We start from the raw sequence: 90,202 nt of genomic DNA, 5'->3' as shown, positions 1-90,202 counted from the left end.
TGAAACGATGCATCGCCGATGGTAGTGTGGGGTTTCCCCATGTGAGAGTAGGTCATCGTCAAGATTAAATTCCGAAACCCCTATCTGCGTATGCAGGTAGGGGTTTTGTTTTGTCCGCAGGAAAGTTCGTACAGCAATACCGGACGGCTCCCGGCTGTCACAGTCTCCCGACAATGCTAAGGTTCGGCCCTAGCTTTTGTATTTTTCCAAGGAAGCCTTTATGCCGGACGCGACGTCCCTCAGTGCTGGTTTTATGGTGGTTCACGGCAACCGCCTGGACGAGTTGCGTAGCCTGGTGGTCAGCTGGATGCGGCGTTACCCGCTGGCTCCTTTGGAAAATGAAATTGCCCTGGTACAGAGCAACGGCATCGCCCAATGGCTGAAGCTGGCACTGGCGGAAGACCCTGAAGACGAGGACATGGGTGGCTGCGGAATCGCAGCAGCCATCGACGTGCAGTTACCGGGTAGCTTCATGTGGCAGCTCTATCGCATGGTGCTTGGCCGTGACGAAATCCCGGTCAAATCCCTGCTCGATAAAGCTCCTTTGACCTGGCGCCTGATGCGTCTGCTTCCGCAGTTGATCAATCAACCGCACTTCGAACCGCTGCAACGTTTCCTTACCCATGACACCGATTTACGCAAACGCTATCAGTTGGCTGAGCGGCTGGCGGATTTGTTTGACCAATACCAGGTGTATCGTGCCGACTGGCTTGAAGACTGGGCCGAAGGTCGCCATCAATTACGAAATGGTAGAGGCGAAACCAAACCTCTGACCCCGGCTAACTGTTGGCAGGCAGAGTTGTGGCGTGCGCTGTTGCTGGATGTGGGTGAACAAGGCATGGCGCAAAGCCGAGCCGGCGTCCATCAACGGTTTATCGAGCGCATCAACAGCCTCGACGTAGCCCCCAGCGGATTGCCTTCACGGGTGATCGTTTTCGGGATTTCTTCACTGCCCGCTCAAGCCCTGGAAGCACTGGCGGGGCTGGCCCGGTTCAGCCAGGTTCTGCTCTGCGTACACAACCCGTGTCGCCACCATTGGGCAGACATCGTCGCCGATAAAGACCTGTTGCGGCATCAATACAAGCGTCAGGCTCGCAAGAGCGGAATGCCGGTTGCGCTCGACCCGCAAACCCTTCACCAGCATGCCCATCCACTATTGGCGGCGTGGGGCAAGCAGGGGCGGGACTATATCAATCTGCTCGACAGCTACGACGATCCCAACAGCTATCGCTCGGCATTCCGCGATGGCCGTATCGACCTGTTCAGCGATAGCCAGCCACAGAACATGCTCAATCAATTGCAGGACGACATTCTTGAGTTGCGTCCCTTGAACGAGACTCGCGAGCGCTGGCCAGCTGTTGATCCGGCGAAGGACGAGTCGATCCGTTTTCACATTGCCCATAGCGCCCAGCGCGAAGTGGAGATCCTCCACGACCAGTTGCTTGCACGCTTCAGTGCTGATCCGGAATTAAGGCCTCGCGATGTGATCGTGATGGTCCCGGACATCGACAGTTACGCACCGCATATTCGTGCGGTATTTGCTCAGCTTGAACGCCACGACCCGCGTTTCATCCCCTTCACGCTCGCAGATCAAGGCCAACGCGGCCGTGATCCGCTACTGATTGCTATCGAGCATCTGCTCAAACTGCCCGACAGCCGTTTCCCCGTGAGCGAGATCCTCGATCTGCTGGATGTTCCTGCGCTGCGCGCTCGCTTCGGTGTAGAGGAACGCGATCTGCCGACCCTGCACCGTTGGATCGAAGGCGCAGGCATCCGCTGGGGCATGAATGCCGAGCAGCGCGCGGGTCTCGGTCTGCCGCAGGAGCTGGAACAAAACAGTTGGCGTTTCGGTCTGCGACGGATGCTGCTCGGTTATGCCGTGGGCAGTGCCAGTGCCTGCGAGGGTATTGAACCCTACGACGAGATCGGTGGTCTGGATGCCGCGCTCATTGGGCCTTTGGTCGCGTTGCTGGACGCATTGGAGATTGCCCACCAGGAGCTCTCTCTACCGGCAGCTCCCAAGCAATGGGGCTTTCGATTGCATGCACTGGTCCAGTTGTTTTTCCTGGCCAGTAACGAGCATGACGACTACGTGTTGGCCCAACTCGAAGAGCTGCGTGAAACCTGGCTTGAGACCTGCGAGTCAGTTGGTTTGCATGATGAACTGCCGTTGACCGTGGTCCGTGAAGCCTGGCTCGCCGGCCTCGACCAAGGGCGCCTGTCCCAGCGTTTTCTGGCTGGTGCGGTTAACTTCTGCACTTTGATGCCCATGCGAGCGATCCCGTTCAAACTGGTCTGTCTGCTGGGCATGAATGACGGGGACTACCCGCGAACACAACCGCCACTGGACTTCGACCTCATGGGCAGTGATTACCGCCCTGGCGACCGCTCCCGACGCGAAGATGACCGCTACCTGTTGTTGGAAGCGCTGTTGTCTGCACGTGACCAACTCTATATCAGCTGGGTCGGTCGCAGCATTCGCGATAACAGTGAACGCCCCGCGTCAGTACTGATTGGCCAATTGCGCGATCATCTGGCCAGCGGTTGGCGATTGCATGATGTAGACGAAGATCTGCTTGAGGCCATCACTCAGGAACATCCACTGCAACCGTTCAGCGCCCGCTACTTCCATGAAGGCGATGACTTGTTCAGCTACGCGAATGAATGGCAGGTGCTGCATCAAACCAGTGAGCCGTCGACTGATATCGAAGTCCTTGATCCCTACATTCAGGAAGAGCCGCTGAGTCTCGGTCAACTGCAGGATTTCCTGCGTAATCCTGTACGACATTTCTTCAGTCAACGACTGAAGGTGTACTTCGAAGCGGCTGAAGTGCCCTTGGCTGATGAAGAGCCATTTGTACTCGATGCGTTGCAACGTTACAGCCTCAGCGACAGCTTGCTCGAAGCAGCTCTGAGGCATCTGGATAGCACCGACCAGGTACTGGAAGCACAGGCAAAACGTCTGCAAAACAGTGGGCTTCTGCCCATGGCTGGATTTGGCGAATGCCTTCAGCGAGAGTTGATCGAACCGTTGCCTGATCTGTTGCAGCGTTACCAACAGCTTTTGGCGTTGTGGCCAACTCCGCTCACCAACGCTCTGCCAGTGAGTCTGGAGTTGCTGGGTCTGCGCCTGGAAGGTTGGCTCAGCGGCCTGCATCAACGTGCGGATGGTGGTTTGCTATCAGTCACGACAATCCCCAACAGCATCGGCTCAATCAAGTCTCGCAAATGGCATCGGCTGACACGGCCATGGGTCAATCATCTGGTTGCCTGCGCCAGTGGTATGGCGATGACCACCGCGTTGGTGGCCAGCGACGACAGTCTGCTGCTCGGTCCGATGCCGGAGGATGCCGCCTTGCGGATTCTGGGCGACCTGTTAATGGCTTGGCAAACGGGCATGCGTCAACCACTGCCGATTGCGGTGAAGACCGGCTTCGCATGGCTGGGTCAAACTGATCCGGTCAAAGCCCAGGCCGCAGCCCGCAAGGCCTATGAAGGCGATGGCCTGACCACCGACGGCGAGCGTCGCGAAAGTCCGGCACTCGCCCGGCAGTTTGCCGACTTCGACTCGCTTGCCGCAGACGAAACCTTCCCGGATTGGTGCAACGCGTTGTACCGGCCGTTGCTTGAAGCGCCTTGGCGTTCATTGAACAGCGAGGAGGCGCGCACATGACCACAAAACCTCTGGCTTTGGCATTTCCCCTGCGCGGCAGCCAATTGATCGAAGCGAGCGCCGGGACCGGCAAGACCTTCACCATTTCCGCGCTTTATCTGCGTCTGGTCCTTGGCCACGGCGCAGAGTCGAGCGGCTTCGGACGTGAACTGTTGCCGCCGCAAATCCTGGTTGTGACGTTCACCGATGCGGCGACCAAAGAATTGCGCGAACGTATCCGCACGCGTCTCGCTGAAGCTGCACGGTTTTTCCGTGATGAAACACCGGCGCCCGATAGCCTTATCGCGGAGCTTCGTGAGGAGTACCTTCCCGAGCAGTGGTCCGGCTGCGCGAACCGTCTGGACATCGCCGCGCAGTGGATGGACGAGGCGGCAGTTTCGACCATCCACAGTTGGTGCCAGCGCATGTTGCGCGAGCACGCGTTCGACAGTGGCAGTCTGTTTACCCAGACCCTGGAAACCGATCACAGCGATTTGCTGGGCGAAGTCTTGCGCGATTACTGGCGCCTGTTTTGTTACCCGATGCAAGGTGATGCGCTGAACTGGGTGCGTGGGAATTGGGGCGGTCCGGCAGCCTTGCTGCCGCGAGTACGTGGTTTGTTCGCCAGTGAGCGAGACAGTGTTGAAGGTAAAGAACCTGCCGAGCTGATCACGGCGTGTCTGCAAGAGCGACGGGCAGCCTTGCTTGAACTCAAGATGCCTTGGCGCCAGTGGGCGGACGAACTGCTTGCCATTTGTCACCAGGGTGTCGCGAGCAAGAGCGTCGACGGTCGCAAGATGCAGGCGCGCTATTTCGAACCCTGGTTCGAAAAGATCAGGGCCTGGGCTGAAGACGAATCCCTTGAGCAACTGGATATCGGCACCGGATTCACGCGCCTGACTCCCGAGGGTATGGCCGAAGCCTGGAAGGGTGAAGTACCCAGTCATCCCGGGCTGGACGCCATGCCCGGCCTCAAGGCCAGTCTCGATGGATTGCCGACGCCTGATGCCGCCGTGCTGCAGCACGCCGCCCAGTGGGTCGGTACACGGTTCGAGGAAGAAAAGCGTCGCCGTGCGGAGATGGGCTTCGATGACATGCTGCTACGCCTCGATGCAGCGTTGCAATCCGATGGCGGTGAGCGGCTGGCGACCCTGATTCGCGAGCAGTTCCCGGTCGCGCTGATCGATGAGTTCCAGGACACCGACCCGGTGCAGTACCGGATCTTCGAGAGCATCTATCGCATCGAAGACAACAATCCCGAATGCGGTCTGTTCCTGATCGGCGACCCCAAGCAAGCGATCTACGCATTCCGCGGTGCCGACATCTACACCTACCTGCGCGCCCGCCAGGCCACCACTGGACGACTGCATACCCTGGGTACGAATTTCCGTTCCAGCCATGGCATGGTCAGAGCGGTAAACCATGTGTTCGAGCGCGCCGAGTCTCGCGAAACCGGCCGGGGCGCGTTCCTGTTTCGTGAAAAGAGCGGCGAGAACCCGGTACCGTTCCTGCCCGTCGAATCCCAAGGGCGCAAAGAAGTTCTGCACATCGACGGCCAGGTCGTGCCCGCCCTGAACATCTGGCACCTGTCCGCCGAGCAGCCGCTGTCCGGCGCGGTGTACCGACAACAACTCGCCGCCGCCTGCGCCAGTGAAATCACCACTTTGCTTAACGGTGGGCAACAAGGTCGCGCGGGTTTCATACAGGACGGCAAGGACTTCAGAGGTCTGTTGCCAGCGGATATCGCGATCCTGGTCCGCGACGGTAAAGAGGCCCAGGCTGTGCGCGGCGAACTCTCCGCCCGTGGCGTGCGCAGCGTCTATCTGTCGGATAAGGATTCAGTGTTCGCCGCCCAAGAGGCCCACGACGTACTGACCTGGCTCAAGGCCTGTGCCGAGCCGGATGTCGAGCGTCCACTGCGGGCCGCGTTGGCCTGCATCACGCTGAACCTGTCGCTGGCTGAACTGGAGCGGCTGAATCAGGACGAACTGGCCTGGGAAGCTCGGGTCATGCAGTTCCGCCATTATCGCGAGCTCTGGCGCAAGCAGGGCGTGTTGCCCATGCTGCGGCGATTGCTGCATGACTTCCAGCTGCCTCAGACATTGATCACGCGCAGTGACGGCGAGCGGGTGCTGACCAATTTGCTGCACTTGTCCGAATTGCTGCAACAAGCGGCCGCCGAACTCGATGGTGAGCAAGCGCTGATCCGTCATTTATCCGAGCATCTGGCGTTGTCCGGTCAGGCCGGCGAAGAGCAGATCCTGCGTCTTGAGAGCGACGAACAACTGGTCAAGGTCGTGACCATTCACAAGTCCAAGGGGCTTGAGTATCCCTTGGTGTTCCTGCCGTTCATTTGCTCGGCGAAACCGGTGGATGGCAGCCGTCTGCCGCTGCATTACCACGACGCCACGGGCAAGGCCCAAGTGACCTTGAGGCCGACTGCCGAGTTGATTGTTCAGGCGGATGATGAGCGTCTTGCGGAGGATCTGCGTTTGCTTTACGTGGCCCTGACCCGGGCGCAACACGCCTGCTGGCTCGGAGTGACGGATCTCAAGCGCGGCAATAACAACAGCTCGGTGCTGCACCTGTCAGCATTGGGCTATCTGCTGGGCGGCGGAGCGCCATTGGCTGAGTCGGCAGGCTTGAAGCGTTGGCTGGAAGACCTGCAGCAGGACTGTCCTGCGCTGAGCTACGGTGAAATGCCTGAAGCGACAGTCGAGCACTACCATCCACCACGCAACGATGCGACGTTACTGGCTCCGCTGATACCCAAGCGCAAGGCCAGCGAAAACTGGTGGATTGCCTCCTACAGTGCCCTGCGCATTGGCGATAGCATGAGCGTGGGCACTGATGAAGCGCCGGAGAGCCCGCAAGCGCAAAAGCTCTTCGACGATGAACGCCTCGATCCTCAGGCACCACGCGAAGTGGTGGCCGGCGGCGCTGACATCCATCGATTCCCTCGTGGCCCGAACCCCGGCACCTTTCTCCATGGTTTGCTCGAGTGGGCCGGTGACGAAGGTTTCACTGCCACCCCGCAAGCGGTGGAAGACGCCATTGCCCGTCGTTGCAATCGACGTGGCTGGGAAGGCTGGATAACCGCCCTGAGCGACTGGCTGCAGCACCTGCTTGCGTCCCCGCTGCATATCGGCGGCGGGCAGGCTCCCGTGGTATTCGAGCAATTGACCCAGTACCGGGTCGAGATGGAATTCTGGTTCGCCAGTCATAAAGTCGATGTGCTCAAACTCGATGAACTGGTGCGCCAATACACCCACAACGGTGTGGCCCGGGTGGCTGCCGAGCCGGTGTTGCTCAATGGCATGTTCAAGGGCTTCATCGACCTGACGTTCGAGCACGACGGCCGCTACTACGTCGCCGACTACAAATCCAACTGGCTGGGCGTCGATGACGCGGCCTATACCGAGCAGGCCATGGAGCAGTCGATTCTCGACAACCGTTACGACCTGCAATACGTGCTGTACCTGTTGGCCCTGCATCGCCAGCTCAAGGCGCGACTGGTCGATTACGATTACGACCGGCATGTTGGCGGTGCGTTGTACCTGTTCCTGCGTGGCACGCGTGCGCCCAGCCAAGGCGTGTATTTTGCCCGTCCACCAAGAGAGCTGATCGAGCGTCTGGACCGGCTGTTCCAGGGCAAGCCAGAACCCAAGGCCGAACCCGCCTGGGAACAGGGAGTTTTGCTATGAGTCGCACCTTCGCTGATTTGCTGCCCACTTCGTTGACAGCCGAAAGCCTGGCGGATCTGGCGCCGTTGAGTCGCGCCGATGACTTGCTGCTATTGCTGACGCGCTGGGTTGAGCGTGGCTGGCTGCGAGCGTTGGATAAAGCCTTCGTTGCCTTTCTTCACGAGCTCGCTCCCGACGATGATCCACTGGTGCTGCTGGCCGCTGCGTTGGCCAGTCATCAACTGGGCCACGGTCATGTGTGCCTGGATCTGTTCGAGACGCTTAAGGAACCGGACTTCGCCCTGTCGCTGCCACCGGAAGGTGACGTGCAAAGTGGCGCAATGTTGTTGCCGTCGCAATTGCTTGAGGCGCTGGACGGTGCCCATTGGTGCAAGGTCCTGGCCTCCAGCAGTCTGGTCGCTTTGGCGGTCGACGGTCGCGAGGCGGCACAACATCGGCCATTGGTGTTATCGGGCAAACGCCTGTACTTGCGTCGCTACTGGGCTTACGAACGGCGTATCGACACCTCGCTGCGCCAACGCCTGGTCGAACACGAAACCACACCGGATGATTTGTCCCAACGCCTCACCCGTTTGTTCGGCCCAGCCCAGCCTGGCGAAGTGATTGACTGGCAGAAACTCGCCTGCGCCCTCGCCACCCGCAGCGCATTCAGCATCGTTACCGGTGGCCCGGGGACCGGCAAGACGACGACGGTCGTGCGTTTGCTGGCGTTGCTCCAGGCGCCGGCGGTGGAGGCGGGCAAGCCGCTGCGCATCCGTCTCGCGGCACCCACCGGCAAGGCTGCAGCCCGACTGACGGAGTCCATCAGTCAGCAGGTCAGAACCCTGGAAGTCGATGAAGCCGTACGAGTGAAGATCCCTTCAGACGTCACCACCGTGCACCGTCTGCTCGGCAGTCGTCCCGGTACTCGGCACTTCCGTCACCATGCTGGTAATCGCTTGCCGCTGGATGTCTTGGTGGTGGACGAAGCCTCGATGATCGATCTGGAAATGATGGCCAATTTGCTCGATGCGTTACCGGCCCATGCCCGTCTGGTGCTGCTCGGTGACAAGGATCAGCTGGCATCGGTGGAGGCCGGCGCGGTGCTGGGTGACCTGTGCCGCGACGCCGAGGCTGGTTGGTACAGCCCACAGACTCGCCTGTGGCTGCAAGAGGTCAGTGGTGAAAGCCTGGATGCCAGCGGTTTGCAGGAAGACACCCAAGGCACTCATCCACTGGCCCAGCAAGTTGTGATGCTGCGTCATTCACGTCGGTTCGGCGAGGGCAGCGGCATCGGCCAACTGGCTCGTTGGGTCAACCAGCAGCAACCCGAGGAAGCCCGCAAGTTGTTGGCAGCGCGAAGCCATGACGACGTGTTTTCCCTGCCACTTAAAGGGGAGCAGGACCGGGCGCTGGAGCGCTTGCTGCTTGAGGGGCATGGCGATGGACCGCAGGGTTATCGGCATTACCTGAGTCTGTTGCGCAGCCTGCGGCCACCGCTCGACAGCACGCTTGATGATCCCTGCTGGACCGATTGGGCTCGCCAGGTCCTGCAAGCCTTCGACACCTTCCAGTTGTTGTGCGCCGTACGAAAAGGGCCGTGGGGCGTTGAAGGTTTGAATCAACGCGTGACCGCCGCGCTGCTCAAGGCCCGGCTGATCGACAGCGACCAGCAGTGGTACGAAGGTCGGCCGGTGCTGATGACCCGCAATGACTATGGCCTGGGTTTGATGAACGGCGACATCGGCATTGCCCTCAAGCTGCCGGAACGCGAGGGGCCAGAGGTTGGGAAGCAGGTGTTGCGTGTGGCGTTCCCGCGAAATGATGGTCAGGGCGGCGTACGTTTTGTACTGCCGAGCCGGCTCAATGATGTCGAAACGGTGTACGCCATGACGGTGCACAAATCCCAGGGCTCGGAATTTGCCCACACGGCGTTGATTTTGCCGGATGCCCTGAACCCTGTGCTCACCAAAGAGTTGATCTATACCGGGATTACCCGCGCCAAAAACTGGTTCACCCTGATCGAGCCGCGTACCGGCGTGTTCGAAGAGGCGGTGAGGCGCAAGGTCAAACGCTTGAGCGGGTTGATGCTGGAACTGGATGAGGGGGTTGAATCAAGGGATTGATAAGGACGGTGCCAAGCGTCGGAAACTGACCGAAGTGCCGTAGGACGTGACCTCGCTGGCGTCTGAACGCTGTGCTATCGTTGCGGCATCATTTCGCTACGATCGAAGAGAATCCCTGCATGAAGGTCGCTGTCTGGACGACACAGCGCGTTACCGGGTGCAAACACGTGCTGTTCGCCGGCCTTCTCTATTTGTTCACCGGCGTCGTTTTCGCTCAGTCGCAAACGCCTGTGAGCATGGCCGATCAGCGCGCAAAATCCGTCACGCAGGTGGTACTCGGGATTCTCAGTTATGCCCGTTGGCCTGTTGAGCCAGCACAACTGCGCTTGTGCATCGTGGGCCCCACCGAATACACCGACGATCTGGTCAAAGGCACGACCCAGGCCACCGGTCGTCCCGTCACGGTGCGACGTCTTTTGGCCGACAACCCGTCGATTGCTGGTGAGTGCGATGCGGTGTATATCGGCAAACTGAGCAGTGATGAACGCAGCCGGCTATTCGCTTCGTTGGCAGGGCGCCCGGTGCTGAGCATCAGCGAACGCGACGACCCCTGCACCGTCGGCAGTCTGTTTTGCCTGCGGGTCAGCGATGAGCAAGTGTCCTTTGAAGTCAACCTGGATTCCGTCGCCCGAAGCGGCGTGCGTATTCACCCCAATGTGTTGCAACTGTCCCGCCGCAAGCCGGCGGCGCCATGAGTCTTTTCAAGCCGGATAGCCGCCCAACCTTGCGCTCGGTCATCGGGCGCGGACATTTGATCGTCGCACTCGTGGGTGTGGCCATGGCCAGCATCTCGCTGACGTTGCTCGGCGTACTGGCCTTGCGGGTCTATGCCGACCACAACTTGCACCTGATTGCGCGCTCGATCAATTACACAGTGGAAGCCGCGGTGGTGTTCAACGACAAGTCTGCCGCTAGCGAAGCGTTGGCATTGATTGCGTCCATCGAAGAAGTGGCCGATGCCCAAGTGCTGGACGAACAAGGCACGTTGCTGGCTCGCTGGGAGCGGCCGGAAACGGGCTTGTTCTCTGATCTCGAAATGCAGATTGCCAAGGCCTTTCTGGAAAAACCGATCAGCATGCCAATCGTCCATCAAGGTCAGGAAGTCGGCAGCATCCAGCTCACCGGTCACGGGGGCAGCCTGTTGCGATTTTTGCTCAGCGGTCTGGCCGGCATTGTCCTGTGTACGGCCGTCAGTGCCTGGGTGGCGCTCTATCTGGCGCGCCGACAACTTCGCGCAATCACCGGCCCATTGCGCAGCCTGGCGTTCGTGGCTCACGCCGCCCGCAGCGAGCGAGCCTTCGATCAGCGTGTGCCACCCGCCGCCATCGCCGAACTCGACAACCTGGGCAATGACTTCAATGCCTTGCTCGATGAGCTCGAATCCTGGCAAACCCACCTGCAAAGCGAAAACGAAACCCTGGCCCACCAGGCCAGCCATGACAGCCTCACCGGGTTGCCGAATCGGGCGTTTTTCGAAGGCCGGCTGATTCGAGCGCTGCGTAACGCCAATAAGCTCAATGAGCAAGTGGCGGTGCTGTTTCTCGACAGTGACCGGTTCAAGGAGATCAATGATGGTTTCGGTCATGCCGCTGGCGATGCGGTGTTGGTGGCCGTGGCCAATCGGGTTCGTGCGCAACTGCGTGAAGAGGATCTGGTGGCACGCTTGGGCGGTGACGAATTTGCCGTCCTGCTGACGCCGCTGCACAGGATCGAGGACGCCGAGTGGATTGCCGACAAAATCATCGCCAGCATGGAAGTACCGATTCCGTTGCCGGGCAATATCCAGGTGTTGACTTCACTCAGCATCGGCATCGCCGTGTACCCCGACCATGGGACCACACCGGGTGCATTGCTTAACGCCGCCGACGCGGCCATGTACCAAGCCAAGCGCCTTTCCCGAGGCGCACAGCACACGGCAGGGGCGGAGCACCCTGTCGCCGATGTTCAAACCAGGAGCTGATTTTTGTGTTCTCACTGACCCGGCGTTCCCTGCGATTTTTCACGTTCACCTTATTGATGGCCTTGCTGGCATTGAGCGGTTGCCAGACGGCGCCGCAAAAAGGCCTGACCCCGGCGCAGATCGCTGTGCTCAAGCAGCAAGGCTTCGAATTGACCGATGAGGGCTGGGCCTTTGGCTTGTCCGGCAAAGTGCTGTTTGGCAGTGACGACGACAGCCTCAACCCAGCCAGCACCGACATCGTCGAGCGTATCGGCAAGGCATTGCTGGGGGTTGAAATAGAACGAGTGCGGGTCGACGGTCACACCGACGCCTCGGGCAAAGAGTCTTACAACGAACAGCTCTCACTGCGCCGCGCAAAAAGCGTCGGCAAGGTGCTGACCGTTGTCGGGATGAAAGAACAAAACATCCAGCTGCGCGGCCTCGGCAGCAGTGAACCGGTTACTTCCAATAACACGCCGGCCGGCCGTACCGAGAACCGCCGGGTGTCGATCGTGGTGAGCGCCGACTAATCGGCGAACAGGGTCTCGCGACTTTCCCCCATTAATAGACCCTGATTCCGCTCAGTCACCTCCCGGATGTAATCCCACAACAGGGTGATCCGCTTGAGCTTGCGCAGGTCTTCGCGGCAGTACATCCAGAACTGTCGAGTGATGTTGATCTCCTTCGGCAACACCGGCAGTAATCGCGGATCCTGGGCCGCCAGGAAGCACGGCAGAATCGCCAGCGACCGCCCTTGCTGTGCGGCCACGAATTGCGCAATCACACTGGTGCTGCGCAGGTTGGCACTGGCGCCGGGCAACACATTCGCCAGGTACAACAGCTCCGAACTGAACGCCAGATCGTCGACGTAACTAATGAATGAATGTTTACCCAAGTCAGCCGGGCGGCGGATCGGTGGGTGCTTGTCGAGATAATCCTGAGTCGCGTAGAGCTGTAATTTGTAGTCGCAGAGTTTGCAGCAGACGTATGGACCATGCTCCGGGCGCTCCAGGGCGATGACGATGTCCGCCTCGCGCTTGGACAGGCTGATGAAGTGCGGCAGCGGCAGGATGTCCACGGAGATTGCCGGGTAGGCGTCGACGAAATGGCTCAGCTGCGGGGTGATGAAAAAGCTGCCAAAGCCTTCGGTGCAGCCCATGCGCACATGCCCGGACAACGCAACGCCAGAACCTGAAACCTGCTCACAGGCCATGTGCAGCGTGCTTTCGATCGACTCGGCATAACCGAGCAACCGCTGGCCTTCGGCAGTCAGGACAAAACCGCTGGTCCGGGATTTCTCGAACAGCAACGTGCCCAATGCCGCTTCCAGCGAGCTGATGCGCCGCGACACCGTGGTGTAGTCGACTGCCAGGCGCTTGGCTGCGGTGCTGGCCTTGCGGGTGCGGGCGACTTCAAGGAAAAACTTGAGGTCATCCCAGTTCAACGAGCCTAGAGACGTGATGTTTTTTTGCATGATGGACCGGCTTTTATGTGCGTTCTTATTAGAAGTTTGCACATCTATACTCCAAAAACAGTCCGAGAACCAACTCGCGACACACGTCTCGTCTCAAGGCGAAAGTCTCGCCTTGGCTATACAGATAGCTCTCTAAATAAGAACAACTTCCCGGAGACCCAACATGAACGTATCGCTCACGCCAAACGAAACCACTGTCCAAACGGTAAAGCTGTTGATCGACGGCGAGTGGGTCGAGTCCCAAACCACCGAGTGGCACGACATCGTCAACCCGGCGACCCAACAAGTGCTGGCCAAGGTTCCGTTCGCCACCGCACAGGAAGTCGACGCAGCGATCAGTGCCGCCCATCGCGCCTTCCAGACCTGGAAGCTGACGCCGATCGGCGCGCGGATGCGCATCATGCTCAAGCTCCAGGCGTTGATTCGCGAACACTCCAAGCGCATCGCCGTGGTGCTCAGCAACGAGCAAGGCAAAACCATCGCCGACGCTGAAGGCGATATCTTCCGCGGCCTGGAAGTGGTCGAACACGCCTGCTCCATCGGCAGCCTGCAAATGGGCGAGTTCGCCGAGAACGTTGCGGGCGGCGTCGATACCTACACGCTGCGTCAGCCAATCGGCGTTTGCGCCGGCATCACGCCGTTCAACTTCCCGGCGATGATTCCGCTGTGGATGTTCCCGATGGCCATCGCCTGCGGCAACACCTTTGTGCTCAAGCCGTCTGAACAGGACCCGATGTCGACCATGCTGCTGGTGGAACTGGCGATCGAGGCCGGTGTTCCGGCGGGCGTGCTCAACGTCGTTCATGGCGGTAAAGACGTGGTGGATGCGCTCTGCACCCACAAGGACATCAAGGCTGTTTCCTTCGTCGGTTCGACCGCCGTCGGCACTCACGTCTACGACCTGGCCGGTAAACACGGCAAGCGCGTGCAATCGATGATGGGCGCGAAGAACCACGCCGTTGTGCTGCCGGATGCCAACCGCGAACAAGCGCTCAATGCGCTGGTCGGTGCTGGTTTCGGTGCGGCCGGGCAACGCTGTATGGCCACCTCCGTGGTGGTGCTGGTGGGCGCGGCCAAGCAATGGCTGCCTGACCTGAAGGCGCTGGCGCAGAAACTCAAAGTGAATGCCGGCAGCGAGCCGGGCACTGATGTCGGCCCGGTGATTTCCAAAAAGGCCAAGGCGCGAATTCTGGATCTGATCGAGAGCGGCATCAAGGAAGGCGCGAAGCTGGAACTGGACGGACGCGATATCACGGTTCCAGGCTTCGAGAAGGGCAATTTTGTCGGCCCGACCCTGTTCTCCGGCGTAACCCCAGAGATGCAGATCTACACCCAGGAAATCTTCGGTCCAGTGCTGGTGGTGCTGGAAGTCGATACCCTCGATGAGGCCATTGCACTGGTCAACGCCAACCCGTTCGGCAACGGCACTGGCCTGTTCACCCAAAGCGGTGCAGCGGCGCGTAAGTTCCAGACTGAAATCGACGTCGGCCAGGTCGGCATCAACATCCCGATTCCGGTGCCGGTCCCGTTCTTCAGCTTCACCGGTTCGCGCGGGTCCAAACTCGGCGACCTCGGTCCGTATGGCAAGCAAGTGGTGCAGTTCTACACTCAGACCAAGACTGTCACCAGTCGCTGGTTCGATGACAACAGCGTCAACGACGGTGTGAACACCACCATTAACTTGCGTTAAGGAGCCGGTCATGAAAATCGCTTTTATCGGTCTGGGCAACATGGGTGCGCCGATGGCGCGCAACCTGATCAAGGCCGGCCATTCGTTGAACCTGGTCGACCTGAACAAAACCGTCCTGGCGGAGCTTGAGCAACTGGGCGGCAGCATCAGCGCTTCGGCGCGTGAAGCGGCTCAAGGCGCAGAACTGGTGATCACCATGCTGCCCGCCGCTGTGCATGTGCGCAGCGTGTGGCTGGGTGAAGACGGCGTGCTGGCGGGTATCGCCAAGGGCGTGCCGGCAGTCGATTGCAGCACCATCGATCCGCAGACGGCGCGTGATGTTGCGGCGGCGGCGGCCAAGCAAGGCGTGGCCATGGCGGATGCTCCGGTGTCGGGCGGTACCGGTGGTGCAGCAGCCGGGACCCTGACGTTTATGGTCGGCGCTACCCCTGAGCTGTTCGCCACCCTGCAACCCGTGCTGGCGCAAATGGGCCGCAACATCGTCCATTGCGGCGAAGTCGGCACCGGGCAAATCGCCAAGATCTGCAACAACCTGCTGCTGGCGATCTCGATGGTCGGTGTCAGCGAAGCGATGGCGCTCGGTGATGCACTCGGCATCGACACCACGGTGCTGGCCGGGATCATCAACAGTTCCACCGGTCGTTGCTGGAGTTCGGAGATGTACAACCCGTGGCCGGGTATCGTCGAAACGGCGCCGGCCTCGCGCGGTTATACCGGCGGTTTCGGTGCGGAACTGATGCTCAAGGATCTGGGGCTGGCCACGGAAGCGGCACGTCAGGCGCACCAACCGGTGATGCTCGGCGCAGTGGCCCAGCAGTTGTATCAGGCGATGAGCCAGCGTGGGGAAGGTGGCAAGGACTTCTCGGCGATCATCAACAGTTATCGCAAACCGCAATAATCGAGTTGGAAAACTGTGGGAGTGAGCCTGCTCGCGATAGCGGTAGATCAGTTATCGTCGATGTTGAATGTGCTGGCCTCATCGCCAGCAGGCTGGCTCCCACAGGGGCAGCATTGTCCCCATGAATATTTACCGGGAAATCACGTCGGGTGATCTCCCGGTTTTTTTGCATCAGGCAAACACGAAATACTTACGCACGGTTTCAACCACTTCCCACGTGCCTTTCATGCCCGGCTCGATGACGAAAATATCACCGGCGCGCAGATGGATCGGCTCTTTTCCTTCTGGGGTGATGATGCAGTACCCCTCGCGGAAATCGCAGTATTCCCACTTCACGTATTCCACATACCATTTGCCCGGCGTGCAGATCCAGGTGCCCATGATCTTGCTGCCGTCTTCGCTGGTATAGGCGTTGAGGTTGACGGTGTGCGGGTCGCCTTCGAGTTTTTCCCATTTGCAGGCGTCGAGCACCGGCAGTGGATGGGTATCGCGAAGAACGGTAATAGGTGCGGTCATGTGGACTCCGGGGCAGTGGACTAGAGAACTGAAGTCGCACCCTATAGCGCCCGCCCATCGCTCAGTTGTCTGTGCTCGACATTGAGCTGTCCAGAAACGCGCATTGCCCTCAAAGATGAAAGCCCAAGGGTAAAGTCTGCCCCTCAGGGGAGAGTCAAGGCGTGCAGCAAGGCCTTCGCATAACCTGGCAGCGTCTCAAAGTCCCGCGCACAGAGCAGGAGTTTGCGCATGGCCCACGATTCTTGCAGGGCGAGGCGCTTGAAGGATTGTTCACCGCGCCAGCGCTCGACTGCCGCGAGGGGCACGATCGCCAGCCCGGCCCCCCGAGCGACCATGCGCATCACGCCATCGAAACCGTCGGCGCGGATGCGGATTTGCATGCGTGACCCGGTGTGCAGCGCCTGTTCTTCCAGATACACCGCCAACGCGCCGTTGGCGTTCAGGCCGACATAGTCGTGGTGCAAGGTGTCGCTGAAGCTCACGACATCTGCGGGTGCCAAGGGATGATCGCGGGGCATTATCAGCACCAGCGGATCGTCACGAAACGGGCGGGTTTGCAAGTCATCGGTGTCTACGGCGTCGGAGACGATGCCCAGGTCTGCCGCCCCTTGGCGCAAGGCGTGGGTAATGCGTGCACTGGGCAGTTCTTGCAGATCGATGTCGAGGTTGGGGTGGTCGCGAAGAAAGTCCGCGAGCAACTCCGGCAGGTACTCGGTGATTGCCGTGGTGTTGCACAACAACCGCACCTGACCTTTGACGCCATTAGCGTATTCCGCCAGATCCTGCTGCATGCGTTCGGCTTGTTGCAGGAGAACGCGGGCGTGTTGCGCCAGGGCTTTGCCGGCCGGGGTCGGGCTGACACCGCGGCGACCTCGCTGCAAAAACTCGATTCCCAACGAAGCCTCCATGGCGCGGATGCGCGCACTCGCTGCTGCCAGGGACAGATGACTGCGAGCCGCGCCGGCGGTGATGTTGCCGCTGTCGAGGATGTTCAAGTAAAGACGCAGGTCGGTCAGGTCGAAGTGCATTGTTACTGCCTCTGGATTGTTGTTTTCCGGGCGGACGCCTTCGCGGGCAAGCCCGCTCCCACAGGGATCTGCGTCGGACACAGAACTTGCGTCCCAATGTGATCAAATGTGGGAGCGGGCTTGCTCGCGAAGGCGTCAGTTGTGACACCGATGTCTTAAGCCTCTTGCTGAGCAAGAGGCTGCCTCAGTATATGGCAGATTTTCAAGCAGCCAATCCGGGCTCACGATAGCGCCATGAATACTCTCGCCGCGTTCTATCAAAACCTCGGTCTGGCCCTTTCATTGATGGTCATCGCGACCTTTCTGCTGGCCGGCATGATTAAGGGTGTGATCGGCCTCGGTCTGCCGACCATCGCGATGGGGTTGCTCGGTCTGGCTATGGCGCCGTCACAGGCTGCCGCGCTGCTGATCATCCCCGCGACGCTCACCAATGTCTGGCAACTGGCATTCGGCGGGCATCTGCGGGGGTTGATCAAACGGTTGTGGCCGATGCTGCTGGCGATCTTCATCGGCACCGGAGCCGGCACGTTGTGGATCGGCATGGCCGGCGGTCATTGGGTCGTGCGGGGATTGGGCGCGGCGCTGTTGCTCTATGCGTTGAGCGGATTGTTCCTGCCGACCTTGCGTGTCGGCCGTCACACCGAGCGCTGGCTCGGTCCGCTTGGCGGCCTGTTGACGGGCGTCATCACTTCGGCCACCGGCGTCTTCGTGATTCCGGCGGTGCCTTATCTGCAAGCCTTGAGCTTGAGCAAGGATGAACTGGTGCAGGCGCTGGGTTTGTCGTTCACTGTCTCGACCCTGGCCCTGGCCGCCGGCCTGTTATGGCGCGGCGCACTGGGTGGTGGCGAGTTAAGTGCGTCGTTACTGGCGCTGATCCCGGCGGTGCTCGGCATGTTGCTGGGGCAATGGCTGCGCCAGCGGATCAGCGCCGTGCTGTTCAAGCGTGTGTTCTTCATCGGCCTGAGCGTACTCGGCGGCCACTTGCTGATCAGCGGGTAGCGGACGACGGGCTGAGCATGTCGATGGCGCGGATATCGAAATCCCGTTCCAGGTACTCATCGCGCTGCTCGAGGAATTGCTTCATGTGCGGCAGGTTCGAATGCACGTCCAAGTGAGCCTGGGACTGCCAGATCTCGTAGAAGATAAACAGCGTCGGGTCCTGTTTGTCGCGCAACATGTGGTATTCGATGCAACCAGGTTCGGCGCGGCTCGCTTCTACATAACCACTGAAAAACGCTTCGAAGGCATCGGATTTTTCAGGGCGGGTCTTGGCGTGCAGAATGAAGCCTTGCATTTCACTCATCAGAAATCTCCTCAAGTTCAGAATCGGCGCAAGTCTATGGCAACAATCGCCTGTCGATTCGTGCGTATTGGTCAAATGAATTTTGTGAATTCAGCGCTTATTCCGCGCGAGGCAGATCGCTACTCTGCCGCCATCGAATTCCAACCTTCCGAGACTTCCCATGAAAAAAGTCCTGTTGCTCAATGGCGGCAAAAAATTTGCCCACTCCGATGGCCGCTACAACGCCACCCTGCATGAAGCCGCGCTGAGCCTGCTGGATCGCGGCGGTGTCGACGTGAAAGCCACTTTCATCGACGAGGGTTACGACGTCGCCGAAGAAGTCGCCAAGTTCCTCTGGGCCGACGTGATCATTTATCAGATGCCCGGCTGGTGGATGGGCGCGCCCTGGACCGTCAAGAAGTACATCGATGAAGTCTTCACCGAAGGCCACGGCAGCCTGTACGCCAGTGATGGCCGCACCCGTTCCGACTCGTCGCAAAAGTACGGCAGCGGTGGTCTGTTGCAGGGCAAGCAATACATGTTGTCCCTGACCTGGAACGCGCCGCAGCAAGCCTTCGACGATCCGACCGATTTCTTCGAAGCCAAGGGCGTGGACGCGGTGTACTTCCCGTTCCACAAGGCCAACACCTTCCTCGGCATGACCGGCTTGCCGACGTTCCTGGCCGTCGATGTGATGAAACGCCCGAATATCGAGGCTGATGTGGCGCGCTATGAGCAGCATTTGACCGAGGTGTTCGGCCTTAAGGCATGAGGCTCGGCTACTATCGATACTTGGAGCCCGAACCTGTAGGAGCACGGCTTGCCGGCGATGGCGCTCTTGAGGACGCCATCGCCGGCAAGCCGTGCTCCTACAAAAAGCGATTTATGCGCTGTGCGAAATTATCGATAAGGAACATCCGTGAAAGCCAGATCCGATGAGTTGCAGATTTTCGTCTGCGTGATTGAATGCGGGTCGATTTCCGCTGCGGCCGAACAGGTCGGGCAAACGCCTTCAGCGGTCAGCCGTACGCTGTCGCGGCTGGAGGCGAAACTCGATACCACGCTGATCAACCGCACCACGCGGCGCATGGACCTGACCGAAGAGGGCAAGTATTTCTTCGAGCACGCCAAGCTGATTCTCGATCAGATGGACGAGCTGGAAGAGCGCCTGACCTCACGTCAGCAAACCCCGTCCGGGCGTCTGCGGATCAATGCCGCATCGCCGTTCATGCTGCACGCCATCGTGCCGTACATCGACGAGTTCCGCCGGCTCTATCCGGACATCCAGCTGGAACTCAACAGCAACGATTTGATCATCGATTTGCTCGAGCAAAGCACCGACATCGCCATCCGCATCGGCACGCTCGCCGACTCGACGCTGCATGCCCGCTCCCTGGGATGCAGTCCGCTGCACATCGTCGCCAGCCCGGCGTATCTTGAAAAACATGGAGTACCGGCTGAAGTGGCGGATTTGTCCGGGCACACGCTGCTGGGCTTTACCCACAACGAAGGCCTCAACCAATGGCCGCTGCGTTACGTTCACGGTGATCGTTGGCCGATTCAGGCGTCGATCAGCGCCTCCAGCGGCGAGACGATCAGGCACTTGGCGCTGGAAGGCCAAGGCATTGCCTGCCTGTCGCACTTCATGACGATTGATGACATCCGCGCCGGACGTTTGCAGGTGCTGCTGGCGGATTTCAACAGCGGCTATCGTCAGCCGATCAATGCCGTGTACTACCGCAACTCGCAACTTGCCCTACGGATTCAATGCTTCCTGGACTTCATCCAAGGCAAATTGGCGGCTTATGCGAACGCGGATTTCAAGGGCTGATTCGTGACCCCTGCGCAAGAGTGAATTGGGCAACGCTGTCTGTTTCCACAGGCATCGGTCCTCAATACTGGCTGCATCACTTATTAACGCAGGGAGTCTCTCCATGAACGTATTCGTAACCGGCGCTGCAGGTTTTATCGGCGGCTCCATCGCCACGGGGCTGGTCCGCGCCGGCCACAAGGTCACCGGCCTGGTGCGCAACGCCGAACAAGCCAATGAACTGAGCGCTCTGGGTATCACCCCGGTGCTCGGCACGCTTGACGACAGCGCCCTGCTGGCCGAACAGGCCCGCGCTGCCGATGCCGTGATCAACGCCGCCAGCAGCGACCATCGCGGCGCGGTAGAAGCGTTGCTCGATGCACTTCGCGGTTCCAACAAAGTGTTCCTGCACACCAGCGGCTCGAGCATTGTCGGCGATGCGTCGGGCGGCAAATCCAGCGACGTTATCTATTTCGAAGACAACCTGCCGGCACCGACCGTCGACAAGGCTGCGCGCGTGGCCATCGACAACCGGATCCTCGCCGCAGCAAAGGATGGGGTGAACTCGGCCGTCATCTGCAACACCCTGATCTACGGCCACAGCCTGGGCGTGAATCGCGACAGCGTGCAGTTGCCGCGTTTGGTGAAGCAGGCGCGTAAAAGTGGCGTGGTCCGGCATGTCGGTACCGGCCAGAACATCTGGTCCAACGTGCACATTGAAGACGTGGTTTCCCTGTACCTGCTGGCGCTGACCAAAAACGTACCGGGCACCTTCTACTTCGTCGAAAGCGGTGAAGCATCGTTCATCGACATGACCACTGCGATTGCCCAAGCGCTGAGTCTGGGTGAGCCACAAGACTGGCCGCTGAAAGAGGCCGAAGCCGAGTGGGGTTATGAAATGGCCAACTATGGCCTGGGCTCTAACAGCCGGGTTCGCGGTAAAAAGGCGCGGGAGTTGCTGGGCTGGGCGCCGAAGCGGGCATCGGTGATTGAATGGATTCGTGACGAGATGGTTTGAGTTCGCTCTAGACCGTGTCGCAGCTTTCGCGAGCAAGCCCGCTCCCACATTCGACCGTATTTCTTCAGGAAAACTCGGTTAAATGTGGGAGCGGGCTTGCCCGCGAAAGCGTTTTCAGCAGCCCAACAACTGGCCGGGCCGTCCTCAATTCCGTAACATCCGCCCCCTCTTTTCCCGCCTGTATTTAGATCAGACATGAAACCCAAACATCTGCGCGCCGATGTCCTGGCCGGGCTCACCACGTCTTTCGCTCTTCTGCCCGAATGCATCGCCTTCGCGCTGGTTGCACACCTCAATCCATTGATGGGGCTTTACGGCGCTTTCATCATTTGCACCTTGACCGCGCTCTTCGGCGGGCGACCGGGCATGGTGTCCGGTGCTGCCGGATCAATGGCCGTGGTGATCGTCGCGCTGGTGGTGCAGCACGGTGTGCAGTATTTGCTGGCTACCGTGTTGCTGGGTGGGTTGATCATGCTGGCGTTCGGGCTGCTGAGGCTTGGCAAGTTGGTGCGCATGGTGCCGCACCCGGTGATGCTCGGCTTCGTCAACGGCCTGGCGATCATCATTGCCCTGGCGCAGCTGGAACACTTCAAGAGCGGTGACGTCTGGCTCAGCGGCACGCCGCTGTACCTGATGGCGGGGCTGGTTGCCGTGACGATGGCCATCGTCTACGTGCTGCCGCGCCTGACGCGCGCCGTACCGCCGGCGCTGGTGGCGATTCTGGGTGTCGGGCTGGCGGTTTATCTGCTCGGTCTGCCAACCCGCACCTTGGGTGACATGGCGCACATTGCCGGCGGCTTGCCGACCTTTGCGCTGCCAGACATCCCTTGGAGCCTGGACACCCTGCGCATCATCGCTCCCTACGCGATATTGATGGCGTTGGTCGGTCTGCTGGAAACCTTGCTGACCCTGAACCTCACCGACGAGATCACCGAGAGCCGTGGCTACCCGGATCGCGAGTGTGTGGCGCTGGGCGCGGCCAACATGGTTTCCGGTGTGTTTGGCGGCATGGGCGGTTGCGCCATGATCGGGCAGACAGTGATCAACCTCAGTTCCGGCGGTCGCGGTCGGCTATCCGGTGTGGTGGCCGGGGTGATGATTTTGCTGTTCATCCTCTTCCTTTCGCCGCTGATCGAGCGCATCCCGCTGGCCGCATTGGTCGGGGTGATGTTCGTGGTGTCGCAGCAGACCTTCGCCTGGGCCTCGCTTCGGGTGTTGAACAAAGTGCCGGTGAATGACGTGTTGGTGATCATCGCGGTAACGGTCATTACGGTGTTCACCGATCTGGCCACTGCGGTCCTCTGCGGGATCATCATTGCGGCGCTGAACTTTGCCTGGCAGCAGGCTCGCGAGCTCTATGCCGACAGTCATCTTGAAGTGGACGGCAGCAAGCTCTACCACCTGCATGGCACGCTGTTTTTCGCCTCGACCACGCCTTTTCTCAACCAGTTCGACCCCGCCAACGACCCACCCGTAGTGACGATCGATTGTCGCCACCTGAGCTTCGTCGACTACTCGGCGATAGCTGCGCTAAAAACGCTGCGTGAACGCTACGCCAAGGCCGGCAAGCACCTGCGCGTGCTGCACTTGTCCGAACGCTGCAAGAAACTGCTCAAGCGCGCTCGCGTGAATCACGACTAACACCAATCCCGGCAGGTGTGATGAAAATCCACCTGCCTGATTTTCATAACCTACGACCGCCCATACCTCTGCGCGACAACCCTTATCCCTCTACGAAAATTACTTTCACCTCGTTTGAAAATCACCCCTCGAAATGTTTTATGAGTTTCACAACCCATTCGACGTGACCCTTTCGAGGAGTACCGCATGACACCGTCCTTCGGCTATTGGCTGCTGGTTTACGCCGCCATCGCCATCATCGCGCTGATCGTTCTGATCGCCCGTTACCGACTCAATCCGTTCATTGTCATCACCCTGGTGTCCATCGGCCTGGCGCTGCTGGCGGGGATGCCGCCGTCGGGCGTGGTGGGGGCGTATGAGGCGGGTGTCGGCAAGACGCTGGGCCATATCGCACTGGTGGTCGCGCTGGGCACGATGCTTGGCAAAATGATGGCCGAGTCCGGCGGTGCCGAGCAGATGGCGCGAACGTTGATCGACCGCTTCGGTGAGAAAAATGCGCACTGGGCGATGGTCTGCATCGCTTTCCTTGTCGGACTGCCGCTGTTCTTCGAAGTCGGTTTTGTATTGCTGGTGCCGATCGCATTTACGGTGGCGCGGCGCGTGGGCGTGTCGATTCTGATGGTCGGTTTGCCGATGGTCGCCGGGCTCTCAGTGGTCCACGCTCTGGTGCCGCCGCACCCGGCGGCGATGCTGGCAGTGCAGGCCTATCAGGCCTCGGTGGGGCAGACCTTGCTCTACGCGATCCTGATCGGGATACCGACCGCGATCATCGCCGGTCCTCTCTACGCCAAGTTCATCGTGCCGCGCATTCAACTGCCGGAAGATAACCCGCTGGAGCGTCAGTTCCTTGAGCGCGAACCGCGCGACAGCCTGCCGGGATTCGGCATCACCATGGCGACCATTCTGCTGCCGGTGGTGCTGATGCTGATCGGCGGCTGGGCCAATCTGATTTCCACGCCGGGCAGCGGTTTCAATCAGTTTCTGTTGTTCATCGGCAATTCGGTGATCGCCTTGCTGCTGGCGACCTTGCTGAGCTTCTGGACCCTCGGTCTGGCCCAAGGCTTCAACCGCGAATCTATTCTGAAATTCACCAACGAATGCCTGGCACCGACCGCCAGCATCACTTTGTTGGTGGGCGCGGGCGGTGGCTTGAACCGGATTCTGGTGGACGCTGGAGTCACCGACCAGATTGTTAGCCTGGCCCACGAATTTCACCTGTCGCCGCTGTTGATGGGCTGGCTGTTCGCTGCATTGATGCGCATCGCCACCGGTTCTGCCACGGTGGCCATGACCACCGCGTCGGGCATCGTCGCGCCGGTGGCCATTGGTCTGGGTTATCCCCATCCAGAGCTGTTGGTGCTGGCGACAGGCGCGGGGTCGGTTATCTTTTCCCACGTCAACGACGGCGGTTTCTGGTTGATCAAGGAATACTTCAACATGACCGTCGCCCAGACCTTCAAGACCTGGACGGTGCTCGAGACCATTATCTCGGTTGTCGCCTTCGGTCTGACCGTTGGCCTTTCTTACCTGCTTTAGCCGGAGCCGCCCGCCATGGACATCCTCTACCAGATCCGCGCCCGTCAGGATTCCTTCAGCGCGGGCGAAGGACGCATCGCTCGGCTGATGCTCGACGACGTAGGATTTGCCTCCGCCGCCAGTCTCGATGAACTGGCGCTGAGAGCGGAAGTCAGCACCGCCACGCTCTCGCGTTTTGCTCGCACCGTCGGCTGCCGCGACTTGCGCGATCTGCGGCTGCAACTAGCCCAGGCCAGCGGCGTCGGCAGTCGCTTTTTGGACCCGGCGGGTACGCCCGAGCAGTCGGCGTTCTATGGGCAAATTGTTGGCGATATCGAATCGACCCTGCGTCAGCATCTGTCGGCCTTCGACGAATCACGTTTCGCCGACGCGGTGAAATTGCTGGGCAAGGCGCGGATGATTCACGCCTTCGGCATGGGCGGTTGCTCGACCTTGTGCAGTGATGAATTGCAAGTGCGGCTGGTGCGATTCGGCTACCCGATTGCGGTGTGCCACGACCCGGTGATGATGCGCGTCACCGCCGCCAGCCTCGATGCCGAACGCGTCGTCATTGCCTGCTCGCTGACCGGCATCACCCCCGAATTGCTCGAGGCCGTCGAGCTGGCGCGCAGCTACGGCGCACGAATACTCGCCATCACCCGGGCCGACTCGGCGCTGGCGCAATTGGCTGATGTGCTGCTGCCGCTACAAGGTGTCGAAACCTCGTTCATCTATAAACCCACGGCAGCGCGCTGCGGCATGTTGCTGGCCATCGACGTGCTCGCCACCGAGCTGGCGCTGGCCAATCCTGAAGACAATCAAGAGCGTCTGCGGCGGATCAAACTCGCCCTCGACGATTACCGCGGCGGCGACGATCATTTGCCGCTGGGAGACTGACATGATGTACGACACGCTGATCCGCAACGCCCTGATTATCGACGGCAGCAACGCGCCCGGTTATCCCGCCGACGTGGCGATTCTGAACGGCCGCATCGAGCGTATCGGCGACTTGCACGATGCCCGCGCCACCGAAGAAATCGACGCCGCCGGCCGCGTGTTGGCGCCAGGTTTCATCGACGTGCACACCCACGACGACACCGTGGTGATCCGCCAGCCGCAGATGCTGCCCAAGCTCAGCCAGGGCGTGACCACGGTGATTGTCGGCAACTGCGGGATCAGCGCTTCGCCGGTGAGTTTGCGCGGCGATCCGCCCGACCCGATGAACCTGCTCGGCACCGCCGCGGCGTTTGTTTATCCCAGGTTCAGCGACTACCGCGCAGCCGTCGAAGCGGCGCACACCACGCTGAACGTGGCCGCACTTGTCGGTCACACGGCGCTGCGCAGCAACCACCTCGACGATCTGTTTCGCACCGCCACGCCGGACGAAATCAGCGCGATGCGCGAGCAACTGCGCGACAGTCTTGAGGCCGGTGCGTTGGGCCTGTCCACGGGGCTTGCCTATGCCAACGCGTTTTCGGCTTCCACCGACGAAGTCATGCAACTGACTGAAGAGCTGACGGCCTTCGGCGCGGTCTACACCACCCATTTGCGCAGCGAATTCGAGCCGGTGCTGGAGGCCATGGATGAGGCGTTCCAGATCGGCCGTCATGCCAAAACACCGGTGATCATTTCCCACCTCAAATGTGCCGGCGCCGGTAACTGGGGGCGCAGTCCCCAACTGTTGGCGGCCCTTGAACAGGCGGCGAAAACCCACCCGGTAGGCTGTGACTGTTATCCCTACGCGGCGAGTTCATCGACGCTGGACCTCAAGCAAGTCACCGACGCTCATCGCATCACCATCACTTGGTCAACGCCGCACCCTGAAGTGGGTGGCCGTGACCTGATCGACATCGCTGCCGAGTGGGGGGTGCCGCTGCTGGATGCCGCTCGACGCCTGCAACCGGCCGGCGCGGTGTATTACGGAATGGACGAAGCGGACGTACGAAGAATCCTCGCGCATCCGCTGTCGATGGTCGGCTCTGACGGATTGCCGGAAGACCCGTTTCCGCATCCCCGCTTGTGGGGCGCATTCCCACGTGTACTCGGACATTTCAGTCGCGACGTGGGGCTGTTTGCGCTGCACACCGCCGTGCACAAAATGACCGGGTTGTCGGCAGCGCGATTTGGCTTGAAGGAACGTGGCGAAATCCGTGAAGGACATTGGGCTGATCTGGTGTTGTTCAATCCTGTGACGATTCGCGATGTGGCGGATTTCAATGATCCGCAACGGGCGGCGGAAGGTATCGATGGGGTTTGGGTCAACGGTGTCTTGAGCTACAGCGAAGGCCAGGCAAACGGCAGAAGGGAAGGGCGGTTTCTGGCACGGCAAGGGGACTTGCGTGAGGGATTCCGGTAACCATTCCGAGCGCTACGTCACAGTGATGGCATATTGAGACTAAAGAAAGCCATTACCAAGCCGAAGCGCTGACATCTCGCCCAGCTACACTCTGGGCCTTATCAGTCTGGGAGCAACTCCATGAGCTTCGGTAAAACCACCCCGATCCTGCGGATTTTCGATGAAATCAAGGCCGTGGAGTTCTACGTCGACTTCCTGGGATTCAAGATCGACTGGCAGCATCGTTTCGAGCCCGACTTTCCGTTGTACCTGCAAGTCTCCCGTGGTGAGTGTGTGCTGCATCTGTCCGAACACCATGGCGACAGCACACCGGGCTCGGCGTTGCGGATCGAGACCGATGAGCTGGAGGCCTTTCAGCAACAATTGCTGGCCAAGGAATACAAATTCGCATACCCACAAATCCAGGCGATGCCGTGGGGCAGCCAGGACATGACGATCAGCGATCCGTTCGGCAATCGGTTGGTGTTTACCAATGCGATTTGTGTGTAAGGCCGTTCGGCAGCTCTGCGAGTTTTGATGGAATAAGGTGTGTTAGCCTCAATCAATGATTTCATTGATTGCAGGAGGCATCATGGCCAGCATTACGATTCGAAACCTGGACGATCAAATTAAGGAACAGCTGCGCATCGCAGCGGCCCACAATGGGCACTCAATGGAAGAGGAGGCTCGCCTTATTCTCGGCAGAGCCCTGGCTACCGTTGATCGTGCAGGAGGACTTGGAAGCCGTATCCGCAACAGGTTCAGCGCCAGTGGTGGGGTTGAGCTTGATCTTCCTTCGCGTCACGAGAAAGCGACAGCGGTGGATTTCTCCGAATGATAGTGCTCGATACCAATGTTCTTTCAGAGTTCATGCGGGTCGAGCCTGACACTCAAGTACTTGCCTGGGTTGATGCGCAACCGGCGATGGAATTGGCAATTAGCGCTATTACCGTGGCAGAAATTCTCCATGGCATTGCCCGACTCCCGTTTGGTAAGCGCAAACAGAAACTTGAAGCTCATGCGATGGCGATGTTCGAAGAGGACTTTGCCGGAAGGATTTTGCCTTTTGATGCTCACGCCGCCGTGGAGTACGCGACGCTGGTGGCGGGCTGCGAAGCAAACGGTCGAGCGGCGTCGATGGCCGATGCCCAGATTGCAGCGATTTGCCTGTCCCACGGTGCTCCGATTGCTACTCGCAATGTTCGGGACTTTGAGTTTCCCGGGGTTGAGGTGATCAATCCGTGGGAGGCCTGAGCGGCGGATTGATCGCCTTCGCCCCTCTACAGGTCCTGGTCATGTCCTGGGGGCGCCAGGGCATGACCGTTCGGTAATCGGTTGGTGCTGACCCATGCAGTCAGTGTGCGAGATTCATATCCTTCTGAACGGGTTTGGCTGTTGGAATTGAACTGCATAGATGCTGGGACGCAACGCCGTGGCATCAAGCCTGGACCGATGATTCACGGGAACATGTGCGAAGTTGAGTAACGTGGAATTTGAAAAGGCCCAAATGTCACTGGACTGCTGTTGCGATGACATTTGATCCCAGACCCAACTGCTTACTCCGGCCGGGCTGTTGAGGTCATTTTGAATGTTCTGATGCAAAGGAGGCTGCATTGATGGCCGTACTCCAGTGTACAGAGGGGTGTGAGTGGCGACGTTGGCGAGTGAAATCGCATAGGCTGGGTCCTGGGGCATGGCAGGTGTGGTATTGAATGCCTGCAACTGTGGGTGGTTGTAGCGGCTTAGGGAAAGTCGATCCGGGATCGGGTAGGACACCCAGGGGTCGACGACGAGCGGATCCCGCGTGGGATCACCCAGCAGGGTGAAGGTATGTCCTGGTATTTGCGCTATATGGATAGGTGTCCCGTATCCGCGTAATGAAGAGGCCGCCAAACGCGAACTGACCGCTGCAAATTCATCGCACATACCTGCCCCGGCTGCCACGGCATGTTCTGCCCTGACTTGGGTTGATGGATATGCACCGATATTTGTTCGTAGTTGGTGGGTGAGTCCCCAAGAGTGTTCACGGCTATTAAGTATGTCCCCTATCTGGTTGCCAGCCCCCATGTAGAGCAGTCCTCGTGTGGTCCAGGTAAGGTCATAGGCCAACACGTAATTGTTTATATCTTGTGTATTCGTTATGAATCTCGAGTTGAACGTGTTGTGTGCGGTGACTATCTGGGTGCTCAGAGGTGCATCTGCCGTGGCGGCGGTACTGAATGGTGCGATTTCGTACTTCATCAGACCTAAATAATCCTGATGAGTGACAGGGTTGTTGCCGACGAATCGATACAGATTCAACCCATCCGTGGTTCCCGCCGGATCAGGGCTGATCCAGCGCTGCAACCACGGCGCGTAATAGCGATGCCCGTAGTAGTAGAGGCCACTGGCATCGCGTTCTTTGCCTGAGTAGCGAACGGTTCTGTATTTCGCCTCCAGCGTGTTGCGCGCGGCCCTCCACGCAGTACCGCCAAAGGGGTAGTAACCCTCCTCGCTTATCAGTCTGCCCTCGGCGTCCAGTTCCAGGGTCGTTGAGCCCAGGTGGTCGGTGAAGTTATAACGCAAAGCGTCATTCGTGATCTGTGCTGGAGTGCCTTTGCTCCAATGAAGGCAGCGTACCGTCGAGCCTCCAGCCTGCAAGGTGATGACCTCAAGTTTTTCAGTGGCACTTTCACGAAGCTCTAGTCCCGGTAAATAGCTCACGTCCTGGACATGGGTGATGGTGTGCACTTTTTTAGTCTGCCGTTTTCGGACACGCTGACCGTTGCCGTCGTAGAGATAGGTTTCTGCATCCGCGCCCTCACTGTCGCGTTCGACCAGTTCCACACGTTGTAATTGGTTGCGCGCGTTCCATTGCAGGGGTTGGCCTGTCTGCAACCATTGCAGGTTGCCGTTGGCATCGAAGCCCTTTGCAAAGTCGGCTGGAGCATCGCCTGTTTTCCATGGCAATGCGCGATTGCTGCCAGAGGCGATATGCATATTGCGGATGTAGTTGTTGCCTTCGCGGCGATGCTGCAGCTTGATCAGGTTTGCACGTTCATCGTAGGTGTAATGCTCAGTGAAGTTGAGCAGTCGGCTCCGGTCACCCTGCCTTGTCGACCAATCGGGAAGAGGGGCGCGAATGCTTGCTCCCTGCTCTTCACGGCCTGAAGCCTGGACCAGTTGATAAAGGCTGTCGTAGACATAAGTGTTGACCGGCTTTATGCGTTGGTTGGCGTTGTGTTGTACCTGTTTCGTGTGGTCCTCGACGCTCAACACATTGCCGACCGCGTCATAGGCATAGTGCAGTTTCTGGAGAATGCGTCCCCCCGTCCGTGAAATCGTCCGCCGGTTCGTGCGGCCGTTCGCAGGCGTGTAAGTCGCTTCACTTAAGATCTTGCTTCCCAGGGTTTGCGATTCGATCTGACCCTGCGCATTGTATTTGACTTGATCGAGAATCACCGTTTGTTGGGTGGCACTCGCGATTTGCAGGGTGACTTTCTTGAGCTGGCCGGCGACATCGAACCAGAAGCGCTGCGTATGCCCTTTGGCATCTGTCTGTTCGAGGGTTTCACCGGTGGGTGCGTACTGCCAGGAGGTGGTGTAGGTCTGGCCTTCGAGCAACTTATCGCGATCATCGACTGCTTGCGGCCAGTTCGCAGGCTGTTGCTCCGTCAGGAAATGTCGCGTTTCGCTGAGCAGTTGTCCTGCTTGGTCATACTTGGACAACAGCCGTTTTCCGGCCGGATCATCATGGCGAATCAAGCGTCCGCACTGGTTGTTTTCCGAATGGGCACTTGAGTTATCGGCATAGGTAAAGCGCTCGACGGCCTGGAGGATTCCTCCTTTGGACTGTTCGCTGATGACCAGCGGGCGTAGCTGATCGTCATAGTCCGTTTGCCAATGACTGCCGCGAGAATCCCAGCTTTTCAGGGTTTGACCGGCCTCGCCACAGAAGGCCAGGCGCCAGCCTGCGTCAATGCTGGAGTTCAATAGCAGGGCGCCCGACAGGCTGCGGACCTGCTTAAAATCAGCGTTCTGTGCATTATTGGTGTGCAAGCGCTGCTCAAGCACCTGGCCGTTGATGTCATGCAGGTGGCGGGTAATGCGGGCTTGAGGCTGTGTTATGGATTGATTACGCAAGTAGGTGACTTCGCGGACTTGAAGTCCACGACTGTCGACGACGTTCAAGGTTGGAGTGTGACTATGAATATGGGAGCTCATTGAGCACCTCCCTGAGTCGTAGTGTCGGGTTGGGTGTCGTTTTCATCCTCGATCGTTGAGTACCAGGGGTGATAGGTGTGCCGACGCTCATCGCCGTTGGCATTGACGACACGAAGGAGTCGACCCTGTGGGTCGTGGAATTGCTGATCACAAAGTCCTGACTTGCGCAGGGATTCATCATTGACGTAGCGATGCCTGGTACTGAAATAGGGGCGGTAGGTACGAATGACCAAGCCTTTGTTGTCGTACTCGACACGCTCGCTGACACGCCATCGAAAGCTGACGTCACGCTCCAGCAGTGTGTCGTTTTCAAGTTTCAAGGTGCCGTCTTCATTGATGTCCAGGGCTTTTCCTGGGGCGACGCGTTGTTTTTTTTGCAGTTGTCGACCAACGCCATCCCAGCAAGCGATGGTGATGCGTACCTGTTTTTCGCTGTCGGAGCAGAACCGGTCCGCTTGCATCGTGACGCAGTGAACCGGTTCGCGTTGTACGCCGTCCATTCGCGTCTGAAGGGTTTGCTCGTAAGGCGTCTTGACGCTGAGGCTGCTCAGGCGCGCACGGGTACTTGCGCGAATGTGCCCAGTCGGTAGCAGATCATTGTTATCCACTGCTTTTTTGCGCCAGGCCAACTCTTCGCCTGTAACGGCGGGAATACGCCCCATCCAGCTGAGCGAGTCATAGAAAAAGGCACTCGCGATATTCTGGAGTGCCTTGCCCGGATCATCGATGGCGGTGTCGGGGCGATCATCGGTAGGGCGGCTATAGGTGGCCATCGGTTTGAATCCGACATTTTCACTCACGCCATTTTTGTACCAGGTGAGGGCGTGTACCTGTCCCAACTCACTGTATTGCGCTTCCTGGAAATTCCCGTTGGGGTCGCTGATCTGTTTTGGCTGAAGTGTTCGATAGCCAATCTTTGTCGCGCGGGTGGTGCATTGGTCGGGCAGTTCGACAGTGGCGATCAGGCAGGAATAGGGGTCATGGGTGATGGTCGTCGGGCCATGCTGTTGGCTTTGCCTGAAGGTCTGTGCCCTGTAAAAGCCGGCCAGTTTGTAATACGTGGAAAAGCTGCGACGTACAGACCAGAGTGGATTGTTTTTGTCCCAGTCTTCGTCAGGCGGTAAAGCAATGGGCATTTTTCGGTAGCCATTGTCCTGGAGAAGTTTGGTGACATCAAAAGACGTATCCTCCGATTTGTGTTCGTCGTAGACGCTCAACGCCAGCTTATTGAATTCGGCGGTTTCCTGGTGATCAATCAACCCTTCGACGCTCGCCTGACCGTCATCGAAGGTGCCGCTTGCATCGGGTTTGCGGTAACGCTGTACAGACAAACCGGTCAGGGTCCGCCTGTCTTCCCAGGTCTTTGAAGTGCTCCGTTCAAGCAGGTTTTCATAATGGATATTCTGGGGGGATAGCCCTGCGGCCAAGGGCGATTTAGGCAACCTCAAAGCATTGGTGCGCTGTAGGTAACGCAGGCCAAGGCGTAGGGCCTGTGCTGTAGATATGTGAATGAACTGAGCCTTGGTTTCGCTCAGGTAGTAATACTGCTGATCCTCGTCATGGGCATCGCGCCACCATTTTTGCAGCCAGGTATCCATGAAAGGAGGGGCGTCGGCAGGTGTTTTTCGCCGCGCGTAGCTGATCTCCAGACTGTGGGTGAGGTGGCCGTAGGCGTCCCATTCAAGATTGATCGTGTGAGTACAGCGAGGATCATCAGAGATGCGCTCATACTGGTAGCTTATGGATTCCACAACCAACGGTTGCATGATCGAGTAAGGGCTGTATTTACCCAGGCCCTGGCGTTCAACGACCCGATATCGATGTTGTTGCACTGAATAGGGGTGCTTCTCCTTTTCTGTGCCCTTGTCCAGGCCGAAAATCTCAATCCTCAGAGTCCGGCCGCTAAGCGCTCGAGCGAGCTCGCGCTGCCGGGCATGGGCGTTGGCGAGGACTGCTTCGGGCGTTGGCGCGGGTGGTCCCCAATGCTCGCCCCAAACCTGGATAGTTGCCCGAAGGCCAATGGCGTCCTTGTCGTTGCGGTCGTAATCACGATTGAGTGGGTCGATAGCTTGGCCCGTATGGAACCAGGTTTTGGTCAGCATCGGTGCGCTATGGGGGCTGGTTTGTGCCCCCTTGCCATGGGTTGGACTATCGGTTTGCAAGAGCAGACCGAACCCGCGAAATTCTCGTTCGATGCTGTCGTAGAAGCCACGACGATATTTGAATTTCTGGGTCAGACGATTGCCGGTAATTTCGTCGTGCTGGCTCTGCTGTTTGACCAAAAACAGAGGAAATGGAAGGTGGGAGATTGCTGGTTTGTTGTTTTTGAGCAGCTGTTTTTTTTCATCCAGCCATTCCTGGGCAGAGCTTCGATAGCTGACGCTGCAGGCAGCCCCCATATTGTTATTGCTGGTTTCGAGCAAGTAGGGCTTGGTCTCCACGAAGTCATAGCGCCAATGCCGGGTTGCGTCCCCCGGCACACTGAATATCAGACTCGAACAGCCAAGACCCAGCAGATCTACGGCGCTGACCTTGCAGAACCGGTCATGGCGCAGTCCTTGGGGCCAGGGCAATTCGACCGCGGGGGCCAGGCCATTGCCGCCGCGGTTCATGAAAATTTTTGCGCAATCGGGTTGCAGATAAATAAGGTCAGCAGCCCCTGAGCCGTCCAGGTCGGCCATCAGGATGCGTGACGCATCGAACTGTTCGTATGCAAAGTCCAGGGTGGCGATTACTCGGCCCTTTGCGAAGCGTCCACGGCCCAGGTTAGGCCAGCATTTCACTTCGTTGTGGCGAACACGGATCAGGTGCTGCTGACCACTGCCCAGAAGATCGCTGAAGGCCACCAGTTCACTGGGTGAGTTACCGGGCTGAGGCAGGTCATCTTCATCGGCGTGACGTGACACCTGCGTTGCCGGGGCGAAGCCGGTTATTTTCTGGTTGGCGTACAGGCGCACACTGCGCGGTCCGATCATGATCAGATCGTTGCGCCCATTCCCCATCAGACTGGCTAACTGCCCTTCAGGATGGAAGAACTCGGTGGGAACAGCGGCAAGCGGGGGTGTAGTTCGACCATTCATCGTTCGAATTCAGCGTAAAGAAACCGCTGAACTCGGGGTGCGCCACGATCCAGTCCGGACGACTGTCATCGTTGAGATCACTGAAATACTGTCGAGGAGACTTTCGCCTGTCCGCCAGCGGTATTCGGGGCAGTTCGCTCCATGCCGCGTACATGATGTGATCCCCGCCTCTGTCGTCCCGCAACGGCTGGCTATAGCGCCAGCTTTGGTCGGTTCGATGAAGAATGCCTGGCAACCCTTCTCCCTTCAGATCGACGAACTGAAACTGGTCCTGGTGGTTGAGTCTGGCCAGTGCCTCGAAAGGTTTGTAGTGGCGAGCCTCGGGCTTGAGCGTGAAACCGGAGTAGCCAAACTCAAGAGGCGGTTGGTATCGATCGGTGTGTGTTTCGCCAAAGGTTTGGGGCAACGCCGCACTCAGACAGCTGTAGGAAAGCGCGCAAGTCTGATACTGGAGCAAGAGGCGGCGAATCAGTACTGGCTTGTCGCCCATCGATGGTTCATTCGGGAAGTAATGAAACATCAGAACCTGTTGGCACAAGCGTTGAGTACGCAACTCAAAACCGTAGGCGAAGTCCGAGAATGGATCACTGCGTACAGCGTACGGTTGCGTCCCTTTGTACCCGGGTGTGTCTTCCAGACGAACGCTGCGTTCGCCGTAGTCGAAACACAGCTCGAAATGCCATTTTTTATCCTTGAGGCCATCGACTTTGCACAAGTACAACTGCGAGTCAGCCGTGAAGTTGCCATAGCAAACGCGACTCAGGTAACGCTGGGCACGGTTATCGGCCGGGCCCCGAGCAGTCACCTCATCAGGGGTGTACTCATAAACAATATGTTCGCCATGAGCATTCATGCTTTCTTCGAGCAACCACTCACCTACCCGCGAGGGGGCGTTGGAGTCTGCGCGGCGCGCTGCCGGTGTTTTTCCGAACAGATGTTGACTGCCGTCAGCGCGGTATATCAGCCAGAAGCCCGGTTGGTCGGTCGCACTGAACCAATGTTCGATCCGGTCGAAAGCCGCTTCGACTCGAGGGGAGTAGCGAACGACAGTGTATTGCTCCAGTGTCTTGCCATTGCTGCTCAGCGCGTATTTGGAAATGAACGCACCGGTCGTCTTGTCCCGCTCCGGCATCCATACCTCGCCGTCGGGCCCGACGAACAGATCGTCATCGGTGTAGGCCGGGACGCCCTGTCGGGTACGTCGTGCAATTGTGCCCAGGGAAAGAGCCCAACCGAGGCCGAACATACCGTTGCCTTGCGCGTTGCTGTAACGCAGGGTCAAGGCCGGGGCAAATCCGCGACCCGGGGTAACAGGCAAGGGGATTTCAAAGGACGCCGTGCCTCTTGTACCAACCGAGCCGAGGTTGTTGCCGATGCTTTGGATGGCGCCGCCACCCTTGGGCAGCGCCGGAGGCGCGATAGGGACGGAGCTCTGTTCGTTCATTGCTCACCCCCATCCACCCTGGCGGTGTATTGCACATGCACGATGATATCGGTGAGTGATTCGAGCATGGCTTTCTGTGAAACATGATTGGGGAAGGACAACTTCCATTTTGAAATCGCGCCGGTGTATTCGAAGGGCAGGTAGCGTTCGTCCTGAAAGTTCAGCGTGAGAAGACCGCTGTCGTCGATGCCTGTCGAGAGGGCGACCTGCTGGTTCGCGCGTTGGCCTTTTATGGACTTTTTCTCGACACCGGGCATGACGACTTCACTGGAGGTCTGGGTCAGGAGGGCGCGAATGTCCTCATAAGGGCCCAGAGTCGTCGGCAGGGAGATACTGATGCTCTTGATCCGACGCAGGCAGTGCCCTGGGTAGTCATCGTCAAACAGGGACTGGGTCAGTTCGAAATGACAGGAGCCGTTTTTGACAAGGTCATCTTTGAACCCGTCCTTTGTGACACCATCCTCCCAGACCTTATGGATTGCCCCCGTCTTCGCATCCTTCTCTTTTAGTTGGCGTAACGACACGGTCTTGCGAATTTCCAGCTCGCGCTCGTTGCCCAAAAGGTAGGCAGTCTTCATCTTCACCAAGCCCAGCTTCATCGGCTCCCCGGGACCAAGTCCGCGATAAGTGCTGTTCCAGGTCTTGGGTTGAAAGAACGATTGTGTTGTGGTGTCGGCCATCTCATAGCACCAACATTGCTCGGTGAATTGGCACAGCGACAAAGCGGAGTCATATGCCTGGTAGTAGAAGATGGACATCTGGCCAGTGAACCACTGGTATAGCTGTGCATTGGTAAAGCGCTTGGTGAGGAAGGTATAGGTGGACCTGGCTTGCATGAGTGTCGTTTGTGTTTGTCGCAACTGCAGAGCAGAGGCGATTTCTCGTTCGGCTTCAAGCGCCAGCTGCGCATCGAGTTGTGCGATTTCAAGCCTTGCCTGATCGCGTGCGAGTGTCCACTCCTGATGGCGACGACGATATTGCGCTGCACGCTCGAGCGCCTCACCTGTGCCATGCGCTGCTGCCGCCAGGCCTTGAGCTCCAGCCATGACCGCAAGAGGAATCCCCTCCACGCGATGTCCACCGTCCGCCATGCCAAAAATGTTGGGGACCACCTTCAAGCCCTGGCCAATCACCTGGGCCGCGTAGGCGGAGGCCTCTGCGATACGTCCCGCCAGGTGCGATGCGGCGGCGGCGGCTTCTTCCGGGTTGATCACCTCATCCACCCGTTCACTGTAATAACGTTCTCGCTCCTGCACGATCGTTTTACTGGCGAGCAAGGCTTCCTTGTTTTTTTGATCGACCTTCAACGCCTGGGTTTGCAGGTCTACGGCAATGTTCGCCATATCCCAGATGTGTTGCTGCTGTGTTTCCTGATAGAAGGCCTGCTCGGCACGTTCGATGAATGACAACAGCGTGTTACCGAACTGGATCACAGTCTCCACTGCGCTCATGGCCTGGGCATGCATGACGCTGAACCGGTAAGGCGGGATAGTCGAACCCAGGCGTTGATAGATTTCCGGCTCTGCGGCCCTTTGCGGGTTGGCGCCGAGCTGTCCGGCGGGTATCGCTGGAGCGGTGAACAGTGGAAGCCTCAATGGCTTGCCGACGATGTCGAGGTTGTGCCTGAGGTTATGCAGGCGACTCTCGAGTTTTCCCCAGCGCGCGATCAACACAGGGTTGAACGGTAAACGCAAATGGGGGGTGTCTATCGCATGCACCGAAGGAGGGGGGGCATAAGGTCGAACACAAATTTCGGGCACCGGATTGTCGGAGTCGCTTGAGTTGATGTGTTTTTTTTCAGTGCCCTGTTTGTATTCAAACGTTCGCAATTCCTCGTTTTTAGCGGCAATGAAGGCGCCGAGGGTAGTGGGGGCCCACTCGTCAGTTTGTTTGAGGTCTGGGCGCGGGCCCAGCAGATCCTGGGCGCGGATGTACCAAAGCTTGGCTTGCGCCAGCTCATCGGGGGCCAATGAGCGATAAGCCATGTCGCCGCGATTGATCAAAATATCGATATAGAGCATGTACAAGGCTTTGCGAAAATGCACCGGATGGCTCAGGGCTATTTGATGCGGGTCTTGTGGGCCTTGAATGGCATAGGTGGATTGGCCAGGCTCTGGAGTGACGCTGATCAACGGCACGGCATTCCAATAGCTTGGATGACCGCCCTTGACATCCTTGCGACTGGGGTTGAACAGGTAATGCAACCAGCGCTCGGCTTCGCTGTATTGGGATGATTGGTTGAAACGGTGGGCGACCAGCCATGGTAAGTACAGGAACAACTCGACAAAGTAGCGCCCATAGGCGCCGTAGAAATCCATCTTTTCCTCGCCCTTGCTTTGTTCCATCGCAGGTTCCTGCAAGTGCTGGGAGTCCCAGCTCAGCAACTCGTCCATACTCGTTTCGGCACGATGAATCAAATACTTGGCGAAGGTGATGTTCAATCGAACAGGGGCGCGTGGCCTGGTTTCCTGATAGTTGCTGTGCTTGATATCCGAGTCAGAAAAATCAATGAATTCTGCTGTTCCTAACGTAGTGTGTTTGCTGGATTTGATACGGGGTGGCTTCAGATCGAAGTTGGAAGTCGAGTGCCTGAACTGGAGATTTACATTGCGCTCGGTCTCGGCTTTGACAGGCAGAAATACCTTCCCCCATTTTCCGAATTCTGTTTTGAGGCGATCGAGTAGATTTTTACCATCCTCTTGTTTGGGTGGGTTTTCTGGCACGTTCTTGGGGGAGAATGTTGCATTGGATTCAGAATCTTTATCAATATGCGCGGCCATCCAGAACGGGGCTTTCAGGTTGTGCTCTGTGTTCTCTGTTTTGCCCGTTTCGTTATTGCCAACGTAGAGGACAACGAGTAGTGACTCTGTAGAGTGTGTCCCATCATGGACGGCAACTGTATGTGTAATGCCCTTGAGCTCGGTCAGTGTCTTGGCGTGAAACATTTCGTTCCCGCCGTAGCCCTGTAGACAGGTTTGAGGCGTACTCCAGCTTTCATCGTAATTTTTGTAGCACATGTTCAAACGAAACAGCGGATTGGCGGGCGCCCGACTGTTGGTTTGAACGCCGCTCACAGAGTTTTTGTCCTGAAAAATACACTCAGCCCAGATTACATACAGACGATTGTTGAACATGACCGGACGAATAGTGTGCTCGATGGCGCTTTCGGAGATCGGCAGGTTGACGCGTTTCCAGTCTGACCAGGCCTGTGGCTCTGGCGTATCGTATTTGCTGTCGGAATTAGCTTTAGGATCAGTTGTAGAAGCGGAAGTCGTGGGGGGACTCTCGGGGCGCATGGACATATCCAGCGAGCGCCAATAGTAAGTATTGGCGGCGCGGGATTTGGCAATGAAGTAATAGGTGCTGTTGGCGAAGTCGCTTCCGTCGATATAACCATTGAGCGTCTTCAAATTGGAAATTTCTTCGAATTTCGTCAGATAACTCACTACTGCTGTTTGAACGGACCGGGATGTCAGTTGGTTCTGGTTGAGGTCATTTTCCAGTTGCTGAAAACTCTCGGTCTTGGCTGTGCGAAGGGTCGGGTCAAGGTAGATCGCCGGAAAATAGTGCAGCTGCTGACTGGACGCCCATGTCGAATAGTGGTGCATCACCGTACGCCAGGTTTCGAGCTGATCCGGCGGAATGATCGCCGTGTTATACCCAGGCTCCATATTGGCCAGAATGCTGTTGATGTATTGCTGCAGGCTTGCAATGGCGCAGTCCACCTGGCTGGTGGGCACGTCCTGGCTAACCAGCACATCAAGTAACCAGTAGTGATAGAGGTCATTGGCAGTGTTGAGGTGCGTTGCGATATTCAACGTCTTCAAATCTTCATTGTTGGGCACTATTTCATGTAGGTAGAGCGCGAGTTGGGCATCACGCAAGCTTTCGTTGAGTTGCTTTTCAATCGTGGCAGACATGTTCACTCCTTGAGCATGTAGTGGGATCAACGACTAGTAGCCATGACGGCTTCACCGATTTTTTTCCAGTCGTCTGTTGTGCTGTTGTTGTTCAGGGCAGTGGCGTCAAGCAATGAACTCGTTGTCAGGCCTGTGGCTTTACAGGTTGTGTAGCAACGCATGACCCAATCCAGGTCCTTCACGGTTCGGGCTTGCTGATGTGTCAGTGTTGCTGTCAACACGGTAACTTGCTCGGTTGTCCAGTTCAGCAAGCCGGCCAGCAAGCTGTTTTTTTCGGCTGTGGTGGCTTCCGAGTTGGCGAATTTCAAATAGCTCAGAACATTCTCTTCAGGGTATTGATGGGTGGTCATCCCATGATTGAAACGATCCAGAAGATACAAACTGCTCAATGTAAGCGTCAGTTTCTGCGTCGTGTCCGACGGCTCCAACCAGTCGGGGTGTTCCAGGAACAAGTGCAGGGCGCTTCTGCTCAGGTGCAACTGAACGGCAGCCTCGGCATGGCGCAGTACCTTGGGCAGCGTTTTGGAAAGTTTTGTTAAGTATGATTCGTTATTCGCATCGTCTTGCGTCGCGGTCAGGATCTCGTAGGCCGATGTATTGGCCCATACCAGCACACCCTTTGCACTGTTCATGGGAAGTTGACAGGTTTCCTGTAAAAGCTGTTCGACCAGGTGCAATTGTCGGTCATGGGCAAGTAGCAGCAGGTCTTTAAGCTTCTTCTGGCAGTCGTCTTTGAGCCTGGCGTTTTCGGCAGCGTCGATGTTCAGTACCAGTGGCGCTATGACGCTCTGCAGCACATCAACCAGCTTTTTCGGTACATCGTCTGTGATGGTGGGTGCGAAGTTCTTCATCAGGCCGTTGGCGTCAAGCAACGTGCTGGCCATTAGAGACCACCACGTTGAATCTTCTGGTGGCTTTGGTAGCGACAGCGCATTTACCTCCGCAATCGTTACCTTGCGCTGGTCGGTATCTTTCTTCAGTTTGGTGAGGTGCTGCTGCATGTTCTGCAATGCATGATCATCGCTGTTCGTGGTGCTCAGGAGGAGGTGTTTCAGCTTGGGGATGGTGTAGACGGATTCACTGAGCCAGTTTGTGATCCAGTCCAATTGCATCAGTACATCAAGCATATTGAAGGGATCAGGCCTCAGGGGCTCAGTCTGTTGCAGCTGGGTGTTGAAGAGCGGAAGTACTATATCGCTGCCACTGAGCTGAGTCCTTGTAAGGGTCACCCAAGAAGCATCTCGCTTGATAAGTTCATCGAAATTACCGTGGATCACCTTGATTCCACACCCCGCCAGAGAGACCACGCTATTCGGGGCGGCAGTAACAATGCCGTAGATACTGATCGTGGCAACTTTATCCGAGCCGGAAAGGGCGGGAAACAACACTGAAAACGCATTGACGGTATCTGTGTTGGCGAACCATGAAGTACTTGTTTTCAGTGTTGAGCCTGGCAGGAGCGTGGGGAGGTAGTCATGATAGAACTGCCCAGGCAAGTGAAAGCGTGCGACCACTTCAACACTCATATGGTCTTCGCGGGCAGTCACTTTTAGTGTGCGAATGTTATCGATTGGATTCGTCAGGCAACTCGTCACGCTTTCACCTCCCAACAAGGTAGCCAGCGTTGTGCAGTCGGCGATCGAGATACCGAACATTCGAGCGATCTGCGCTTGTCTGTAGATTGAGGACAAGGTGTCCAAGGCAACCTTGAGAGAGCCAAGGTGTTTCTGCGTGTTCTTTACGACCTTCAATAGTGAGTCCTCGGCCAAGGGCAGACCAAGGCTGGCACTCAAGTGTTGGAGGACAGTGTGCGATACCTTATCAGTATCATCGGTCGAGAATGACCGACCATCGAGTGCAAGATGTTTTTCAAAAAGACGGGTTTGATTGAATACTCTGTCGAACAAGGAAACTTGATCGCCGATAGCATAGGGGGATAGCTGATAAAGTACAGCCGCGAACTCGTCGGCGTTAATAGAGTATCGACGCTTTAAATGGCGATAGACCCCTAGGGTGCGCAGGGTATGAGTGTCGAGATGCATATCGTGATTAATGGGCGTCGACGAGTTGAACGCGCTGATGATCAGGGTATCCAGTTCGACGAAAGAAATATCCAGCCAGCGTTGCAGGCGGATCATTCGTTGCATGCGTTGGAGTCGCTCATATGACGTAGCGGTAATCTCCTTGGCGACGACTTTCATGTTGTCAATGATGTTGCTGAAGGAAGGACCGTGGACGTAACGAGCTCCATACAGTCCGTCAAGTGCAATGGGCGTTGGATAATTGCTGGAGAGGCGGGGGGCGTTTTTGCCTTGCGCGAGCAGTGCTTCAAGTTGCTCTGCGTTCAACCCGGAGTGCTTCAGAAAGGTGTCGAGATCCTTCAGTTTGTTTTTTTTTTCAGTGCCATAGATTTTTTTCCAATAGTTATCCGAGGGGGTGGCTATCAGGTCTTCGATCAACAAATCCTGCTGTTTTGGACTTAGTCCAGACATCAGCTGTTGTGCGACACTCGGGGTGGAGTTCCTTATCTGGCCATACTTAAAGTTGACTGTCTGTGTGAGCGGAAGGTGTGTTGTGATGCGGTAGTTCAGTTCGCCCAGCGACGGTTTTTCCCCACTGAGTCCTAACAGGCATTGATGATGGGAAATTTCATAGGGCAGAGCGAAGGGGTAACTTCGTAACGCCAGTAGCTCATACGTGGATTTTTCTTTATCGGGGCCGTCCTTCATCGCCTCCTTAATGTTTTTTTCCAAGAGGTCGTTGACTATTTTGAGCATCGGCTGTGGGGTGAAAGTGTTGTGCTGGTCGATTACTAACTCCGCGAGTTCCGGCCGTCGCGTTTTCAAACGTATCCGGTTGTCGGTTGGAGTTTTAGCTTTTGTTTTTTTATCTGTTTTAGTTTCTGTTTCTGTTTCTGTTTCTGTTTCTGTTTTTTCTTCTTTTTCTGTTTTAATCGCAATTTCAGTTTTTGATTGCGAGGCACTCATTTCCAGTTGTTCGGCAAATAAATAGAGTGCTCTAAGATAAGCGACAGGCGAGTCGATGGATGCGATCGAATCGATTTTGCAAGAGTCGTCCCAGTTTTCCTTGAACAGGTTGGTGTAAGTGGGACCTTCTTTCTCGACCGCGCGAATGCCTGCCGGGTGCCAGCGGTGTTGGGGTTCCCCTGAGGATAATTGTTTCTCCCGATACAGATGGCTGATCTGGGCGGCAAGGCATTTGGCATCGTTGTAGAACTTGACGAGGCTGGCGCTGGAGATGACCAGCGGTTTTGCATATTTGCTCTTGAACTCATTCTCGACTTTTTCCTTAAAGCCGTTTTCGGTAAGTCGGGTAATGTCGAATACAGAGGTTAACTTCAGTTTGTCTTTAAATAATTCTTCCAGTTCCGTTTGTTCTTCGGAGGTGAGGGGCTTGATAAGGGATTTGATAAGGGACTGCAGTAGCGGGTATTTTTCCATGCCGATGAACACTCCTATAAGTGGAGTATCGACATTACTGCGTGTTGCAATTGAGCTCTGTCAGCTCTTTAAGGTGCGACGCAGGGAAAAGACGTCGCTGGCTCGGGAAGGGGGCCTATCGACCTGTAGGATTTCGACACACAGCGCTCCCCCCAACCAGCACGATTGCTGAAAGGGGAGCGAGCAGGTTTTTTAGACCCGGAAGTGGCTGACCATCTGCTGCAACTGACTGCCCAACCGCGCCAGTTCAACACTGGACGCCGCCGTTTCGTCGCTGGCGGCGGCGGTCTGTTCGGACACGTCGCGCACGTTGATGATGCTGCGGCTGATCTCTTCGGCGACGGCGCTTTGCTGCTCGGCGGCGGCAGCGATCTGCTGGTTCATCGACTGGATGTTGGACACCGTGCGGGTGATGTTTTCCAGTGACACACCAGCCTTGCGGGTCAGCGCGACGCTGCTGTCGGTCAGGGCGCGGCTGTTGTTCATCACGGCGGACACTTGTTGCGTGCCGTTCTGCAGACCGGCCACCAGGCCTTCGATTTCTTCAGTGGACTTCTGCGTGCGCTGAGCCAGGCCACGGACTTCGTCGGCCACCACCGCAAAGCCACGACCGGCTTCACCGGCACGGGCCGCTTCGATGGCGGCGTTGAGCGCCAGCAGGTTGGTCTGTTCGGCCACGGCCTTGATCACGTCCATGACGCTGCCGATCTTGTCGCTTTCCTGTTGCAGCACACTCATGGCTTCGGTGGAGCGCGCCACTTCGGTGGCCAAGCGTTCAATCTGGGCGATGGCTTCGTTGACCACCTTGTCGCCTTCGCGGGCTTCGCCGTCAGCTGCGGCGGCCGCCTGGGAGGCTTCTTCGGCGTTGCGCGCGACTTCCTGCACGGTGGCCGTCATCTCGTGCATGGCGGTGGCCACTTGATCGGTCTCGATCTTCTGGCTGTTGACCCCGGCGCTGGTTTGCTCGGTCACGGCGGACAGCTCTTCGGCAGCGCTGGCGATCTGGGTGACGCCGTCGCGGATGCCGCTGATCAAGTCGCGCAGGGTTACACCCATGCGAGCGATGCCTTGTTGCAACACGCCGAGTTCGTCGCGGCGAGTCACTTTGACGTCCTGGGACAAGTCGCCGCTGGCGATGCGTTCAACCACGGCCAACGTGTCGCGCAGCGGGCCGGTAATCTGACGGGTGATGATCACGGCAGCAATGATGCCCACCAGCAACGCCAGCAAGGTGCTGATCAGTTGCAGGGTGCGAGCCTGGGCGCTTTCGATGTCACGGCGGTCGAGCTGGATCTGATACAGCTGATCACTCAGGGTCACGATAGCGGCGCCCTGGTCGGTCATTTCTTTGCGCGCCTGCACCGCATCGCTGTTCGCCGCTTTATAAGCCTGCAAGGCGCTGCGGTAGTTGGTCAGTGCGGTTTCCAGCTGATGCAGGGCGTCTTGCTGAGTGTCGGCGAAATGCACGTTGAGGGGTTTCAGGCTGGCGATGGCCACGTCCAGTTGGCCGACGGCTTTTTGCTCGGTCTCGGCGTTGGTGGTCGCGGTGTAGCCGCGCACTTCGTAGCGGGCCAGCAAGAAGGCTTCCTTGGCCGCCGTGATGGCCTGGAATTGTTCGAAGCGTTGGTCGCTCAGCGGCATTTGCTGCACGTTGGTGTTGATGGCGTTGATCAGCGTGTTCGCGGTCTCGGCATTGGCGCCCATGGTGTCGCGCGCGCTGTTACCGGTGCGGTACGCGCTGCGCATTTTGTTCAGGGACGTCTTGTAGGCGTCGATGACGGCGCCTTGCTCTTTGAGCAGCTTGAGGTTTTCCGGGCTCTTGAATTTCACCAGCAGCGCTTGTTGCTGAGCGGAGAACGCCTCGAGTGTGGTCTGGACATTCTGTGCGGCAGTTTCATCGCCGTTGGTCAGCATGTATTGCAGGCGTACCACACGCAGCTTGGTCAGGCCGGCATTGAGCTGGGTGATGTCGCTCATCCAGTTGCTGCGGTCAATCAGTCCGCCCAGGCTTGTCCAGCCGGTCAGGGCGAGGACGCAGGTCAGGGCCAGGACCAGGCCGAACCCCAGGCCCAGCTTCATGTTCACGCTGATATTGCCGAACCAGCTATTCATCAAAAGTCCTCCAGGAACGTTGTGCTTCTAGATCGTCGGTTGGCTGGAAGATTGTTGTTTTTGGTAGCCAGCAAGGTGTGTAGCAGGACTGTATCGGCAGCAATTACGAGAGCTGAATGGTTTTTGCGGGACCGATGTGTAACAAGGCTTTTGCAGGTCTTAAGCTTTTTTTCACATGCGTTTCACCGACTGCCGACGCCAGCCTCTTTACTCTCGCCGCACCGAAGAAAGTGATGCGTGCCTGAGAGGCGGTTTGATGTGGTATTGAGACTGAATCTGTTCGGGATAAAACGCTCGATTGATCTGAGCCGTTTTGCCCGCTATCGCAATGCGGCTGTCGTGCTCGCCTCGGCGCTGCTGGTGATTCCGCTGACGGTGTGGCTGTTGCAGCCGGCCGCTGTACCGGACCTGGCCCATGGCAATGTGACCGGCGCCCGGGCGTTGGCGGCCGATTGGGCCAAGGGCAACGTAATCGTGCTGGTGCGTCACGTTGAACGCTGCGATCATTCCAGCGCCGCCTGCCTGAGCGGTAACGATGGCATTACCGCTCGCTCTCGCAGCGTCGCGGTGGGTGTGGGTGAGCAGTTCGAACAACTGGGGCTGAACAAGGCCGACATTTACAACAGCCCCATGTTGCGTACAGCGCAGACCGCTGGTTACATGTTCAACAAGGTCGGGGTTGGTGAAGAATGGTTGATCAATTGCAAGGGCACCATGCTGCGGGACGCTCTGGCGCACAAGGTGGCCGGGCGAAACCTGATTCTGGTGACCCACAGCGAATGCATGTCGCAACTTGAGAAAGACCTCAAGTTGCCGGCGTCTACGCTGGGCTATGGCGCTTCTTTGTTTATCTCGGCCGAAACGCCTCTGGCACCCCGCATGCTCGGTTTCATCGAAGCCTCGGACTGGCGCTCGATGACTGCCGAATGAATTCACTTTCTGGATCAGGACACACGATGTTGACTTCTTCCCGTTACCGCTTTTATTGGGTGAACTTTGGCATTCCGCTGGCCTGTGCGGTCGTGGTTTTCCTGATGTTCGACCTGACCAAAATCGACATCGCTTTCAATGATCTTTTTTATGACCCGGTCACGCAGACGTTTCCGCTGGATCATATCCAACTGTTCGAAAAGATCACCCATAAATGGGCGCGGATCATCCCGAACTGGACCGGTGAAATAGCGATCATCGGCGCTTTGCTGTCGTTTCTCTGGCCGCGTCTGAAGGCCGAAAAGCATTCGAAAATCATCGCATTCCTGGAAAAAATCAAAGTCGCGCCGGTGCTTCGGTTCGCCACCAAGCACCGCCGGGACTTCCTCTATGTGGTGCTCGCGTTCTCCATCAGCACTGGGGTGATCCACTACCTCAAGGGCCACACCAGCGTGTACTGCCCGGTCGAAACGACCCAATACGCGGGAAAAATCGAGCATAAGGAGTGGTATCAGAATTTCGATCTGCTGAAAGTCGCCGGCAAGGGGCGTTGCTGGCCGGGCGGGCACGCCTCGGGCGGTTTCACCATGCTCGCGCTGTACTTTGTGGCGCGCCGCTACCGCTGGCGCTATTCCAAAGCGGTGATGTACGGCTCGCTGCTGCTCGGTTTCGTCTACGGCACGACGCGGGTTGTGCAGGGCTGGCACTACATGTCCCACACCTTTTGGGCCGGGATCTTTGTATGGCTGGCGTGTTTGCTGACAGCGCTGGCGTTCTACGGGCGGGCGCGGCTGGAGCAGCCGGTGCTGCAAGCGCATGAGCGGTCTGAAAGCGTTGCACAGACGCAAACGGTTAGCTGATTCAAAAGACTTGAACAACAAAACCCGCCAGTCCTGAAGAGGGTGGCGGGTTTTTGTTATCCGTCTTGTGGGGCGGTGTTCGGGAGATTGCCTTTGCAGCAGGCTCGCTCTTACAGAAAAACAACGGGCTAAAAAGGGTATACGGGGTGAATTCTTAACAAAGTGTGAACAACTGGTGTGATCTATTAATAGCAACCCTTGCTATCCCTTAACGCCTGGCTGGCCATGCCAAGTGAGCCCTTGATTGAAACGCCCTCCAATTCCATCGCCGGCTGCAAAACGTTTTGTGCCCGGAAAAGCTGTTCGCAAGTTAAGCATCGTCGCAGTCATCCTACTGATTGGCGCCGCGATGGTCGGGTACTGGATGTTTATACCGCCGGCGCCATTTGTTCCGTTGAGTGGCCTGGATCCTTCCGCCGTGTCGATGATTGCCTTGGGCGACCAGGGCAGTGGTGATCTGCAACAGTGGCGGGTGGGGCAGGCCATGGAGAGAGTCGCGGACAGAGACGGGCGGCTGGACATGGTCGTGTTGTTGGGCGACAACTTCTATGGCAAACCGCTGACCAGTACCCACGACCTTGGCTGGCAAATGAAATTCGAGCGCGTCTATTGGGGCCAGTGGCTGAGTCATGTGCCGTTTTACGCCGTACTGGGCAATCACGATTACCCCAAGTCGCAAAAGGTCGAGCTCGAATATGGCCGGCAGCGCAAGGGCTCGGGTCGCTGGCAGATGTCGAGCAACTTCTATGTCAAGGATTTCGGCAGCGTCGATGGGCGCCCGTTGGTGCGAATGGTGTTCCTCGACACCTCGGCGCCACGGGAATCCTTTCAGCGTCAGATCGACATGCTTGACCAAGCCTTCCAGCAACCGGGACCGGCACCTGTATGGCGCATTGCGGCGGCCCATCACCCGGTCCGCAATCATGGCCAGCATGGTGAGGACGGTGAACTGGTCAACCTGTTGTTGCCCGCGCTGGAACGCAACAAGGTCGACGTGTTCCTCGCCGGGCACGACCACAATCAGCAACTGCTGCTTCGCGCCGCCGAGCCAGCCTGGGTGGTTTCCGGGGCCGGGGGCCAGAAACTCTACGCCCTTGGCGCCGGAGGGCAGGACAGCTCGTTTGCCACTGCACACGCCGGTTTTGCCAAACTTGATTTGAATCCCGGTCAATTGCGGCTGGCCTACTATGACGATCGAGGCAACCTGGAAACCGGTTATCGTTGGGACCGGGATTGTCAGTGGATGGCCAAAGGCTGTCTGTTGCCCGACGTTGCGCAAAAGGTGGTCGTGCAATAACACGATGAGCGCTTAGCGGAACCCGGTACTCGGCGCCGGGTTGATCAACGCCGTCAACACATGATCCTGCCAGCGCCCGGCGATACTTAAGTAGGCCTTGGCATAGCCCTCACGTTCAAATCCCAGGCGCTCCAGCAGCCGCGCACTGCGTTCATTGCCAGCGGGGAAACACAACAAAACAGCAGGCAAAAAAAAGCCCGCGGGAGGGCGGGCAAACCGTAGTTTCTTGAATGAGCGAGCGCAATGTACCCGTTGGTGGAAGGTCGTGGGGTGAAGAAAAATTCATGTCGATGAGTGCCCGCCGTTTCACTCCCTGAGACACGCCTACGGCAAATGATCCGCCGCAAAGTCCGCTTCCGAGCGCGCCCGCAAACGGCCCTTGCGGCAGGCCTGCTGGAATCGTTCGAAGTCGCGCTCATTCTGTGCGGTGTAGCTTTGCGCATACTTGAACAGCGCGTCGGCCAGCGCATCGCTTTTGCCGATGTAGCCGCTGATGTGTGCGGCGTTTCCCGACGATTTGGCGTGGGCGCGGGCCAACGCGCGGCCACAAACGCGTCCGTAGGCGGCGAAGGTTTCAGCGTCGAACGTCTCGAGTTCCGCCGAGACTTTCATGTCGCGCAATTGGCGCACATAGAAGTGGCGACCGCTGGGGCCGGTGGTCCAGCCGAGGAACAGGTCACTGGCCGATTGCATCAACCGTTGACCATCGACCACGCGCTGACCGTTATGCCGCACCCGAGATTTTGTCTTCACATAATCGGCAAGCACCGAACGACGCGCCTCCTTGAACTGCAGGAACAGCGGGAACTCCTGATCATCGGTCAGCAGGGCAACCAGGCATCGAGTCCCGACGCTGCCCACACCGACCACTTTGAACGCCATGTCCTGAACGTGAAAACGCGACAACAGCTCGCGCCGGTCGGCTTGCAGCGTGCCGGGATAATCGCGCATGAACGTGTCGTAAAGCGCACGCCAGTCCGACAGGCGCAGCCAGTCGTCGTCGGCATCCAGCAGCGTGGTGTTTTCGTGTAAATGGAAAATTTCCGGCAGGTCATCGCGAATGATCAGACGGCCCTGTGCGTCACGGTCACTGATTTTTGGCAGCAGTTCAGCATGGGTACGCCGTTCAGCTTTCTCGATGGCGCGCTCTACATGCTCCAGTGTTGCTTTGCTCGCCTGCTGCCGCAAATCGCGGTAACTGATGGACTCGTACCAGGTTTCCATAGCGCTTTGTTCGGCGCATTCGAGCATGGTCTGCTGGTAGGCGCCGACCACCTGGCGGCAGACCGTTTCTTCGACCGTGTCGCCATGGCGCAGGTCGCGCGCTGCCACCACAAAACTGGCCACCAGCCGTTTCAAGTCCCACTCCCAAGGGCCGGGATGGGCTTCGTCGAAATCGTTGACGCTGAACAGCAGATTGCGTTCTGGCGTTGCAAAACCGCCGAAGTTCATCAGGTGACTGTCGCCGCAGATAGGCGATACCAGCCCCATGTTGGATGTTGCGGCCAAGTCGTGGGCTTGCAACAGCGCGTTGCCGCGATAGAAGGTGAACGGCGAGACCAACATGCGGCCGTAGCGCAACTCGACCAGCGACTTGATGCGGCCTTCACTGGACGTTTTGATCAGCGGCAGCGGGTCGCGATCTATTTTCCCCATGGCCGCCTGCGAACTGCGGGAGCAGTTCTTGCGAGCATCCTTGCCTTGCTTCAAGCGGTCGTTGAGGTTGGTCATGTGGGCTCGTTTGATGAGTGTTTTCGTACGTGTGAGAGATGAGTGTAGAAGGGCTTCGGGTCTTCATACGAAGTGTAAGCAATGAGCTCGCCCGGCATCCCACGCCCCGGTGACCTGATGAACACGTAAATCTCTGGGGAGCCATTGCGATCAAGGTCGGCGACCTCGGCTCGGACGATGGTGCCGGTGAGGGGGCGTACGATCTTTGAGTGATCGATTTTCAGACCTTGGGGTGCAATGCGTAGAGTACGATTTCCATCGACCGACTCGCTCGTCACGTGAAAGCCAATGCCCTGCAATTCAAGTGTCTGGTCGAACGGCTGGTTGCTGTCCGTCGCATCACCCGAGTTCAGGCTTAATGAAAGGCTGTAGTTGGCCACCTCATTGCGCCGAGCGGCGTTGCGCATCAGGTATACCTGAACCGTGTATTCGCCATCGGCGGGCAATAGTCCCAGAAAGTGATTGCCCATGATCGATCCGTTAAACAACGCGTAGTCCGCACCTTTTGCGGTGATGTTGAAGTAGGTGGAGGTGTTGGAAGACTTGAAGTCCACGGTCATCATTTGACCGGCCTTGGCGTTTAGACGGTACTGCGCGGTGAGCGGGCCTTTGATGGAACGGGCGAACTTGACGGTGTCGGAGCCCTTGTTGAAGGTGACCTGCTCGACATGAGGAGCGATCTCGGTGGCGGCGTGTACAGGCACAGAAACCATGGCGACCAGGACGGCTGCGATCCATACGTTCATGTTGATCTTCCTGAGTGAGTGGTTGCAGGTAAACCCGCAGCATAGGTTCCGTTGTGTTGTATCGCCGACTAATATGTTGATTACAGCTCACTCGATTTTAGCGTGTGCTTGAAATGATGCTTCCAAAGCCTGACACCCAACTCTCCAGTCCGATCCAGCGATGACCCCATCGTCAGATCCGTGATCAGCGTCGGCTGCAACCCCGCATCAAACAACGAAAACCCCGCCGCCAGGCAGCAAGTCTCGGTCTGAAGACCGCAGACGAGTACGCGATCCACCTTCAGGCTTTTCAAATACTCGATGGTTTCCTGCGAAGGCGCGTAGCCGTGCTTGATAAAGATACGGTCGGCCTGAATCAGGCTGTCATCGTCCGGAGCGGGGTGCCAGCCGAGTTGTTTTTGGAACGGGGTTTTGGATTCGTCGTGGCGCTCGACCGTGGCGACGCTGGGCAGGGTACCGATGAGTGTTTGGATACCTTCGATGAGCCATTGAGGTGGGGCGAAGCTGGGCTGGACGTCGATGATAAGGAGGGCTTGGCGCATGGGCGTCTCCGTGGGAGGTCGCGACGACGATGGTGGCATTGGTCGCGAGGTTGTTTTGGGGGGGCTTGCGAGCCTTATCGCGAGCAGGCCTGCTTTTGCCGGGGATGGTGAGGCTGCCTGCAAAAATGACCAAACCCCAGATGCAACAAAACCCGCACTTGGCGGGTTTTGTTTTGCTTCGTATTTGGTGGAGCCGGGGGGATTTGAACCCCCGTCCGCCAGTACTCCGCTGTCGGTACTACATGCGTAGCCGTGTCTATTAAGTTAACCCTCAGCGACCCGACGGGCAGGGTGCTTTGGGCGAGTTGTGTAAGTTTTAGCCGCTTCGTCCACAACGTACTGCACGGCGATTCTGTTCTATATGACAATCACTTTGGGTTTACAGACATCCCCTGATGATTGCTGGACCCGAAGGTACCAGAAGGGAAGGGCTAAGGCTGCTTACGCAGCGAGAGCGTATTCCCCGTAGGTTTCGTCATTGGCAACTATAGAAAGTTGCAACAGTGGATTTACGAGTTCTGTTACCAACTCGGCATGCACCTAAAGTTTCGCAACCGGCGTCGAATCCTAAACGGCCCCGAGCCTGTTGCTCTGTGAATCAAAGTGAGCAACAAGCCTGCGCAGTGTACGCCAACACACGTCAGAAGGCCAACCCGAAGGTGGCCGCGAGTGATCATGGGTTGGGTTCGTTGCTCAGTTTGTCAGCGCCAATGCCTGGATGGCCTCGGTGGCGCATTTCTTGTCGTCCCCGGCGGCTTTTGAAGTTTTGGCGCTGGCCAGCAGTCTTTTGATCTCCGGTGCGTTGGTGGAGGTCGCTGGTAGCGCATTCACTTTGGCTTCGAGCTCCTGCAGCTTGCTGGTACAAAGGTCGTTGTCCGCTGCAAATACGGGAGAGGCCAACATTGCAGCAGACATGACCAAACCAGCGAGTGCGGTACATTTCATGGATATCTCCTTGTACTGATGGTCTCGGTGCTGCCGTATGAGCGGGCGGCTCGGCCGAGTCGAAAAACAAGCCACGATGGATGAGGCCTACTTAAAAGACCACGGCGCTGCGCAGGAATTCGGTTTCTTGAGAAAGGCTATGAAAAAACTGTTTGTCAGAAGCAATGAGCAATTTCGCCAGCTGCTTCAGATCGCGTTATGGCTTAACTGTGCAGCCGCCAGCCTGTTGCTCTTTGAATCCTGATGAGCAACAAGCTTGCGCGGTATACGCCAACAAGGCCCAGATGGCCAACCCGAAGGTTGGCCTTGTGCTGGGTTACTTCCCGCCTTTGTTCGCGTTCTTGAGTTGCTGGATAGTTTGTTCGGTCTCGGCGATGCAATCATCTGTCCCTTCCTTGGTGCCTTTTGCCTGATCGGCTTTGGCTTTCGTGACGCTTTCCATTACCTGATCAGCCATCTCCGGAGGAGTCTGTGCCTTGGCATTTTCGATGGTTTTCAGGTTGACCGTACAGAGGTCGTCAGCGGCAAACGAGGTGGACGCCATCAGCGAGACAGTAACGAACAGACCTAACAGTACAGAACGTTTCATGTGTATCTCCTTGAACTGAGGGTCCAGACATCGCTGGCCGTCAGGACGGGCTGCCGAGTTTGGGTAAAGCCCGGTAACGTCCGGGCTTATTCTGTGGACTATGGCAGCGCATCAGGGTTCTGTTTTTCTTGCAAGACCCTCGCCTGCGTTACCCGATCCACCAAATAGACTAGCCCGTGGTAATCAATTCCGCCGTGCTGCGTCAGACCGATCTCACACGTGCGGCTGGTCGAAATCCCCTCGCTGCACTGCTGCACCGCATCCTTGAGCGTGCGCAACGAATGTGCGTTCAGTTCCGGCGTAGTAAAGCCTTTATCCCCTGCAAAACCGCAGCAGTGAATGCCTTCGGGAATGACCACGTTTTTGCTGCATTTACGCGCCAGATCAATCAGCGCCTGACTTTCGCCAAGGTGCTGCGTGCTGCAAGTGACGTGCACCGCAATCGGCGCTTCCTGCGGTGTGAAATCGAGGCGATCCATCAAGTGCGTACGGATGAAGCGCACCGGGTCGTACAGGTCCAGGCGCACATCGCCCAAGTCCTGAACCAGCCGTAACGTACACGGACTGGTGTCGCAGTAGATCGGGTCGAGCCCGCCGCGACTGGCGTGCAGCAAGGCGCCGATCAGCTCCTGGCGTTTGTGTTCGGCCTGTTCGGCGTAGCCTTTGGAGGCGAACGGTTGACCGCAGCAGAGGTTGTCCAGGTTGTCCGGAAAGACCACTTGGTAACCGGCCTTTTCCAGCAGCCCACGGGTTTTGTCGTACAGCGACATTTGCTCTTTATCACCCGCCGCCGGGCCCATTGCCCGCGACACACACGCCGCCAGATACACCACTCGAGGGCGATCGTCCGACACGATCGGGCTGAAACGAATGGCTTTTTCCGGTTGCGGCATGGCATTGGTCCATTGCGGAACCTGACCTTTGGATAGGCGCGTCAACGTCGCCGACAGTTTTGCCAAGCGTGGAGCCCCCAACAGCATCCGCGCGCCATTGGCCACGTGCAGGGTGAAACGCGCGCCTTGCAGCGCAGTGGCGAAATTACCTTCCAGCCAATTGGCCGTTTTCGTATGAGTTGCCTGCCGACTACGGAGCTTTTTCACCAGCTCGCCGGTGTTGATTCCTACAGGGCAACGTTGCGCGCAGAGGCCGGTGGCGGCGCAGGTGTCGATGCCTTGGTATTCGTAAGCGGCTTCGAGTTCGGTGGTGTCCACGCCAGCGCGTTTCTTCGCTTGAATATCACGCCAGATCACGATGCGCTGGCGCGGGCTCAGGGTCAGGCCTTTCGACGGGCAGACCGGTTCACAGAAACCGCACTCGATGCACTTATCCACAATCTCATCGGCGGCCGGCAACGGCTTCAGGTGCTTGAGGTGGATCTGCGGATCCTCGCTGAGCACCACGTCCGGGTTGAGAATACCGTTGGGGTCGAGCAGGCGTTTAAGCTGCCACATCAACTGGTAGGCATCGCTGCCCCATTCCAGTTCGACAAAGGGTGCCATGTTGCGCCCGGTGCCGTGTTCAGCTTTCAGCGAGCCGCCGAACTCCACGGCTACCAGTTGCGCCACGTCGTCCATGAACGCCTGATAGCGTGCGACTTCTGCCGGGTTGTTGAAGCCTTGAGTGAAGACGAAGTGCAGATTGCCTTCCAGCGCGTGTCCGAAAAGGATCGCTTCGTCGTAGTGATGTTTGTCGAACAGCTCGATCAGGCGGTTTACGCCGGTGGCCAGTTGTTCAACCGGGAACGTCACGTCTTCGATGATCACCGTGGTGCCGGTTTTGCGCACGGCGCCGACGGCGGGGAAGGTGTCTTTGCGGATCGCCCAGAGCCGGGCGTTTTCCACCGGGTCTTCGGTGAAGTCGACTTGTTTTTCCACCGGGAAAGAAGTCAACGACGCCATGATGTGCGCCAGTTGTTCCTGTAGCAACGTGGACGATGCGGCGCGGGATTCGATCAGCAGCGCGCAGGCATTGTTCGACAGTTGTTGTACGAAAACGGGCATGCCGGGTTTGTCCTGCACCGAACGCAGACTGCGTCGATCCAGCAGCTCCACAGCCGACACCGGTTGGCTTTTCAGCACAGTCACGGCGTTGCAGCAGGTTTCCACATCTGGAAACACGATCAGCGCTGAGGCCTTGTTCGGGTGGTCGATCACCGTGTCGTAAGTCACCGCGCTGATGAAACCGAGGGTGCCTTCGGAGCCCACCAGCAAGTGGCTCAAGATATCCACAGGCTCGTCGAAATCCACCAACGCATTGAGTGACAGCCCGGTGGTGTTTTTCAGACGGTATTTGTGGCGAATTCTCGCCGCCAGTTCGGCATTGGCGCGGGTTTCGCGGCCCAACGTTGCCAAGCGTTCAAGCAGTGACGCGTGGCTCTCACGAAACGCCGCAACACTCGCCGCATCTTCGGTATCGAGACGGCTGCCGTCGGCCAGCACCAGACGAATGCCAGCCAACGTGTGATAGGTGTTTTGCGCTGTACCGCAGCACATGCCGCTGGCATTGTTGGCGACGATGCCGCCGATTTTACAGGCATTGATCGACGCCGGGTCCGGGCCGATCTTGCGCCCGAACGGCGCCAGCCACGCGTTGGCCTGCGCGCCGATCACGCCCGGTTGCAGGCGGATTTGCGTACCTTGCCCGCGAATCTCGCGACCGTTCCAGTTATCCCCCAGCACGATCAACACCGAGTCGCTGATGGCCTGGCCGGACAGACTGGTGCCGGCGGCGCGGAAGGTCACAGGAACTTGATCCCGTTGCGCGAGTTTGAGCAGCGCGACTACCTCATCTTCCGACTCGACACGAATCACCAGTTTCGGAATCAGCCGGTAGAAACTGGCGTCGGTGCCAAAGGCCAACGTCGACAACGGATCGTCGAAACGTCGCTCCAGGGGAATCAGTTGCTGCGCATCTCGCAGGAAAGCCGCGGGTAGATTCATTGGTCCTCCAGGATCATGACCACGAGGTCTTTCGGACCGTGAGCGCCGTAGGCCAGGACCTGCTCGATGTCAGCGGTTTTTGACGGACCGGACACCAGCAGGGCGTTGGTTGGCATGCCTTGGGCCCACTCGAATTCCTGCTGCACTTGATAGAAGTTGTCGCGGATTTCACTGGCCTTGAGCAGGGCGAAATGCACGGGCGGCACCAGGCTCATCAGGCGCGGTTCTTCCCGCGTCGGCCAGAGAATCAGGCTACCTGTGGCGGCGATTGCGCCGAGGGTGCCGGTCAGGCTGGCCGGCGTGTCGTTGAACAGTTCGGTCTTCCATGCTTCAACCGGACGGTCGTAGGACTTGAGCGTTGGCAGATCAGGATTTTTCGCCCAGTGCTGAGTGACGCGTTGCCCGTGAGGCGTAGTCGGTGCAATCAACAAACTCGGCAACTGACGGTCCCGCAACAACTGAGCAAGCAACGAAGGCCAGCCTTCGCCGGACGTCAGGTGGATTTCGGTGTGCACCGCTTCCATCAGTTTGCGCAGCTGTGGGATGCGTTGCTCGGCCGTGTAGGTGTAGGGCGCTGTCACCAGTTCGACGTCGAATTCGTCAGGCACTGGTGTGGTCCCCGCGAGACTGTTCCGCAACTTGGCGAGGATATTTTGCTTGGCGCTCATCAGCGATCTCCCTGTTTGGCCAAATGCTCGCGGGCCATGTCATGCAGTGAGCGGGCAGCGGGTTTCGGTGCGCTGTGGTTTTGCGTCCAGGGACCGACGTTACTGGGTGCCAGTGCTCGCAATCGAGTGGCGAAGAAGCCGAACAGTCGATAAAGCGTGGGTGAGCTGTTGAGCTTCGCCCAGGCATTCCAGATAAACCGTTCTTTGCGCGAGTACTTGCTGCCCTGGCCGCGCATCACTTGATGAGGGCTGTCCGGGGCTTTGACGTTCTCTTCCCGTAGGCGACGCAGCAGCGCCGGGATCGGAATTTTTACCGGACAGACTTCACCGCAGGCGCCACACAGCGACGAGGCACTCGGGTGGTCCGGGACTTTCGCCAGGCCGACCATGTGCGGGGTGATGATTTTTCCGATAGGCCCAGGGTAAACCTCCCCATAGGCGTGGCCGCCGATTCGGGTGTAGACCGGGCAATGATTCATACAGGCGCCGCAGCGGATGCAGTTCAGGGTCTGACGCAATTCGCTGTCAGCGAAGGCCTGGCTGCGACCGTTGTCGAGCAATACCAGGTGCACTTCCTGAGGGCCGTCGAGTTCATGTTCCTTGCGCGGGCCGGAGATCATGTTGACGTAGGTGGTGATCGGCTGGCCGAGGGCTGAGCGGGTCAGCAGTGACAGCAGCGGCACCACATCGCGCAGGTTTTCCACGACTTTTTCGATGCCGGTGACGGCGATGTGCACCGGTGGCACGGTGGTGGTCATGCGCCCGTTGCCTTCGTTTTCCACCAGCAGCAAGGTGCCGGTTTCGGCCACGGCGAAGTTGACGCCGGAGACGCCGATGTCCGCTTCGAAGAATTTCTGCCGCAAGACCTTGCGACCGATCTGAATGAGTTGGTCAACGTCCTTGGTGTATTCCACGCCAAGTTTGTCGTGGAACAAGGACGCGACCTGGCCGGCATTCTTGTGGATCGCCGGCATAATAATGTGTGAAGGCTTCTCGTGGTCGAGCTGGACGATGTACTCGCCCATGTCCGATTCCAGGCATTCAATGCCCTGTTCAGCGAGGAAGTGATTCATTTCCATCTCTTCGCTGACCATCGATTTGCCCTTGATCACTTGCCGCCCCTCGTGAGCGCGGATGATCGAGAGGACGATGCCATTGGCTTCGTCCACCGTTTCCGCCCAGTGCACTGTCACACCGTTGCGGGTCAGGTTCTGTTCAAGCTGCTCGAGCAGGTCGGGCAACTTGGATAACGCACGGGCACGGACAGCATTGCCCAGCGCTCGCAAATGTTCTCTTTCGTGGGCATCGCTGAAGGACGCTGCCCGTTTGGTCATCAGCGAATCCATCGCCGTGCGAAAGTTATTTCGCAGCTGCTTGTCATCCAGCGCCTTGTGAGCGCGGATGCGAAAATCTTCTTCCACGGCAACCGTAGGAATAATCGCGGAAGCGTTCATAGAACACCTCCGGTTCGCTGCCAAAGGAAACTGGCCAGGTGTTGGCCGCGTAGCGCTTCCTTCTGTTTCTCCAACGAGCCGTTGATGTTCATCAGACAACCACAGTCGGCACTCAGTACCTTGTGCGCGCCGGATTCCTTCAACGACCGGGTCTTGTCAGCCACCATCGCGCCGGAAATGTCTGGCATACGGACGCTGAAAGTCCCACCGAAGCCACAGCATTCACTTTCATGGCTGTGGTCGACTCGTTCCACGTTACGCAGCTGCGCCAACAACTCGCGGCCATGCAAGTGGGTGTTCATCTCACGACGTGCCGAGCACGACGTGTGCAACGCTACTTTGACTGGCTCGCCACTGTCCTTGAGCTGCACCTTGCAGACAAACAACAGAAACTCGGCCAGTTCATAAGTCCGGGCAGCCAGCGCCTGAACCTGTTTCAGCGTATCCGGCTCGTCCTTGAACAAGTCGGCGTAGTGTTCGCGCAACATTCCGGCACACGATCCCGACGGCACCACCACCGGATAGTCCCCGGCAAACAGCGCCAGTTGCGAGCGTGCCACGGTCCTCGCCTGCTCGGTGTAACCCGAGGTGTAGGCCGGTTGTCCGCAGCAGCTTTGCCCCTGCGGATACTCGACACGAATGCCTTCGCGTTCCAGCAAGTGAATCGCGTCCATCCCGGCTTCGGGGTAGAACAAATCCACCACGCAGGTTCCGAACAGGTAGACCCGTGACGGTTTCTCGCTGGGGTATTGCCGAGGCTCGGGCAGTGGCGGGGCGACGCGGGTCGCATTCGGCACAGCGTTGTAAAAAAGCTCGCTCATCAGGCGTGTCTCCGGGTGGTCCCGGTTATCCGTCTGTCGAGGCTGCTGAAATATAGAGAGACAAGCTTTCAGCAGCCTTACAGACCGGGTTGTGAATAGCTGACGCCGGAATCGTGGTCCGGCGTCGGTTTTTGCTTTTTATCGTGTAGTACTTAGTGCACCAGCATGCCGGTGAACCAGTAGGCCTGAGCCAGGGTGATCAAACCGACGATCGTTGCAAAGAACAGGCTGTGCTTGAGGGTGAAACGGAACAGATCCGACTCCTTGCCCACCAGACCGGTCGCGGCGCAGGCGACGGCGATCGATTGTGGCGAGATCATCTTGCCGGTCACGCCACCGCTGGTGTTCGCCGCAACCAGCAATACATCGTTGACGCCGATCTGGTGCGCAGTGGTCGCTTGCAGCGAACTGAACAGTGCGTTGGACGAGGTATCGGAACCGGTCAGGAACACACCCAGCCAGCCGAGGAACGGCGAGAAGAACGGGAAGGCTGCGCCGGTGCCTGCCAGAACCAGCGCCATGGTCGAGGACATGCCCGAGTAGTTAGTGACGAAGGCAAAGGCGAGCACCATACCGATGGACAGAATCGGCCAGCGCAGCTCGTAGAAGGTCTCTTTCAAAGTGGTAAGACCAGTTTTGACATTGATCTTCAGTATCAGCATCGAGATCAGCGCGGAGAAGAAAATCGCCGTGCCGGTCGCGGAAATCGGGTCGAGTTTGAACACCGCCGGGATGGCGGTCGGGGCGGCCACGATCGGTGCGACCTTGATCACCATTTGGTCCAGGTGCGGGATTGCGAAGTTGAACACCCAGCTGTACATCGACCCGCCAGCGGCAAACATCGCCTTGAAGGGTTTCAAGGTCCAGATGGTCACCAGCACGGTGAGGATCAGGAACGGTGACCAGGCTTTGAGGATTTCACCGAAGCTGTAGGGCGAAGCCACGGTGCTGCGCGGCAGGCCGAAACCGCCAGCGCTGGCGCTCACCACAGACGCCGAGACGGCACCGACGATGTGTTGGCCTGCGGCGCGTTTGGGTTGCCAGACTTTCAGGAACAGTGTCAGGGAAATCAGGCTGACCAGGGCCGAGGTGATGTCCGGCAGTTCCGGGCCGATGAAGTTCGACGTGAAATATTGGGTGATGGCAAAGCTCAAGCCGGCCACCAGTGCTGCGGGCCAGGTTTCGCGAACGCCGCGCAGGCCATCCATCATGAACACCAGCCAGAACGGCACAAACAGCGACAGCAACGGCAGTTGGCGGCCCGTCATGGCGCCGATCTTGAACGCGTCGATACCCGTAACCTGCCCGGCGACAATGATCGGAATCCCCAGAGCGCCGAAGGCAACCGGTGCGGTGTTGGCGATCAGGCACAGACCCGCGGCGTACAACGGGTTGAAGCCCAGTCCTACCAACAGTGCGGCGGTAATCGCGACCGGCGCACCGAAACCGGCGGCACCTTCCAGGAAGGCGCCGAAGCAGAAGCCGATCAGCAGCACTTGCAGGCGCTGGTCGTCGGTAATCGACAGCACCGAGCTGCGGATCACTTCGAACTGACCACTCTTGACCGTCAGTTTGTAGAGGAATACCGCCGCCACGATGATCCATGCAATCGGCCACAGGCCGTAGGCGAAGCCATAGCCGGCGGCGGCGAAGGCCATGTCGACGGGCATCTGGAAGGCGAAGATCGCCACGGCAATGGACAAGGCCAGCGTGATGCTCCCGGCCACGTGTCCTTTGAGTCGGAACACGGCCAATGCCAGGAAGAAAAACACGATGGGGATAACGGCTGCGAGCGCGGACACGCCGAGACTGCCGAGCGGAGAATAGAGCTGTTGCCAGGTTTGCATATGGGGTGGCCCCTAATTGTTGTTGGTCAGGCACTGGTCAGCGTTCTTGGATAATTGGTAATACCAATTTACAATCGCTGTTGGCTAGGGTAAAAGCGTTGTAGGCGGCGTGTCAATTTGCCGCCCTAAAACTTTTGTCGAATGCGCGGTGCAGAAGTCATTTGGTCCGCTCGACCAAATGCCGTCTGGCAGGTGCTGACACAGCCCTGATAGGCCAGAATAGACACCCCGGCGAGCCGTCGGGATCGTGGAGAAATGAGTTATGGGGTTTGATCAGATTCGTCAGCGCCGTTTGTCTGACGATATTGTCGAGCAGCTCGAGGGGATGATTCTCGAGGGCACACTGAAGGCGGGTGAGCGCTTGCCGGCCGAACGCGCGTTGGCTGAGCAGTTCGGCGTGTCACGCCCCTCGTTGCGCGAAGCGATTCAGAAACTGGCGGCCAAAGGCTTGCTGGTCAGTCGCCAGGGAGGGGGCAATTATGTGGTGGAGTCGCTGGGGTCAACCTTCAGTGATCCGTTGCTGCATCTGCTGGAAAGCAACCCTGAAGCGCAGCGCGATCTGCTGGAATTTCGTCACACCCTGGAAGCCTCCTGTGCCTATTACGCAGCCATGCGTGCTACGGACGTTGATCGCGAGCGATTGACCGCGGCCTTCAACGAATTGCAGGACTGCTATACGCGTCACGACGAGGTAAGTCGGGCGGAAGAGGGCGCGGCGGATGCGAAATTCCACCTGGCCATTGCTGAGGCCAGTCACAACGCGGTGTTGCTGCACACCATTCGCGGGTTGTTCGATCTGCTCAAGCGTAACGTGGTGACCAACATCGGCGGGATGTACAAGCAGCGTACGGAAACCCGCGACATGCTGATCACGCAGCACCGGGAGTTGTACCTGGCGATTATTGAAGGAAGGGCCGAGCAGGCGCGGGAAGTCTCCAGTCGACACATTTTGTATGTGCAGGAAGTGCTGGAAGAAGTGCGTCAGGAAGTACAGCGCATGGCTCGGGCGGAGCGGCGCAAGGGGATGTAGTCAGTAAGTACTGTGGTGATTGTGCGATCGCCTTCGCGAGCAAGCCCGCTCCCACATTAGATCGATGTCCAGGCATCAATTTATGTCCAGACAAGGTCCAGTGTGGGAGCGGGCTTGCTCGCGAAGGCGGCTTCGGGCAGAAGGAAAATTAATCTTCCTTGCCCTTGTTGCGCACCGCGCGCTGCAACTCGCGACCGGCGTCGCGTTCGCGTTCGGTATCACGCTTGTCGTATTCCTTCTTGCCTTTACCCAGAGCGATCTCGCACTTGACCATGTGCTTGCTCCAGTACCAGGACAGGCACACACAGGCGTAACCTTTTTGCTGCACGGCCGTGGCCAGTTTTTCCAGCTCGCGCCGGTTGAGCAGCAACTTTCGGGTGCGGGTCGGATCAGCGATGACGTGGGTGCTGGCGGTCATCAGTGGCGTAATGTGGCTGCCGAGCAGCCAGGCTTCGCCATCCTTGAGCAGTACGTAACTGTCAACCAGTTGCAGCTTGCTTGCCCGCAGACTTTTTACTTCCCAGCCGGCCAGGACCAGACCAGCCTCGAACTTATGCTCGATGAAGTAATCGTGTCGCGCCTTTTTATTTTGCGCGATGGTCCCTGTTGGGTGTTTCTTCTGTTTAGCCATAGGGGCGGCATTATAGGGAGTTGCAAGCGAGTCGGCTACGGTATCGCTACGTGCTTGAGCAGGTTGATTGAATCCCGGACAATGCGGCCTCTTTTTTGAACGCTTGGGCGTGATAACGATGTCGACAGACAAGGTTTCTGTCCACGGCAGTTGGGCTAGCCGCTGGGTCTTCATACTCGCCGCGACCGGTTCGGCCGTGGGCCTGGGTAGTATCTGGAAATTCCCGTACATGGTCGGTGTCTACGGTGGTGGCGCCTTTGTGCTGATGTTCCTGGCCTGTATCGCGCTGATCGGTGTGCCGGTCATGCTGGCCGAAACCTTGATCGGCCGTCGTGCACGTCAAAGCCCGGCCAACGCCTTGAAGGTTTTGGCGCTGGAAGCCGGGCACTCGGGTAAATGGTCCTGGGGCGCATTCGCCGGGATGATCACGGCGTTGCTGATCCTGTCTTTCTATAGTGTGGTGGGCGGCTGGTCGCTGGATTACATCATCGATATGGGCCGTGGCGACTTCCAGGGTGCAACGCCCGACCAGGTTGGCGCTTACTTCGGCAATGTGATCGCTGATCCGTGGCGCCTGACACTTTGGCACACGATTTTCATGCTGCTGTCGGCCGTGGTGATCGCCAAAGGCGTGGTCGCGGGGCTGGAACGCAGCTTGCGAATCATGATGCCGCTGCTGTTTGTGATGGTGATTGTTCTGTTGGGTTACAGCATGACGACCGGGCATTTCATGGAAGGCGTGCATTTCATGTTCGACTTCCACCCGGAAAAAGTACTCGACGGCTTGCTGCCAGCCATGGGGCACGCGTTCTTTTCGCTGAGCGTGGGTGTCGGTTCGATCATGATCTACGGCGCTTATATGCCAAAGAACTCGTCGATTTCCGGCACCATCGTTGGCGTGGCACTGCTCGATACCTTCGTTTCCCTGGTGGCCGGTCTGGCATTGTTTCCGATTGTGTTCGCTGGCGGTTTGAACCCAAGCGAAGGTCCTGGCTTGATGTTCGTCAGCCTGCCCTTTGCGTTTGGTAACGTAGCGTTCGGCCAGTTGATGGGCGTAGTGTTCTTCGTGCTCGTAGCGATTGCAGCCTGGAGTTCGGCGATTTCCCTGCTTGAGCCGATGGTGGCTTACCTGGTTGAACGCACGAAAGTCAGCCGCGCCTGGGTGACTTTTTGGCTGGCCTTCATTTGCTGGTTTGTCGGTCTGGGCACGGTGTTTTCCTTCAATATCTGGAAGGAAGCCAAATTTTTCGTGAACGAAGGCGGGATTTTCCACCTCTATCAATGGGGCGCGGCCGGTGGCCTGGACTTCTTTGGTGTGATCGATTTCTTCACCTCGCGGATCATGTTGCCACTCGGTGGTTTGTGTTTCGTGGTGTTTGCAGGCTGGGTGATGGGCCGTGAAGCGGTACGCGACGAATTGTCGATCCGCAACCCTGCGTTGTTCGCCCTGTCCTTGTTCTTGATGCGCTATGTGGCGCCCATCGGCATTCTCGTAGTATTTGCCGCCCAGCTGTGGAAGTGACGCTGACATGACGACACACATTCAACGTTCGGCCCTGCTGCCGTATCCGGCGCAAGCGCTGTATGACCTGGTCAACGACGTGGCGCGTTACCCGGAATTTCTGCCGTGGTGCTCAACGGCGGAAGTCCTGGAGAGTTCTCCTGAGCATATGCGCGCTAGCGTCGGCGTGGCCAAGGGTGGCCTCAGCCAGCATTTCGTGACACGCAACACACTGGTGCCCGGGCATTCGATCGAGATGAACCTCGAGGAAGGCCCGTTCAATCAGTTGCATGGTGTCTGGGTGTTCAAGCCGTTGGGCGAGAAAGCCTGCAAGATCAGCCTGGACCTGTCGTTTGATTACGCCGGACCGATTGTCCGCGCGACCCTGGGGCCGTTGTTCAATCAGGCGGCCAATACGCTGGTGGATGCCTTCTGCCAGCGCGCCAAGCAGATGCATGGTTGAGGCCATGATCGACGTTGAGGTGGTGTATGCCGCCATAGATCGTCAGGTGCTTCTCTTGGTGACGGTTCCAGCAGGAGCAACCGTGCGGGCTGCTTTGCTGGCATCAGGCATTGGCGAGGCGTTTTCGGAGCTGGATCTGGCCAGTTGCCCGGTGGGGATCTTCGGTAAAGTGATCGCTGATCCGGACAAGTATCCTGTCCAGGCTGGAGATCGCATTGAGATATACCGGCCATTGCTGGCTGATCCGAAAGAAGTTCGTCGGTTGCGCGCAGCCAAGGCTGCTGAGGCCAAAAACCGGAGTCAGTGACTCGCTCAAATGCTGGACAATAAAAAACCCGGACATGCCGGGTTTTTTATTGCGTCGCAAATTATTGCGGCGAGGTTTCCAAAGGTTCTGGAGTCGGGACTGGAACGGTTTCTACACCGTCGACATCCTTCTGGATCTGGTCCAGCAACGAACCTGGCTTGACCGGTTTTTCTGGTTTCGGCTTCTCGGCGTTTTCTGTTGGCGCAGCAACTGTAGTGCCGCTGTCCTTGCCGAGAATGGCTTCGTCGCGGCTCACGCCTGGCATGAAATCACCAGAGAGGCTGACAAGCTGGTCATTTGGGTTGAAGATAACGCTAATGCGTTCCTGTTGGCGTTCGCCGCCACCCGGTTGCAGGCTGTACAGATAATCCCAGCGATCGGCATGGAACGTGTCAGTCAACAGAGGGTTGCCCATGATAAACCGTACTTGCTTGCGGGTCATTCCCGGGCGTAACTGGTCTATCATGTCCTGCGTGACGACATTGCCCTGCTGGATGTCGATTTTGTAAACCCCGGGGAATGAACAACCGGCGAGTGCGAGCAGTCCCACAAAGGTGAAACTGGTTAGCAAGAGCTTGGTGTTTTGCATCGGTGGGCGACTTCCACTATCTTGGCTGGGACAACGTAAACGCCGATCATACCCGCATTAAGAGAAGCTGCGAAGCAGCATCGCGAGAAAGCTGACCATGGTTGAAAATAGCGAACTACGCAAAGCCGGCCTCAAAGTGACCCTTCCACGGGTCAAGATTCTGCAAATGCTCGATTCCGCCGAGCAACGCCACATGAGTGCCGAGGACGTCTACAAGGCGCTGATGGAGGCTGGTGAGGACGTCGGTTTGGCCACGGTTTACCGTGTTCTGACCCAGTTCGAGGCAGCTGGCCTTGTGGTGCGGCACAACTTCGACGGAGGCCATGCGGTCTTCGAGCTGGACGACGGCAAGCATCACGACCATATGGTCAACGTCGAGACCAGTGAAGTGATCGAATTCTTCGACGAAGAAATCGAGCGACTGCAGAAGGCAATCGTCGACAAGTATGGCTTCGAGATGGTTGATCACAATCTTGTGCTGTACGTGCGCAAGAAAAAGTAAGCATGTCGCGCGAACTTAAGGTTCGCGAAACGAGCGAAGGCGACCCCAGGGTCGCCTTCGTGCTTTCTGCCGTTCTTAAATTTTGGCGGTGACGACCATTTTCCTGGCGTGAGCCAGAGATTCCTTTGTAAGGTCGATGCCTCCCAGCATTCGCGCCACTTCTTCGACACGATCGTTCTTGCTCAACTTGGCGACGGCTGTGTGAGTGGCATCTTCGCCGCGCACTTTGTGTACGAATAGATGTTGATGTCCCTGCGCAGCTACTTGCGGCAAGTGAGTTACCGTCAATACCTGCCCGCGCTCCCCAAGTCGACGCAGCAATTGGCCCACGATTTCGGCGGTCGGACCGCCAATGCCCACGTCCACTTCGTCGAACACCAGGGTCGGTACGCGGGAGGTCTGCGCGGTGATCACTTGAATCGCCAGGCTGATCCGTGACAATTCGCCGCCGGATGCCACTTTTGCCAGCGCTTTCAAAGGTTGGCCCGGGTTAGCACTCACCAGCAGCTCTACCTGCTCAAGACCATTGGGTAGCAGTTCATCACTACTATTGGGGCGCAGCTCGATAGTGAAGCGCCCACCAGGCATGCCCAGTCGCTGGATTTCATGCTCCACGGCGCTGGCCAGGCTGTTCGAGGCCTGATGGCGCAAATCGCTGAGCTCGCGAGCCTTTTCCTGATAGTGACGGGCATAAGAGGCCAGTTCATCGCTTAATCGCTCGATGGATTCGTCGTTGGCATTCAGGGTTTCGATTTCATCCAGCAAGCGCTGCTGCATCTCGGCCACTTCGGTGGGCTGGATGCGGTGTTTGCGCGCCATGGTATAGATCGCATCAAGGCGTTCTTCCAGGTATTGAAGACGCGCCGGATCGGCATCGAAGTTATCAAGGAAGCGGTTCAGTTCTCCCACGGCTTCTTCGACCTGGATCTGTGCACTGGTCAGCAGGCTGCTGGCTTCGCCCAGGGCTCCAATCGAATTGTTGACGCTCGAAAGGCGATTGAGGCTGGCGGTGAGGGCGTTCAGCACATTCCCGGAATCACTTTCGCTGCATTGTTCGACCACTTGCCGGCAAATGCCCAGCAGGGTTTCGGCGTTGGTCAGGTTCTTGTGTTCCTGCTCCAGCTGCTCCAGCTCACTTTCGCCGAGGCCGAGGTTTTCCAGCTCTTCGAGTTGATAACTGAGCAATTGATGGCGAGCACGTTGCTCATCGCCGGAATTGGAAAGGCGTTCCAACTCCTGGCGGGTCTGGCGCCAGCGTTGGGCGGCCAGGTGTACCTGGCGGGCAAGGTCTGTTGCACCCGCGTACTCGTCGAGCAGGCGGCGGTGCGTGTCGGTCTTGAGCAGGGATTGATGTTCATGCTGGCTGTGGATATCGATCAGCAGTTCACCCAGAGCCTTGAGGTCGCCGAGGGGGCAGGGCGTGCCGTTGATGTAGCCACGTGAGCGCCCTTCGGCGGTGATCACCCGGCGCAGAATGCACGGGCCGTCGCTCTCCAGGTCACGCTCGGCCAGCCAGGCACTGGCTTCCGGGATATCGACCAAATCGAAGGTTGCCAGGATATCGGCCTTGTCGGCACCGGGACGGACCACGCCGCTGTCGGCGCGATCGCCCAGGGTCAGGCCGAGGGCGTCGAGCATGATCGACTTGCCGGCGCCGGTTTCCCCGGTGATCACGCTCATTCCGCGATCGAGTTCGAGATCGAGATGTTCAACGATGGCGTAGTTATGTACGGACAGGTGCACCAGCATAAAGGCCGCTCCCAGGCTTTAGGTCTGGTTATTTATACAGTGTTTTGTTTCTGGCTGACAATGCCCTCCCTTAGCTCGATTTGCTTGATCCGACGAAATCCTTAGTGCACCAGGGAATGACAATGCAGCTGTTTTTTGTAGGGTTAATAAATAAGCGCCCCTTGAAGCTGAATTTTGCGGCCCCATATAGCTGGGCAGAAGCGCGAGTTGAGCTCGCGGACGATATTGAAAGGAGAAATCTATGGCTGACGAACAGACAGTGGATACGCAAAATCTAGACGCCGATCAGGCTGCCCAGGTCTCGGGTGATGAACTGGCGGCTCGTGTTCAAGTGCTCGAAGAGCAATTGGCTGGCGCTCATGATCAGGCTTTGCGTGTAGCGGCTGATCTGCAGAACGTCCGCCGTCGCGCCGAGCAGGATGTAGAAAAGGCTCACAAGTTCGCACTGGAGAAATTCGCCGGTGACTTGTTGCCGATCATCGACAGCCTGGAGCGCGGTCTGGAGTTGTCCAGCCCGGACGATGAAAGCATTCGTCCAATGCGCGAAGGCATCGAGCTGACCCTGAAAATGTTCCAGGACACCCTGAAGCGTTATCACCTGGAAGCGATCGATCCGCATGGCGAACCATTCAACGCCGTTCAGCATCAGGCAATGGCCATGCAGGAAAGCGCCGACGTCGAGCCGAACAGCGTGCTCAAGGTGTTCCAGAAGGGCTATCAGCTCAACGGTCGCCTGCTGCGCCCGGCCATGGTCGTGGTCAGCAAGGCGCCGGCACCGGTTTCGCCTTCGATTGACGAGCAGGCTTGAAATTAGCCGCAAGGCCCCCATTTAGAAGTCAAGCGTTTAAGTGCTACCGCAGATAGCCACCACTGCTGCGGCAACCAAATCCAAAGTTTCGGGAGAGTGAACATGGGCAAAATTATCGGTATCGACCTGGGGACTACCAACTCCTGCGTCTCCGTGCTTGAAAACGGCGTAGCCAAAGTTATTGAAAACGCTGAAGGCACGCGTACCACGCCGTCGATCATCGCTTACGCCAACGATGGCGAAATCCTCGTTGGTCAATCGGCCAAGCGTCAGGCTGTGACCAATCCGCACAACACCCTGTATGCGGTGAAGCGTCTGATCGGTCGTAAGTTCGACGAAGAAGTCGTACAGAAAGACATCAAGATGGTCCCGTACAAAATCGCCAAGGCTGATAACGGCGATGCGTGGGTTGAAGTGAACGGCCAGAAAATGTCGCCGCCACAAATCTCGGCTGAAATTCTGAAGAAAATGAAGAAGACCGCCGAAGACTACCTCGGCGAGCCAGTGACCGAAGCGGTAATCACCGTTCCGGCGTACTTCAACGACAGCCAGCGTCAAGCCACCAAAGACGCCGGCCGCATTGCGGGCCTGGACGTAAAACGTATCATCAACGAACCAACCGCAGCCGCTCTGGCTTACGGTATGGACAAGGCGAAGGGCGATCACACCGTGATCGTTTACGACTTGGGCGGCGGTACTTTCGACGTTTCCGTGATCGAAATCGCTGAAGTCGATGGCGAGCACCAGTTCGAAGTTCTGGCCACCAACGGTGACACGTTCCTGGGCGGTGAAGACTTTGACATTCGTCTGATCGACTACCTCGTTGACGAATTCAAGAAAGAAAGCGGCATGAACCTTAAGGGTGATCCGCTGGCCATGCAGCGCCTGAAAGAAGCCGCTGAAAAAGCCAAGATCGAACTGTCTTCGAGCAATTCGACCGACGTGAACCTGCCGTACATCACTGCAGACGCCACCGGTCCTAAGCACTTGAACGTGAAAATCTCCCGCGCCAAGCTCGAAGCGCTGGTAGAAGACCTGGTTCAGCGCACCATCGAACCTTGCCGCATCGCTCTGAAAGACTCTGGCATCGACATTGGCGCCATCAACGACGTGATCCTGGTCGGCGGTCAGACCCGTATGCCACTGGTTCAGAAGCTGGTGACCGAGTTCTTCGGTAAAGAAGCGCGTAAAGATGTGAACCCGGACGAAGCCGTTGCCATGGGTGCTGCTATCCAGGGCGCAGTATTGGCCGGTGACGTGAAAGACGTTCTGCTGCTGGACGTTAGCCCGCTGACCCTGGGTATCGAAACCATGGGTGGCGTGATGACCGCGCTGATCGAGAAAAACACCACGATTCCTACCAAGAAATCGCAAGTGTTCTCGACTGCCGACGACAACCAGGGCGCTGTGACCATTCACGTGTTGCAAGGTGAGCGTAAGCAAGCCGCTCAGAACAAGTCTTTGGGCAAGTTCGACCTGGCCGAGATTCCACCAGCTCCACGTGGCGTGCCACAAATTGAAGTGACCTTCGACATCGACGCCAACGGCATTCTGCACGTAGGCGCCAAAGACAAGGCTACCGGCAAGACTCAGTCGATCGTGATCAAGGCCAACTCCGGTCTGTCCGAGGAAGAGATTCAGCAGATGATTCGCGATGCTGAAGCCAACGTCGACGCAGATCGCCAGTTCGAAGAGCTGGCAACCGCTCGCAACCAGGGCGATGCGCTGGTTCACTCGACTCGCAAAATGGTCGCAGACGCTGGCGATAAAGTGACTGCTGAAGAGAAGACTGCAATCGAAGCTGCTGTTGTTGCGCTGGAAGCCGCTGTCAAAGGCGACGACAAGGCCGCGATCGAAGCCAAGGTTGAAGAACTGTCGAAAGTCTCCGCTCCAGTGGCGCAGAAGATGTACGCCGAGCAGGCTCAACCTGCTGAAGGTGCTGCACCGCAAGGCGAATCGGCTGAGAAGGCTGACGACGTCGTCGACGCTGAGTTCGAAGAAGTCAAAGACCACAAGTAAGTTGTTGGTCGGCCGGTTGACTGCCTTTAGGCGGTGACTGGTAGGATGTCGCCGCGCGGGGGCTTGCTCCCGCGTTGGCGTGTCTGGAGTTAGCGAATTTTTACAGCATGCGACAAAGGCGGAGTGAGTGGCTTGTTCGTTAGAGCAAGTTCGGATGCCTGGGCACCATAGCCAAGGCGCTGCGACGACTCATAGCTCGCTATGGGGAGGAGCGGCAACGCAGGGTTTGGTGTTCAGGCGCCGGAATTGCCTAACGAACAAGCCATTCAGTCCGCCCCCGTGTTGGCGGTATGGCCGGGAATGCTCCTGCTTTTCGAGCCGAAAGTACCGCATTGAATCAAAGACCAGGATCGTTGAATTGACGTGAGTTGGGTCCGGGCCTGTATTGGGGCTCAACGAGTTTGGCAAGGCTCAGGAGAGGTTTGCCGAACGTCCTTAAGAGTGCAAAGACTTATGGCAAAGCGTGACTATTACGAAGTGTTGGGTGTTGAGCGTGGCTCAAGCGAAGCAGACCTGAAAAAGGCCTACCGCCGCCTGGCGATGAAGCACCATCCAGACCGTAATCCCGATGACAAAGCGTCGGAAGATATGTTCAAGGAGGCCAACGAGGCCTACGAAGTCCTGTCCGACTCCAGCAAGCGAGCGGCGTACGACCAGTACGGTCATGCCGGTGTCGACCCAAGCATGGGTGGCGGCGGTGCCGGGTTTGGCGGTCAGAACTTCTCCGACATTTTTGGTGATGTCTTCAGTGACTTCTTCGGCGGCGGTCGCGGCGGTTCTCGTGGCGGCGCTCAGCGCGGCAGCGACCTGCGTTACACCCTGGAACTGAATCTGGAAGAAGCGGTGCGCGGTACGACCGTGAATATCCGTGTTCCGACATTGGTCAACTGCAAGCCGTGCGACGGTTCGGGTGCCAAGAAAGGCTCCTCGCCGATCACTTGCCCGACGTGTGGCGGTATCGGTCAAGTCCGTATGCAGCAGGGCTTTTTCTCGGTGCAGCAGACATGCCCGCGCTGCCATGGCCAGGGCAAGATCATTTCCGATCCTTGCGACTCGTGCGACGGTCAAGGTCGTGTCGAAGAGTACAAAACCCTCTCGGTGAAAGTGCCGGCTGGCGTTGATATCGGTGATCGAATTCGTCTGTCCGGCGAAGGCGAGGCGGGGGCTCAGGGTGGTCCGACTGGCGACCTTTACGTGGTGATCAACGTGCGTGAGCACGCGATCTTCCAGCGCGACGGCAAGCACCTGTTCTGCGAAGTGCCAATCAGCTTTGTCGATGCTGCGCTGGGTGGCGAGCTGGAGATTCCGACCCTTGATGGTCGAGTCAAACTGAAAATCCCTGAAGGCACTCAGACCGGCAAGCAGTTCCGTGTTCGCGGCAAGGGCGTTGCACCAGTGCGCGGCGGCGGTGCTGGTGACTTGATGTGTCGTGTGGCGGTCGAAACCCCGGTCAACCTGGGTCGTCGTCAGCGCGAATTGCTGGAAGAGTTCCGCAGTTCGCTGGCGGACGACAACAGCCATTCGCCTAAAACCACGGGTTGGTTCGAAGGCGTGAAGCGCTTCTTCGGCGATTTGTAAGGAGTCGGCATGCGACGTATAGCTGTGATGGGCGCTGCCGGGCGCATGGGCAAGATTCTGGTCGAGGCGGTGCAGCAACGCGCGCCGCTGACCGGGCTGACGGCAGCCATCGTACGCCCTGGCAGTACGCTGATTGGCGTGGACGCTGGTGAGCTGGCCTCGCTGGGACGTATCGGCGTTCCACTGTCCGGCAATCTGGACGCGGTGGCAGATGAGTTCGACGTGCTGATCGACTTCACGCTCCCGGAAGTCATGCTGAAAAACCTGGCGTTCTGCCGTAAGGCGGGCAAGGCCATGGTGATCGGCACGACTGGGCTGGACGCCGCGCAGAAGCAGCTGCTGGCCGAGGCCGGCAAGGATATTCCGATCGTGTTCGCCGCCAATTTCAGTGTCGGTGTAAACCTGTCGCTGAAGCTGCTCGACATGGCTGCTCGTGTGCTGGGTGATGACGCGGATATCGAGATCATCGAGGCTCATCATCGGCACAAGATCGATGCGCCTTCAGGTACGGCTCTGCGTATGGGTGAAGTCATCGCAAGCGCCCTGGATCGTGATCTGCAGAAGGTCGCGGTGTATGGTCGCGAAGGTCATACCGGTGTTCGCGAGCGTGAAACGATCGGCTTTGCCACTGTTCGCGGTGGTGATGTGGTTGGCGATCATACGGTGCTGTTCGCCTGTGAGGGTGAGCGCCTGGAGATCACGCATAAAGCGTCCAGTCGCATGACCTTCGCCAAGGGCGCGGTACGTGCTGCGTTGTGGCTGGATGGTCGTGAGCCGGGTCTTTACGACATGCAAGACGTACTCGATCTGCGTTAAGATGCGCCCGAAATCGGGTTCAAATCGTGAGTTTGAGCCCGGTTTTACTCCGCCAAGCGACGTCCTGTCGCATTCCCCGGCCTTTAAGGCTCATTGGCGGTAGACCAAAAATGCCTTTTTCTGTAAGCTACAGCTTTAGTGTGTCCACTAAAAGCGCGCAGAATTATTCGGTGAAGAAGCGGGGTGACGTGTCCATACGTCACTCCGCTTTTTTACAACCTGCGATCGCCCTTTCAGGCTTTATTTACGGGAGGTCTTCTTGACTAAGCCAGCCATACTCGCCCTTGCTGATGGCAGCATTTTTCGCGGCGAAGCCATTGGAGCCGACGGTCAAACCGTTGGTGAGGTGGTGTTCAACACCGCCATGACCGGCTATCAGGAAATCCTTACCGATCCTTCCTACGCCCAACAGATTGTTACCCTGACTTACCCGCACATCGGCAACACCGGCACCACGCCGGAAGACGCCGAGTCCAACCAAGTCTGGTCCGCTGGCCTGGTCATTCGTGACCTGCCGCTGGTTGCGAGCAACTGGCGTAACACGATGTCTCTGTCCGACTACCTGAAAGCCAACAACGTTGTGGCAATCGCCGGTATCGACACTCGCCGCCTGACGCGCATCCTGCGTGAAAAAGGCGCGCAGAACGGCTGCATCATGGCCGGTGACAACATTTCCGAAGAAGCCGCCATCGCCGCCGCCCAGGGTTTCCCTGGCCTCAAAGGCATGGACCTGGCGAAAGTCGTCAGCACCAAAGAGAAGTACGAGTGGCGCTCGACTGTCTGGGATTTGAAAACCGACAGCCACGCGACTATCGAAGCCTCCGAGCTGCCGTACCACGTGGTTGCCTACGACTACGGCGTCAAGCTGAACATCCTGCGCATGCTGGTCGAGCGCGGTTGCCGCGTGACCGTAGTGCCTGCACAGACACCAGCAGCTGAAGCGCTGGCATTGAAGCCGGACGGCGTGTTCCTGTCCAACGGCCCTGGTGATCCGGAGCCTTGCGACTACGCGATCCAGGCGATCAAAGACGTGCTGGAAACCGATATTCCGGTGTTCGGTATCTGCCTCGGTCACCAACTGCTGGCCCTGGCCTCCGGCGCCAAGACCCTGAAAATGGGTCACGGTCACCACGGTGCCAACCACCCGGTCCAGGATCTGGATACCGGTGTGGTGATGATCACCAGCCAGAACCACGGTTTTGCGGTAGACGAAGCAACCTTGCCAGCCAACGTCCGGGCGATTCACAAATCGCTGTTCGACGGCACCCTGCAAGGTATCGAGCTTACCGACAAGAGCGCCTTCAGCTTCCAGGGTCACCCTGAAGCCAGCCCTGGCCCGAACGACGTAGCACCACTGTTTGATCGCTTCATCAATGAAATGGCCAAGCGACGCTAATCGCTCGCCGTGATGTAGCAAAGCTTGGGGGCGGTCCCGACACCGGTGGCCCCCTCAAGACTTCAAAGATTGAACAAGACGGCTTGCCGACTGACCTGCGGATTTGAGTGACAAACCCATGCCAAAACGTACAGACATTAAAAGCATCCTGATTCTCGGCGCTGGCCCTATCGTGATCGGCCAGGCCTGCGAATTCGACTACTCCGGCGCCCAGGCCTGTAAAGCCCTGCGCGAGGAGGGTTACCGCGTCATCCTGGTGAACTCCAACCCAGCGACCATCATGACCGACCCGGACATGGCCGACGCTACGTACATCGAGCCGATCAAGTGGCAGACCGTTGCCAAGATCATCGAGAAAGAGCGCCCGGACGCGCTGCTGCCAACCATGGGTGGCCAGACCGCTCTGAACTGCGCACTGGACCTGGAGCGCGAAGGCGTTCTGGAGAAGTTCGGCGTAGAGATGATCGGCGCCAACGCTGACACCATCGACAAGGCTGAAGACCGTTCGCGCTTCGACAAGGCGATGAAATCCATCGGCCTGGACTGCCCGCGTTCGGGTATCGCCCACAGCATGGAAGAGGCCAACGCGGTCCTCGAGAAGCTCGGCTTCCCGTGCATCATCCGTCCGTCTTTCACCATGGGCGGCACCGGTGGCGGTATCGCTTACAACCGTGAAGAGTTCGAAGAAATCTGCGCCCGCGGTCTCGACCTGTCGCCGACCAAAGAGCTGCTGATCGATGAATCCCTGATCGGCTGGAAAGAATATGAGATGGAGGTTGTCCGCGATAAGAAGGACAACTGCATCATCGTCTGCTCGATCGAAAACTTTGACCCGATGGGCGTGCACACCGGTGACTCGATCACCGTTGCTCCGGCACAAACCCTGACGGACAAGGAATACCAGATCATGCGTAACGCCTCGTTGGCGGTACTGCGTGAGATCGGCGTGGAAACCGGAGGCTCCAACGTTCAGTTCGGCATCTGCCCGGACACCGGCCGTATGGTCGTGATCGAGATGAACCCGCGTGTATCCCGCTCTTCGGCACTGGCCTCGAAAGCCACAGGTTTCCCGATTGCGCGTATCGCCGCCAAGCTGGCGATCGGCTACACCCTGGACGAGCTGCAGAACGAAATCACCGGCGGCGCTACTCCCGCATCTTTCGAGCCGTCCATCGACTACGTCGTCACCAAGCTGCCACGCTTCGCCTTCGAGAAATTCCCGAAAGCCGACGCACGCCTGACCACTCAAATGAAGTCGGTCGGTGAAGTCATGGCCATCGGCCGGACGTTCCAGGAATCTCTGCAGAAAGCCCTGCGCGGTCTGGAAGTGGGTGTTTGCGGTCTGGACGAGAAGCTCGACCTGAGCAACCCGGAAAGCATGAGCGTGCTCAAGCGCGAACTGACCGTGCCGGGTGCCGAGCGTATCTGGTACGTGGCTGACGCCTTCCGCGCCGGCCTGTCGGTCGAAGACATCTTCGGCATGAACATGATCGATCCGTGGTTCCTGGTGCAGATCGAAGATCTGATCAAGGAAGAAGAGAAGGTCAAGACCCTGGGTCTGGCCAGCATCGACCGCGACTTGATGTTCCGCCTCAAGCGCAAAGGCTTCTCCGACATGCGTCTGGCCAAGCTGCTGGGCGTGACCGAGAAAGCCCTGCGTCGCCACCGTCACAAGCTGGAGATCTTCCCGGTCTACAAGCGCGTTGACACCTGCGCAGCCGAGTTCGCCACCGACACCGCCTACATGTACTCGACTTACGAGGAAGAGTGCGAAGCCGCACCATCGGGCCGCGACAAGATCATGATCCTCGGCGGCGGTCCAAACCGTATCGGCCAGGGCATCGAGTTCGACTACTGCTGCGTACACGCGGCACTGGCCCTGCGCGAAGACGGTTACGAGACCATCATGGTCAACTGCAACCCGGAAACCGTTTCCACCGACTACGACACCTCCGATCGCCTGTACTTCGAGCCAGTGACCCTGGAAGACGTGCTGGAAATCTGCCGCGTCGAGAAGCCAAAAGGCGTGATCGTCCAGTACGGCGGCCAAACCCCGCTGAAACTGGCGCGTGCCCTGGAAGAAGCTGGCGTGCCGATCATCGGCACCAGCCCTGACGCAATTGACCGTGCCGAAGACCGTGAGCGCTTCCAGCAAATGGTTGAGCGCCTGAACCTGCGTCAGCCGCCAAACGCCACCGTGCGCAGCGAAGACGAAGCGATTCGTGCCGCCACCAAGATCGGTTACCCGCTGGTGGTGCGTCCGTCCTACGTATTGGGCGGCCGTGCGATGGAAATCGTCTACGAAGAAGAAGAGCTCAAGCGCTACCTGCGCGATGCGGTGAAAGTGTCCAACGACAGCCCGGTGCTGCTCGACCACTTCCTCAACTGCGCCATCGAAATGGACGTGGATGCGGTCTGCGACGGCACCGACGTGGTGATCGGCGCGATCATGCAGCACATCGAGCAGGCTGGCGTTCACTCCGGTGACTCCGCATGCTCCCTGCCGCCGTACTCGCTGCCTGCACACATCCAGGACGAGATGCGCGAACAGGTCAAGAAAATGGCCCTGGAACTGGGCGTTGTCGGCCTGATGAACGTTCAGTTGGCGCTGCAAGGCGAAGACATCTACGTCATCGAAGTCAACCCGCGCGCTTCCCGTACCGTACCGTTCGTGTCCAAGTGCATCGGTGTTTCCCTGGCAATGATCGCGGCTCGCGTGATGGCCGGTAAGACCCTGAAGGAAATCGGCTTCACCAAAGAAATCATTCCGAACTTCTACAGTGTGAAAGAGGCGGTGTTCCCATTCGCCAAATTCCCTGGCGTGGACCCGATCCTGGGCCCAGAGATGAAGTCCACCGGTGAAGTGATGGGCGTGGGCGACACCTTTGGCGAAGCATTCGCCAAGGCCCAGATGGGCGCCAGCGAAGTGCTGCCGACCGGCGGTACTGCGTTCATCAGCGTGCGTGACGACGACAAGCCACTGGTTGCAGGCGTGGCCCGAGATCTGATCAACTTGGGTTTCGAAGTGGTCGCCACTGCCGGTACTGCCAAGCTGATCGAAGCCGCAGGCCTGAAAGTGCGTCGTGTGAACAAGGTGACCGAAGGTCGTCCGCACGTGGTCGACATGATCAAGAACGACGAAGTCACTCTGATCATCAACACCACCGAAGGCCGTCAGTCGATCGCTGATTCCTATTCCATTCGTCGTAATGCCTTGCAGCACAAGATTTACTGCACCACAACTATTGCTGCTGGCGAAGCTATCTGCGAAGCGCTGAAGTTCGGTCCCGAGAAGACCGTGCGCCGCTTGCAGGATCTACACGCAGGATTGAAGGCATGATCAAGTACCCAATGACCGTCAAGGGCGCAAAGGCCCTGGAAGAAGAACACACTCACCTGACCAAGGTCGTCCGCCCGAAGCTCAGCCAGGACATCGGCACGGCCCGCGAGTTGGGTGACTTGAAGGAAAACGCCGAATACCACGCTGCTCGTGAGCAGCAAGGTATGGTTGAGGCGCGGATTCGTGACATTGAAGGCCGGATTCAGAATCAGGTCATCATTGATGTCACGACCATTCCTCACACCGGTAAAGTGATTTTCGGTACCACCGTTGAAATCGCCAATGTCGAGACTGACGAGCGCGTCACTTACCACATCGTGGGTGAGGATGAGGCTGACTTCAAACTCGGCAAGATTTCGGTCGGCTCGCCACTGGCCCGCGCCTTGATAGCCAAGGAAGAGGGTGATGTGGTTGCCGTGAAAACGCCTGGCGGCGTTATCGAGTACGAGATTGTCGAAGTACGCCACATCTAAACGCAGGCGCCCGCTACGTGCGGGTGCCATGCTTTGGCAGCTGACTCAGATGTTGTGGGTCGGCGGCCTGTGGCTGTTGCACATTGGTCTGCTGCCGGTGCTGGGCCGAATTGGTTTGGCACCGCTGCTGATCGACGAAATTGCAGGCATGCTTGATGCGCTGATGGTGGGGTTCGCCGCAGCGTGTGTGATTTTTCAGGCTTTGGTGCTGGTTCAGGCCGAGGGCCTTGCCAGTCTATGGCGCGATATTCGCGGGCAACTGCTGATGATGGCGCTGTATGCGTGTGCGATGTATGTCGCGGTGCGTATCGGCTGGCCGGATGCCGTGCGTTGGCAGGTGTTCAGCTATCTTGTTCTGGGGTTTTCCGGGCTGGTGCTGGTGTTGCAACCGGTGCCTGGATGGAGTGGCGGGGTGCGCGAAGCACACCCTTGACCCTTGTCATCACTTGAAGCGATGAACGTTCGACAGCTGCTTGTTGACGCTGAAGTTCTTGCGGTAAATCAGTGCCATCTTGCCGATGACCTGAACCAGGTCCGCTTTGCCGACCTTGCACAGTTCTGCAATGTTCGCCAGGCGCGACTCGCGATCGAGGATGTTGAGCTTGATTTTAATCAGCTCGTGATCCGCCAAAGCGCGTTCAAGTTCGGCTAACACACCTTCAGTCAAACCGTTGTCAGCCACAGTCAAAACTGGTTTCAGATGGTGGCCAATGGATTTGTACTGTTTCTTCTGCTCTTGAGTGAGCGGCATAATCTGACCCCTGCGTCTGATCTTGTAAAAAGCGGCGGCCAGTTTACCCGAGCGAGTACGGGACCGCCCAGTTAATCACGACCCGTTTTATTTTCGAGGTGGCCCGTGGCCCGTTCCAAGACAAGCCTTAAGTGGCTGCAAAGACATGTCAATGATCCCTATGTGAAGCAGGCGCAGAAGGATGGTTACCGCTCGCGTGCGAGTTACAAGCTTCTGGAGGTCCAGGAGAAATACAAGCTGATCCGTCCGGGTATGAGTGTTGTCGACCTGGGTGCGGCGCCCGGCGGCTGGTCGCAGGTCACTAGTCGGCTGATCGGTGGTCAGGGGCGTCTGATCGCCTCGGACATCCTGGAAATGGACAGCATTCCGGACGTGACTTTCATCCAGGGTGACTTCACCCAGGACGAAGTGCTCGCTCAGATCCTTGAAGCCGTGGGTAATTCGCAGGTGGACCTTGTGATTTCCGATATGGCCCCCAATATGAGTGGTACGCCTGAGGTGGACATGCCAAAAGCCATGTTTCTATGTGAGCTGGCTCTTGATCTGGCGGCCCGGATACTCAAGCCGGGTGGTAATTTCGTGATCAAGGTGTTTCAGGGCGAAGGGTTTGATGCTTACGTGAAGGACGCTCGTCAGAAATTCGACAAGGTCCAGATGATCAAGCCGGACTCTTCCCGTGGCAGTTCCCGCGAGCAATACATGCTGGCTTGGGGCTACCGCGGCCGTAGTGAGTAAATCGAGGTTTTTTTGCGGGTCGATAGGATTTTCGTATTTCGCCCCGTGAGCATTAGCGAATATTGTGTAGAAAGTGTTTCACAAAGGGTTACAGACGGCGCCTGCCAGAGTCGTAGGTAATGTAGTAAGTTAGGCCGGTGAATATCATGCGAAGCGCGCGCCATTAGCGGAGCTTGCTTCAGAGGGTAGTTAATTGAACGATATGGCAAAGAATCTGATCCTGTGGTTGATCATCGCGGCTGTCCTGGTGACAGTGATGAACAACTTCTCCAGCCCTAATGAGCCGCAGACCCTCAACTATTCCGACTTCATCCAGCAGGTCAAGGATGGCAAGGTCGAGCGCGTAGCAGTTGACGGCTACGTGATTACCGGCAAACGCAACGATGGCGACAGCTTCAAGACCATTCGTCCGGCCATCCAGGACAACGGTCTGATCGGCGACCTCGTGGACAACCATGTCGTAGTCGAAGGCAAGCAGCCTGAACAGCAAAGCATCTGGACTCAGCTCCTGGTCGCAAGCTTCCCGATCCTGGTGATCATCGCCGTATTCATGTTCTTCATGCGGCAGATGCAGGGCGGCGGCGGTGGAAAGGGCGGGCCAATGAGCTTCGGCAAGAGCAAGGCGCGCCTGCTCTCCGAAGATCAGGTGAAAACCACCTTGGGTGACGTTGCCGGTTGCGACGAAGCCAAGGAAGAGGTTGGTGAGTTGGTCGAGTTCCTGCGTGATCCGGGCAAATTCCAGCGTCTGGGCGGTCGCATTCCTCGCGGCGTGCTGATGGTGGGTCCTCCGGGTACCGGTAAAACCTTGCTGGCCAAGGCCATTGCCGGCGAAGCCAAAGTGCCGTTCTTCACCATTTCCGGTTCTGACTTCGTCGAAATGTTCGTCGGTGTCGGTGCCAGCCGTGTTCGCGACATGTTTGAACAGGCCAAGAAACACGCTCCATGCATTATCTTCATCGATGAAATCGACGCCGTCGGTCGCCACCGTGGCGCCGGCATGGGTGGCGGTCACGACGAGCGCGAGCAGACACTCAACCAGTTGCTGGTAGAGATGGACGGCTTTGAAATGAATGACGGCATTATCGTCATCGCTGCAACCAACCGTCCGGACGTACTGGACCCTGCGTTGCTGCGTCCGGGCCGTTTCGACCGTCAGGTTGTCGTCGGTCTGCCGGATATCCGTGGTCGCGAACAGATTCTCAAGGTCCACATGCGAAAAGTGCCAATGGGTGACGATGTCGCTCCGGCTGTGATCGCTCGTGGTACCCCTGGTTTTTCCGGTGCTGACCTGGCTAACCTGGTGAACGAAGCGTCGTTGTTCGCGGCCCGTGCCGGCAAGCGCATCGTCGAAATGAAAGAGTTCGAATTGGCCAAAGACAAGATCATGATGGGCGCCGAGCGCAAATCCATGGTCATGTCCGAGAAAGAGAAGCAGAACACCGCTTATCACGAAGCAGGTCACGCAATTGTTGGTCGTGTCGTGCCTGAGCATGATCCGGTCTACAAGGTGTCTATCATTCCTCGCGGTCGTGCGCTGGGTGTGACCATGTTCCTGCCGGAAGAAGATCGCTACAGCCTGTCCAAGCGTGCGTTGATCAGCCAGATCTGCTCGTTGTACGGCGGCCGTATTGCTGAAGAGATGACCCTGGGCTTCGATGGTGTGACCACCGGTGCGTCCAACGACATCATGCGTGCCAGCCAGATTGCACGGAACATGGTAACCAAGTGGGGCTTGTCGGAAAAACTCGGTCCGTTGATGTACGCAGAAGAAGAGGGTGAAGTGTTCCTCGGTCGCGGCGGTGGCGGTCAGGGTGCAAGCTTCTCCGGTGAGACCGCCAAGTTGATCGACTCCGAAGTGCGCAGCATCATTGATCAGTGCTACGGCACAGCCAAGCAGATCCTCACCGATAACCGTGACAAGCTCGACGCCATGGCTGATGCCTTGATGAAGTACGAAACGATCGATGCTGATCAGATCGACGACATCATGGCGGGGCGTACGCCTCGTGAGCCTCGCGACTGGTCGGGCGGCACCGGTACCTCCGGAACGCCTCCGGTGGTACAGGATCCGCGTCCGGAAACACCGATCGGCGGTCCGGCTGCTGACGTTTAAGGTTTGAAATGACTTCTGTTCAGTCCTCGACCCGGTTGCCTTGCGGCAATCGGGTTCTTGATTTAGCCCTGACGCACGTCATGGGTATTCTCAATGTCACTCCCGATTCCTTCTCTGATGGCGGCCAATATAGCCAGCTCGATGCGGCTTTGCGCCACGCTGAGGCTATGGTGGCGGCTGGCGCGACGTTGATTGATGTCGGTGGCGAATCGACCCGGCCGGGTGCCAGGGTGGTTTCACCGCTGGAAGAGCTTGAGCGCGTAGCTCCGGTCGTCGAGCGAATTCACCGAGAGCTGGATGTCATTATCTCGGTCGACACTTCCACGCCAGCTGTGATGCGCGAAGCCGCACGACTTGGCGCTGGGTTGATCAATGACGTGCGCTCGCTGCGGCGCGATGGCGCTCTGGATGCGGCCGCAGCCACTGGCCTGCCAGTCTGTCTGATGCATATGCTCGGTGAGCCGGGCGACATGCAGGACAATCCGCAGTATCAGGACGTCACGAAAGAGGTGGGCGAGTTCCTCGCTGAGCGCATGGCGCAGTGTGCGTCGGTAGGAATTACAGCGGACCGGGTCATCCTTGATCCGGGCTTTGGCTTCGCAAAAACCTTGCAGCACAATCTAAGCTTGTTCAAGCATATGGAAGCCTTGCATGCCTTGGGGCGGCCCCTGTTGGTCGGGGTTTCGCGAAAGAGCATGATAGGTCAGGCGTTGAATCGCCCGGTCGGAGAGCGCCTGTATGGCGGTCTGGCGCTCGCAGCGCTGGCTTCGGCCAAGGGGGCGCGTATATTGCGCGTCCATGATGTGGCCGAAACCGTCGATGTGGTGCGAATGATCGCCGCAGTGGAATCAGCCGAATAAGAATGATGGAGTACTTATGACTAAGAAATACTTTGGCACCGACGGCATTCGTGGTCGGGTCGGCGAATATCCGATTACTCCTGACTTCATGCTCAAGCTCGGCTGGGCTGCTGGTATGGCGTTCCGCAAAATGGGCGCCTGCAAGGTATTGGTGGGCAAGGACACTCGGATCTCTGGCTATATGTTCGAATCTGCGCTCGAGGCCGGACTTACTTCAGCAGGTGCCGATGTCATGCTTCTGGGGCCGATGCCGACACCGGCCATTGCCTACCTGACGCGTACCTTCCAGGCCGAAGCGGGCATCGTGATCAGTGCCTCGCACAACCCTCACGATGACAATGGCATCAAGTTTTTCTCCGGGAAGGGCACCAAGCTTCCTGATGAAGTCGAACATATGATCGAAGAGTTGCTCGACACCCCGATGACCGTGGTTGAGTCGAGCAAGATCGGCAAGGTATCGCGCATCAACGATGCTTCAGGCCGTTATATCGAATTCTGCAAAAGCAGCGTCCCGACCGGCACTAGCTTCGCGGGCATGAAGATCGTGATCGACTGCGCTCATGGCGCGACCTACAAGGTGGCGCCTAGTGTATTCCGTGAGCTGGGGGCCGATGTCGTTGTACTTTCTGCTCATCCTAACGGCCTGAACATCAATGAAAATTGCGGTTCGACCCATATGGAGCCGCTGCAAGCTGCCGTATTGGCCGAGCATGCTGATTTGGGTATCGCCTTTGACGGTGATGGTGATCGGGTTCAGATGGTCGATCATACCGGTGCTGTCGTCGACGGTGATGAGTTGCTGTTTATCATTGCTCGCGACCTGCATGTGCAAGGCAAGTTGCAGGGGGGGGTGGTCGGTACGCTGATGAGTAACCTGGGGTTGGAGCTCGCCCTGGCGGATCTGGCAATTCCTTTTGTGCGGGCTAATGTTGGCGACCGGTATGTAATCTCCGAGTTGCTGGAGCGCGATTGGCTGGTGGGTGGTGAAAATTCGGGCCACATTGTCTGCTTTAACCACACCACCACCGGTGACGCGATCATTGCTGCATTGCAGGTTTTGATGGCGTTGAAGGCCCGCTCCGAGGGGTTGGCGCAATCGCGTCAGGCGCTGCGCAAGTGCCCACAGGTGCTGATCAATGTGCGATTCGGCGGCGGCGCGAGCCCCCTCGATCATCCTGCGGTCAAAGAGGCCAGCGAGCGCGTTACCCAGGCCATGGCTGGTCGTGGGCGCGTGCTGTTGCGCAAGTCCGGGACGGAGCCGCTGGTGCGGGTCATGGTCGAAGGCGAGGACGAAACACAGGTTCGCGGCTACGCCGAAGAGCTGGCAAAACTGGTTACTGAAGTTTCTGCCTGATTTCGGCTTGCCAGCCTTGATTGTGTTGGGTAACATCTGCGCCCACTTTGACCGACGAGGTACAGCATGCGTCGCCCTATGGTAGCTGGTAACTGGAAGATGCACGGTACCCGCGCCAGCGTCGCTGAGCTGATCAATGGCCTTCGTCATCTGGCCTTGCCGAGCGATGTTGATGTAGCGGTATTCCCGCCTTGCTTGCATATCAATCAAGTGATTGATGGCCTGGAAGGAAAGTCGATTTCGGTCGGCGCGCAGAATTCTGCGGTGGAGTCCATGCAAGGTGCATTGACCGGTGAGATTTCGCCGAGTCAGTTGGTGGATGCAGGTTGTTCCCTGGTGCTTGTCGGGCACTCCGAGCGCCGCCAGATAATGGGCGAGCAGGACGGAATGCTGATTCGCAAGTTCGCAGCGGCACAGGCATGTGGCTTGATTCCGGTGTTGTGCGTAGGGGAAACCCTTGAAGAGCGCGAAGCTGGAAAAACTCTTGAGGTTGTCGGGCGTCAGCTAGGCAGTATCATTGAGGAGCTCGGTGTTGGTGCTTTTGCAAAGGCAGTAATCGCTTACGAGCCGGTCTGGGCCATTGGTACCGGGCTGACTGCTTCGCCGCAACAGGCGCAGGATGTGCATGCAGCCATTCGCGCTCAGTTGGCGGCAGAGAATTCTGAGGTCGCACAAGGTGTGCGGCTTCTATACGGCGGCAGCGTGAAGGCGGCCAATGCGGTCGAACTGTTCGGCATGCCGGATATCGATGGGGGGCTCATTGGTGGGGCTTCCCTGAATGCAGATGAGTTCGGTGCGATTTGTCGCGCCGCGGGAAACTGAAAAAATGCTGGAAACAGTCGTAGTCGTTTTTCATCTGCTGGGTGCGTTGGGCGTAGTTGCTCTGGTATTGCTGCAGCAGGGTAAAGGTGCGGATGCTGGCGCGTCTTTCGGAGCAGGTGCTTCAAATACTGTGTTCGGAAGCCAAGGTTCCTCTACCTTTCTTAGTAAGTTTACTGCTATACTTGCCGCCGGTTTCTTCATAACCAGCTTGGGGTTAGGTTACTTTGCTAAAGAGAAGGCTCATCAGCTGACTCAAGTAGGTTTGCCAAACCCGGCAGTGTTGGAAGTTCCAAAGCAACAACCGGCTTCTGATGATGTACCGGTGCTTCAAGAGCAAAAGTCGGCTACTCCAGCGACTGACGTGCCTCCAGCTCAAGAGCAAAAGTAAGAAGGGTTTCAAACGTAGTATTGCCGAGGTGGTGGAATTGGTAGACACGCAACCTTGAGGTGGTTGTGCCCATAGGGTGTAGGGGTTCGAGTCCCCTTCTCGGTACCAATTATCAGGAGAGCCCGCTGTTGCGGGCTTTCTTGTAGGTGGAAGGTTACATTGACCCTGTCAGGGATCGGTCGTATACTTCCGCCCCAGCTTTGTCGCGGGGTGGAGCAGTCTGGTAGCTCGTCGGGCTCATAACCCGAAGGTCGTCGGTTCAAATCCGGCCCCCGCAACCAGTTTAAGGAGCCCCTTTTAAGGGGCTTTTTGTTAGCTGGACACTTTCAACGCCGCTGTTCGACGGCGTTTCAAGGATGGGCGTTTCGCCCATTTTTTTATTTTGCACAGCATGCACATACATGCACGAGGGGGTTCAGGTGTCGAGCAAGCTAGAAGAGTTGCAGGCCTTGCTGGCCCCGGTGGTCGTGGCCCTAGGCTATGAATGCTGGGGTATTGAGTTTTCGGCTCAAGGTCGCCACTCAATGTTGCGCGTTTATATCGATAAAGAGGGCGGTGTGCTGGTGGACGATTGTGCCATTGTCAGCCGTCAGATCAGTGGTGTTCTGGATGTTGAAGATCCAATCGCCGTTGAATACACCCTTGAAGTTTCCTCGCCTGGCATGGAACGCCCGCTGTTCACTATTGAGCAGTTTGCAAAATTTGCCGGTGAACAAGTGAAGATCAAGCTGCGCTCGCCTTTTGAAGGCCGACGCAACTTTCAGGGCCTTCTGCGCGGTGTAGAAGAGCAGGACGTCGTGGTGCAGGTAGAAGACCATGAGTTCCTGTTGCCGATCGATATGATCGACAAGGCCAACATTATTCCCAGTTTTGACTGAGACGCGGATCCCGCGGATCCAATGGCTTGCGAAAGGCGAGGCGTACGATGAGCAAAGAAGTACTGCTGGTTGTTGAGTCGGTATCCAATGAAAAGGGCGTACCGGCAAACGTAATTTTTGAAGCGCTGGAGCTGGCTCTGGCCACTGCTACCAAAAAACGTTTTGAGGACGAAGTCGATCTGCGTGTGGAAATCAATCGCCACACCGGTGCTTACGAGACTTTCCGTCGCTGGACTGTTGTCGAAGAAGCAGACCTGGACGATCCGGCCATCGAAACCTGGCCGAGCAAGGTTGCAGAAACGCATCCTGGTGCTCAGGTTGGTGATGTAGTCGAAGAAAAGATCGAATCCATCGAGTTCGGCCGCATCGCTGCACAGACTGCCAAGCAAGTCATCGTGCAGAAAGTTCGCGAAGCCGAGCGCGCTCAAGTGGTTGATGCCTATCGCGAGCGCCTGGGAGAAATCATCTCCGGCACCGTGAAGAAAGTGACCCGCGACAACGTGATCGTCGACCTGGGCAACAACGCCGAAGCGTTGCTGGCTCGTGAAGACATCATTTCTCGCGAAACCTTCCGGGTTGGCGTGCGTCTGCGTGCGCTGCTCAAGGAAATCCGCACCGAGAACCGCGGCCCGCAGCTGATCCTGTCGCGTACTGCGCCGGAAATGCTGATCGAGTTGTTCCGCATCGAAGTGCCGGAAATCGCTGAAGGCCTGATCGAAGTAATGGCTGCGTCCCGTGATCCGGGTTCGCGCGCCAAGATCGCGGTCCGCTCCAAGGACAAACGCATCGACCCGCAAGGCGCTTGCATCGGTATGCGCGGTTCGCGCGTCCAGGCAGTGTCGGGTGAGTTGGGCGGTGAGCGTGTGGACATCGTCCTGTGGGACGACAACCCGGCTCAGTTTGTGATCAATGCAATGTCGCCGGCTGAAGTGGCGGCAATTATCGTTGACGAAGATGCCCATGCAATGGACATCGCCGTTGGCGCAGACAATCTGGCTCAGGCCATTGGTCGGGGTGGTCAGAACGTGCGTCTGGCTAGCCAGTTGACTGGCTGGACCCTGAACGTGATGACCGAATCGGACATCCAGGCTAAGCAGCAAGCAGAAACCGGCGACATCCTGCGCAACTTCATCGACGAGCTGGAAGTCGACGAAGACCTGGCACAGGTGCTGGTAGATGAAGGCTTTACCAGCCTGGAAGAGATTGCCTACGTACCGTTGGAAGAAATGCTCAACATCGACGGCTTTGACGAAGAAACCGTCAACGAGCTTCGCGCTCGCGCCAAGGATCGTTTGTTGACCAAAGCCATCGCTACTGAGGAAAAGCTGGCAGACGCCCATCCGGCCGAAGACCTGCTCTCGCTTGAGGGTATGGACAAGGATTTGGCGATGGAACTGGCGGTGCGCGGCGTAATTACCCGCGAAGACCTGGCCGAGCAGTCTATTGACGACCTGCTCGACATCGACGGCATTGACGATGATCGTGCCGGCAAGTTGATCATGGCCGCCCGAGCCCACTGGTTCGAGTAATTAGGCGCGGCCTGAGGAGAGAAGTGCATGACGCAAGTCACGGTGAAACAACTGGCCGATGAGGTCAAAACACCGGTAGAGCGCCTGTTGCAGCAGATGCGTGAGGCAGGTCTGCCGCACACCGCCGCCGAAGAACATGTGACTGACAGTGAGAAGCAATCTTTGCTGACTCACTTGAAAAGCAGCCACAAGGCGAAAGTGGAAGAACCACGCAAGATCACACTGCAGCGTAAAACCACCAGCACCCTGCGTGTTGCTGGCAGCAAAAGCATCAGTGTTGAAGTACGTAAAAAGAAAGTTTTCGTACAGCGCAGCCCGGAAGAAATCGAAGCCGAGCGCAAACGCGAACTGGAAGAACGTCGCGCAGTAGAAAATGCTGCACGTCAGAAGGCTGAAGAAGAAGCCAAGCGTCGCGCCGAAGAAGAAGCGCGTCGCCAGCCAGCTGCTGCGCAATCCGCTACTAACGACGCCGTTGCAGCACCTGCTGCAGTTGCCGAGCCAGTACGTGAAAGCGCGCCGGTTGTGGCTGCTGCACCAGCGCCGTCTGCCGATGTTCGCAACAAGCAGAACGAGCAGCGCCGTCCGGACAAACCACGTGCCGACGATAACAGTCGTCGTGGCAGTGGCGATGGTGAGCGCAAAAACGCTCCGCATCGTGCTTCGGTCAAAGAGAAAGCGCCTGCTCCACGCGTTGCCCCACGTACTACCGACGAAGAAAGCGATGGCTTCCGTCGTGGTGGTCGCGGCAAGGCCAAGCTGAAGAAGCGCAACGCTCACGGTTTCCAGAGCCCAACCGGCCCTGTAGTGCGCGAAGTGAAGATCGGCGAGACCATCACTGTTGGCGATCTCGCCCAGCAGATGTCGGTCAAGGCTGCTGAAATCATCAAGTTCATGTTCAAACTGGGTACTCCAGCGACCATCAACCAGGTACTGGATCAGGAAACTGCCCAACTGGTTGCTGAAGAGCTGGGCCACAAAGTGACCCTGGTCAGCGACACTGCCCTGGAAGATTCCCTGGCCGAGTCCCTGAAGTTTGAAGGTGAAGCGTTCTCCCGTGCTCCAGTCGTGACCGTAATGGGCCACGTTGACCACGGTAAGACCTCGCTGCTCGACTATATCCGTCGTGCCAAGGTAGCTGCTGGCGAAGCCGGCGGTATCACCCAGCACATCGGTGCGTACCACGTTGAAACTGATCGCGGCATGGTCACGTTCCTCGATACCCCGGGTCACGCTGCGTTTACCGCAATGCGTGCTCGTGGTGCCAAGGCGACTGACATCGTGATCCTGGTAGTTGCAGCGGACGACGGCGTGATGCCGCAGACCATTGAAGCTGTCCAGCACGCCAAGGCTGCCGGTGTTCCTCTGGTAGTTGCAGTGAACAAAATCGACAAGCCGGGCGCTGATCTCGATCGCATCCGTAGCGAACTGTCGGTTCACGGCGTGACTTCGGAAGAGTGGGGCGGTGACACTCCGTTCGTATCGGTTTCGGCGAAAGTCGGTACTGGCGTGGACGAGTTGCTTGAAGCTGTTCTGCTGCAAGCTGAAGTTCTGGAACTGAAAGCGACTCCTTCGGCTCCTGGTCGTGGCGTCGTGGTTGAATCGCGTCTCGACAAAGGTCGTGGCCCGGTTGCTACCGTTCTGGTTCAAGACGGCACCCTGCGCCAAGGCGACATGGTGCTGGTCGGTTCGAACTATGGCCGCGTTCGCGCCATGCTCGACGAGAACGGCAAGCCAATCAAAGAAGCCGGTCCTTCCATCCCTGTCGAGATTCTCGGCCTGGACGGTACCCCGGACGCTGGCGACGAGATGAGCGTAGTTGCTGACGAGAAGAAAGCCCGTGAAGTGGCTCTGTTCCGTCAAGGCAAGTTCCGCGAAGTCAAACTGGCCCGTGCTCACGCCGGCAAGCTTGAAAACATCTTCGAGAACATGGGTCAGGAAGAGAAGAAGACGCTCAACATCGTCCTCAAATCCGACGTCCGTGGTTCGCTGGAAGCGTTGAACGGTGCCTTGAACGGCCTGGGTAACGACGAAGTGCAAGTGCGTGTTGTCGGTGGCGGTGTCGGTGGTATCACCGAGTCCGACGCCAACCTGGCACTGGCCTCCAACGCTGTACTGTTCGGCTTCAACGTGCGTGCCGATGCTGGCGCTCGCAAGATCGTCGAGCAGGAAGGTCTGGATATGCGTTACTACAACGTGATCTACGACATCATCGAAGACGTCAAGAAAGCCCTCACCGGTATGCTGGGCAGCGATGTTCGCGAGAACATCCTGGGTACCGCTGAAGTGCGTGACGTGTTCCGTTCGCCGAAGTTTGGCGCGATCGCCGGTTGCATGGTTATCGAAGGTGTTGTTCACCGTAACCGTCCAATCCGTGTACTGCGTGAAGACATCGTTATCTTCGAAGGCGAGCTGGAATCCCTGCGCCGCTTCAAGGATGACGCTTCCGAAGTACGTGCCGGCATGGAATGCGGTATCGGCGTGAAGAGCTACAACGACGTCAAAGTCGGTGACAAGATCGAAGTCTTCGAGAAGGTTCAGGTTGCTCGCAGCCTCTAACTCGCGCACTTCAAGGGCCACGATGAGCCGCCGCATGCAGATGCGCAGCGCAGCGTCAGGACTCTAAACGCAACGCCCGGTCTGGCTTTTGTCAGGCCGGGCGTTTGCCGCTTTCAGACCCCATGGGTTTCACCGTGTGGCAGTAACAGGTAACAAGACATGGCAAAAGAATACAGCCGTACCCAACGTATCGGCGATCAGATGCAGCGTGAGCTGGCACAGCTGATCCGTCGTGAAGTCAAAGACCCGCGCGTCGGCCTGGTCACCATTACCGCTGTTGAAGTCAGCCGTGACGTCGGTCACGCCAAGATCTTCATCACCGTGATGGGGCAAGACAACGCTGAAGACATCGCGCAAAGCATCAAGGTGCTCAACTCCGCTGCCGGTTTCCTGCGCATGCAGTTGGCTCGCGAAATGAAGTTGCGCAGCGTTCCACAGTTGCACTTCCACTACGACGAAAGCGTCGTGCGTGGTGCTCATCTGTCGGCATTGATCGAACGTGCGGTAGCTGAAGACAATCAGCATCCGGTTGCGGCAGAAGCCGAAGACACCAAGGAGTAATCGGTGGCTCAGGTCAAACGTATCCGTCGTAACGTCAGCGGCATCATCCTGCTCGACAAGCCATTGGGGTTCACCTCCAATGCGGCGTTGCAGAAGGTTCGCTGGCTGCTGAACGCCGAGAAGGCCGGGCACACCGGCAGTCTCGACCCGCTGGCCACCGGCGTGTTGCCGTTGTGCTTCGGTGAGGCCACCAAGTTTTCGCAATACCTGCTCGATTCCGACAAGGGTTACGAAACCCTGGCGCAACTGGGCAAGAC

The 90,202-nt window shown here is 57.9% G+C and carries 71 protein-coding genes, 2 tRNA genes, 1 other RNA gene and 2 pseudogenes (1 of these 76 cut by a window edge); 49 read left to right on the top strand and 27 right to left on the bottom strand.

The window, feature by feature from the left end; all coding sequences use genetic code 11:
- Positions 1 to 220 precede the first annotated feature (220 nt).
- The 6 genes from recC to KW848_RS22640 all read left to right on the top strand — a co-directional run bounded on the left by recC (position 221) and on the right by KW848_RS22640 (position 11,930).
- The gene (gene recC / locus KW848_RS22665) at positions 221 to 3,673 is read left to right on the top strand and encodes an exodeoxyribonuclease V subunit gamma (RefSeq protein ID WP_218538095.1); all 3,453 of its coding nucleotides are present in this window, start codon (positions 221 to 223) and stop codon (positions 3,671 to 3,673) included.
- A complete protein-coding gene (gene recB / locus KW848_RS22660) occupies positions 3,670 to 7,356 on the top strand; it encodes an exodeoxyribonuclease V subunit beta (RefSeq protein ID WP_218538094.1) in 3,687 nt (1,228 codons plus the stop codon). The genes recC and recB overlap by 4 nt, the downstream gene beginning before the upstream one ends.
- Positions 7,353 to 9,461: an exodeoxyribonuclease V subunit alpha gene (gene recD / locus KW848_RS22655; RefSeq protein ID WP_218538093.1), complete on the top strand. Its 2,109-nt coding sequence runs from the start codon at positions 7,353 to 7,355 to the stop codon at positions 9,459 to 9,461. The genes recB and recD overlap by 4 nt, the downstream gene beginning before the upstream one ends.
- Before the next feature lie 119 nt (positions 9,462 to 9,580).
- Positions 9,581 to 10,156: a YfiR family protein gene (locus KW848_RS22650; protein ID WP_218538092.1), complete on the top strand. Its 576-nt coding sequence runs from the start codon at positions 9,581 to 9,583 to the stop codon at positions 10,154 to 10,156.
- Entirely contained in the window at positions 10,153 to 11,421 is a 1,269-nt protein-coding gene (locus KW848_RS22645; protein WP_218538091.1) for a diguanylate cyclase domain-containing protein, read from the top strand. Before KW848_RS22650 ends, KW848_RS22645 begins: the two co-directional genes overlap by 4 nt.
- Before the next feature lie 5 nt (positions 11,422 to 11,426).
- Positions 11,427 to 11,930, top strand: coding sequence for an OmpA family protein (locus KW848_RS22640; protein ID WP_218538090.1), 504 nt, complete (start codon positions 11,427 to 11,429; stop codon positions 11,928 to 11,930).
- Here the strand turns inward: KW848_RS22640 and KW848_RS22635 are convergent.
- Positions 11,927 to 12,874: a LysR family transcriptional regulator gene (locus KW848_RS22635; protein WP_102616410.1), complete on the bottom strand. Its 948-nt coding sequence runs from the start codon at positions 12,872 to 12,874 to the stop codon at positions 11,927 to 11,929. The two genes, KW848_RS22640 and KW848_RS22635, sit on opposite strands and share 4 nt — an antisense overlap.
- A 163-nt stretch (positions 12,875 to 13,037) precedes the next feature.
- Here KW848_RS22635 and KW848_RS22630 point away from each other — a divergent pair, with 163 nt between their 5' ends.
- The gene (locus KW848_RS22630) at positions 13,038 to 14,564 is read left to right on the top strand and encodes a CoA-acylating methylmalonate-semialdehyde dehydrogenase (RefSeq protein WP_192410087.1); all 1,527 of its coding nucleotides are present in this window, start codon (positions 13,038 to 13,040) and stop codon (positions 14,562 to 14,564) included.
- Between the two features lie 10 nt (positions 14,565 to 14,574).
- Positions 14,575 to 15,462, top strand: coding sequence for a 3-hydroxyisobutyrate dehydrogenase (mmsB, locus tag KW848_RS22625; protein ID WP_074873572.1), 888 nt, complete (start codon positions 14,575 to 14,577; stop codon positions 15,460 to 15,462).
- A 171-nt stretch (positions 15,463 to 15,633) separates the two neighbouring features.
- Here the strand turns inward: mmsB and KW848_RS22620 are convergent, their stop codons facing one another.
- Positions 15,634 to 15,978: a cupin domain-containing protein gene (locus tag KW848_RS22620; protein ID WP_007946320.1), complete on the bottom strand. Its 345-nt coding sequence runs from the start codon at positions 15,976 to 15,978 to the stop codon at positions 15,634 to 15,636.
- Between the two features lie 143 nt (positions 15,979 to 16,121).
- Positions 16,122 to 17,006, bottom strand: a complete 885-nt coding sequence (locus tag KW848_RS22615; RefSeq protein ID WP_218538089.1) for a LysR substrate-binding domain-containing protein — start codon at positions 17,004 to 17,006, stop codon at positions 16,122 to 16,124.
- A gap of 234 nt (positions 17,007 to 17,240) precedes the next feature.
- On the opposite strand from KW848_RS22615, the gene KW848_RS22610 reads away from it, so the two are divergent.
- Entirely contained in the window at positions 17,241 to 18,005 is a 765-nt protein-coding gene (locus tag KW848_RS22610) for a sulfite exporter TauE/SafE family protein (protein ID WP_218538088.1), read from the top strand.
- On the opposite strand, the gene KW848_RS22605 is transcribed toward KW848_RS22610, so the two are convergent.
- On the bottom strand, positions 17,995 to 18,309 hold the full coding sequence (locus tag KW848_RS22605) for a putative quinol monooxygenase (RefSeq protein ID WP_008149093.1): 315 nt from the start codon (positions 18,307 to 18,309) through the stop codon (positions 17,995 to 17,997). The genes KW848_RS22610 and KW848_RS22605 overlap by 11 nt on opposite strands.
- A gap of 160 nt (positions 18,310 to 18,469) precedes the next feature.
- Between KW848_RS22605 and KW848_RS22600 the strand changes: the two genes are divergently transcribed.
- The 10 genes from KW848_RS22600 (at position 18,470) to KW848_RS22555 (ending at position 27,861) form a co-directional block, all read left to right on the top strand.
- Entirely contained in the window at positions 18,470 to 19,060 is a 591-nt protein-coding gene (locus tag KW848_RS22600) for an NAD(P)H-dependent oxidoreductase (protein ID WP_218538087.1), read from the top strand.
- Between the two features lie 147 nt (positions 19,061 to 19,207).
- Entirely contained in the window at positions 19,208 to 20,119 is a 912-nt protein-coding gene (locus KW848_RS22595; protein ID WP_074873581.1) for a LysR family transcriptional regulator, read from the top strand.
- A gap of 103 nt (positions 20,120 to 20,222) precedes the next feature.
- A complete protein-coding gene (locus tag KW848_RS22590) occupies positions 20,223 to 21,116 on the top strand; it encodes an NAD-dependent epimerase/dehydratase family protein (protein ID WP_218538086.1) in 894 nt (297 codons plus the stop codon).
- A gap of 195 nt (positions 21,117 to 21,311) precedes the next feature.
- On the top strand, positions 21,312 to 22,757 hold the full coding sequence (locus KW848_RS22585; protein WP_218538085.1) for a SulP family inorganic anion transporter: 1,446 nt from the start codon (positions 21,312 to 21,314) through the stop codon (positions 22,755 to 22,757).
- A gap of 186 nt (positions 22,758 to 22,943) precedes the next feature.
- On the top strand, positions 22,944 to 24,293 hold the full coding sequence (locus KW848_RS22580; protein ID WP_218538084.1) for a GntP family permease: 1,350 nt from the start codon (positions 22,944 to 22,946) through the stop codon (positions 24,291 to 24,293).
- A gap of 15 nt (positions 24,294 to 24,308) precedes the next feature.
- Positions 24,309 to 25,169, top strand: a complete 861-nt coding sequence (locus KW848_RS22575) for a MurR/RpiR family transcriptional regulator (protein ID WP_218538083.1) — start codon at positions 24,309 to 24,311, stop codon at positions 25,167 to 25,169.
- A gap of 1 nt (position 25,170) precedes the next feature.
- Positions 25,171 to 26,628: an amidohydrolase family protein gene (locus tag KW848_RS22570; protein ID WP_218538082.1), complete on the top strand. Its 1,458-nt coding sequence runs from the start codon at positions 25,171 to 25,173 to the stop codon at positions 26,626 to 26,628.
- A gap of 120 nt (positions 26,629 to 26,748) precedes the next feature.
- Positions 26,749 to 27,117 carry a glyoxalase superfamily protein gene (locus tag KW848_RS22565; protein WP_192410096.1) on the top strand — a complete coding sequence of 123 codons (369 nt, stop codon included), beginning with the start codon at positions 26,749 to 26,751 and terminating at the stop codon, positions 27,115 to 27,117.
- A gap of 82 nt (positions 27,118 to 27,199) precedes the next feature.
- Positions 27,200 to 27,445 (top strand): hypothetical protein, encoded by a 246-nt coding sequence (locus KW848_RS22560; RefSeq protein ID WP_008149074.1) that lies wholly within the window; start codon positions 27,200 to 27,202, stop codon positions 27,443 to 27,445.
- On the top strand, positions 27,442 to 27,861 hold the full coding sequence (locus KW848_RS22555) for a type II toxin-antitoxin system VapC family toxin (protein WP_218538081.1): 420 nt from the start codon (positions 27,442 to 27,444) through the stop codon (positions 27,859 to 27,861). Before KW848_RS22560 ends, KW848_RS22555 begins: the two co-directional genes overlap by 4 nt.
- A 114-nt stretch (positions 27,862 to 27,975) precedes the next feature.
- On the opposite strand, the gene KW848_RS22550 is transcribed toward KW848_RS22555, so the two are convergent.
- The 7 genes and pseudogenes from KW848_RS22550 to KW848_RS32505 form a co-directional block, all read right to left on the bottom strand.
- Entirely contained in the window at positions 27,976 to 30,810 is a 2,835-nt protein-coding gene (locus KW848_RS22550; RefSeq protein ID WP_218538080.1) for an RHS repeat-associated core domain-containing protein, read from the bottom strand.
- The gene (locus KW848_RS22545) at positions 30,807 to 33,785 is read right to left on the bottom strand and encodes a toxin TcdB middle/C-terminal domain-containing protein (RefSeq protein WP_309140080.1); all 2,979 of its coding nucleotides are present in this window, start codon (positions 33,783 to 33,785) and stop codon (positions 30,807 to 30,809) included. Before KW848_RS22545 ends, KW848_RS22550 begins: the two co-directional genes overlap by 4 nt.
- A gap of 46 nt (positions 33,786 to 33,831) precedes the next feature.
- Entirely contained in the window at positions 33,832 to 35,334 is a 1,503-nt protein-coding gene (locus KW848_RS32255; protein ID WP_309140079.1) for a SpvB/TcaC N-terminal domain-containing protein, read from the bottom strand.
- Positions 35,331 to 39,254, bottom strand: coding sequence for a neuraminidase-like domain-containing protein (locus KW848_RS22540; RefSeq protein ID WP_218538079.1), 3,924 nt, complete (start codon positions 39,252 to 39,254; stop codon positions 35,331 to 35,333). Before KW848_RS22540 ends, KW848_RS32255 begins: the two co-directional genes overlap by 4 nt.
- A 26-nt stretch (positions 39,255 to 39,280) precedes the next feature.
- Positions 39,281 to 42,715, bottom strand: coding sequence for a Tc toxin subunit A (locus KW848_RS22535; protein WP_218538078.1), 3,435 nt, complete (start codon positions 42,713 to 42,715; stop codon positions 39,281 to 39,283).
- Between the two features lie 192 nt (positions 42,716 to 42,907).
- On the bottom strand, positions 42,908 to 43,621 hold the full coding sequence (locus KW848_RS32510; protein WP_371916907.1) for a methyl-accepting chemotaxis protein: 714 nt from the start codon (positions 43,619 to 43,621) through the stop codon (positions 42,908 to 42,910).
- A gap of 144 nt (positions 43,622 to 43,765) precedes the next feature.
- Positions 43,766 to 44,692: pseudogene (locus KW848_RS32505) on the bottom strand (methyl-accepting chemotaxis protein); the annotation flags it as partial.
- 393 nt (positions 44,693 to 45,085) lie between these two features.
- On the opposite strand from KW848_RS32505, the gene KW848_RS22525 reads away from it, so the two are divergent.
- The 3 genes from KW848_RS22525 (at position 45,086) to KW848_RS22515 (ending at position 47,914) form a co-directional block, all read left to right on the top strand.
- A complete protein-coding gene (locus tag KW848_RS22525) occupies positions 45,086 to 45,757 on the top strand; it encodes a histidine phosphatase family protein (RefSeq protein WP_218538076.1) in 672 nt (223 codons plus the stop codon).
- 26 nt (positions 45,758 to 45,783) lie between these two features.
- Positions 45,784 to 46,617 carry a phosphatase PAP2 family protein gene (locus KW848_RS22520; RefSeq protein WP_218538075.1) on the top strand — a complete coding sequence of 278 codons (834 nt, stop codon included), beginning with the start codon at positions 45,784 to 45,786 and terminating at the stop codon, positions 46,615 to 46,617.
- 364 nt (positions 46,618 to 46,981) lie between these two features.
- Positions 46,982 to 47,914 (top strand): metallophosphoesterase, encoded by a 933-nt coding sequence (locus tag KW848_RS22515; protein WP_256365239.1) that lies wholly within the window; start codon positions 46,982 to 46,984, stop codon positions 47,912 to 47,914.
- A 12-nt stretch (positions 47,915 to 47,926) separates the two neighbouring features.
- Here KW848_RS22515 and KW848_RS22510 read toward each other — a convergent pair.
- From KW848_RS22510 to KW848_RS22485, 6 genes and pseudogenes are all read right to left on the bottom strand, one after another.
- Positions 47,927 to 48,073: pseudogene (locus KW848_RS22510) on the bottom strand (30S ribosomal protein S5 alanine N-acetyltransferase); the annotation flags it as partial.
- Positions 48,074 to 48,238: 165 nt separating this feature from the next.
- A complete protein-coding gene (locus KW848_RS22505) occupies positions 48,239 to 49,645 on the bottom strand; it encodes a DUF2252 domain-containing protein (protein WP_218538074.1) in 1,407 nt (468 codons plus the stop codon).
- A complete protein-coding gene (locus KW848_RS22500; protein WP_223526436.1) occupies positions 49,642 to 50,391 on the bottom strand; it encodes a hypothetical protein in 750 nt (249 codons plus the stop codon). Before KW848_RS22500 ends, KW848_RS22505 begins: the two co-directional genes overlap by 4 nt.
- An 80-nt stretch (positions 50,392 to 50,471) precedes the next feature.
- Positions 50,472 to 50,933 (bottom strand): isochorismatase family protein, encoded by a 462-nt coding sequence (locus KW848_RS22495; protein WP_218538073.1) that lies wholly within the window; start codon positions 50,931 to 50,933, stop codon positions 50,472 to 50,474.
- 185 nt (positions 50,934 to 51,118) lie between these two features.
- Positions 51,119 to 51,512: a transfer-messenger RNA gene (ssrA, locus tag KW848_RS22490) on the bottom strand.
- Between the two features lie 114 nt (positions 51,513 to 51,626).
- A complete protein-coding gene (locus tag KW848_RS22485) occupies positions 51,627 to 51,878 on the bottom strand; it encodes a hypothetical protein (RefSeq protein WP_218538072.1) in 252 nt (83 codons plus the stop codon).
- 37 nt (positions 51,879 to 51,915) lie between these two features.
- Here KW848_RS22485 and KW848_RS22480 point away from each other — a divergent pair, with 37 nt between their 5' ends.
- Positions 51,916 to 52,122 (top strand): hypothetical protein, encoded by a 207-nt coding sequence (locus KW848_RS22480; protein ID WP_218538071.1) that lies wholly within the window; start codon positions 51,916 to 51,918, stop codon positions 52,120 to 52,122.
- Positions 52,123 to 52,194: 72 nt separating this feature from the next.
- Here the strand turns inward: KW848_RS22480 and KW848_RS22475 are convergent, their stop codons facing one another.
- From KW848_RS22475 to KW848_RS22450, 6 genes are all read right to left on the bottom strand, one after another.
- Positions 52,195 to 52,467: a hypothetical protein gene (locus KW848_RS22475; RefSeq protein WP_111450479.1), complete on the bottom strand. Its 273-nt coding sequence runs from the start codon at positions 52,465 to 52,467 to the stop codon at positions 52,195 to 52,197.
- A 98-nt stretch (positions 52,468 to 52,565) separates the two neighbouring features.
- Positions 52,566 to 55,406 carry an FAD-binding and (Fe-S)-binding domain-containing protein gene (locus KW848_RS22470; protein ID WP_218538070.1) on the bottom strand — a complete coding sequence of 947 codons (2,841 nt, stop codon included), beginning with the start codon at positions 55,404 to 55,406 and terminating at the stop codon, positions 52,566 to 52,568.
- Complete coding sequence (locus KW848_RS22465) at positions 55,403 to 56,074, bottom strand: lactate utilization protein C (protein ID WP_218538069.1); 672 nt, start codon at positions 56,072 to 56,074, stop codon at positions 55,403 to 55,405. Before KW848_RS22465 ends, KW848_RS22470 begins: the two co-directional genes overlap by 4 nt.
- A complete protein-coding gene (locus tag KW848_RS22460; RefSeq protein ID WP_076028708.1) occupies positions 56,074 to 57,528 on the bottom strand; it encodes a LutB/LldF family L-lactate oxidation iron-sulfur protein in 1,455 nt (484 codons plus the stop codon). The genes KW848_RS22465 and KW848_RS22460 overlap by 1 nt, the downstream gene beginning before the upstream one ends.
- Positions 57,525 to 58,349 (bottom strand): (Fe-S)-binding protein, encoded by an 825-nt coding sequence (locus tag KW848_RS22455; protein ID WP_111450476.1) that lies wholly within the window; start codon positions 58,347 to 58,349, stop codon positions 57,525 to 57,527. The genes KW848_RS22460 and KW848_RS22455 overlap by 4 nt, the downstream gene beginning before the upstream one ends.
- A 152-nt stretch (positions 58,350 to 58,501) precedes the next feature.
- Complete coding sequence (locus KW848_RS22450) at positions 58,502 to 60,196, bottom strand: lactate permease LctP family transporter (protein WP_192410111.1); 1,695 nt, start codon at positions 60,194 to 60,196, stop codon at positions 58,502 to 58,504.
- A gap of 262 nt (positions 60,197 to 60,458) precedes the next feature.
- Between KW848_RS22450 and KW848_RS22445 the strand changes: the two genes are divergently transcribed.
- Entirely contained in the window at positions 60,459 to 61,226 is a 768-nt protein-coding gene (locus KW848_RS22445) for a GntR family transcriptional regulator (protein WP_008149047.1), read from the top strand.
- A gap of 148 nt (positions 61,227 to 61,374) precedes the next feature.
- Here the strand turns inward: KW848_RS22445 and smpB are convergent, their stop codons facing one another.
- Positions 61,375 to 61,857, bottom strand: coding sequence for an SsrA-binding protein SmpB (gene smpB / locus KW848_RS22440; protein ID WP_008149046.1), 483 nt, complete (start codon positions 61,855 to 61,857; stop codon positions 61,375 to 61,377).
- A 118-nt stretch (positions 61,858 to 61,975) separates the two neighbouring features.
- Here smpB and KW848_RS22435 point away from each other — a divergent pair, with 118 nt between their 5' ends.
- The 3 genes from KW848_RS22435 to KW848_RS22425 are packed head-to-tail and all read left to right on the top strand — an operon-like array spanning position 61,976 to position 64,128.
- A complete protein-coding gene (locus tag KW848_RS22435) occupies positions 61,976 to 63,379 on the top strand; it encodes a sodium-dependent transporter (protein ID WP_218538068.1) in 1,404 nt (467 codons plus the stop codon).
- A 7-nt stretch (positions 63,380 to 63,386) separates the two neighbouring features.
- Positions 63,387 to 63,821, top strand: coding sequence for a type II toxin-antitoxin system RatA family toxin (locus tag KW848_RS22430; protein ID WP_008149044.1), 435 nt, complete (start codon positions 63,387 to 63,389; stop codon positions 63,819 to 63,821).
- On the top strand, positions 63,814 to 64,128 hold the full coding sequence (locus KW848_RS22425; protein WP_218538067.1) for an RnfH family protein: 315 nt from the start codon (positions 63,814 to 63,816) through the stop codon (positions 64,126 to 64,128). Before KW848_RS22430 ends, KW848_RS22425 begins: the two co-directional genes overlap by 8 nt.
- 61 nt (positions 64,129 to 64,189) lie before the next feature.
- On the opposite strand, the gene KW848_RS22420 is transcribed toward KW848_RS22425, so the two are convergent.
- Complete coding sequence (locus KW848_RS22420; RefSeq protein WP_033058138.1) at positions 64,190 to 64,717, bottom strand: outer membrane protein assembly factor BamE; 528 nt, start codon at positions 64,715 to 64,717, stop codon at positions 64,190 to 64,192.
- Between the two features lie 97 nt (positions 64,718 to 64,814).
- Between KW848_RS22420 and fur the strand changes: the two genes are divergently transcribed.
- Entirely contained in the window at positions 64,815 to 65,219 is a 405-nt protein-coding gene (fur, locus tag KW848_RS22415) for a ferric iron uptake transcriptional regulator (protein ID WP_003197684.1), read from the top strand.
- A 75-nt stretch (positions 65,220 to 65,294) separates the two neighbouring features.
- On the opposite strand, the gene recN is transcribed toward fur, so the two are convergent.
- On the bottom strand, positions 65,295 to 66,968 hold the full coding sequence (recN, locus tag KW848_RS22410) for a DNA repair protein RecN (protein WP_192410113.1): 1,674 nt from the start codon (positions 66,966 to 66,968) through the stop codon (positions 65,295 to 65,297).
- 241 nt (positions 66,969 to 67,209) lie between these two features.
- Between recN and grpE the strand changes: the two genes are divergently transcribed.
- The 8 genes from grpE to KW848_RS22370 all read left to right on the top strand — a co-directional run bounded on the left by grpE (position 67,210) and on the right by KW848_RS22370 (position 77,831).
- Positions 67,210 to 67,776 (top strand): nucleotide exchange factor GrpE, encoded by a 567-nt coding sequence (gene grpE / locus KW848_RS22405; protein WP_111450471.1) that lies wholly within the window; start codon positions 67,210 to 67,212, stop codon positions 67,774 to 67,776.
- A gap of 102 nt (positions 67,777 to 67,878) precedes the next feature.
- Positions 67,879 to 69,795 (top strand): molecular chaperone DnaK, encoded by a 1,917-nt coding sequence (dnaK, locus tag KW848_RS22400; protein ID WP_008149038.1) that lies wholly within the window; start codon positions 67,879 to 67,881, stop codon positions 69,793 to 69,795.
- A 453-nt stretch (positions 69,796 to 70,248) separates the two neighbouring features.
- Positions 70,249 to 71,373 (top strand): molecular chaperone DnaJ, encoded by a 1,125-nt coding sequence (gene dnaJ / locus KW848_RS22395; RefSeq protein WP_218538066.1) that lies wholly within the window; start codon positions 70,249 to 70,251, stop codon positions 71,371 to 71,373.
- A gap of 9 nt (positions 71,374 to 71,382) precedes the next feature.
- Entirely contained in the window at positions 71,383 to 72,189 is an 807-nt protein-coding gene (gene dapB / locus KW848_RS22390) for a 4-hydroxy-tetrahydrodipicolinate reductase (protein ID WP_192410114.1), read from the top strand.
- 259 nt (positions 72,190 to 72,448) lie between these two features.
- Positions 72,449 to 73,585 (top strand): glutamine-hydrolyzing carbamoyl-phosphate synthase small subunit, encoded by a 1,137-nt coding sequence (gene carA, locus KW848_RS22385; RefSeq protein ID WP_123365215.1) that lies wholly within the window; start codon positions 72,449 to 72,451, stop codon positions 73,583 to 73,585.
- 118 nt (positions 73,586 to 73,703) lie between these two features.
- Positions 73,704 to 76,925, top strand: coding sequence for a carbamoyl-phosphate synthase large subunit (carB, locus tag KW848_RS22380; RefSeq protein ID WP_192410115.1), 3,222 nt, complete (start codon positions 73,704 to 73,706; stop codon positions 76,923 to 76,925).
- Positions 76,922 to 77,398, top strand: coding sequence for a transcription elongation factor GreA (gene greA, locus KW848_RS22375; protein ID WP_007933522.1), 477 nt, complete (start codon positions 76,922 to 76,924; stop codon positions 77,396 to 77,398). The genes carB and greA overlap by 4 nt, the downstream gene beginning before the upstream one ends.
- Positions 77,399 to 77,426: 28 nt before the next feature.
- Positions 77,427 to 77,831, top strand: coding sequence for an MFS transporter (locus KW848_RS22370; RefSeq protein WP_218538065.1), 405 nt, complete (start codon positions 77,427 to 77,429; stop codon positions 77,829 to 77,831).
- Between the two features lie 9 nt (positions 77,832 to 77,840).
- On the opposite strand, the gene KW848_RS22365 is transcribed toward KW848_RS22370, so the two are convergent.
- Positions 77,841 to 78,149, bottom strand: coding sequence for a YhbY family RNA-binding protein (locus KW848_RS22365; protein ID WP_008005472.1), 309 nt, complete (start codon positions 78,147 to 78,149; stop codon positions 77,841 to 77,843).
- A gap of 105 nt (positions 78,150 to 78,254) precedes the next feature.
- Here KW848_RS22365 and rlmE point away from each other — a divergent pair, with 105 nt between their 5' ends.
- From rlmE to truB, 13 genes are all read left to right on the top strand, one after another.
- Complete coding sequence (gene rlmE / locus KW848_RS22360) at positions 78,255 to 78,884, top strand: 23S rRNA (uridine(2552)-2'-O)-methyltransferase RlmE (RefSeq protein WP_008005470.1); 630 nt, start codon at positions 78,255 to 78,257, stop codon at positions 78,882 to 78,884.
- A 202-nt stretch (positions 78,885 to 79,086) separates the two neighbouring features.
- The gene (ftsH, locus tag KW848_RS22355; protein ID WP_218538064.1) at positions 79,087 to 80,997 is read left to right on the top strand and encodes an ATP-dependent zinc metalloprotease FtsH; all 1,911 of its coding nucleotides are present in this window, start codon (positions 79,087 to 79,089) and stop codon (positions 80,995 to 80,997) included.
- Between the two features lie 8 nt (positions 80,998 to 81,005).
- The gene (gene folP / locus KW848_RS22350) at positions 81,006 to 81,857 is read left to right on the top strand and encodes a dihydropteroate synthase (protein WP_192410117.1); all 852 of its coding nucleotides are present in this window, start codon (positions 81,006 to 81,008) and stop codon (positions 81,855 to 81,857) included.
- A 16-nt stretch (positions 81,858 to 81,873) separates the two neighbouring features.
- Positions 81,874 to 83,211, top strand: a complete 1,338-nt coding sequence (glmM, locus tag KW848_RS22345) for a phosphoglucosamine mutase (RefSeq protein WP_111450463.1) — start codon at positions 81,874 to 81,876, stop codon at positions 83,209 to 83,211.
- A gap of 66 nt (positions 83,212 to 83,277) precedes the next feature.
- Complete coding sequence (gene tpiA / locus KW848_RS22340; RefSeq protein WP_192410118.1) at positions 83,278 to 84,033, top strand: triose-phosphate isomerase; 756 nt, start codon at positions 83,278 to 83,280, stop codon at positions 84,031 to 84,033.
- A gap of 4 nt (positions 84,034 to 84,037) precedes the next feature.
- Entirely contained in the window at positions 84,038 to 84,421 is a 384-nt protein-coding gene (gene secG / locus KW848_RS22335) for a preprotein translocase subunit SecG (RefSeq protein WP_017336473.1), read from the top strand.
- Positions 84,422 to 84,443: 22 nt separating this feature from the next.
- A tRNA-Leu gene (locus tag KW848_RS22330) sits at positions 84,444 to 84,529 on the top strand.
- A 96-nt stretch (positions 84,530 to 84,625) separates the two neighbouring features.
- Positions 84,626 to 84,702, top strand: a tRNA-Met gene (locus KW848_RS22325).
- Positions 84,703 to 84,840: 138 nt separating this feature from the next.
- Positions 84,841 to 85,299 (top strand): ribosome maturation factor RimP, encoded by a 459-nt coding sequence (gene rimP / locus KW848_RS22320; protein WP_010463487.1) that lies wholly within the window; start codon positions 84,841 to 84,843, stop codon positions 85,297 to 85,299.
- A 47-nt stretch (positions 85,300 to 85,346) separates the two neighbouring features.
- Entirely contained in the window at positions 85,347 to 86,828 is a 1,482-nt protein-coding gene (gene nusA, locus KW848_RS22315) for a transcription termination factor NusA (RefSeq protein ID WP_008024459.1), read from the top strand.
- A 27-nt stretch (positions 86,829 to 86,855) separates the two neighbouring features.
- Positions 86,856 to 89,384: a translation initiation factor IF-2 gene (gene infB, locus KW848_RS22310; RefSeq protein WP_008149017.1), complete on the top strand. Its 2,529-nt coding sequence runs from the start codon at positions 86,856 to 86,858 to the stop codon at positions 89,382 to 89,384.
- 159 nt (positions 89,385 to 89,543) lie between these two features.
- Positions 89,544 to 89,945: a 30S ribosome-binding factor RbfA gene (rbfA, locus tag KW848_RS22305; RefSeq protein WP_008149016.1), complete on the top strand. Its 402-nt coding sequence runs from the start codon at positions 89,544 to 89,546 to the stop codon at positions 89,943 to 89,945.
- Positions 89,946 to 89,948: 3 nt separating this feature from the next.
- Positions 89,949 to 90,202, top strand: the start of a protein-coding gene (gene truB, locus KW848_RS22300) for a tRNA pseudouridine(55) synthase TruB (protein ID WP_074873678.1). It continues 664 nt past the right edge of the window; 254 of the gene's 918 nt are visible here — the first part of the coding sequence; its start codon is at positions 89,949 to 89,951; its stop codon lies beyond the right edge, outside the window.

The organism is Pseudomonas sp. PDM25, from assembly GCF_019219045.1.
Taxonomy (GTDB): Bacteria; Pseudomonadota; Gammaproteobacteria; order Pseudomonadales; family Pseudomonadaceae; genus Aquipseudomonas.
This window is presented reverse-complemented; position numbering and strand designations above follow the sequence as displayed.

What these genes read in the sequence shown, in the direction of transcription:
- recC (WP_218538095.1), top strand. Translation starts at nt 221, where the DNA reads ATGCCGGACGCGACGTCCCTCAGTGCTGGTTTTATGGTGGTTCACGGC.
- recB (WP_218538094.1), top strand. Translation starts at nt 3,670, where the DNA reads ATGACCACAAAACCTCTGGCTTTGGCATTTCCCCTGCGCGGCAGCCAA.
- recD (WP_218538093.1), top strand. Translation starts at nt 7,353, where the DNA reads ATGAGTCGCACCTTCGCTGATTTGCTGCCCACTTCGTTGACAGCCGAA.
- KW848_RS22650 (WP_218538092.1), top strand. Translation starts at nt 9,581, where the DNA reads ATGAAGGTCGCTGTCTGGACGACACAGCGCGTTACCGGGTGCAAACAC.
- KW848_RS22645 (WP_218538091.1), top strand. Translation starts at nt 10,153, where the DNA reads ATGAGTCTTTTCAAGCCGGATAGCCGCCCAACCTTGCGCTCGGTCATC.
- KW848_RS22635 (WP_102616410.1), bottom strand. Translation starts at nt 12,874, where the DNA reads ATGCAAAAAAACATCACGTCTCTAGGCTCGTTGAACTGGGATGACCTC.
- KW848_RS22630 (WP_192410087.1), top strand. Translation starts at nt 13,038, where the DNA reads ATGAACGTATCGCTCACGCCAAACGAAACCACTGTCCAAACGGTAAAG.
- mmsB (WP_074873572.1), top strand. Translation starts at nt 14,575, where the DNA reads ATGAAAATCGCTTTTATCGGTCTGGGCAACATGGGTGCGCCGATGGCG.
- KW848_RS22620 (WP_007946320.1), bottom strand. Translation starts at nt 15,978, where the DNA reads ATGACCGCACCTATTACCGTTCTTCGCGATACCCATCCACTGCCGGTG.
- KW848_RS22615 (WP_218538089.1), bottom strand. Translation starts at nt 17,006, where the DNA reads ATGCACTTCGACCTGACCGACCTGCGTCTTTACTTGAACATCCTCGAC.
- KW848_RS22610 (WP_218538088.1), top strand. Translation starts at nt 17,241, where the DNA reads ATGAATACTCTCGCCGCGTTCTATCAAAACCTCGGTCTGGCCCTTTCA.
- KW848_RS22605 (WP_008149093.1), bottom strand. Translation starts at nt 18,309, where the DNA reads ATGAGTGAAATGCAAGGCTTCATTCTGCACGCCAAGACCCGCCCTGAA.
- KW848_RS22600 (WP_218538087.1), top strand. Translation starts at nt 18,470, where the DNA reads ATGAAAAAAGTCCTGTTGCTCAATGGCGGCAAAAAATTTGCCCACTCC.
- KW848_RS22590 (WP_218538086.1), top strand. Translation starts at nt 20,223, where the DNA reads ATGAACGTATTCGTAACCGGCGCTGCAGGTTTTATCGGCGGCTCCATC.
- KW848_RS22585 (WP_218538085.1), top strand. Translation starts at nt 21,312, where the DNA reads ATGAAACCCAAACATCTGCGCGCCGATGTCCTGGCCGGGCTCACCACG.
- KW848_RS22580 (WP_218538084.1), top strand. Translation starts at nt 22,944, where the DNA reads ATGACACCGTCCTTCGGCTATTGGCTGCTGGTTTACGCCGCCATCGCC.
- KW848_RS22575 (WP_218538083.1), top strand. Translation starts at nt 24,309, where the DNA reads ATGGACATCCTCTACCAGATCCGCGCCCGTCAGGATTCCTTCAGCGCG.
- KW848_RS22570 (WP_218538082.1), top strand. Translation starts at nt 25,171, where the DNA reads ATGATGTACGACACGCTGATCCGCAACGCCCTGATTATCGACGGCAGC.
- KW848_RS22565 (WP_192410096.1), top strand. Translation starts at nt 26,749, where the DNA reads ATGAGCTTCGGTAAAACCACCCCGATCCTGCGGATTTTCGATGAAATC.
- KW848_RS22560 (WP_008149074.1), top strand. Translation starts at nt 27,200, where the DNA reads ATGGCCAGCATTACGATTCGAAACCTGGACGATCAAATTAAGGAACAG.
- KW848_RS22555 (WP_218538081.1), top strand. Translation starts at nt 27,442, where the DNA reads ATGATAGTGCTCGATACCAATGTTCTTTCAGAGTTCATGCGGGTCGAG.
- KW848_RS22550 (WP_218538080.1), bottom strand. Translation starts at nt 30,810, where the DNA reads ATGAGCTCCCATATTCATAGTCACACTCCAACCTTGAACGTCGTCGAC.
- KW848_RS22545 (WP_309140080.1), bottom strand. Translation starts at nt 33,785, where the DNA reads ATGATCGGACCGCGCAGTGTGCGCCTGTACGCCAACCAGAAAATAACC.
- KW848_RS32255 (WP_309140079.1), bottom strand. Translation starts at nt 35,334, where the DNA reads ATGAACGAACAGAGCTCCGTCCCTATCGCGCCTCCGGCGCTGCCCAAG.
- KW848_RS22540 (WP_218538079.1), bottom strand. Translation starts at nt 39,254, where the DNA reads ATGTCTGCCACGATTGAAAAGCAACTCAACGAAAGCTTGCGTGATGCC.
- KW848_RS22535 (WP_218538078.1), bottom strand. Translation starts at nt 42,715, where the DNA reads ATGGAAAAATACCCGCTACTGCAGTCCCTTATCAAATCCCTTATCAAG.
- KW848_RS32510 (WP_371916907.1), bottom strand. Translation starts at nt 43,621, where the DNA reads ATGCACGAGATGACGGCCACCGTGCAGGAAGTCGCGCGCAACGCCGAA.
- KW848_RS22520 (WP_218538075.1), top strand. Translation starts at nt 45,784, where the DNA reads ATGTTGACTTCTTCCCGTTACCGCTTTTATTGGGTGAACTTTGGCATT.
- KW848_RS22515 (WP_256365239.1), top strand. Translation starts at nt 46,982, where the DNA reads ATGTTTATACCGCCGGCGCCATTTGTTCCGTTGAGTGGCCTGGATCCT.
- KW848_RS22505 (WP_218538074.1), bottom strand. Translation starts at nt 49,645, where the DNA reads ATGACCAACCTCAACGACCGCTTGAAGCAAGGCAAGGATGCTCGCAAG.
- KW848_RS22500 (WP_223526436.1), bottom strand. Translation starts at nt 50,391, where the DNA reads ATGAACGTATGGATCGCAGCCGTCCTGGTCGCCATGGTTTCTGTGCCT.
- KW848_RS22495 (WP_218538073.1), bottom strand. Translation starts at nt 50,933, where the DNA reads ATGCGCCAAGCCCTCCTTATCATCGACGTCCAGCCCAGCTTCGCCCCA.
- KW848_RS22485 (WP_218538072.1), bottom strand. Translation starts at nt 51,878, where the DNA reads ATGAAATGTACCGCACTCGCTGGTTTGGTCATGTCTGCTGCAATGTTG.
- KW848_RS22480 (WP_218538071.1), top strand. Translation starts at nt 51,916, where the DNA reads ATGAGCGGGCGGCTCGGCCGAGTCGAAAAACAAGCCACGATGGATGAG.
- KW848_RS22475 (WP_111450479.1), bottom strand. Translation starts at nt 52,467, where the DNA reads ATGAAACGTTCTGTACTGTTAGGTCTGTTCGTTACTGTCTCGCTGATG.
- KW848_RS22470 (WP_218538070.1), bottom strand. Translation starts at nt 55,406, where the DNA reads ATGAATCTACCCGCGGCTTTCCTGCGAGATGCGCAGCAACTGATTCCC.
- KW848_RS22465 (WP_218538069.1), bottom strand. Translation starts at nt 56,074, where the DNA reads ATGAGCGCCAAGCAAAATATCCTCGCCAAGTTGCGGAACAGTCTCGCG.
- KW848_RS22460 (WP_076028708.1), bottom strand. Translation starts at nt 57,528, where the DNA reads ATGAACGCTTCCGCGATTATTCCTACGGTTGCCGTGGAAGAAGATTTT.
- KW848_RS22455 (WP_111450476.1), bottom strand. Translation starts at nt 58,349, where the DNA reads ATGAGCGAGCTTTTTTACAACGCTGTGCCGAATGCGACCCGCGTCGCC.
- KW848_RS22450 (WP_192410111.1), bottom strand. Translation starts at nt 60,196, where the DNA reads ATGCAAACCTGGCAACAGCTCTATTCTCCGCTCGGCAGTCTCGGCGTG.
- KW848_RS22445 (WP_008149047.1), top strand. Translation starts at nt 60,459, where the DNA reads ATGGGGTTTGATCAGATTCGTCAGCGCCGTTTGTCTGACGATATTGTC.
- smpB (WP_008149046.1), bottom strand. Translation starts at nt 61,857, where the DNA reads ATGGCTAAACAGAAGAAACACCCAACAGGGACCATCGCGCAAAATAAA.
- KW848_RS22435 (WP_218538068.1), top strand. Translation starts at nt 61,976, where the DNA reads ATGTCGACAGACAAGGTTTCTGTCCACGGCAGTTGGGCTAGCCGCTGG.
- KW848_RS22430 (WP_008149044.1), top strand. Translation starts at nt 63,387, where the DNA reads ATGACGACACACATTCAACGTTCGGCCCTGCTGCCGTATCCGGCGCAA.
- KW848_RS22425 (WP_218538067.1), top strand. Translation starts at nt 63,814, where the DNA reads ATGGTTGAGGCCATGATCGACGTTGAGGTGGTGTATGCCGCCATAGAT.
- KW848_RS22420 (WP_033058138.1), bottom strand. Translation starts at nt 64,717, where the DNA reads ATGCAAAACACCAAGCTCTTGCTAACCAGTTTCACCTTTGTGGGACTG.
- fur (WP_003197684.1), top strand. Translation starts at nt 64,815, where the DNA reads ATGGTTGAAAATAGCGAACTACGCAAAGCCGGCCTCAAAGTGACCCTT.
- recN (WP_192410113.1), bottom strand. Translation starts at nt 66,968, where the DNA reads ATGCTGGTGCACCTGTCCGTACATAACTACGCCATCGTTGAACATCTC.
- grpE (WP_111450471.1), top strand. Translation starts at nt 67,210, where the DNA reads ATGGCTGACGAACAGACAGTGGATACGCAAAATCTAGACGCCGATCAG.
- dnaK (WP_008149038.1), top strand. Translation starts at nt 67,879, where the DNA reads ATGGGCAAAATTATCGGTATCGACCTGGGGACTACCAACTCCTGCGTC.
- dnaJ (WP_218538066.1), top strand. Translation starts at nt 70,249, where the DNA reads ATGGCAAAGCGTGACTATTACGAAGTGTTGGGTGTTGAGCGTGGCTCA.
- dapB (WP_192410114.1), top strand. Translation starts at nt 71,383, where the DNA reads ATGCGACGTATAGCTGTGATGGGCGCTGCCGGGCGCATGGGCAAGATT.
- carB (WP_192410115.1), top strand. Translation starts at nt 73,704, where the DNA reads ATGCCAAAACGTACAGACATTAAAAGCATCCTGATTCTCGGCGCTGGC.
- greA (WP_007933522.1), top strand. Translation starts at nt 76,922, where the DNA reads ATGATCAAGTACCCAATGACCGTCAAGGGCGCAAAGGCCCTGGAAGAA.
- KW848_RS22370 (WP_218538065.1), top strand. Translation starts at nt 77,427, where the DNA reads ATGCTTTGGCAGCTGACTCAGATGTTGTGGGTCGGCGGCCTGTGGCTG.
- KW848_RS22365 (WP_008005472.1), bottom strand. Translation starts at nt 78,149, where the DNA reads ATGCCGCTCACTCAAGAGCAGAAGAAACAGTACAAATCCATTGGCCAC.
- ftsH (WP_218538064.1), top strand. Translation starts at nt 79,087, where the DNA reads ATGGCAAAGAATCTGATCCTGTGGTTGATCATCGCGGCTGTCCTGGTG.
- folP (WP_192410117.1), top strand. Translation starts at nt 81,006, where the DNA reads ATGACTTCTGTTCAGTCCTCGACCCGGTTGCCTTGCGGCAATCGGGTT.
- glmM (WP_111450463.1), top strand. Translation starts at nt 81,874, where the DNA reads ATGACTAAGAAATACTTTGGCACCGACGGCATTCGTGGTCGGGTCGGC.
- tpiA (WP_192410118.1), top strand. Translation starts at nt 83,278, where the DNA reads ATGCGTCGCCCTATGGTAGCTGGTAACTGGAAGATGCACGGTACCCGC.
- secG (WP_017336473.1), top strand. Translation starts at nt 84,038, where the DNA reads ATGCTGGAAACAGTCGTAGTCGTTTTTCATCTGCTGGGTGCGTTGGGC.
- nusA (WP_008024459.1), top strand. Translation starts at nt 85,347, where the DNA reads ATGAGCAAAGAAGTACTGCTGGTTGTTGAGTCGGTATCCAATGAAAAG.
- infB (WP_008149017.1), top strand. Translation starts at nt 86,856, where the DNA reads ATGACGCAAGTCACGGTGAAACAACTGGCCGATGAGGTCAAAACACCG.
- rbfA (WP_008149016.1), top strand. Translation starts at nt 89,544, where the DNA reads ATGGCAAAAGAATACAGCCGTACCCAACGTATCGGCGATCAGATGCAG.